This is a genomic window from Streptomyces fulvorobeus (assembly GCF_013167895.1).
Lineage (GTDB): Bacteria > Actinomycetota > Actinomycetes > Streptomycetales > Streptomycetaceae > Streptomyces > Streptomyces fulvorobeus.
The window spans coordinates 3,705,886-3,819,473 of the sequence record NZ_BLWC01000001.1 but is presented as its reverse complement, the minus strand read 5'-3'; the positions used below and the strand labels follow the sequence as shown (position 1 = coordinate 3,819,473).

Annotated in this window: 106 protein-coding genes, 4 tRNA genes and 10 pseudogenes (2 of these 120 only partly in view); 32 read left to right on the top strand and 88 right to left on the bottom strand. The window is 68.6% G+C overall.

What is annotated here, in order from left to right:
• The 41 genes from rpsK to Sfulv_RS17235 all read right to left on the bottom strand — a co-directional run.
• Positions 1–206, bottom strand: the 5' portion of a protein-coding gene (gene rpsK, locus Sfulv_RS17435) for a 30S ribosomal protein S11 (RefSeq protein WP_173315060.1). 163 nt of this gene lie to the left of the window's left edge; 206 of the gene's 369 nt are visible here — the first part of the coding sequence; its start codon is at positions 204–206; the stop codon falls past the left edge of the window.
• Between the two features lie 107 nt (positions 207–313).
• The gene (gene rpsM / locus Sfulv_RS17430; RefSeq protein ID WP_173315057.1) at positions 314–694 is read right to left on the bottom strand and encodes a 30S ribosomal protein S13; all 381 of its coding nucleotides are present in this window, start codon (positions 692–694) and stop codon (positions 314–316) included.
• Positions 695–891: 197 nt separating this feature from the next.
• Complete coding sequence (gene rpmJ / locus Sfulv_RS17425; protein WP_003956441.1) at positions 892–1,005, bottom strand: 50S ribosomal protein L36; 114 nt, start codon at positions 1,003–1,005, stop codon at positions 892–894.
• Between the two features lie 60 nt (positions 1,006–1,065).
• Positions 1,066–1,287, bottom strand: a complete 222-nt coding sequence (gene infA / locus Sfulv_RS17420) for a translation initiation factor IF-1 (RefSeq protein WP_014047798.1) — start codon at positions 1,285–1,287, stop codon at positions 1,066–1,068.
• Positions 1,288–1,451: 164 nt separating this feature from the next.
• Positions 1,452–2,288: a type I methionyl aminopeptidase gene (gene map, locus Sfulv_RS17415; protein ID WP_173315054.1), complete on the bottom strand. Its 837-nt coding sequence runs from the start codon at positions 2,286–2,288 to the stop codon at positions 1,452–1,454.
• A gap of 121 nt (positions 2,289–2,409) precedes the next feature.
• The gene (locus Sfulv_RS17410) at positions 2,410–3,069 is read right to left on the bottom strand and encodes an adenylate kinase (protein WP_173315051.1); all 660 of its coding nucleotides are present in this window, start codon (positions 3,067–3,069) and stop codon (positions 2,410–2,412) included.
• On the bottom strand, positions 3,069–4,388 hold the full coding sequence (gene secY / locus Sfulv_RS17405) for a preprotein translocase subunit SecY (RefSeq protein WP_173315048.1): 1,320 nt from the start codon (positions 4,386–4,388) through the stop codon (positions 3,069–3,071). Before secY ends, Sfulv_RS17410 begins: the two co-directional genes overlap by 1 nt.
• 224 nt (positions 4,389–4,612) lie before the next feature.
• Complete coding sequence (gene rplO, locus Sfulv_RS17400; RefSeq protein WP_014047794.1) at positions 4,613–5,068, bottom strand: 50S ribosomal protein L15; 456 nt, start codon at positions 5,066–5,068, stop codon at positions 4,613–4,615.
• Position 5,069: 1 nt separating this feature from the next.
• Complete coding sequence (gene rpmD / locus Sfulv_RS17395) at positions 5,070–5,252, bottom strand: 50S ribosomal protein L30 (protein WP_173315045.1); 183 nt, start codon at positions 5,250–5,252, stop codon at positions 5,070–5,072.
• A complete protein-coding gene (gene rpsE / locus Sfulv_RS17390; protein WP_173315042.1) occupies positions 5,252–5,854 on the bottom strand; it encodes a 30S ribosomal protein S5 in 603 nt (200 codons plus the stop codon). Before rpsE ends, rpmD begins: the two co-directional genes overlap by 1 nt.
• Positions 5,855–5,901: 47 nt before the next feature.
• Complete coding sequence (gene rplR / locus Sfulv_RS17385) at positions 5,902–6,285, bottom strand: 50S ribosomal protein L18 (protein WP_073718380.1); 384 nt, start codon at positions 6,283–6,285, stop codon at positions 5,902–5,904.
• A 3-nt stretch (positions 6,286–6,288) separates the two neighbouring features.
• Positions 6,289–6,828, bottom strand: coding sequence for a 50S ribosomal protein L6 (gene rplF, locus Sfulv_RS17380; protein ID WP_173315039.1), 540 nt, complete (start codon positions 6,826–6,828; stop codon positions 6,289–6,291).
• A gap of 21 nt (positions 6,829–6,849) precedes the next feature.
• The gene (gene rpsH, locus Sfulv_RS17375; RefSeq protein WP_028439249.1) at positions 6,850–7,248 is read right to left on the bottom strand and encodes a 30S ribosomal protein S8; all 399 of its coding nucleotides are present in this window, start codon (positions 7,246–7,248) and stop codon (positions 6,850–6,852) included.
• A gap of 224 nt (positions 7,249–7,472) precedes the next feature.
• Positions 7,473–7,658 carry a type Z 30S ribosomal protein S14 gene (locus Sfulv_RS17370; RefSeq protein ID WP_003948630.1) on the bottom strand — a complete coding sequence of 62 codons (186 nt, stop codon included), beginning with the start codon at positions 7,656–7,658 and terminating at the stop codon, positions 7,473–7,475.
• Between the two features lie 2 nt (positions 7,659–7,660).
• Positions 7,661–8,218, bottom strand: a complete 558-nt coding sequence (gene rplE / locus Sfulv_RS17365; RefSeq protein WP_173315035.1) for a 50S ribosomal protein L5 — start codon at positions 8,216–8,218, stop codon at positions 7,661–7,663.
• Entirely contained in the window at positions 8,218–8,541 is a 324-nt protein-coding gene (gene rplX / locus Sfulv_RS17360) for a 50S ribosomal protein L24 (protein WP_018550616.1), read from the bottom strand. Before rplX ends, rplE begins: the two co-directional genes overlap by 1 nt.
• Before the next feature lie 2 nt (positions 8,542–8,543).
• Positions 8,544–8,912 (bottom strand): 50S ribosomal protein L14, encoded by a 369-nt coding sequence (gene rplN, locus Sfulv_RS17355; RefSeq protein ID WP_003966950.1) that lies wholly within the window; start codon positions 8,910–8,912, stop codon positions 8,544–8,546.
• Positions 8,913–9,018: 106 nt separating this feature from the next.
• Entirely contained in the window at positions 9,019–9,303 is a 285-nt protein-coding gene (rpsQ, locus tag Sfulv_RS17350; RefSeq protein ID WP_173315032.1) for a 30S ribosomal protein S17, read from the bottom strand.
• Positions 9,303–9,527, bottom strand: a complete 225-nt coding sequence (rpmC, locus tag Sfulv_RS17345; protein ID WP_003966952.1) for a 50S ribosomal protein L29 — start codon at positions 9,525–9,527, stop codon at positions 9,303–9,305. Before rpmC ends, rpsQ begins: the two co-directional genes overlap by 1 nt.
• Positions 9,527–9,946 carry a 50S ribosomal protein L16 gene (rplP, locus tag Sfulv_RS17340; protein ID WP_014154587.1) on the bottom strand — a complete coding sequence of 140 codons (420 nt, stop codon included), beginning with the start codon at positions 9,944–9,946 and terminating at the stop codon, positions 9,527–9,529. The genes rpmC and rplP overlap by 1 nt, the downstream gene beginning before the upstream one ends.
• A 5-nt stretch (positions 9,947–9,951) precedes the next feature.
• Entirely contained in the window at positions 9,952–10,797 is an 846-nt protein-coding gene (rpsC, locus tag Sfulv_RS17335; RefSeq protein ID WP_173315029.1) for a 30S ribosomal protein S3, read from the bottom strand.
• The gene (rplV, locus tag Sfulv_RS17330) at positions 10,797–11,144 is read right to left on the bottom strand and encodes a 50S ribosomal protein L22 (RefSeq protein ID WP_161308667.1); all 348 of its coding nucleotides are present in this window, start codon (positions 11,142–11,144) and stop codon (positions 10,797–10,799) included. Before rplV ends, rpsC begins: the two co-directional genes overlap by 1 nt.
• Before the next feature lie 40 nt (positions 11,145–11,184).
• A complete protein-coding gene (gene rpsS / locus Sfulv_RS17325; protein ID WP_003966956.1) occupies positions 11,185–11,466 on the bottom strand; it encodes a 30S ribosomal protein S19 in 282 nt (93 codons plus the stop codon).
• A 12-nt stretch (positions 11,467–11,478) separates the two neighbouring features.
• A complete protein-coding gene (rplB, locus tag Sfulv_RS17320) occupies positions 11,479–12,315 on the bottom strand; it encodes a 50S ribosomal protein L2 (protein ID WP_173315026.1) in 837 nt (278 codons plus the stop codon).
• Positions 12,316–12,355: 40 nt separating this feature from the next.
• Positions 12,356–12,694, bottom strand: a complete 339-nt coding sequence (gene rplW / locus Sfulv_RS17315; protein WP_173315023.1) for a 50S ribosomal protein L23 — start codon at positions 12,692–12,694, stop codon at positions 12,356–12,358.
• The gene (gene rplD, locus Sfulv_RS17310) at positions 12,694–13,344 is read right to left on the bottom strand and encodes a 50S ribosomal protein L4 (RefSeq protein WP_173315019.1); all 651 of its coding nucleotides are present in this window, start codon (positions 13,342–13,344) and stop codon (positions 12,694–12,696) included. The genes rplW and rplD overlap by 1 nt, the downstream gene beginning before the upstream one ends.
• Positions 13,345–13,348: 4 nt before the next feature.
• Positions 13,349–13,993, bottom strand: a complete 645-nt coding sequence (gene rplC / locus Sfulv_RS17305; protein WP_173315016.1) for a 50S ribosomal protein L3 — start codon at positions 13,991–13,993, stop codon at positions 13,349–13,351.
• Between the two features lie 13 nt (positions 13,994–14,006).
• Positions 14,007–14,315, bottom strand: coding sequence for a 30S ribosomal protein S10 (gene rpsJ / locus Sfulv_RS17300; protein WP_003948644.1), 309 nt, complete (start codon positions 14,313–14,315; stop codon positions 14,007–14,009).
• A gap of 692 nt (positions 14,316–15,007) precedes the next feature.
• Positions 15,008–16,201 carry an elongation factor Tu gene (gene tuf / locus Sfulv_RS17295; protein WP_173315013.1) on the bottom strand — a complete coding sequence of 398 codons (1,194 nt, stop codon included), beginning with the start codon at positions 16,199–16,201 and terminating at the stop codon, positions 15,008–15,010.
• A gap of 158 nt (positions 16,202–16,359) precedes the next feature.
• Positions 16,360–18,489: an elongation factor G gene (fusA, locus tag Sfulv_RS17290; protein ID WP_173315010.1), complete on the bottom strand. Its 2,130-nt coding sequence runs from the start codon at positions 18,487–18,489 to the stop codon at positions 16,360–16,362.
• A gap of 38 nt (positions 18,490–18,527) precedes the next feature.
• Positions 18,528–18,998: a 30S ribosomal protein S7 gene (gene rpsG, locus Sfulv_RS17285; RefSeq protein WP_014154599.1), complete on the bottom strand. Its 471-nt coding sequence runs from the start codon at positions 18,996–18,998 to the stop codon at positions 18,528–18,530.
• A gap of 2 nt (positions 18,999–19,000) precedes the next feature.
• Positions 19,001–19,372, bottom strand: a complete 372-nt coding sequence (gene rpsL, locus Sfulv_RS17280; protein ID WP_003948652.1) for a 30S ribosomal protein S12 — start codon at positions 19,370–19,372, stop codon at positions 19,001–19,003.
• A gap of 453 nt (positions 19,373–19,825) precedes the next feature.
• Entirely contained in the window at positions 19,826–23,725 is a 3,900-nt protein-coding gene (locus Sfulv_RS17275; RefSeq protein ID WP_173315007.1) for a DNA-directed RNA polymerase subunit beta', read from the bottom strand.
• A 121-nt stretch (positions 23,726–23,846) separates the two neighbouring features.
• A complete protein-coding gene (rpoB, locus tag Sfulv_RS17270; protein ID WP_173315004.1) occupies positions 23,847–27,332 on the bottom strand; it encodes a DNA-directed RNA polymerase subunit beta in 3,486 nt (1,161 codons plus the stop codon).
• Between the two features lie 614 nt (positions 27,333–27,946).
• A complete protein-coding gene (gene rplL / locus Sfulv_RS17265; RefSeq protein ID WP_173315001.1) occupies positions 27,947–28,330 on the bottom strand; it encodes a 50S ribosomal protein L7/L12 in 384 nt (127 codons plus the stop codon).
• Between the two features lie 84 nt (positions 28,331–28,414).
• Positions 28,415–28,981 (bottom strand): 50S ribosomal protein L10, encoded by a 567-nt coding sequence (rplJ, locus tag Sfulv_RS17260; RefSeq protein ID WP_173314998.1) that lies wholly within the window; start codon positions 28,979–28,981, stop codon positions 28,415–28,417.
• A gap of 405 nt (positions 28,982–29,386) precedes the next feature.
• Positions 29,387–30,109 (bottom strand): 50S ribosomal protein L1, encoded by a 723-nt coding sequence (gene rplA, locus Sfulv_RS17255; protein ID WP_173314996.1) that lies wholly within the window; start codon positions 30,107–30,109, stop codon positions 29,387–29,389.
• An 81-nt stretch (positions 30,110–30,190) separates the two neighbouring features.
• Positions 30,191–30,625 carry a 50S ribosomal protein L11 gene (rplK, locus tag Sfulv_RS17250; protein ID WP_024494105.1) on the bottom strand — a complete coding sequence of 145 codons (435 nt, stop codon included), beginning with the start codon at positions 30,623–30,625 and terminating at the stop codon, positions 30,191–30,193.
• 173 nt (positions 30,626–30,798) lie between these two features.
• The gene (gene nusG / locus Sfulv_RS17245; RefSeq protein WP_173314994.1) at positions 30,799–31,695 is read right to left on the bottom strand and encodes a transcription termination/antitermination protein NusG; all 897 of its coding nucleotides are present in this window, start codon (positions 31,693–31,695) and stop codon (positions 30,799–30,801) included.
• 73 nt (positions 31,696–31,768) lie between these two features.
• Positions 31,769–32,053, bottom strand: coding sequence for a preprotein translocase subunit SecE (secE, locus tag Sfulv_RS17240; protein WP_173314991.1), 285 nt, complete (start codon positions 32,051–32,053; stop codon positions 31,769–31,771).
• Positions 32,054–32,159: 106 nt separating this feature from the next.
• Positions 32,160–32,232 (bottom strand) — tRNA-Trp (locus Sfulv_RS17235).
• Between the two features lie 215 nt (positions 32,233–32,447).
• On the opposite strand from Sfulv_RS17235, the gene Sfulv_RS17230 reads away from it, so the two are divergent.
• Both Sfulv_RS17230 and Sfulv_RS17225 read left to right on the top strand, forming a co-directional pair.
• Positions 32,448–33,674, top strand: a complete 1,227-nt coding sequence (locus tag Sfulv_RS17230) for a pyridoxal phosphate-dependent aminotransferase (protein ID WP_173314988.1) — start codon at positions 32,448–32,450, stop codon at positions 33,672–33,674.
• A 131-nt stretch (positions 33,675–33,805) separates the two neighbouring features.
• Entirely contained in the window at positions 33,806–34,816 is a 1,011-nt protein-coding gene (locus Sfulv_RS17225; RefSeq protein ID WP_173314985.1) for an adenosine deaminase, read from the top strand.
• Between the two features lie 14 nt (positions 34,817–34,830).
• On the opposite strand, the gene Sfulv_RS17220 is transcribed toward Sfulv_RS17225, so the two are convergent.
• From Sfulv_RS17220 to Sfulv_RS17190, 7 genes and pseudogenes are all read right to left on the bottom strand, one after another.
• Positions 34,831–35,886 carry a UDP-N-acetylmuramate dehydrogenase gene (locus tag Sfulv_RS17220; protein WP_173314982.1) on the bottom strand — a complete coding sequence of 352 codons (1,056 nt, stop codon included), beginning with the start codon at positions 35,884–35,886 and terminating at the stop codon, positions 34,831–34,833.
• A 28-nt stretch (positions 35,887–35,914) separates the two neighbouring features.
• Positions 35,915–36,214 (bottom strand): annotated as a pseudogene (locus tag Sfulv_RS17215) (MFS transporter); the annotation flags it as partial.
• Positions 36,215–36,269: 55 nt separating this feature from the next.
• Positions 36,270–36,698, bottom strand: a complete 429-nt coding sequence (locus Sfulv_RS17210; RefSeq protein WP_173314980.1) for a MaoC family dehydratase — start codon at positions 36,696–36,698, stop codon at positions 36,270–36,272.
• A pseudogene (locus tag Sfulv_RS17205) lies at positions 36,695–37,149 on the bottom strand (FAS1-like dehydratase domain-containing protein). Before Sfulv_RS17205 ends, Sfulv_RS17210 begins: the two are co-directional and overlap by 4 nt.
• A gap of 102 nt (positions 37,150–37,251) precedes the next feature.
• Positions 37,252–37,416, bottom strand: coding sequence for a 50S ribosomal protein L33 (gene rpmG, locus Sfulv_RS17200; RefSeq protein ID WP_158989327.1), 165 nt, complete (start codon positions 37,414–37,416; stop codon positions 37,252–37,254).
• 89 nt (positions 37,417–37,505) lie between these two features.
• Positions 37,506–37,578, bottom strand: a tRNA-Met gene (locus Sfulv_RS17195).
• Positions 37,579–37,623: 45 nt separating this feature from the next.
• Positions 37,624–37,696, bottom strand: a tRNA-Thr gene (locus tag Sfulv_RS17190).
• Between the two features lie 337 nt (positions 37,697–38,033).
• Between Sfulv_RS17190 and Sfulv_RS17185 the strand changes: the two genes are divergently transcribed.
• Both Sfulv_RS17185 and Sfulv_RS17180 read left to right on the top strand, forming a co-directional pair.
• A complete protein-coding gene (locus tag Sfulv_RS17185; RefSeq protein WP_246353150.1) occupies positions 38,034–39,389 on the top strand; it encodes an amidohydrolase family protein in 1,356 nt (451 codons plus the stop codon).
• Between the two features lie 34 nt (positions 39,390–39,423).
• Complete coding sequence (locus Sfulv_RS17180) at positions 39,424–40,080, top strand: SDR family oxidoreductase (RefSeq protein WP_173314977.1); 657 nt, start codon at positions 39,424–39,426, stop codon at positions 40,078–40,080.
• A gap of 233 nt (positions 40,081–40,313) precedes the next feature.
• On the opposite strand, the gene Sfulv_RS17175 is transcribed toward Sfulv_RS17180, so the two are convergent.
• Positions 40,314–40,706, bottom strand: a complete 393-nt coding sequence (locus Sfulv_RS17175) for a hypothetical protein (protein ID WP_173314975.1) — start codon at positions 40,704–40,706, stop codon at positions 40,314–40,316.
• Positions 40,707–40,972: 266 nt separating this feature from the next.
• Positions 40,973–41,182: an Imm32 family immunity protein gene (locus Sfulv_RS17170; RefSeq protein ID WP_173314972.1), complete on the bottom strand. Its 210-nt coding sequence runs from the start codon at positions 41,180–41,182 to the stop codon at positions 40,973–40,975.
• Between the two features lie 2,330 nt (positions 41,183–43,512).
• On the opposite strand from Sfulv_RS17170, the gene Sfulv_RS17165 reads away from it, so the two are divergent.
• Complete coding sequence (locus Sfulv_RS17165; RefSeq protein ID WP_173314969.1) at positions 43,513–45,066, top strand: hypothetical protein; 1,554 nt, start codon at positions 43,513–43,515, stop codon at positions 45,064–45,066.
• Positions 45,067–45,328: 262 nt separating this feature from the next.
• Here the strand turns inward: Sfulv_RS17165 and Sfulv_RS17160 are convergent, their stop codons facing one another.
• From Sfulv_RS17160 to Sfulv_RS17150, 3 genes are all read right to left on the bottom strand, one after another.
• A complete protein-coding gene (locus tag Sfulv_RS17160) occupies positions 45,329–46,273 on the bottom strand; it encodes an SRA domain-containing endonuclease (RefSeq protein WP_173314966.1) in 945 nt (314 codons plus the stop codon).
• Between the two features lie 1,294 nt (positions 46,274–47,567).
• Positions 47,568–48,110, bottom strand: coding sequence for a GNAT family N-acetyltransferase (locus Sfulv_RS17155; protein WP_173314963.1), 543 nt, complete (start codon positions 48,108–48,110; stop codon positions 47,568–47,570).
• On the bottom strand, positions 48,107–48,880 hold the full coding sequence (locus Sfulv_RS17150; protein WP_173314960.1) for a GntR family transcriptional regulator: 774 nt from the start codon (positions 48,878–48,880) through the stop codon (positions 48,107–48,109). The genes Sfulv_RS17155 and Sfulv_RS17150 overlap by 4 nt, the downstream gene beginning before the upstream one ends.
• 685 nt (positions 48,881–49,565) lie before the next feature.
• Between Sfulv_RS17150 and Sfulv_RS17145 the strand changes: the two genes are divergently transcribed.
• The 13 genes and pseudogenes from Sfulv_RS17145 (at position 49,566) to Sfulv_RS17090 (ending at position 61,065) form a co-directional block, all read left to right on the top strand.
• The gene (locus tag Sfulv_RS17145; RefSeq protein ID WP_173314957.1) at positions 49,566–49,745 is read left to right on the top strand and encodes a hypothetical protein; all 180 of its coding nucleotides are present in this window, start codon (positions 49,566–49,568) and stop codon (positions 49,743–49,745) included.
• Between the two features lie 182 nt (positions 49,746–49,927).
• A complete protein-coding gene (locus Sfulv_RS17140; RefSeq protein ID WP_173314954.1) occupies positions 49,928–50,230 on the top strand; it encodes a hypothetical protein in 303 nt (100 codons plus the stop codon).
• A pseudogene (locus Sfulv_RS30535) lies at positions 50,227–50,442 on the top strand (DUF6303 family protein); the annotation flags it as partial. The gene Sfulv_RS17140 and the pseudogene Sfulv_RS30535, both read left to right, overlap by 4 nt.
• Before the next feature lie 64 nt (positions 50,443–50,506).
• A complete protein-coding gene (locus tag Sfulv_RS17135; RefSeq protein WP_173314951.1) occupies positions 50,507–51,511 on the top strand; it encodes a DUF2637 domain-containing protein in 1,005 nt (334 codons plus the stop codon).
• Positions 51,508–51,837 carry an RRQRL motif-containing zinc-binding protein gene (locus Sfulv_RS17130; protein ID WP_173314948.1) on the top strand — a complete coding sequence of 110 codons (330 nt, stop codon included), beginning with the start codon at positions 51,508–51,510 and terminating at the stop codon, positions 51,835–51,837. Before Sfulv_RS17135 ends, Sfulv_RS17130 begins: the two co-directional genes overlap by 4 nt.
• Before the next feature lie 18 nt (positions 51,838–51,855).
• Positions 51,856–52,251, top strand: a complete 396-nt coding sequence (locus Sfulv_RS17125) for a DUF3307 domain-containing protein (RefSeq protein ID WP_173314945.1) — start codon at positions 51,856–51,858, stop codon at positions 52,249–52,251.
• Between the two features lie 106 nt (positions 52,252–52,357).
• Complete coding sequence (locus Sfulv_RS17120; RefSeq protein WP_173314942.1) at positions 52,358–53,965, top strand: hypothetical protein; 1,608 nt, start codon at positions 52,358–52,360, stop codon at positions 53,963–53,965.
• 1 nt (position 53,966) lies between these two features.
• Complete coding sequence (locus tag Sfulv_RS17115; RefSeq protein WP_173314939.1) at positions 53,967–56,042, top strand: hypothetical protein; 2,076 nt, start codon at positions 53,967–53,969, stop codon at positions 56,040–56,042.
• 222 nt (positions 56,043–56,264) lie between these two features.
• Complete coding sequence (locus Sfulv_RS17110) at positions 56,265–56,567, top strand: hypothetical protein (RefSeq protein WP_173314936.1); 303 nt, start codon at positions 56,265–56,267, stop codon at positions 56,565–56,567.
• Positions 56,568–56,652: 85 nt separating this feature from the next.
• Positions 56,653–57,519: a bifunctional DNA primase/polymerase gene (locus tag Sfulv_RS17105; RefSeq protein ID WP_173314933.1), complete on the top strand. Its 867-nt coding sequence runs from the start codon at positions 56,653–56,655 to the stop codon at positions 57,517–57,519.
• Between the two features lie 2 nt (positions 57,520–57,521).
• Positions 57,522–58,997 carry an AICE element replication initiation protein gene (locus Sfulv_RS17100; RefSeq protein ID WP_173317939.1) on the top strand — a complete coding sequence of 492 codons (1,476 nt, stop codon included), beginning with the start codon at positions 57,522–57,524 and terminating at the stop codon, positions 58,995–58,997.
• A 451-nt stretch (positions 58,998–59,448) separates the two neighbouring features.
• Positions 59,449–59,640: a helix-turn-helix transcriptional regulator gene (locus Sfulv_RS17095; RefSeq protein ID WP_173314930.1), complete on the top strand. Its 192-nt coding sequence runs from the start codon at positions 59,449–59,451 to the stop codon at positions 59,638–59,640.
• 60 nt (positions 59,641–59,700) lie between these two features.
• Positions 59,701–61,065 (top strand): tyrosine-type recombinase/integrase, encoded by a 1,365-nt coding sequence (locus Sfulv_RS17090; RefSeq protein WP_173314928.1) that lies wholly within the window; start codon positions 59,701–59,703, stop codon positions 61,063–61,065.
• 162 nt (positions 61,066–61,227) lie between these two features.
• Here the strand turns inward: Sfulv_RS17090 and Sfulv_RS17085 are convergent.
• Positions 61,228–61,309, bottom strand: a tRNA-Tyr gene (locus Sfulv_RS17085).
• 168 nt (positions 61,310–61,477) lie between these two features.
• On the opposite strand from Sfulv_RS17085, the gene Sfulv_RS17080 reads away from it, so the two are divergent.
• The 3 genes from Sfulv_RS17080 to Sfulv_RS17070 all read left to right on the top strand — a co-directional run bounded on the left by Sfulv_RS17080 (position 61,478) and on the right by Sfulv_RS17070 (position 63,395).
• A complete protein-coding gene (locus Sfulv_RS17080; protein ID WP_173314925.1) occupies positions 61,478–61,966 on the top strand; it encodes a YajQ family cyclic di-GMP-binding protein in 489 nt (162 codons plus the stop codon).
• Between the two features lie 201 nt (positions 61,967–62,167).
• Positions 62,168–62,689 (top strand): methylated-DNA--[protein]-cysteine S-methyltransferase, encoded by a 522-nt coding sequence (locus Sfulv_RS17075; protein WP_173314922.1) that lies wholly within the window; start codon positions 62,168–62,170, stop codon positions 62,687–62,689.
• A 43-nt stretch (positions 62,690–62,732) separates the two neighbouring features.
• A complete protein-coding gene (locus tag Sfulv_RS17070) occupies positions 62,733–63,395 on the top strand; it encodes an alpha-ketoglutarate-dependent dioxygenase AlkB family protein (RefSeq protein ID WP_173314920.1) in 663 nt (220 codons plus the stop codon).
• 83 nt (positions 63,396–63,478) lie between these two features.
• On the opposite strand, the gene Sfulv_RS17065 is transcribed toward Sfulv_RS17070, so the two are convergent.
• The 12 genes and pseudogenes from Sfulv_RS17065 to Sfulv_RS17010 all read right to left on the bottom strand — a co-directional run bounded on the left by Sfulv_RS17065 (position 63,479) and on the right by Sfulv_RS17010 (position 74,990).
• Positions 63,479–63,871, bottom strand: a complete 393-nt coding sequence (locus tag Sfulv_RS17065; protein ID WP_173314917.1) for a YccF domain-containing protein — start codon at positions 63,869–63,871, stop codon at positions 63,479–63,481.
• Positions 63,868–64,730, bottom strand: a pseudogene (gene htpX, locus Sfulv_RS17060) (zinc metalloprotease HtpX). Before htpX ends, Sfulv_RS17065 begins: the two are co-directional and overlap by 4 nt.
• Before the next feature lie 287 nt (positions 64,731–65,017).
• A complete protein-coding gene (locus Sfulv_RS17055; protein WP_173314914.1) occupies positions 65,018–66,559 on the bottom strand; it encodes an NADH-quinone oxidoreductase subunit N in 1,542 nt (513 codons plus the stop codon).
• Complete coding sequence (locus Sfulv_RS17050; RefSeq protein ID WP_173314911.1) at positions 66,556–68,112, bottom strand: complex I subunit 4 family protein; 1,557 nt, start codon at positions 68,110–68,112, stop codon at positions 66,556–66,558. Before Sfulv_RS17050 ends, Sfulv_RS17055 begins: the two co-directional genes overlap by 4 nt.
• A 27-nt stretch (positions 68,113–68,139) precedes the next feature.
• Positions 68,140–70,140: an NADH-quinone oxidoreductase subunit 5 family protein gene (locus Sfulv_RS17045; RefSeq protein ID WP_173314908.1), complete on the bottom strand. Its 2,001-nt coding sequence runs from the start codon at positions 70,138–70,140 to the stop codon at positions 68,140–68,142.
• Positions 70,137–70,544, bottom strand: coding sequence for an NADH-quinone oxidoreductase subunit NuoK (gene nuoK / locus Sfulv_RS17040; RefSeq protein ID WP_173314905.1), 408 nt, complete (start codon positions 70,542–70,544; stop codon positions 70,137–70,139). The genes Sfulv_RS17045 and nuoK (Sfulv_RS17040) overlap by 4 nt, the downstream gene beginning before the upstream one ends.
• The gene (locus Sfulv_RS17035) at positions 70,544–71,116 is read right to left on the bottom strand and encodes an NADH-quinone oxidoreductase subunit J family protein (protein WP_173314902.1); all 573 of its coding nucleotides are present in this window, start codon (positions 71,114–71,116) and stop codon (positions 70,544–70,546) included. Before Sfulv_RS17035 ends, nuoK (Sfulv_RS17040) begins: the two co-directional genes overlap by 1 nt.
• On the bottom strand, positions 71,113–71,787 hold the full coding sequence (locus tag Sfulv_RS17030; RefSeq protein WP_256668964.1) for a NuoI/complex I 23 kDa subunit family protein: 675 nt from the start codon (positions 71,785–71,787) through the stop codon (positions 71,113–71,115). Before Sfulv_RS17030 ends, Sfulv_RS17035 begins: the two co-directional genes overlap by 4 nt.
• On the bottom strand, positions 71,787–72,755 hold the full coding sequence (locus Sfulv_RS17025) for a complex I subunit 1/NuoH family protein (RefSeq protein ID WP_173314899.1): 969 nt from the start codon (positions 72,753–72,755) through the stop codon (positions 71,787–71,789). Before Sfulv_RS17025 ends, Sfulv_RS17030 begins: the two co-directional genes overlap by 1 nt.
• Positions 72,752–73,957, bottom strand: coding sequence for an NADH-quinone oxidoreductase subunit C (locus Sfulv_RS17020; RefSeq protein WP_173314896.1), 1,206 nt, complete (start codon positions 73,955–73,957; stop codon positions 72,752–72,754). The genes Sfulv_RS17025 and Sfulv_RS17020 overlap by 4 nt, the downstream gene beginning before the upstream one ends.
• Positions 73,954–74,598, bottom strand: a complete 645-nt coding sequence (locus tag Sfulv_RS17015) for an NADH-quinone oxidoreductase subunit B (RefSeq protein ID WP_173314893.1) — start codon at positions 74,596–74,598, stop codon at positions 73,954–73,956. Before Sfulv_RS17015 ends, Sfulv_RS17020 begins: the two co-directional genes overlap by 4 nt.
• On the bottom strand, positions 74,589–74,990 hold the full coding sequence (locus tag Sfulv_RS17010) for an NADH-quinone oxidoreductase subunit A (RefSeq protein ID WP_173317937.1): 402 nt from the start codon (positions 74,988–74,990) through the stop codon (positions 74,589–74,591). The genes Sfulv_RS17015 and Sfulv_RS17010 overlap by 10 nt, the downstream gene beginning before the upstream one ends.
• A 178-nt stretch (positions 74,991–75,168) precedes the next feature.
• Between Sfulv_RS17010 and Sfulv_RS17005 the strand changes: the two are divergent.
• The 5 genes and pseudogenes from Sfulv_RS17005 to Sfulv_RS16985 all read left to right on the top strand — a co-directional run bounded on the left by Sfulv_RS17005 (position 75,169) and on the right by Sfulv_RS16985 (position 82,132).
• Positions 75,169–76,355 (top strand): annotated as a pseudogene (locus Sfulv_RS17005) (sensor histidine kinase).
• A 180-nt stretch (positions 76,356–76,535) separates the two neighbouring features.
• Positions 76,536–77,891: a sensor histidine kinase gene (locus Sfulv_RS17000; RefSeq protein ID WP_173314889.1), complete on the top strand. Its 1,356-nt coding sequence runs from the start codon at positions 76,536–76,538 to the stop codon at positions 77,889–77,891.
• A 335-nt stretch (positions 77,892–78,226) separates the two neighbouring features.
• Positions 78,227–78,885 (top strand): annotated as a pseudogene (locus Sfulv_RS16995) (LuxR C-terminal-related transcriptional regulator).
• A 249-nt stretch (positions 78,886–79,134) separates the two neighbouring features.
• Positions 79,135–81,081 (top strand): 2-oxoacid:acceptor oxidoreductase subunit alpha, encoded by a 1,947-nt coding sequence (locus tag Sfulv_RS16990; protein WP_173314886.1) that lies wholly within the window; start codon positions 79,135–79,137, stop codon positions 81,079–81,081.
• Positions 81,074–82,132 carry a 2-oxoacid:ferredoxin oxidoreductase subunit beta gene (locus tag Sfulv_RS16985; protein ID WP_173314884.1) on the top strand — a complete coding sequence of 353 codons (1,059 nt, stop codon included), beginning with the start codon at positions 81,074–81,076 and terminating at the stop codon, positions 82,130–82,132. The genes Sfulv_RS16990 and Sfulv_RS16985 overlap by 8 nt, the downstream gene beginning before the upstream one ends.
• 103 nt (positions 82,133–82,235) lie before the next feature.
• Here Sfulv_RS16985 and Sfulv_RS16980 read toward each other — a convergent pair whose 3' ends face one another.
• Positions 82,236–82,913: a formylglycine-generating enzyme family protein gene (locus Sfulv_RS16980; RefSeq protein ID WP_173314881.1), complete on the bottom strand. Its 678-nt coding sequence runs from the start codon at positions 82,911–82,913 to the stop codon at positions 82,236–82,238.
• Between the two features lie 140 nt (positions 82,914–83,053).
• On the opposite strand from Sfulv_RS16980, the gene rarD reads away from it, so the two are divergent.
• Positions 83,054–84,049, top strand: coding sequence for an EamA family transporter RarD (gene rarD, locus Sfulv_RS16975; protein ID WP_173314878.1), 996 nt, complete (start codon positions 83,054–83,056; stop codon positions 84,047–84,049).
• A gap of 85 nt (positions 84,050–84,134) precedes the next feature.
• Here the strand turns inward: rarD and Sfulv_RS30530 are convergent, their stop codons facing one another.
• The gene (locus Sfulv_RS30530; protein ID WP_246353680.1) at positions 84,135–84,212 is read right to left on the bottom strand and encodes a hypothetical protein; all 78 of its coding nucleotides are present in this window, start codon (positions 84,210–84,212) and stop codon (positions 84,135–84,137) included.
• Between the two features lie 260 nt (positions 84,213–84,472).
• Between Sfulv_RS30530 and Sfulv_RS16965 the strand changes: the two genes are divergently transcribed.
• Positions 84,473–84,922 (top strand): VOC family protein, encoded by a 450-nt coding sequence (locus Sfulv_RS16965; protein WP_173314875.1) that lies wholly within the window; start codon positions 84,473–84,475, stop codon positions 84,920–84,922.
• A gap of 101 nt (positions 84,923–85,023) precedes the next feature.
• A complete protein-coding gene (locus Sfulv_RS16960; RefSeq protein WP_173314872.1) occupies positions 85,024–85,842 on the top strand; it encodes an HAD family hydrolase in 819 nt (272 codons plus the stop codon).
• 97 nt (positions 85,843–85,939) lie between these two features.
• On the opposite strand, the pseudogene Sfulv_RS31515 reads toward Sfulv_RS16960, so the two are convergent.
• The 3 genes and pseudogenes from Sfulv_RS31515 to Sfulv_RS16945 form a co-directional block, all read right to left on the bottom strand.
• Positions 85,940–86,529 (bottom strand): annotated as a pseudogene (locus Sfulv_RS31515) (TetR/AcrR family transcriptional regulator).
• Positions 86,530–86,857: 328 nt separating this feature from the next.
• Positions 86,858–88,082, bottom strand: a pseudogene (locus Sfulv_RS16950) (LolA family protein).
• A 234-nt stretch (positions 88,083–88,316) separates the two neighbouring features.
• Positions 88,317–89,327: a polyprenyl synthetase family protein gene (locus Sfulv_RS16945; protein WP_173314869.1), complete on the bottom strand. Its 1,011-nt coding sequence runs from the start codon at positions 89,325–89,327 to the stop codon at positions 88,317–88,319.
• A 644-nt stretch (positions 89,328–89,971) separates the two neighbouring features.
• Between Sfulv_RS16945 and fahA the strand changes: the two genes are divergently transcribed.
• The gene (fahA, locus tag Sfulv_RS16940) at positions 89,972–91,201 is read left to right on the top strand and encodes a fumarylacetoacetase (RefSeq protein ID WP_173314866.1); all 1,230 of its coding nucleotides are present in this window, start codon (positions 89,972–89,974) and stop codon (positions 91,199–91,201) included.
• A 211-nt stretch (positions 91,202–91,412) separates the two neighbouring features.
• Here fahA and recQ read toward each other — a convergent pair whose 3' ends face one another.
• The 15 genes and pseudogenes from recQ to Sfulv_RS16865 form a co-directional block, all read right to left on the bottom strand.
• On the bottom strand, positions 91,413–93,437 hold the full coding sequence (gene recQ / locus Sfulv_RS16935; protein WP_173317935.1) for a DNA helicase RecQ: 2,025 nt from the start codon (positions 93,435–93,437) through the stop codon (positions 91,413–91,415).
• Positions 93,438–93,590: 153 nt separating this feature from the next.
• Entirely contained in the window at positions 93,591–95,255 is a 1,665-nt protein-coding gene (gene nuoN / locus Sfulv_RS16930; RefSeq protein WP_173314863.1) for an NADH-quinone oxidoreductase subunit NuoN, read from the bottom strand.
• On the bottom strand, positions 95,252–96,823 hold the full coding sequence (locus Sfulv_RS16925; protein ID WP_173314860.1) for an NADH-quinone oxidoreductase subunit M: 1,572 nt from the start codon (positions 96,821–96,823) through the stop codon (positions 95,252–95,254). Before Sfulv_RS16925 ends, nuoN begins: the two co-directional genes overlap by 4 nt.
• A gap of 4 nt (positions 96,824–96,827) precedes the next feature.
• Entirely contained in the window at positions 96,828–98,723 is a 1,896-nt protein-coding gene (nuoL, locus tag Sfulv_RS16920) for an NADH-quinone oxidoreductase subunit L (protein WP_173314857.1), read from the bottom strand.
• A 12-nt stretch (positions 98,724–98,735) separates the two neighbouring features.
• Entirely contained in the window at positions 98,736–99,035 is a 300-nt protein-coding gene (nuoK, locus tag Sfulv_RS16915) for an NADH-quinone oxidoreductase subunit NuoK (RefSeq protein ID WP_173314854.1), read from the bottom strand.
• Positions 99,032–99,856: an NADH-quinone oxidoreductase subunit J gene (locus Sfulv_RS16910; RefSeq protein ID WP_173314851.1), complete on the bottom strand. Its 825-nt coding sequence runs from the start codon at positions 99,854–99,856 to the stop codon at positions 99,032–99,034. The genes nuoK (Sfulv_RS16915) and Sfulv_RS16910 overlap by 4 nt, the downstream gene beginning before the upstream one ends.
• Positions 99,853–100,464 (bottom strand): NADH-quinone oxidoreductase subunit NuoI, encoded by a 612-nt coding sequence (gene nuoI / locus Sfulv_RS16905; RefSeq protein ID WP_173314848.1) that lies wholly within the window; start codon positions 100,462–100,464, stop codon positions 99,853–99,855. The genes Sfulv_RS16910 and nuoI overlap by 4 nt, the downstream gene beginning before the upstream one ends.
• Positions 100,457–101,860 carry an NADH-quinone oxidoreductase subunit NuoH gene (nuoH, locus tag Sfulv_RS16900; protein ID WP_173314845.1) on the bottom strand — a complete coding sequence of 468 codons (1,404 nt, stop codon included), beginning with the start codon at positions 101,858–101,860 and terminating at the stop codon, positions 100,457–100,459. The genes nuoI and nuoH overlap by 8 nt, the downstream gene beginning before the upstream one ends.
• Positions 101,857–104,360 (bottom strand): annotated as a pseudogene (locus Sfulv_RS16895) (NADH-quinone oxidoreductase subunit G). The gene nuoH and the pseudogene Sfulv_RS16895 overlap by 4 nt, the downstream one beginning before the upstream one ends.
• Positions 104,357–105,721 carry an NADH-quinone oxidoreductase subunit NuoF gene (nuoF, locus tag Sfulv_RS16890; protein ID WP_173314842.1) on the bottom strand — a complete coding sequence of 455 codons (1,365 nt, stop codon included), beginning with the start codon at positions 105,719–105,721 and terminating at the stop codon, positions 104,357–104,359. The pseudogene Sfulv_RS16895 and the gene nuoF overlap by 4 nt, the downstream one beginning before the upstream one ends.
• On the bottom strand, positions 105,721–106,533 hold the full coding sequence (nuoE, locus tag Sfulv_RS16885) for an NADH-quinone oxidoreductase subunit NuoE (protein WP_173317933.1): 813 nt from the start codon (positions 106,531–106,533) through the stop codon (positions 105,721–105,723). Before nuoE ends, nuoF begins: the two co-directional genes overlap by 1 nt.
• A 29-nt stretch (positions 106,534–106,562) precedes the next feature.
• A pseudogene (locus Sfulv_RS16880) lies at positions 106,563–107,884 on the bottom strand (NADH-quinone oxidoreductase subunit D).
• Positions 107,884–108,600 (bottom strand): NADH-quinone oxidoreductase subunit C, encoded by a 717-nt coding sequence (locus Sfulv_RS16875; RefSeq protein WP_173314839.1) that lies wholly within the window; start codon positions 108,598–108,600, stop codon positions 107,884–107,886. The pseudogene Sfulv_RS16880 and the gene Sfulv_RS16875 overlap by 1 nt, the downstream one beginning before the upstream one ends.
• Complete coding sequence (locus Sfulv_RS16870; RefSeq protein WP_173314836.1) at positions 108,597–109,151, bottom strand: NuoB/complex I 20 kDa subunit family protein; 555 nt, start codon at positions 109,149–109,151, stop codon at positions 108,597–108,599. Before Sfulv_RS16870 ends, Sfulv_RS16875 begins: the two co-directional genes overlap by 4 nt.
• A 16-nt stretch (positions 109,152–109,167) precedes the next feature.
• Positions 109,168–109,527, bottom strand: a complete 360-nt coding sequence (locus tag Sfulv_RS16865) for an NADH-quinone oxidoreductase subunit A (protein WP_003992243.1) — start codon at positions 109,525–109,527, stop codon at positions 109,168–109,170.
• Positions 109,528–110,360: 833 nt separating this feature from the next.
• Here Sfulv_RS16865 and Sfulv_RS16860 point away from each other — a divergent pair.
• Positions 110,361–111,224, top strand: a complete 864-nt coding sequence (locus Sfulv_RS16860; RefSeq protein WP_173314833.1) for a C40 family peptidase — start codon at positions 110,361–110,363, stop codon at positions 111,222–111,224.
• A gap of 1 nt (position 111,225) precedes the next feature.
• Here the strand turns inward: Sfulv_RS16860 and Sfulv_RS16855 are convergent, their stop codons facing one another.
• Positions 111,226–112,479, bottom strand: a complete 1,254-nt coding sequence (locus Sfulv_RS16855) for a Cmx/CmrA family chloramphenicol efflux MFS transporter (RefSeq protein ID WP_173314830.1) — start codon at positions 112,477–112,479, stop codon at positions 111,226–111,228.
• 369 nt (positions 112,480–112,848) lie between these two features.
• On the opposite strand from Sfulv_RS16855, the gene Sfulv_RS16850 reads away from it, so the two are divergent.
• The gene (locus Sfulv_RS16850) at positions 112,849–113,373 is read left to right on the top strand and encodes a hypothetical protein (protein WP_173314827.1); all 525 of its coding nucleotides are present in this window, start codon (positions 112,849–112,851) and stop codon (positions 113,371–113,373) included.
• A 16-nt stretch (positions 113,374–113,389) separates the two neighbouring features.
• On the opposite strand, the gene Sfulv_RS31510 is transcribed toward Sfulv_RS16850, so the two are convergent.
• On the bottom strand, positions 113,390–113,588 hold the final stretch of the coding sequence (locus Sfulv_RS31510) for an ATP-binding protein (protein ID WP_371874677.1). 317 nt of this gene lie beyond the right edge of the window; only the last 199 of its 516 coding nucleotides appear in the window; its start codon lies off the right edge, out of view; the stop codon is at positions 113,390–113,392.

The following is a 113,588-nucleotide window of genomic DNA, read 5'->3' as shown; positions in this document are numbered from 1 at the left end:
TCCTGCGCGCGGCGGGCGGCCGACTCGGCGGCCATCTGCGCGGCGAAGGGGGTCGACTTACGCGAGCCCTTGAAGCCGACGTGACCGGCGGAGGCCCAGGAGATCACGTTGCCCGCGGGGTCCGTGATCGAGACGATGGTGTTGTTGAACGTGCTCTTGATGTGCGCGTGGCCATGAGCGACGTTCTTCTTTTCCTTGCGACGCACCTTCTTGGCTGCGCCCTGACGACCCTTGGGGGCATGTCTTTACTCCAGATGGAGAGGGGAGGTGATCGGTCCTACAGCGAAGACCGCTGGATAGCGTCCGCTGAGGACTACTTCTTGCCCGGCTTCTTCTTACCGGCGATCGCGCGACGCGGGCCCTTGCGGGTACGCGCGTTGGTGCTGGTGCGCTGGCCGTGCACCGGCAGACCGCGGCGGTGACGGATGCCCTGGTAGCAGCCGATCTCGACCTTGCGGCGGATGTCGGCCTGGATCTCGCGGCGGAGGTCACCCTCGGTACGCAGGTTGGCGTCCACGTACTCGCGGATCTTGACCAGGTCCTCTTCGGCCAGGTCACGAACGCGGGAGTTCGGGTTCACGCCGGCGTTGGCGAGGATCTCCTTGGACCGGGTACGCCCGATGCCGAAGACGTAGGTGAGGGCAACCTCCACGCGCTTTTCGCGCGGGATGTCAACACCTGAAACGCGTGCCATTCAATGGCTCCAGTTGTTATTTCGGGGGTCTTCCACAGTGTCGCTCCCGGCCGCCGACCTCCCGTACGAAGTACTGAGGTGGTACGCCCGGGTCCCCGGCCCCCGCCGGAGGTGTCGTCAGCCGAAGCTTGGACGGGCACTGCGTATGTACGAGTTACGTGCGTCGCGCGAAGTCTGCGAGATGCAGGGGTCGTGCTTCAGCCCTGGCGCTGCTTGTGGCGCAGGTTGTCGCAGATGACCATGACCCGGCCGTGACGGCGGATCACCTTGCACTTGTCGCAGATCTTCTTGACGCTCGGCTTGACCTTCATGGGATGTCAGGTTCTCCGGGTCAGTGCCATCACCGCGCCGAAACGCGGTGCGGGCAAGATCTACTTGTACCGGTAGACGATCCGGCCACGCGTCAGGTCGTACGGAGAGAGCTCCACCACGACCCGGTCATCGGGGAGAATACGGATGTAGTGCATCCGCATCTTGCCGCTGATGTGCGCGAGGACCTTGTGACCGTTCTGGAGCTCCACCCTGAACATTGCGTTCGGGAGAGACTCGATCACGGTGCCCTCAATTTCGATGGCACCTTGCTTCTTGGCCACGCTTCGCCTTTCGAATCGGCTACCTTGATCGACTTCGCACTCCGCATGCGGACACACGGATGCACGAGAGCCGACGAGTTAGTCTACGTCAGCGGACCCGAAAACACGAATCCGTCAAGTTTGCCCACCAGCGGTGATCCTTAGACCTCCGGACGGGCCTCTCATCACTTCAGGGGGTCCGGCGCGGCCTCGACCCCGTACTGTGCCAGCTTCTCGCGTCCGCAGTCCGGGGCCGTGAGGACCAGGGGGCCCTGCTCGGTCAGCGCGATCGAGTGCTCCCAGTGCGAGGACCAGGTGCCGTCGGTCGTCAGGACCGTCCACTCGTCGGCGAGGACCTTCGTCCGCGCCGTACCGAGGGAGACCATGGGCTCGATGGCCAGGCAGACGCCCGGGACCAGCTTGATGCCCTTGCCGCGCTTGCGGGAGACGTAGTTCAGCAGGTGCGGGTCCATGTGCATCTCGGTGCCGATGCCGTGGCCGCCGTAGTCCTCGATGATCCCGTACTTGCCGGTGGCCGGGCGGGGCTGGCGGCGGATGTAGGACTCGATCGCCTTCGAGATGTCGACGAGACGGTTGTTCACCTTCATCGCGGCGATCCCGGCCCACATCGACTCCTCGGTCACCCGGGACAGCTCCACGAGCTCCGGGGCGTGACCGGTGCCGACGAACGCGGTGTACGCCGCGTCGCCGTGCCAGCCGTCGATGACCGCGCCGGCGTCGATCGAGATGATGTCGCCGTCCTTGAGGACCGTCTCCGTGTCCGGGATGCCGTGCACGACGACCTCGTTGACCGAGGTGCAGATGGTCGCGGGGAACCCGCCGTATCCGAGGAAGTTCGACGTGGCGCCATGGTCGGCGATCACCTTGCGCGCGACCTCGTCCAGGTCCTTGGTGGTGGCGCCGGGCACCGCCGCCTCGCGGGTGGCGGCGTGAATGGCAGCGACCACCAGGCCGGCCTCGCGCATCTTCGCGATCTGCTCGGGGGTCTTGATCTGCACCATTGCTCGGCGCCTCTCTGCGTCGGTGGGATACGGGTGCGGCGTACCCCACGATACGGCGCAAACAGTCGGCCGCGACGCCCTGGGGCGCCGCGGCCGACTGCGAAGGTGGTGCGGGGAGGTCTCAGCCCTCTTCGGACCTCTTGAGAGCCTCCATGGCCCGCTCGGTCACGTCCGTGACCTTGCCGAGCGCGGAGATGGTGACCACCAGGCCCTGGGCCCGGTAGTAGTCGATGATCGGCTCGGTCTGCGTGTGGTAGACCTCCAGCCGCGTCCTGACCGTCTCCTCGCTGTCGTCGTCCCGCTGGTACAGCTCGCCGCCGCAGGTGTCACAGACACCTTCGGCCTTCGGCGGGTTGTACGTCTCGTGGAAGACGTGGGCGCTCTCGTTCCGGCAGATGCGGCGGCCGGCGATGCGCTTGACCACCTCGTCCTCGGGGACCTCCAGGTCCAGGACCGCGTCCAGCTCGACGCTCTCGCTCCGCAGGATCTCGTCGAGAGCCTCGGCCTGCCCCACGTTGCGGGGGAAGCCGTCGAGCAGGAAGCCGTTGAGGGCGTCCGGCTGGGACATGCGGTCCTTGGCCATCCCGATGGTGACCTCGTCCGGCACCAGCCGGCCCTCGTCCATGAAGGCGCGGGCCCGCTTGCCAAGGTCGGTGCCCTGGCTGATGTTGGCGCGGAAGAGGTCCCCCGTGGAGATGTGCGGAATCGACAGGTTCTTGGCAAGGTACGCAGCCTGCGTTCCCTTGCCGGCACCGGGCGGCCCGACGAGGACGATTCGCATCAGCGGAGGAACCCTTCGTAATTGCGCTGCTGGAGCTGACTCTCGATCTGCTTCACGGTTTCCAGACCCACACCCACGATGATGAGGATGCTCGTCCCGCCGAACGGGAAGTTCTGGTTGGCTCCGCCGAAGCCTGCCAACGCCATCGTCGGCACAAGAGCGATCAGACCCAGGTACAGCGAGCCCGGCCAAGTGATCCTGTTGAGCACGTAGCTCAGGTACTCGGCGGTCGGGCGACCAGCCCGGATGCCCGGGATGAAGCCACCATACTTCTTCATGTTGTCGGCGACTTCCTCGGGGTTGAACGAGATCGCCACGTAGAAGAAGGCGAAGAACACGATCAACAGGAAGTACGTCACGATGTAGTACGGGTGGTCACCACTGACGAAGTGGTCCTTGATCCAGGTCGCCCAGCCCGCGGTGGAGCTGGAGAACTGGACGATCAGAGCCGGGATGTAGAGCAGCGAAGAAGCGAAGATGACGGGGATCACACCCGCCTGGTTCACCTTCAGCGGGATGTACGTGGACGTACCCCCGTAGGACCTCCGCCCGATCATGCGCTTCGCGTACTGCACCGGAATCCGGCGCTGGGCCTGCTCGACGAAGACGACGAGCCCGACCATCACGAAGCCGATGAGGATGACGGTGGCGAACTCGATCCAGCCGTCCGCGAGCTTGCCGCTCGTCTTGATCGCCCACAGGGCGCCGGGGAAGCTGGCCGCGATCGAGATGAACATCAGGATCGACATACCGTTGCCGATGCCGCGGTCGGTGATGAGCTCACCGAGCCACATGACGGCGGCGGTACCGGCGGTCATGGTGAGAACCATCACGACCGTCGTGAAGATCGACTGGTTGGGGACGATCTGGTCGGCGACAGGACAGCCGCTGAACAGAGCCCCGCTGCGGGCGGTTGCCACCAGGCCGGTGCCCTGGAGGATGGCGAGCGCCACGGTCAGATAACGCGTGTACTGCGTGATCTTGCCCTGGCCCGACTGTCCCTCCTTCTTGAGGGCTTCCAGCCTGGGGATGACGACGGTCAGCAGCTGGAGAATGATGCTGGCCGTGATGTACGGCATGATGCCGAGCGCGAAGATCGTGATCTGCAGCAGTGCACCACCGCTGAACATGTTCACCAGGCCGAAGAGGCTGTTGTTGCCCTTGCTTGCCTGATCAACACAGGTCTGGACGTTCTCGTAGCTGACCCCCGGCACGGGGATGTGCGCCCCGAGCCGGTAGAGCACGATGATGCCGAGCGTGAAGAACAGCTTCTTGCGCAGGTCGGGCGTCTTGAACGCCCGGGCGAACGCGGTGAGCACGGTGCCTCCTGCGACCCCCGCGCAATGCGTAGAGGTGACGGTCTTGAGGATCGACGGTTAGGTAACAGCCAAAGGTCCCCGGGCGAACGCCCAGGGGCTTAGCACACAACAACGCTGGCCACCTTACCGGCGACCATGCCTCCCTAGGAACGACCAACCGGGGATGCCCCATATGAGAGGCATCCCCGGTCGGATGTTCAGGCCACCAGCTTGTCCGACTTGTCTCAGACCAGCTCGGTGACGGTGCCGCCCGCAGCGGCGATCTTCTCCTTGGCGGAGCCGGAGACGGCGTCAACCGAAACCTGCAGCGCCACGGAGATCTCGCCCTGTCCGAGGACCTTGACGAGGTGGTTGTTGCGCACAGCGCCCTTGGCGACCAGATCGGCCACCGTGACCTCTCCACCCTCGGGGTAGAGCGTCGCGAGCTTGTCCAGGTTCACGACCTGGTACTCCGTGCGGAACGGGTTCTTGAAGCCCTTGAGCTTCGGGAGACGCATGTGGAGGGGCATCTGGCCACCCTCGAAGCGCTCCGGAACCTGGTAACGAGCCTTCGTACCCTTGGTACCACGGCCTGCGGTCTTACCCTTGGACGCCTCACCACGACCCACACGGGTCTTGGCGGTCTTGGCGCCCGGGGCAGGCCGGAGGTTGTGGGCCTTCAGCGGGCTGTTCTCCGCCATGTCAGTCAACCTCCTCAACCGTCACGAGGTGGCGGACGGTGTGAACCATTCCGCGGAACTCGGGGCGGTCCTCCTTGACAACCGAGTCGTTCAGGCGCTTGAGCCCGAGCGAACGCAGTGTGTCGCGGTGGTTCTGCTTGCTGCCGATGAACGACCTGGTCTGCGTGATCTTGAGACGAGCCATCACACACCTGCCGCGCGGGCACGCAGGAGAGCCGCGGGGGCGACGTCCTCGAGGGGCAGACCACGGCGAGCCGCGATCTCCTCGGGACGCTGCAGGCCCTGAAGGGCCGCCACGGTCGCGTGCACGATGTTGATCGGGTTCGAAGACCCGAGCGACTTCGACAGGATGTCGTGAACGCCGGCGCACTCCAGAACGGCGCGCACCGGGCCACCCGCGATCACACCGGTACCGGGGGAAGCGGGCTTGAGCAGAACGACGCCCGCAGCCTTCTCGCCCTGGATCGGGTGAGGGATGGTGCCCTGGATACGCGGAACCTTGAAGAAGCTCTTCTTGGCCTCTTCAACGCCCTTGGCGATGGCCGCGGGAACTTCCTTGGCCTTGCCGTATCCGACACCGACGGTGCCGTCACCATCGCCCACCACGACCAGCGCGGTGAAGCTGAAGCGACGACCACCCTTGACTACCTTGGCGACGCGGTTGATCGCGACGACGCGCTCGACGTACGCGGTCTTCTCGGCGGCGCTGGCGCCACCGTCACGGCCCTTCCGGTCCCGCCGCTCGCCGCCACCGGCACCGCTTCCGCGGCGCTGGGGTCCAGCCATTGGAATTACCTCTCTCTGTTACGTCCGCTGTGCGTAGGAACCGGGGCTTAGAACTTCAGCCCGGCTTCACGGGCGGCGTCAGCCAGAGCGGCAATCCGCCCGGCGTACTGGTTGCCACCGCGGTCAAACACGACGGCCTCGACGCCTGCGGCCTTGGCGCGCTCGGCGACCAGGGCCCCGACCTGCTTGGCCAGGGCGCTCTTGTCACCCTCGCCACCACGGATGGAGGCGTCCAGGGTCGATGCCGAGGCGAGCGTGTGGCCCGCGACGTCGTCGATGACCTGAGCCACCATGTGGCGGTTCGAACGCGTCACAACCAGGCGCGGCCGCTCCGGCGAACCGGAGATGTGCTTGCGGACGCGGATGTGGCGGCGCTTGAGGGCGGCACGCTTGTAGGCGTCACCCTTGGCGATCTTTACACCGTATGCCATGGCTTACTTACCCGCCTTTCCGACCTTGCGGCGGATAACCTCGCCGGCGTACTTGACGCCCTTGGCCTTGTACGGGTCGGGCTTCCGCAGCTTGCGGATCTTCGCGGAGACCTCGCCGACCTTCTGCTTGTCGATGCCCTCGACACTGAACTTCGTGGGCGACTCGACCTTGAAGGTGATGCCTTCCGGGGCCTCGATGAGGATCGGGTGGCTGTAACCCAGGGCGAACTCCAGGTTGGAGCCCTTCGCCTGGACTCGGTAACCGACACCGCTGATCTCGAGCGCCTTGGTGTATCCCGAGGTCACGCCGGTGATCATGTTCGCCACCAGCGTGCGGGACAGGCCGTGAAGGGCCTTGTTCTGACGCTCGTCGTTAGGGCGGACGACGTTGAGCACGCCGTCCTCACCCTTGGTGACCTCGATCGGCGCTGCGACGGTGTGCGAGAGGGTGCCCTTGGGCCCCTTCACCGCGACCGTGCGGCCATCGATGGTGACGTCCACACCGGCGGGAACCTGGATGGGGAGCTTGCCGATTCGCGACATGAGCTTTTCCTCCGTTCCCGACTACCAGACGTAGGCGAGGACTTCCCCACCTACGCCCTTCTTGCTGGCCTGCTGGCCGGTCAGGAGACCGTGGGACGTGGAGATGATCGCCACGCCCAGGCCGCCGAGAACCTTCGGCAGGTTGGTGGACTTTGCGTATACACGCAGACCCGGCTTCGAGATTCGCTTGATGCCGGCGATCGAGCGCTCGCGGTTCGGCCCGAACTTCAGCTCGAGGACAAGGTTCTTTCCAACCTCGGCGTCCTCGACCTTCCAGCCGGTGATGAAGCCCTCCTGCTGGAGGATCTCCGCGATGTGCGACTTGATCTTGCTGTGCGGCATGGCGACGTCGTCGTGATACGCCGAGTTCGCGTTGCGCAGACGTGTGAGCATGTCTGCGATGGGATCAGTCATGGTCATGAGTTGGCCTTCGGCCTCTCTCGCCGGGGTTTCCTGTATGCGCCATCCCTCTCCCCACTCAGTGGCGGGACGGGTGCGGTGCGGGGACCTACGGCGTAGTAAGTCGGTCCAGGGCGGCAGGCGCCCAACCCCCCAAGCCTACGGCATGCGGGGCCGGGCTCCTGCCGACCAGATGCTTACCGAGAGTCTCCGGGTGTTCCCAACGCCCAAGGGGCGAAGGAGAACTACCAGGAGCTCTTGGTCACGCCCGGCAGCTCGCCACGGTGGGCCATCTCACGAAGGCACACGCGGCACAGGCCGAACTTGCGGTAGACGGAGTGGGGCCGGCCGCAGCGCTGGCAGCGGGTGTACCCGCGCACGCCGAACTTCGGCTTGCGGGCGGCCTTAGCGATCAGAGCCTTCTTCGCCACGGTCAGTTCTCCTTGAACGGGAAGCCGAGGTGACGAAGGAGGGCACGACCCTCGTCGTCGTTGGTCGCCGTGGTGACCACGGTGATGTCCATGCCCCGGACCCGGTCGATCTTGTCCTGGTCGATCTCGTGGAACATGACCTGCTCCGTGAGACCGAAGGTGTAGTTGCCACGGCCGTCGAACTGCTTCGGCGACAGGCCGCGGAAGTCACGGATACGCGGAAGCGCGAGCGACAGCGTACGGTCCAGGAACTCCCACATGCGGTCACCACGGAGGGTGACGTGGCAGCCGATCGGCTGCCCCTCGCGCAGCTTGAACTGCGCGATCGACTTGCGGGCCTTGGTGACGGCCGGCTTCTGACCGGTGATCGTGGTGAGGTCCTTGACGGCCCCGTCGATCAGCTTGGAGTCGCGGGCGGCGTCGCCCACACCCATGTTGACCACGATCTTGACCAGACCGGGAACCTGCATGACGTTCCCGTAAGAGAACTCCTCACGCAGCTTGCCGGCGATTTCCTCGCGGTAGCGCGTCTTGAGACGCGGCGCTGTGGTGGTAGTCATCAGATGTCCTCACCGGTGCGCTTGGCAACGCGGATCTTGTTGCCCTCGTCGTCAAAGCGGTAGCCGACGCGAGTAACGACCTTGTTGCCGTCCTTCTCAACAACCAGCTGCACGTTGCTGACGTGGACGGGAGCCTCGGTCGTCACAATGCCACCGGTCTGCGAACCGCGAGCGGTCTGGCCGGCCTTCGTGTGCTTCTTGACCCGGTTGACACCCTCGACGAGGACGCGGTCCTGAGCAGGGTAGGCAACGATGACCTTGCCCTGCTTGCCCTTGTCCTTACCGGTGATGACCTGAACCAGGTCGCCCTTCTTGATCTTCATGCTTACAGCACCTCCGGCGCGAGCGAGATGATCTTCATGAACTTCTTCTCGCGCAGCTCTCGGCCCACCGGGCCGAAGATACGGGTGCCGCGGGGGTCGCCGTCGTTCTTCAGAATGACTGCGGCGTTCTCGTCGAAGCGGATGTACGAGCCATCCTGACGACGACGCTCCTTGACGGTGCGAACGATGACGGCCTTGACGACGTCACCCTTCTTCACGTTGCCACCGGGGATCGCGTCCTTGACGGTGGCGACGATGACGTCACCGATGCCCGCGTAGCGGCGACCCGAGCCACCGAGAACACGGATGGTGAGAATTTCCTTCGCACCCGTGTTGTCGGCGACACGAAGTCGCGACTCCTGCTGGATCACGTCTATCTCCTGATCGTCTGCCGGTTCCCGGCAGGGGCCACTCCGTTACGGAGCGGACCCCCACCGAGCCTGGCGGAACTGTCCTGAGGGGAGACCCCCTCAGGGATTACTTGGCCTTCTCGAGGATCTCGACGATGCGCCAGCGCTTCGACGCGGACAGCGGCCGCGTCTCCATGATGACAACACGGTCGCCGACGCCGGCAGTGTTCTGCTCGTCGTGGGCCTTGAGCTTGTTGGTACGGCGGATGACCTTGCCGTACAGGGCGTGCTTGACGCGGTCCTCGACAGCGACGACGACGGTCTTGTCCATCTTGTCGCTGACGACGAGACCCTCACGGGTCTTGCGGAAACCGCGCTGCTCAGTCGTCTCAGTCACATTCTTCTCGCTCATCAGGCGCTCTCCACCGTCTCGATGCCCAGCTCGCGCTCACGCATCAGGGTGTAGATCCGGGCGATGTCCTTACGGACGGACTTGAGCCGACCGTGGTTCTCGAGCTGGCCCGTCGCCGCCTGGAAGCGGAGGTTGAACAGCTCTTCCTTGGCTTCGCGGAGCTTGTTGAGCAGCTCCTCGTCGCCCAGCTCGCGCAGCTCGGACGCCTTGGTACCGGCCGACATCACGACTCACCTGCCTCGCGCCGAACGATCCGGCACTTCATCGGAAGCTTGTGAGCAGCGCGGGTAAGCGCCTCACGAGCAATCTTCTCGTTCGGGTAGGACAGCTCGAACATCACCCGACCGGGCTTGACGTTCGCGATCCACCACTCGGGAGAACCCTTACCGGAACCCATGCGGGTCTCGGCAGGCTTCTTCGTCAGGGGACGGTCCGGATAGATGTTGATCCAGACCTTTCCGCCACGCTTGATGTGGCGGGTCATCGCGATACGAGCGGCCTCGATCTGGCGGTTCGTCACGTACGCCGGGGACAGCGCCTGGATGCCGTACTCGCCGAACGCAACCTGCGTGCCACCCTTGGACATACCGCTGCGCTTCGGGTGGTGCTGCTTGCGGTGCTTGACCCTACGGGGGATCAGCATTTCGGTCAGGCCTCCGTTCCGGTGCTCTCAGCCGGAGCAGCGGCGACGGGAGCGTCGGCCTTGGGGGCCTCGGCTGCCGGCGCGGACTGCTGCGGCTTGCGGCCGCGGCCGCCACGCTCGCCACCACGGGCGCCACCACGGGCACCCGCCGGACGGTCGTTGCCGCCACCACGGGCCGGGCGGTTACCCGCACGGGCCGCGGCGTTCTCGGCGCGGACCTCGGCGATGTTCTTGACGTCGCCCTTGTAGATCCAGACCTTCACGCCGATACGGCCGAAGGTCGTCTTGGCCTCGAAGAAGCCGTAGTCGACGTTCGCGCGCAGCGTGTGCAGCGGCACACGGCCCTCGCGGTAGAACTCCGACCGGGACATCTCGGCGCCGCCGAGGCGGCCGCCGCACTGGATCTTGATGCCCTTGGCGCCGGCCTTCATCGTGCTCTGCATGCTCTTACGCATGGCACGACGGAAGGAGACGCGGGAGGAGAGCTGCTCGGCGACGGCCTGGGCCACCAGCTGAGCGTCCACCTCGGGGTTCTTGACCTCGAGGATGTTCAGCTGGACCTGCTTGCCGGTCAGCTTCTCCAGCTCGCCGCGGATGCGATCGGCCTCGGCGCCACGGCGGCCGATGACGATGCCCGGGCGGGCGGTGTGGATGTCTACACGGACGCGGTCGCGGGTGCGCTCGATCTCAACCTTCGAGATACCTGCGCGCTCCATGCCCTTCGTCATCATGCGACGAATGGCGACGTCTTCCTTGACGTAGTCCGCGTACAGCTTGTCGGCGTACCAACGGGACTTGAAGTCCGTGGTGATGCCGAGCCGGAACCCATGCGGGTTGACCTTCTGGCCCATTACCGGGTTCCTTCCTTGCTGCTGACGACCACGGTGATGTGGCTGGTCCGCTTACGGATCCGGTAGGCACGGCCCTGAGCACGCGGACGGAACCGCTTCAGGGTCGGACCCTCGTCCACGTAAGCCTCGCTGATGACCAGCGAGGACGCGTCGGGGTGGTCGTAGTTGTGCGCGGCGTTGGCAATGGCGCTGTCGAGCACCTTGCCGACCGGCACGCTCGCGGCCTGCGCGGCGAAACGCAGGACCGCCTGAGCCTCCGTGGCATCCATGCCACGGATGAGGTCCACCACTCGGCGGGCCTTCATGGGCGTGACGCGGATGTACCGCGCCTGGGCCCTGGCTTCCATGGTTGTCCCTTCGGTGTAAGTCATAGTCAGTCACCCCGCGTTAGCGGCGCTTCGACTTCCGGTCGTCCTTGACGTGGCCGCGGAAGGTGCGAGTCGGCGAGAACTCGCCGAGCTTGTGGCCGACCATCGACTCGGTGACGAACACCGGGACATGGATCTTGCCGTTGTGCACCGCGATGGTGTGGCCCAGCATTGCCGGGACGATCATCGAGCGACGGGACCAGGTCTTGATGACGTTCTTGGTGCCAGCTTCGTTCTGTACGTCCACCTTCTTGATGAGGTGGCCGTCGACGAAGGGCCCCTTCTTGAGACTGCGCGGCATCTAAACCCGCTCCTAGCGCTTCTTGTTCGTCTTGCGGCGGCGGACGATGTACTTGCTCGATGCCTTCTTCGGCGAGCGAGTACGACCCTCCTTCTGACCCCACGGCGAGACCGGGTGACGTCCACCGGAGGTCTTGCCTTCACCACCACCGTGCGGGTGGTCAACCGGGTTCATCGCAACACCGCGGACGGTCGGGCGAATGCCCTTCCAGCGCATACGGCCGGCCTTGCCCCAGTTGATGTTCGACTGCTCGGCGTTGCCGACCTCACCGATGGTGGCGCGGCAGCGGGCGTCGACCAGCCGGATCTCTCCGGACGGCATACGAAGGTGGGCCATGGTGCCCTCCTTCGCCAGCAGCTGCACGGAAGTACCCGCGGAACGGGCGAACTTCGCGCCGCCGCCGGGCCGCAGCTCGATGGCGTGGATGGTCGTACCCACCGGGATGTTGCGCAGCGCCAGGTTGTTGCCCGGCTTGATGTCTGCGGCCGGACCGTTCTCGACACGGTCACCCTGCGACAGGCCACGCGGGGCGACGATGTAACGCTTCTCGCCGTCCGCGTAGTGCAGCAGCGCGATGCGCGCGGTGCGGTTCGGGTCGTACTCGATGTGCGCGACCTTGGCCGGCACGCCGTCCTTGTCGTGACGACGGAAGTCGATCACGCGGTAGGCGCGCTTGTGTCCGCCACCCTGGTGGCGAACGGTGATCCGACCGGCGTTGTTACGGCCGCCCTTGCTGTGCAGGGGGCGGACCAGCGACTTCTCCGGCGTGGACCGCGTGATCTCGACAAAGTCGGCGACGCTGGAGCCACGACGGCCCGGGGTCGTCGGCTTGTACTTGCGGATTCCCATTTCTCAGTCCTCGTCCGATTCCGGACGATCCAGACCGCCGTCAGGCGGTCGGACCGCCGAAGATGTCGATACGGTCGCCCTCGGCAAGGGTCACGATGGCGCGCTTGGTGTCAGAGCGCTTGCCGAAGCCGGTCTTGGTCCGCTTGCGCTTCCCCTGCCGGTTGATCGTGTTGACCCCGGTGACCTTGACCGAGAAGACCGCTTCCACGGCCTGCTTGATCTGGGTCTTGTTGGAGCCGGGCGCGACGATGAACGTGTACTTGTTCTCGTCGAGCAGCGCATAGCTCTTCTCGGAGACAACCGGCTTGACGAGAACGTCACGCGGGTCCGAGTAGGTCTTGCTCGTGATGGTCGAGCTGGTGACGGTCGCCTCGCTCATCAGGCGTCGCTCCCTTCGGTCTCAGCGGTCTGGGGGCCAGACACGAAGGACTCGAAAGCGGCCTGGGTGAAGACCACGTCGTCAGAGACGATCACGTCATACGTGTTCAGCTGGCCCGGCTCCAGGATGTGCACCTGGGGCAGGTTGCGTGCGGAGAGCCACGCGGCCTCGTCGGCGCGGTCGACGACCAGGAGCAGGTTGCTGCGCTCCGAGATCTTGCCGAACAGCGTCTTGGCGGCCTTCGTGGAGACTCCACCCTCGACCACGCCGGTGATGACGTGGATACGGGAGTGGCGCGCCCGGTCGGAGAGGGCACCGCGGAGAGCGGCGGCCTTCATCTTCTTCGGGGTGCGCTGCGAGTAGTCGCGCGGCTTGGGGCCGTGAACGACACCACCGCCCGCGAACTGCGGCGCGCGGGTCGAACCCTGGCGGGCGCGGCCGGTGCCCTTCTGGCGGTAGGGCTTGCGCCCACCACCACGGACTTCACCGCGGCGCTTGGTCGAGTGCGTGCCCTGACGGGCAGCTGCCAGCTGTGCGACAACGACCTGGTGGATCAGCGGGATGCTGGTCTTCGCGTCGAAGATCTCCGCGGGGAGCTCGACGGTACCGGCCTTGTCGCCTGCCGGCGAAAGGATGTCAATGGTGCTCATTACCTCAAGCCCCCTTGGCCGCGGTACGGACCAGGACGAGGCCGCCGTTCGGACCGGGGACCGCGCCCTTGATGAGCAGCAGACCCTTCTCCGCGTCAACCGCGTGGATGGTCAGGTTCTGGGTGGTGACGCGCTCGTTGCCCATCCGGCCGGCCATGCGCATGCCCTTGAAGACACGCCCAGGGGTGGCGCAGCCACCGATCGAACCGGGGGAACGGTGCTTGCGCTGGACGCCGTGACCGGCGCCGAGGCCCTTGAAGTTGTGACGCTTCATGACACCGGCGAAGCCCTTGCCCTTGCTCTTGCCCGTGACGTCGACCTTGACGCCGGACTCGAACACCTCGGCAGTGACCTCCTGGCCCAGCGTGTACTCGCTGGCGTCAGGGGTGCGGAGCTCCACCAGGTGGCGGCGCGGGGTCACGTCGGCCTTGGCGAAGTGGCCCTTGAGGGGCTTGTTCACCTTGCGCGGGTCGATCTCGCCGAAGGCGATCTGGACCGACTCGTAGCCGTCGCGGTCGTTGGTGCGGACCTGGGTCACGACGCAGGGCCCGGCCTTGACGACGGTAACCGGGACAACCCGGTTGTTCTCGTCCCAGACCTGGGTCATGCCGAGCTTCTCGCCCAGGACGCCCTTAATGTTCTTTGCCATCTCGCGCGTCACCTCAGAGCTTGATCTCGATGTCGACGCCCGCCGGCAGGTCGAGGCGCATGAGCGAGTCAACCGTCTTCGGCGTGGGGTCGAGGATGTCGATGAGGCGCTTGTGCGTGCGCATCTCGAAGTGCTCGCGCGAGTCCTTGTACTTGTGCGGCGACTTGATGACGCAGTACACGTTCTTCTCAGTGGGCAGCGGCACCGGGCCTGCGACCGACGCACCAGTGCGGGTCACCGTCTCGACGATCTTCTTCGCCGAGGAGTCGATGACCTCGTGGTCGTAGGCCTTGAGCCGGATGCGGATCTTCTGTCCCGCCATGGCTACTAGTAGTCCTGTCTCTCAGTAACGCTCTGGAACCCGGGGGTTCTCGTAACTCCGTCTCCGACCCACGCGGTCGGGCGTGTCGCATTCCCTCTACGAAAATCTCCCGAAGGAGATCCCAACCAAGGGGGTGCGGGCCCACAGACCTCGCGAACCGGGGGCGGAACACCCACCGGGTGCCTGGCCGGCGCCCTGCTGAACTTCCCGAAAGATTCCCGTACGTCCGACCCGCATGGGGTCGACGAGTACCGTGGGACTCGCTTCCGGTCCTCCCGGCGGGAGGCGCGCAACATTGACACTCAACCGAGCAACCTGGTCAGTGTGCCATACGGGGCATGAGCCTGGCCAATCGGGCGGAGGATCTTACCCCCCGTGGTCGGATGCTCAAACGCGTCCACGGTCCGGGGGCCAGTGCGCGTCCGCCTCACCCGGCCGGAGAACCCCTCTCCCCGCCGGCGGGTGCGTACCCCTCCTGGCGCCATCAGGGACCCCAGCGGGCGTACGCGCCCCTTCCCGGCCTCGGCCGCTTCAACCCGTGGCGAGCGGTACCCGGCGCGTCGGTCAGCACCCGGGCGCCGGAGCCCCGGGCGGCCCGGGCACGCAGAAGGGCCCCGGTCCACCGCGCGCGCGGCGGGCCGGGGCCCTTCTCGGTGCTCTGTGCGGAGCAACCAGGTCAGACCGTCAGGTGACTACTTGACGATCTTGGTGACCTGGCCGGCGCCCACGGTCCGGCCACCCTCGCGGATGGCGAACTTCAGGCCCTCTTCCATGGCGACGGGCTGGATCAGCGAGACGTTCATGAGGGTGTTGTCGCCCGGCATGACCATCTCGGTGCCCTCGGGAAGGGTCACGACGCCCGTTACGTCCGTGGTACGGAAGTAGAACTGCGGGCGGTAGTTGTTGAAGAAGGGGGTGTGACGGCCACCCTCGTCCTTCGACAGGATGTAGGACTGCGCCTCGAACTCGGTGTGCGGCGTGACCGAACCCGGCTTGATGATGACCTGGCCGCGCTCGACGTCCTCGCGCTTGATGCCACGGAGGAGCAGACCGACGTTCTCACCGGCCTGGCCCTCGTCGAGCAGCTTGCGGAACATCTCGATGCCGGTGACCGTGGTGGTGACCTTCTCGGTCTTGATACCGACGATGTCGACGGTCTCGTTGACCTTCAGGACACCACGCTCGATACGACCGGTGACGACCGTGCCACGACCGGTGATCGTGAAGACGTCCTCGATGGGCATGAGGAACGGCTTCTCGACGTCACGCTCGGGCTGCGGGATCGACTCGTCGACGGCCTTCATCAGGTCGAGGACGGTCTGGCCCCACTCCTTGTCACCCTCAAGAGCCTTGAGCGCCGAGACCTTGACGACCGGAAGGTCGTCGCCCGGGAACTCGTACTCCGAGAGCAGCTCGCGAACCTCGAGCTCGACGAGCTCCAGGATCTCCTCGTCGTCCACCATGTCGGCCTTGTTCAGCGCGACGACGATGTAGGGGACGCCGACCTGGCGGGCCAGGAGCACGTGCTCCTTGGTCTGCGGCATCGGGCCGTCGGTGGCCGCGACCACGAGGATGGCGCCGTCCATCTGCGCCGCACCCGTGATCATGTTCTTGATGTAGTCGGCGTGCCCGGGGCAGTCGACGTGCGCGTAGTGACGCGACTCCGTCTGGTACTCCACGTGCGCGATCGAGATCGTGATACCGCGCTGACGCTCTTCGGGGGCCTTGTCGATCTGGTCGAAGGCCGAAGCCTCGTTCAGGTCGGGGAACGCGTCGTGCAGCACCTTGGTAATGGCGGCCGTGAGGGTCGTCTTACCGTGGTCGATGTGACCGATGGTGCCGATGTTGACGTGCGGCTTAGTCCGCTCGAACTTTGCCTTCGCCACTGGGGTCCTCCTGAGTGGTTCTGTACGCCTTGCTTCATCGGCGCCAGGTGATCTTTGCTGGGATGCCGGGGCCCGGGGCATTCACCACGCCGCTCCCGCGTCGCGTCGAATGCCCTGCCGGGCTCCGGTGATAAGCCTAAAGCGTCAACTCGGGGGAGTTACTCGCCCTTGGCCTTCGCGATGATCTCCTCGGCGACGTTCCGCGGAACCTCGGCGTAGGAGTCGAACTGCATCGAGTAGCTTGCGCGACCCGAGGTCTTGCTGCGGAGGTCTCCGACGTAGCCGAACATCTCCGAGAGGGGCACGAGGCCCTTCACGACGCGAGCGCCGCTGCGCTCCTCCATGGCCTGGATCTGGCCACGGCGTGAGTTGAGGTCGCCGATCACGTCACCCATGTAGTCCTCGGGCGTGGTGACCTCGACGGCCATCATCGGCTCGAGAAGCACGGGGGACGCCTTGCGGGCACCCTCCTTGAACGCCTGCGAACCGGCGATCTTGAAGGCGAGCTCCGAGGAGTCGACCTCGTGGTAACCACCGTCGAGAAGGGTGACGCGGACGCCGACCATCTCGTAACCGGCCAGGATGCCGAACTGCATGGCTTCCTGGGCACCCGCGTCCACCGAGGGAATGTACTCACGGGGGATGCGGCCACCGGTGACCTTGTTGACGAACTCGTAGGACGAGTCGCCACCCTCGATGGGCTCGAGGGCGATCTGCACCTTCGCGAACTGGCCGGTACCACCAGTCTGCTTCTTGTGCGTGTAGTCGATGCGCTCGACGGTCTTGCGGATCGTCTCGCGGTAGGCGACCTGCGGCTTGCCGACATTCGCCTCGACGCGGAACTCGCGTCGCATGCGGTCGACGAGCACCTCGAGGTGGAGCTCGCCCATACCACCGATGATGGTCTGGCCGGTCTCCTCGTCCGAGTGCACCTGGAAGGAGGGGTCCTCCTCCGAGAGGCGCTGGATGGCGACACCCAGCTTCTCCTGGTCGCCCTTGGACTTGGGCTCGATGGCGACCTGGATGACCGGCGCCGGGAAGTCCATGGACTCCAGGATCACCGGGCTCTTGTCGTCACACAGCGTCTCACCGGTGGTGGTCTGCTTCAGGCCCATGACGGCGACGATGTCACCGGCGCCCACCGAGGGGATCTCCTCACGCTTGTTCGCGTGCATACGGTAGATCTTCCCGATGCGCTCCTTCTTGCCCTTGACCGAGTTCAGCACCGCGGTGCCGGCCTCGAGGCGACCGGAGTAGATCCGGACGAAGGTGAGCTTGCCCAGGTGCGGGTCGCTCGCGATCTTGAACGCCAGGCCGGAGAACGGCTCGTCGTCCGACGGCAGACGCTTGACGACCTTCTCCGGGTCCTTGACGTCGTGGCCTTCGATGGCCTCGACGTCCAGGGGGGAAGGCAGGTAGCGGACGACCGCGTCGAGCAGGGGCTGGACGCCCTTGTTCTTGAACGCCGTGCCACAGAACACCGGGGTGACGGTGACGGAGTCGGCCGAGCCCTTCGACGCGAGGGTGATACGGCGGATCGCCGCGTAGAGCTGGTCCACGGAAGGCTCGACGCCCTCCAGGTACAGCTCCATCATCTCGTCGTCGTTCTCGGAGACGGCTTCGAGCAGCTTGCCGCGCCACTCCTCGGCCGCCTCGGCGTGGGTCTCCGGGATGTCGACGGTGTCGTACATCTCGCCCTTGGCGGTCTCGTCCGACCAGACGAAAGCCTTCATCGTCACGAGGTCGACGACGCCCTTGAAGTCGGCCTCGGCACCGATGGGGAGCTGCATGACCAGCGGGACCGCACCGAGGCGGTCGATGATCATGTCGACGCAGCGGTGGAACTCGGCGCCGGTACGGTCGAGCTTGTTGACGAAGCAGATACGCGGCACGCCGTAGCGGTCCGCCTGACGCCACACGGTCTCGGACTGCGGCTCGACGCCCGCCACACCGTCGAACACGGTGACGGCGCCGTCGAGGACGCGGAGCGAACGCTCCACCTCGACGGTGAAGTCGACGTGACCGGGGGTGTCAATGATGTTGATCGTGTGATCAACCTCATTGAGCGGCCAGTGACAGGTCGTCGCGGCAGACGTGATCGTGATGCCGCGCTCCTGCTCCTGCTCCATCCAGTCCATGGTGGCAGCGCCATCGTGGACTTCACCGATCTTGTAGCTCACACCGGTGTAGAAGAGGATCCGCTCGGTGGTGGTCGTCTTGCCCGCGTCGATGTGGGCCATGATCCCAATGTTGCGGACCTTGGCCAGGTCAAGCGAAGTGGTGGCCATAAGGCTCAATCTTCTCTCGGTCTCGATGGGGTAAGCGACTACCAGCGGTAGTGCGCGAAGGCCTTGTTCGACTCGGCCATCTTGTGGGTGTCCTCGCGCTTCTTGACGGCAGCGCCAAGACCGTTGGAGGCGTCGAGCAGCTCGTTCATGAGGCGCTCGGTCATGGTCTTCTCACGACGGGCGCGGGAGTAACCCACGATCCAGCGCAGCGAGAGGGTGGCGGCGCGACCGGGCTTGACCTCGATCGGCACCTGGTAGGTGGCGCCACCGACACGGCGGGACTTGACCTCGAGCGAGGGCTTGACGTTCTCAAGCGCGCGCTTCAGCGTGATGACCGGGTCGGCGCCGGTCTTCTCGCGAAGACCTTCCATGGCGCCGTACACGATCCGCTCGGCGGTGGAACGCTTGCCGTCGAGGAGGATCTTGTTGATCAGCGAGGTGACAAGAGGAGAGCTGTAGACCGGGTCGATGATGACCGGGCGCTTCGGGGCGGGGCCCTTACGAGGCATTCTTACTTCTCCTTCTTGGCGCCGTAGCGGCTTCGGGCCTGCTTGCGGTTCTTGACACCCTGGGTGTCGAGCGAGCCGCGGATGATCTTGTAGCGAACACCCGGCAGGTCCTTCACACGGCCACCACGCACGAGCACGATGGAGTGCTCCTGCAGGTTGTGTCCCTCACCCGGGATGTAGGCCGTGACCTCGATACCGGAGGTCAGACGCACGCGCGCGACCTTACGGAGCGCCGAGTTCGGCTTCTTCGGGGTGGTCGTGAACACACGCGTGCAGACGCCACGACGCTGGGGCGAACCCTCGAGCGCGGGCGTCTTGTTCTTCTCGACCTTGTCCTGCCGGCCCTTCCGGACCAGCTGCTGGATCGTAGGCACTACTTCTCCGGTTTCTGTGTGCCGTTCGTTGAAACTAACCTGGAACACACCGACCCACGCGGTCGGGTGTGTCGAATACTGCGCGCCCCTGCCCTAGGACAGGAGAAGCGCTGATTGCGGTGGCCACTTACGGACTCGCCATGCGGTTGAGGACACGCACCCGAGCCCAGGCACACCCCAGGCACAAGGCTTGAGCGTACCTACCTCACGGACTCCGGTCAAAACAAATGCCGCCCACCACCACGGACCCGCTTCCGGCCAGTCCCGTACGAGCAGCGCAGCAGCGCTCCCCCGCTCCCGGGGACCCCGTCCGGCAGGGAACCCCGTCGCGATCGCGCAGAGCACCGGCGGAGGGCCGTCACGACGGTACGCCGCAGCTCGCCGGCGTCGGATACGCCAAAGGGCGGCCACCCCGCAACGGGGTGACCGCCCTCCGGTCGTCGAACGGGACGCCTACTGGTTGTACGGACCGTAGTCGTAGTCCTCCAGCGGAACGGCCTGGCCGGAGCCGGTGCCGAACGGCGAGTAGTCGATGTCGTCGTAGCCGACGGCCGAGTACATCGCGGCCTTGGCCTCCTCGGTCGGCTCGACCCGGATGTTGCGGTAGCGGGACAGGCCCGTACCGGCCGGGATGAGCTTACCGATGATGACGTTCTCCTTGAGGCCGATCAGGGAGTCCGACTTGGCGTTGATCGCCGCGTCGGTCAGGACCCTGGTCGTCTCCTGGAAGGACGCCGCCGACAGCCACGACTCGGTGGCGAGCGACGCCTTGGTGATACCCATCAGCTGCGGACGGCCGGAGGCAGGGTGACCGCCCTCGGTGACCACACGACGGTTCTCGACCTCGAACTTCGACCGCTCGACCAGCTCGCCCGGCAGCAGCTCCGCGTCGCCGGACTCGATGATCGTCACCCGGCGGAGCATCTGCCGGATGATGATCTCGATGTGCTTGTCGTGGATCGACACGCCCTGCGAGTTGTAGACCTTCTGGACCTCGCCGACCAGGTGGACCTGGACCGCGCGCTGACCGAGGATCCGCAGCACGTCGTGCGGGTTGGTCGCACCGACGGTGAGCTTCTGGCCCACCTCGACCGCGTCGCCCTCGCCGACCAGCAGACGGGCACGCTTGGAGATCGGGAACGGCGTCTCCTCGCTTCCGTCGTCCGGGGTGACGACGAGCTTCTTCGTCTTCTCGGTCTCCTCGATCCGGACGCGGCCCTTGGCCTCCGAGATCGGGGCGACACCCTTGGGCGTACGCGCCTCGAAGAGCTCGACGACACGCGGCAGACCCTGCGTGATGTCGTCACCCGCCACACCACCGGTGTGGAAGGTACGCATCGTCAGCTGGGTACCGGGCTCACCGATGGACTGGGCGGCGATGATGCCGACCGCCTCACCGATGTCGACCAGCTTGCCGGTGGCGAGCGAGCGTCCGTAGCAGAAGGCACAGGTGCCGACCGCGGACTCACAGGTCAGGACCGAACGGGTCTTGACCTCCTCGACGCCGGCGCCCACGAGGGCGTCGATCAGGACGTCACCGAGGTCGACGTTGGCAGGCGCGATGACCTTGCCGTCGATGACGACGTCCTCGGCGAGCATGCGGGCGTACACCGAGGTCTCGACGTCGTCCGTCTTGCGGAGCACGCCGTCGGCACCCTTGACCGCGATCTTCAGCTTGAGGCCGCGGTCGGTGCCGCAGTCCTCCTCGCGGATGATCACGTCCTGCGAGACGTCCACCAGACGACGGGTGAGGTAACCCGAGTCGGCGGTACGCAGGGCGGTGTCCGCCAGACCCTTACGGGCACCGTGCGTGGAGATGAAGTACTCCAGGACGGTGAGGCCCTCACGGAAGGACGCCTTGATGGGACGGGGAATCGTCTCGTTCTTGGCGTTGGACACCAGACCACGCATACCGGCGATCTGACGCATCTGCATCATGTTTCCGCGGGCACCCGAGTCGACCATCATGAAGATGGGGTTCGTCTTGGGGAAGTTCGCGTTCATCGCCTCGGCGACCTCGTTGGTCGCCTTGGTCCAGATCGCGATGAGCTCCTGCGTGCGCTCGTCCTTGGTGATCAGGCCGCGCTCGTACTGCTTCTGGACCTTCTCGTCCTGGTCCTCGTACCCCTTGACGATGGCCTTCTTGGCCTCGGGGACGACGATGTCCGACACGGCGACGGTGACGCCGGAACGGGTGGCCCAGTGGAAGCCCGCCGCCTTCAGGTTGTCCAGCGTCGCCGCCACGATGACCTTGGGGTAGCGCTCGGCGAGGTCGTTGACGATCTCGGAGAGCTGCTTCTTGCCGACCGAGTAGTCGACGAACGGGTAGTCCTCGGGCAGCAGCTCGTTGAAGAGCGCGCGGCCCAGGCTCGTCCGCAGCCGGAAGGTGTCACCCGGCTGGTACTCGGGCTCGCCCTCCTCGGCGACCGGCGGCACCCAGCCACGCGGCGGGATGGTGCCCACCGGGAAGCGGATGTCGACGGACGACTGGAGCGCCAGCTCGCCGGCGTCGAACGCCATGATCGCCTCGGCCGTGGAGCCGAACGCGCGGCCCTCGCCCTTGGTGTCACGGAGCTCACCGTCGGTGGTGAGGAAGAACAGACCCAGCACCATGTCCTGGGTCGGCATGGTGACGGGACGGCCGTCCGCCGGCTTCAGGATGTTGTTCGAGGACAGCATCAGGATGCGGGCCTCGGCCTGCGCCTCCGCGGAGAGCGGAAGGTGCACGGCCATCTGGTCACCGTCGAAGTCCGCGTTGAACGCGGTGCAGACGAGCGGGTGGATCTGGATGGCCTTGCCCTCGACCAGCTGGGGCTCGAACGCCTGGATGCCGAGGCGGTGCAGCGTCGGCGCACGGTTCAGGAGAACCGGGTGCTCGGCGATGACCTCTTCCAGGACGTCGTACACGACCGTGCGACCGCGCTCGACCATGCGCTTGGCGCTCTTGATGTTCTGCGCGTGGTTCAGGTCGACCAGGCGCTTCATCACGAACGGCTTGAAGAGCTCCAGCGCCATGGCCTTCGGAAGACCGCACTGGTGCAGCTTGAGCTGCGGACCGACGACGATCACGGAACGCGCGGAGTAGTCCACACGCTTACCGAGAAGGTTCTGACGGAAACGGCCCTGCTTGCCCTTGAGCATGTCGCTCAGGGACTTCAGCGGGCGGTTGCCGGGACCGGTGACCGGGCGACCGCGGCGGCCGTTGTCGAACAGCGCGTCGACGGCCTCCTGCAGCATCCGCTTCTCGTTGTTCACGATGATCTCGGGGGCACCGAGGTCAAGGAGACGCTTGAGGCGGTTGTTGCGGTTGATCACACGGCGGTACAGGTCGTTCAGGTCGGAGGTCGCGAAGCGGCCACCGTCCAGCTGCACCATCGGACGCAGGTCCGGCGGGATGACCGGCACGCAGTCGAGCACCATGCCCTTGGGCTTGTTGCTGGTCTGCAGGAACGCGGAGACGACCTTGAGGCGCTTGAGCGCACGGGTCTTCTTCTGGCCCTTGCCGGTACGGATGATCTCGCGGAGGCGCTCGGCCTCCTCGTCGAGGTCGAAGGACTCCAGGCGCTTCTGCAGGGCAGCCGCACCCATGCAGCCGTCGAAGTACGTGCCGAAGCGGTCACGCAGCTCGCGGTAGAGCAGCTCGTCGCCCTCGAGGTCCTGGACCTTGAGGTTCTTGAAGCGGCTCCACACCTCGTCGAGGCGGTCGATCTCGCGCTGCGCACGGTCGCGCAGCTGCTTCATCTCACGCTCGGCACCTTCGCGCACCTTGCGGCGTACGTCGGCCTTGGCGCCCTCGGCCTCGAGCTCGGCCAGGTCCGTCTCAAGCTTCTTCGCGCGGTTCTCCAGGTCGGAGTCGCGGCGGTTCTCGACCTGCTGACGCTCGACGGAGACGTGCGCCTCCAGCGAGGGCAGGTCACGCGTGCGGCGCTCCTCGTCCACGAACGTGATCATGTACGCGGCGAAGTAGATGACCTTCTCGAGGTCCTTCGGAGCGAGATCAAGCAGGTAGCCGAGACGCGACGGGACGCCCTTGAAGTACCAGATGTGAGTGACGGGAGCGGCAAGCTCGATGTGGCCCATCCGCTCACGACGCACCTTGGCGCGAGTGACCTCGACGCCGCAGCGCTCGCAGATGATGCCCTTGAAGCGGACACGCTTGTACTTGCCGCAGTAGCACTCCCAGTCCCGGGTCGGACCGAAGATCTTCTCGCAGAAGAGTCCGTCCTTCTCGGGCTTGAGCGTGCGGTAGTTGATGGTCTCCGGCTTCTTCACTTCGCCGTGCGACCAGGTCCGGATGTCGTCCGCGGTGGCAAGGCCGATCCGCAGCTCGTCGAAGAAGTTGACGTCGAGCACTTGTCGTCAATCCCTCTTTCAGGGTCGAGCCCCTCGCGTCAGCGAGACGATGGGGCGCTTCAGCATGGTCTGAACGGTCCGGGGCGACCGGGGCCTCACGAGGAGGCCCCGGCCAGGCCCGTCAGACCTCTTCGACGCTGCTCGGCTCGCGCCGGGACAGGTCGATACCGAGCTCTTCCGCAGCGCGGAAGACGTCCTCGTCCGTGTCGCGCATCTCGATGGACATGCCGTCCGATGACAGCACCTCCACGTTGAGGCAGAGCGACTGCATTTCCTTGATGAGCACCTTGAAGGACTCGGGAATGCCCGGCTCGGGGATGTTCTCGCCCTTGACGATGGCCTCGTAGACCTTCACGCGGCCGGTCACGTCATCGGACTTGATGGTCAGCAGTTCCTGGAGGGCGTAGGCGGCTCCGTATGCTTCGAGCGCCCACACCTCCATCTCACCGAAGCGCTGGCCACCGAACTGCGCCTTACCACCGAGCGGCTGCTGGGTGATCATGGAGTAGGGACCCGTCGAACGGGCGTGGAGCTTGTCGTCGACGAGGTGGTGGAGCTTGAGGATGTACATGTAGCCGACCGAGACCGGCTCGGGGAACGGCTCGCCGGAGCGGCCGTCGAACAGGTTGGCCTTGCCCGAGGGCTGGACCAGCCGGTCACCGTCGCGGTTGGGGATCGTGGCCTTGAAGAGGCCGGTGATCTCGTCCTCACGGGCACCGTCGAAGACCGGGGTCGCGACGTTGGTGCCGGGGGCGACCTGGTCGGCGCCGATGGCCTGCAGGCGCTGGGCCCACTCGTCACCGAGGCCGGAGACGTCCCAGCCGCGGCTGGCGAGCCAGCCGAGGTGGATCTCCAGGACCTGTCCCGGGTTCATCCGGGACGGGACACCCAGCGGGTTGAGGATGATGTCGACCGGGGTGCCGTCCTCCAGGAACGGCATGTCCTCGATCGGCAGGATCTTGGAGATGACGCCCTTGTTGCCGTGACGGCCGGCGAGCTTGTCACCATCGGTGATCTTGCGCTTCTGGGCGACGTAGACGCGGACCAGCTGGTTCACGCCCGGCGGCAGCTCGTCGCCTTCCTCGCGGTCGAAGACACGGACGCCGATGATCTTGCCGATCTCGCCGTGCGGGACCTTCAGGGAGGTGTCGCGCACCTCGCGCGCCTTCTCACCGAAGATCGCACGGAGCAGGCGCTCCTCCGGCGTCAGCTCGGTCTCACCCTTGGGCGTGACCTTGCCGACGAGGATGTCCCCGGCCGTGACCTCGGCACCGATACGGATGATGCCGCGCTCGTCGAGGTCCGCGAGGACCTCCTCGGAGACGTTCGGGATGTCCCGGGTGATCTCCTCCGGGCCGAGCTTGGTGTCACGGGCGTCGACCTCGTGCTCCTCGATGTGGATCGAGGAGAGGACGTCGTCCTGCACGAGGCGCTGCGAAAGAATGATCGCGTCCTCGTAGTTGTGACCCTCCCACGGCATGAAGGCCACGAGCAGGTTCTTGCCCAGGGCCATCTCACCGTTCTCGGTGGCCGGTCCGTCCGCGAGCACCTGCTCGGCGACGACCCGGTCACCCTCGGAGACGACGACCTTCTGGTTGACCGAGGTGCCCTGGTTGGAGCGCATGAACTTGGCGATGCGGTACGTGGTGTACGTGCCGTCGTCGTTCGTGACGGTGATGTAGTCCGCGGAGACCTCCTGGACCACACCGTCCTTCTCCGCCTTGAGCACGTCACCGGCGTCGGTGGCGCAGCGGTACTCCATGCCGGTGCCGACGAGCGGCGCCTCGGACTTGATGAGCGGCACCGCCTGCCGCATCATGTTCGCGCCCATGAGGGCACGGTTGGCGTCGTCGTGCTCCAGGAAGGGGATCATCGCGGTGGCGACGGACACCATCTGGCGCGGCGAGACGTCCATGTAGTCGACGTCCGTGCCGGGCACGTAGTCGACCTCTCCGCCACGGCGGCGGACCAGGACGCGGGGCTCGGTGAAGCGCAGCTCGTCGGAGAGGAGCGCGTTCGCCTGGGCGATGACGTACCGGTCTTCTTCGTCGGCCGTGATGTAGTCGACGTCGTCGGTGACCTGACCGTCGACGACCTTGCGGTACGGCGTCTCGATGAATCCGAACGCGTTGACGCGTCCGTACGAGGCGAGCGAACCGATCAGACCGATGTTCGGGCCTTCAGGGGTCTCGATCGGGCACATGCGTCCGTAGTGGGACGGGTGCACGTCACGGACCTCGAAGCCGGCCCGCTCACGGGAGAGGCCACCCGGGCCAAGAGCCGACAGGCGGCGCTTGTGGGTGAGACCCGACAGCGGGTTGTTCTGGTCCATGAACTGCGACAGCTGGCTGGTGCCGAAGAACTCCTTGATGGAGGCGACGACCGGCCGGATGTTGATCAGGGTCTGCGGCGTGATGGCCTCGACGTCCTGGGTCGTCATCCGCTCACGCACGACGCGCTCCATGCGAGCCAGGCCCGTACGGACCTGGTTCTGGATGAGCTCGCCGACGTTACGCAGACGACGGTTGCCGAAGTGGTCGATGTCGTCGGTCTCGACGACGATCGAGCGTCCGGACTCCCCGACCGTCTCGGTCTCGCCCGCGTGCAGCTTCACCAGGTACTTGATCGTCGCGATGACGTCGTCACTGGTGAGCACGCCGGCGTCCAGCGGCTCGTCGGCGCCGAGCTTCTTGTTCACCTTGTAGCGGCCGACCTTCGCGAGGTCGTAGCGCTTCGGGTTGAAGTAGAGGTTCTCGAGCAGCGTCTGAGCAGCCTCACGCGTGGGCGGCTCGCCCGGGCGCAGCTTGCGGTAGATGTCGAGGAGCGCGTCGTCCTGGCCCTGGGTGTGGTCCTTCTCCAGGGTGGCGCGCATGGACTCGTACTCGCCGAACTCCTCGAGGATCTGCTCGGTGGTCCAGCCGAGAGCCTTCAGGAGGACGGTGACGGACTGCTTGCGCTTGCGGTCGATGCGGACACCGACCATGTCACGCTTGTCGATCTCCATCTCCAGCCAGGCACCCCGGGACGGGATGATCTTGGCGGAGAAGATGTCCTTGTCGGACGTCTTGTCGATGGAGGAGTCGAAGTAGACACCCGGCGAGCGGACCAGCTGCGACACGACGACACGCTCGGTGCCGTTGATGACGAAGGTGCCCTTGTTGGTCATGAGCGGGAAGTCGCCCATGAAGACCGTCTGGGACTTGATCTCGCCGGTCTCGTTGTTGGTGAACTCGGCGGTGACGAAGAGCGGCGCGGCGAACGTGAAGTCGCGCTCCTTGCACTCCTCGATCGAGTTCTTCGAGGGTTCGAAGCGGTGGTCGCGGAACGTAAGCGACATCGACCCGGAGAAGTCCTCGATCGGTGAAATCTCCTCGAAGATTTCCTCCAGGCCGGACTTGGTGGGGACGTCTTGCCCACTGTCCAGAGCAGCCTCGACGCGAGCCTTCCAGGCGGCGTTGCCGAGGAGCCAGTCAAAGCTCTCGGTCTGCAGCGCGAGGAGGTTCGGAACCTCGAGGGGCTCCTTGATCTTTGCAAAAGAGATGCGCAGCGGGGCGGTGCTGGCGCCGTGGTTCGTATTCGCGGTCGAGGCGTTGCGCGAGGCGGCCAAGAGGGGGTCCTTCCGAGGGCTCGGACTCACTACGCGCGTACCGGTTCCAAGTGGACAAAAAGCCGGGCCGGTTTCTGATCAGCCATGAACGGCCAGGTCAGAGAGGATCGGTCTTCATTGTCAGATTGGGGATGCCCCTGGTGACGGGCAGGAGGCAGCTAACAGGCAGCGCAAAGGGTCAGTGTAGCCAAACGCCACACTGATGTCCAGTCGGGGTTCTCAGAGACCCACGTTGCTCTCAACAGCTGTTCTCAACACCTATGCCTAGCCCTCGCGCGGGGTGCGCACCTCTTTACTGCCCGCTTCGCTCTCGATCCATGCCTCGGATACGGATCGATGTGACGACGCGTCCTGAGAATTGCGCGCCGCGTGCGGTTCGTCAAGGCCCCTCAGTCGGGACCGGGGCCCGCAGTTCCCCTCCGGCCGCCCCAGAACGCCTGCTGGCAGCCCCTGAGAGGCGCACGGCGAAGATCACGATACTCGTCGCCGGCGGAAGAGCAAGGGAGCCACCACGGGTACGCCGAAGGGCGACCACCCGTTCGGGTGATCGCCCTTCGCGCTGTGACGTCCCGCCTCGCGGCAGGACGGTCCTGGGAGTCAGATGACTCGCAGGGTCACTTGACCTCGACGGAGGCGCCGGCGGCCTTGAGGGAGTCGGCAGCCTTGTCAGCGGCCTCCTTGGCGACCTTCTCGAGGACGGGCTTCGGGGCGCCGTCGACGAGGTCCTTGGCCTCCTTGAGACCCAGCGAGGTCAGCTCACGCACGACCTTGATGACCTGGATCTTCTTGTCACCGGCGGCGGTGAGGACGACGTCGAACTCGTCCTGCTCCTCCGGGGCCTCGGCGGCCGGGCCGGCGCCCGCGGGGCCGGCGACGGCGACGGCCGCGGCGGCGGTGACGTCGAACTTCTCCTCGAACGCCTTAACGAACTCGGAGAGCTCGATGAGGGTGAGCTCCTCGAACTGGGCGAGCAGGTCTTCCTGGCTGAGCTTCGCCATGATGGCGGGTCCTTCCACTAATTCGGCAGGTGCCGGATGTATATGTCGGCGGGCGTACGTGGTGCCCGCTGGACCACCGAGTGGTTACTCGGCAGCCTCGGCGGGAGCCGGCGTACCGGCACCGCCCTGCTCGGCCTGCTCGGCCTTCTTGGCGCGAAGCGCTTCCGCGGTGCGGACGAACTTCGACGGCAGAGCCTGGAAGAGCTGCGCAGTCTGCGTCTGCTTGCCCTTCATGGCACCGGCCAGCTTGGCGAGCAGAACCTCGCGGGACTCGAGGTCCGCGAGCCTCTTGATCTCATCGGCGGACAGCGCCTTACCGTCAAGGACACCGCCCTTGATGATGAGGTTGGGGTTCTCCTTGGCGAAGTCACGAAGACCCTTCGCCGACTCCACCGGGTCACCGGTGATGAAGGCAACCGCCGTCGGACCCGAGAACAGGTCGTCCAGCGTGTCGATCCCGGCCTCGTTGGCCGCGATCTTGGTCAGCGTGTTCTTCACCACGGCGTACTGGGCGTTCTCACCGAGCGAACGGCGCAGCGTCTTGAGCTGCGCCACGGTGAGACCCCGGTACTCGGTCAGCACGGCGGCGTTCGAGCTGCGGAACTGGTCCGTCAGCTCGGCTACCGCGGCAGCCTTGTCGGGCCTTGCCATGAGCGTCGGCCTCCTTCCGGGTGATGAGGACCGCTCAGAAGGAACCGGAAAAAACGAAACGCCCCGGCACAGGTGCCAGGGCGTAGCTCAACCGCACGAAGTCCGGGAGCTTTCCACAGTCACCTGCGCAGGTCGTCCGTTCCAGACGGATCCTTCGGTCACCGGCCCCTCTTGCGAGAGAACAGCAACGACCAGCGGTCTTTGGCTTCTTCGAGAGAGTACGCGACCCGGGGCACGCGGAGCAAATCCGTCCCGGTTCGAGCGGTCCGGGAGGTTTGGAACGCGGGCGTCAGGGACCGGAACGGCCTCGGACGCGTCTGCACCGAGTACGGGACGGGCCCCGCACCTGGGAAGGTGCGGGGCCCGCCGGATGCCGTGACGCGGCTACCGGGTGAGCACGGGTGCTCAGACGGAGGCCGGGTCCTCCTCGACGAGGAGGTTGCGCACGCGGTTGGAGTCCAGCGGGATGCCGGGACCCATCGTCGTGCTCATGACCGCCTTCTTGATGAAGCGGCCCTTCGCCGCGGACGGCTTCAGACGGAGGATCTCCTCCAGCGCCGCGGCGTAGTTCTCGACCAGCTTCGTGTCGTCGAAGGAGACCTTGCCGATGATGAAGTGCAGGTTCGAGTGCTTGTCGACGCGGAACTCGATCTTGCCGCCCTTGATGTCGTTGACAGCCTTGACGACATCGGGGGTGACGGTGCCGGTCTTCGGGTTCGGCATCAGACCACGCGGACCGAGCACGCGGCCCAGGCGGCCGACCTTGCCCATGAGGTCCGGAGTGGCGACGACGGCGTCGAAGTCCAGACGGCCCTTCGCCACCTCTTCGATGAGCTCGTCGGAGCCGACGATGTCGGCGCCCGCGGCTTCCGCGGCCGCAGCACGGTCACCGGTCGCGAAGACCAGGACCCGGGCGGTCTTGCCGGTGCCGTGCGGGAGGTTCACGGTGCCACGGACCATCTGGTCGGCCTTGCGAGGGTCGACACCCAGGCAGAACGCGACCTCGACGGTGCCGTCGAACTTGGTGGCGGCGGTGTCCTTGGCGATACGGACGGCTTCGAGCGGGGCGTAGACGCGCTCCCGGTCGATCTTGGCGTCCGCAGCGCGGAGGTTCTTGCTGCGCTTCACTTCTACTCCTGTGGTTTCAGAGTGTGGAGTCGTGGTGCGGACCAGCGCTTGGTCCTACCACTGGGGGCTGGAAGGGCTGGATCAGCCTTCGACCGTGATGCCCATGGAACGGGCGGTGCCAGCGATGATCTTCGACGCGGCGTCGAGGTCGTTGGCGTTCAGGTCGGGGAGCTTCGTCGTGGCGATCTCGCGGACCTGGGCAGCCGTCAGCTTGGCGACCTTGGTCTTGTGCGGCTCGCCGGAGCCCTTGTCCACACCCGCGGCCTTGAGGATCAGCTTGGCGGCCGGCGGCGTCTTCGTGATGAAGGTGAAGGAGCGGTCGTCGTAGACCGTGATCTCCACCGGCACGACCATGCCACGCTGCGACTCGGTCGCGGCGTTGTACGCCTTGCAGAACTCCATGATGTTCACGCCGTGCTGGCCCAGTGCGGGGCCGACCGGCGGAGCCGGGTTGGCCGCACCGGCGTTGATCTGGAGCTTGATAAGCCCCGTGACCTTCTTCTTCTTGGGAGGCATTGCTCTCTCCGGGTCCTAGTGAGAGTTTCGCCCGGCATCCGGTCATCCGGATGCAGGCATACCGCGCAACGATAACGGGTATAGCTGCGCGACCAAAAACGAGCAGGTCAGACGGGTAACAAAGCCCGTCCGACCTGCTCGGTAGGTATATGTCCAGAAACCCGCGGAAGCTGCTAGTTCTTCTGGATCTGGTCGAAGCTGAGCTCGACCGGGGTCTCGCGACCGAAGATCTCGACGAGGCCCTTGACCTTCTTCGAGTCGGCGTTGATCTCGTTGATCGTCGCCTGCAGCGTCGCGAACGGGCCGTCCGTGACGGTGACCGAGTCGCCCACCTCGAAGTCGAGCACCTGGACCTCGACCTTGCGGGACGGAGCCGGCTTGCCCTCGGCCTCGGCGGCCTCGCGGGCCGCCTTCTCCTCGGCCTCGGGGGCGAGCATCTTGACGATCTCGTCGAGGGTCAGCGGGTACGGGTCGTAGGCGTTGCCCACGAAGCCGGTGACGCCGGGGGTGTTGCGGACGACGCCCCAGGACTCGTTCGTCAGGTCCATGCGCACCAGGACGTAACCCGGGAGCTTGTTCTGGCGGACGTTCTTGCGCTCGCCGTTCTTGATCTGGACGATCTCTTCCTCGGGGACTTCCGCCTGGTAGACGAACTCCTCGACGTTGAGCGAGACCGCGCGCTGTTCGAGGTTGGCCTTCACGCGCTTCTCGTAACCGGCGTACGTGTGGATGACGTACCACTCGCCGGGGAGGGTGCGGAGCTCCTCGCGGAGGGCGGCGACGGGGTCGACGGGGGCGGCCGGCTCGGCCTCTTCCTCGTCGGCGCTCTCGTCGTCTGCGGCCTCGACGGCTTCTTCGCCGGCGGCGCTCTCGTCGTCCGCCGGCTCTTCGGCGTCGGACTCGATGTGCACGGCGGCCTCCTCGGAGGGCTCACCCGCGGCTTCGTCGGCAGCTTCGGCCTGGTCGGGCTCCACGGAGTCCGCAGCCTCAACGATGTCGAGCTCGTCCTCGGCGGACTCGACGGCGTCCACCGTAGGCTCGGCGGCGTCGTTCAGGTTCGGGTCAGACACGATGGCTGCTTCTTCCTGGATACAAATGGGTGGAACGTGCGAAAGGGGCGCCGGTGAGGCGCCCTCCGCGGGATCAGCCGAAGACGTACTTGATGAGCCGCGCGAAACCGAAGTCAATCACGGTAACCAGACCGATCATGACGACCACGAAGACGATCACCACGGATGTGTACGTCGTCAGCTGGTTGCGGGTCGGCCAGACGACCTTGCGCAACTCGGCGACGATCTGGCGGTAGAAAAGCGCGAGACGGCCCAGGGGGCCCTTCTTTCCGCGCTTACCGCCCTTCCGAGCCTTCTTCGACTCAGGGACTTCATCCTCAGCATCAGGCATGTCGATGGAGCCCACGGCGTCCGTCACGCTACTCACCTGATTCCGGGTCGTGGCCGTGCCGCGCCCGGGGGAGCCGCACGACTGTGCAATGAAGTACGTACATGCGCACACATCCTGGCGAAGACGTGTGTAGCAGGGCCGGAGGGACTTGAACCCCCAACCGCTGGTTTTGGAGACCAGTGCTCTACCAATTGAGCTACGACCCTTTGTGGTTTCCACCAACCTACCGCATCCCTCCCCGATGGAGCGGGTGCGAAAACGGTGTGGCTGGTGAAGGCCAACGACAGGTGAGTGTACGTGTTCAGGGCCTCCGCGTCGAACAGCCGGGGACCGACCGCTCCCCTCCGCCTGCCGCACGAGGGCTGTCCGGTCCCTGAAACCCGTGTACCGAGGCCATTTCCGGTCTGGGACCATGGGCGCCATGAGCGCTGCAACTTCTCCCTCCGAACGTCGGGTCTCCGCCCGCGTCGGTGCGATTTCCGAGTCCGCGACCCTCGCCGTCGACGCCAAGGCCAAGGCCCTGAAGGCCGCCGGCCGTCCGGTGATCGGCTTCGGCGCCGGTGAACCCGACTTCCCGACGCCCGACTACATCGTCGAAGCCGCGGTCGAGGCGTGCCGCAACCCGAAGTACCACCGCTACACCCCGGCGGGCGGGCTCCCCGAGCTCAAGGCCGCCATCGCAGAGAAGACGCTGCGCGACTCCGGATACGAGGTCGACGCCTCCCAGGTCCTGGTCACCAACGGCGGCAAGCAGGCCATCTACCAGGCGTTCGCCGCGATCCTGGACCCGGGCGACGAGGTCATCGTCCCGGCGCCGTACTGGACCACCTACCCGGAGTCCATCCGGCTCGCCGGCGGTGTCCCCGTGGAGGTGGTGGCCGACGAGACCACCGGCTACCGGGTCTCCGTCGAGCAGCTCGAAGCGGCGCGCACCGAACGTACGAAGGTCGTCCTCTTCGTCTCGCCGTCCAACCCGACCGGCGCCGTCTACAGCGAGGCCGACGCCGAGGCGATCGGCCGCTGGGCCGTCGAGCACGGCCTGTGGGTGCTGACCGACGAGATCTACGAGCACCTGGTCTACGGCGACGCCGCCTTCACCTCGCTCCCGGCGATCCTGCCCGAGCTGCGCGACAAGTGCGTCGTGGTCAACGGCGTCGCCAAGACGTACGCGATGACCGGCTGGCGGGTCGGGTGGATCATCGGACCCAGGGACGTGGTGAAGGCCGCGACCAACCTCCAGTCGCACGCCACCTCCAACGTCTCCAACGTGGCCCAGGTCGCCGCGCTGGCCGCCGTGTCCGGGAACCTGGACGCGGTCGCCGAGATGCGTACCGCCTTCGACCGCCGCCGGCAGACCATCGTGCGGATGCTCAACGAGATCGAGGGTGTCGTCTGCCCGGTGCCGGAGGGCGCGTTCTACGTCTACCCCTCGGTGAAGGCGCTGCTCGGCAAGGAGATCCGGGGCAGGCGTCCCGCCACCTCGGTCGAGCTCGCGGCGCTCATCCTGGACGAGGCCGAGGTCGCCGTCGTCCCCGGCGAGGCGTTCGGTACGCCGGGCTATCTGCGGCTGTCGTACGCGCTCGGTGACGCGGACCTCGCCGAGGGCGCCTCACGGCTCCAGAAGCTGCTGGGCGAGGCGAAGGACTGACCGCTCCCCCGCCTCACCCGTCGAACAGGCAGACCCCCGGTTCCGTCCGGGGGTCTGTTTTTCTGTTCGATGACGGACCCAAGGGGGAAAGCGGCTACCGCTCGGACCCGCCCGTACGGCAGGATCTTGGGATGGAGCGCGATGTACGGCTGTTGCCCAAGGCCCACCTGCACCTGCATTTCACCGGGTCGATGCGGCCCACGACGCTGCTCGAACTCGCCGACAAGTACGGCGTGCACCTGCCGGACGCGCTGACCGGTGGCGAGCCGCCGAGTCTGCGCGCGACGGACGAACGGGGCTGGTTCCGTTTCCAGCGCCTCTACGACATCGCCCGGTCCTGTCTGCGCTCGCCCGAGGACATCCAGCGGCTCGTGCGCGAGGCCGCCCAGGAGGACGTGGCGGACGGCGCGGGGTGGCTGGAGATCCAGGTCGACCCCACCTCGTACGCCCCGCTCCTCGGCGGGCTGATTCCGGCGATCGAGATCATTCTGGATGCCGTGGACTCGGCGGCCCGGGACACCGGGCTCGGAATCCGGGTCGTGATCGCGGCCAACCGGATGAAGCACCCGCTGGACGCGCGGACGCTGGCGCGGCTGGCCGTGCGGTACGCGGACCAAGGTGTCGTCGGCTTCGGGCTCTCCAACGACGAACGCCGCGGGATGGCCCGCGACTTCGACCGGGCCTTCGCCATCGCCCGCGAGGGCGGGCTGCTCGCGGCCCCGCACGGCGGCGAGCTCGCCGGGCCATCGAGCGTGCGGGACTGCCTGGACGACCTGGACGCCTCCCGCATCGGGCACGGCGTGCGGGCGGCCGAGGACCCGCGGCTGCTTCGCCAGCTGGCCGAGACGGGGGTGACCTGCGAGGTCTGCCCGGCCTCGAACGTGGCGCTCGGGGTCTACGAGAAACCGGGCGACGTACCCATCCGCACCCTCTTCGAGGCGGGCGTGCCGATGGCACTCGGCGCGGACGACCCGCTGCTCTTCGGCTCCCGGCTGGCCGCCCAGTACGACCTCGTGCGCCGGCACCACGCCTTCACCGACGAGGAGCTGGCGGAGCTGGCGCGGCAGTCCGTACGGGGTTCGGCCGCCCCGGCGGACGTACGGGAGAAGCTGCTCGGCGGGATCGACGGCTGGCTCGGCTGATACCGCGGGCCGTCCTACAGGCTGACGCCGACCGTCACGGGCTCGTTGACGAGCGTGACTCCGAACGCCGCGTGGACGCCCGCGACCACCTCGCGGGCGAGGGCGAGGAGGTCATCGGTGGTCGCGTCACCCCGGTTGGTGAGGGCGAGGGTGTGCTTGGTGGAGATGCGGGCCGGGCCCGTGCCGTACCCCTTGGTGAAGCCGGCCCGGTCGATCAGCCAGGCGGCGGAGGTCTTGGTGCCGCCGTCCGGGGCTGGGAAGGCGGGCGGTGCCACCTCGTCGCCCAGGCGCTCCTTGGCGCGGGCGAGGAACGCCGCGTACTGCTCGGGGCCCAGGACCGGGTTGGTGAAGAAGGACCCGGCCGACCAGGTGTCGTGGTCCTCGGAGTCCAGGACCATGCCCTTGCCCGCGCGGAGCCGGAGCACCGTTTCCCGGGCGTCCTGCGCGGGAACGCGCTCGCCCTGTTCGACGCCCATGGCCCGTGCCGTCTCGGCGTACCGGAGCGGGGCGGAGAGGCCGCCCGCGTCCTCCAGCTCGAAGCGGACGCGGAGCACCACGTAACGGTCGGGTTCGGCCTTGAAGCGGCTGTGACGGTACGAGAAGGCGCACTCGGCGTCCGGCAGGGTGACCGTCTCCCGGGTGCGGCGGTCGTAGGCGATGACCTCCGAGATGGTGGAGGAGACCTCCTGGCCGTAGGCGCCGACGTTCTGGATCGGCGTGGCACCGGCGGAGCCCGGGATTCCGGCGAGGCACTCGATGCCCGCGAGGCCCGCCTCGACCGTGCGGGCGACGGCGTCGGTCCAGATCTCGCCCGCGGCCAGCTCCAGCGTCGTACCGGACAGGGCGAAGCCCTTCGTCGCGACGCGCAGGGCGGTGCCCTCGAAGCCCTTGTCGCCGATGACCAGGTTGGAGCCGCCGCCGATCACCAGGAGCGGGGTGGCAGCGGCGTCGGCCTCGCGGACGGCTTCGACCACCTCGGCGTCGGTGGTGGCGGTGAGGAGGCGGGTGGCGGGTCCGCCGAGCCGGAAGGTGGTCAGGGGGGCGAGGGGGGCGTCGTGGAGTTCCTGCACGGGGACAAGAGTACGGGGGAAGGGCCGGTCAGACGGCGACGGGCGTGCGGTCACCGGCCGCCTCGGGGCCCGGGGCCGGGGCCTCGGCCGCGCGGCGGACGGGGATCATCAGGGCGACGAGTGCGGCGAGCGCCACGGCCCCGGCGCCGATCCGGAGGGCGGGAACGGTTCCCTCCGAGAACGCCTGGGGCGACTCGTACCCGCCCCGGGCGGCGAAGACGGAGGCGGGCACGGCGACTCCGAGCGCGCCGCCGACCTCCCGCAGCGCGTTGTCCGCCCCCGAGGCGATGCCCTGTTCGCCGCTGCGGACGCTGGACGTCACGAGACTGCGCGGTAAGGGGCGCCCCTCCAGGAGAGACGCCCCTTACTCACGGTCACCGGAATCAGGCGAGCCGGACCACGGCGCGGGACATGCCCAGCACCTTCTTGCCGTCGCTCATGGCCGTCAGGTCCACCCGCACCAGGTTGTCGTCGAGCAGCGCGGCCACCTTGCCGACGACCTCGACAAGCGCGCCCTTGTCGTCGTTCGGGACGACGACCGGCTTGGTGAAGCGCACCCCGTACTCCACGACCGCTCCGGGGTCGCCGGCCCAGTCCGTGACCACGCGGATCGCCTCGGCCATGGTGAACATGCCGTGCGCGATCACATCCGGGAGCCCGACCTCACGCGCGAACTTCTCGTTCCAGTGGATCGGGTTGAAGTCACCGGAGGCACCCGCGTACTGCACCAGCGTCGCCCGGGTGACTCGGAAGGACTGGGCCGGCAGTTCCGTGCCGACCTCGACCGAGCCGTAAGAGACCTTCGCCGTCATGACGCCTCCTCGGCGGCTCGGGCCACCAGCTTCATCCAGGCGGTCACCACGTGCTCGCCGGCCTCGTCGTGGACCTCGCCGCGGATGTCCAGGATGTCGTTGCCCGCGAGGGACTTGATGCCCTCGATCGTCGAGGTGACCGTCAGCCGGTCCCCCGCCCGTACCGGACGCACGTACGCGAACTTCTGGTCCCCGTGCACCACGCGGCTGTAGTCCAGGCCCAGCTGCGGGTCCCTCACGACATCCCCGCCGCCTTGAACGTGAGGGAGAACACGAACGTCGGCGGGGCGATCACATCGGCGTGGCCGAGCGCGGCCGCCGCCCGCGGATCGGTGTACGCGGGATTGGCGTCACCCACCGCCTCGGCGAACTCACGGATCTTCTCCCGGCCGACCTCGTACGGCGGGGTGGGCGGATAGGTCCGTCCCACGAAGGACTGGTCGAGCGCCATGGCCTCGCTCCCTCCTGATGTCAAAGACGAATGGGCCGGAGTGCAGCCCTCGCAAACGACACGAGGCCGCCCCAATGGGGACGGCCTCGTGTACGAGCCTGTTCAGCGGGTTTCGCGGTGCGCGGTGTGCGACTTGCAGCGCGGGCAGTGCTTCTTCATCTCAAGACGGTCCGGGTTGTTACGCCGGTTCTTCTTGGTGATGTAGTTCCGCTCCTTGCACTCCACGCAGGCCAGCGTGATCTTCGGGCGGACGTCGGTGGCAGCCACGTGAGTGCTCCTTGGACGGACGGATGGACGGATGAACGCAAAGAAGAGTAGCCGATCGAAGGACCGACCCCACAATCGGCTACCAAAAGTAGCGGTGACCGGACTTGAACCGGTGACACAGCGATTATGAGCCGCTTGCTCTACCGACTGAGCTACACCGCTTTGATGACGGGTCTCCCCGCCGAAGCGGGGTTTCCCGATCACCAGAGCCCCAATGCGGAATCGAACCGCAGACCTTCTCCTTACCATGGAGACGCTCTACCGACTGAGCTATTGGGGCGAGCGATGAAGACATTACACGGTCTGTCGCCGTCCCCCAAATCCGTTTCCGCACCCCTCGTCCCGGCGCCTGCGGGACGCGCTTCCGACCCCTTGATCAGGCCCCTGACCAGGGCCTTGAACAAGCTCTTGATCGGAATGTCGGACAAGGCCCCGCCGCCGGAGCCGGACAGTGCGGGACCGGCTCACCGGCACCTGCGCCCCACCCGGCACCACCGGCCCCGAGCGCCCCAGCGGGCCACGCCGGTACGACTATTCCGCTCCTCATCGAAGCGGGCCGAGCACCGCCCTAGGCTCGACCCACTCCGAGTGATCTTGACCCTTCTCCCAGGAGCACGATGCCCGACAGCCAGCCGCGGCACCCCGACGACAGCGCGGCCGACGGCGCCGACACGGCCGGCCCTCCGGGCGGCCCCGGCACCGCCGCTCCCGACGCGGCACTCGTGCTGTGCGGCGCCAGGCTCACCGACGGCCGCGTCGTGGACGTACGGCTCAGCGGCGGCCGTATCGAAGCCGTCGGCACCGCGGGCAGCCTGACCGCCCGGGGCGCGCGCGTGGACCTGCGCGGCTACCTGCTGCTCCCGGCGCCCGCCGAACCCCACGCGCACAGCGATACGGCGTTCACCGCGGACGGCGTCGGGCCGGGCGGTGCGGGGCCTGCCTCCCACCGTGCCGAGGACGTCCAGCGCCGCGCCACCGAGGCGGCCCTGCTCCAGGTCGGCCACGGCGCGACCGCGCTGCGCTCCCACGTACGTGTCGGGGACGTCCACGGGCTCGCCCCGCTCGAAGCCGTCCTCCAGGCCAGGCGCTCCCTGCACGGGCTCGCCGACCTCACCCCCGTCGCCGTCCCCCGCCTGCTCACCGGCGTCGCGGGCGCCGACAACCTCGCCATGCTGCGCGACGCCGTGAATATGGGCGCGGGCGTGGTCGGCGGCTGCCCCGACGCCGACCCCGACCCGGCCGGTTACGCCGAAGCGGTCCTGGGGATCGCCGCCGAACACGGCTGCCCCGTCGATCTGCACACGGACGGTGACGACCCGGCCCGGCTGGCCCGGGTCGCCGCCATGGCGGGCGGACTGCGCCCAGGCGTCTCCTTCGGCCCCTGCGGCGGCCTGTCCCGACTGCCCCTGGACGCCGCGGTCCGCGCCGCCGACCAGCTGGCGGCCGCCGGAGTGAGCGTCATCTGCCTCCCCCAGGGCGGCTGTTCCGGCTCCGAGCGCCGGGTCGCCGCACCCGTACGGCTGCTGCGGGCCGCCGGGGTCCGGGTCGCCGCCGGCAGCGGTGCCCTGCGGGACGCCGCCAACCCCGTGGGCCGCGGTGACCCCCTCGAAGCCGCCTACCTCCTGGCCTCCCAGCACGGCATGCGCCCCGACCACGCCTACCAGGCGGTCTCCGCGACCGCCAGGGCGGCCATGGGACTGCCCGAGGTGCGGGTCGAGGCGGGCTTCCCCGCCGAACTGCTCGCGGTGCGCGGGGAAGGCATGTCCGGTGTGCTCTCGCTCGCGTACAGCAGGATCGTGATCCACCGCGGCCGGGTGGTCGCGCGGACGAGCGCGGTGCGCGAGTACTGCGACTCGGAGGCGGTCGCCGCGCTCGACCTCCCCCGTCAGGGCCGTGCCGACAAGGGCCCTCCAGCGGGTGGTGCGCGCGGCCAGGACGGCGGGCCCGGCAGGGGCCCCGCCCGCGGGTCGTGAGCACGTCCGCCCGGCGCGGCGTACGGTCGGACGCATGCGCATAGTCATCGCAGGTGGACATGGTCAGATAGCGCTGCGGCTCGAGCGGCTGCTCGCTGCGCGCGGAGACGAAGCGGTCGGAGTCATCCGCGACCCCGGACAGGCCGACGACCTCCGCGAGGCGGGGGCCGAACCGGTCGTCCTCGATCTCGAAGCGGCTTCCGTCGATGAGGCCGCGGAGGTCCTGCGCGGCGCCGACGCCGTGGTCTTCGCCGCCGGGGCGGGCCCGGACAGCGGCACCGCCCGCAAGGACGCCGTCGACCGGGGAGCCGCCGTGCTCTTCGCCGACGCCGCGGAGCGGGCCGGGGTGCGGCGGTACGTGGTGGTCTCGTCCATGGGCGCGGACGCCGCCCATCCGGGCGACGAGGTGTTCGACGTCTATCTGCGCGCCAAGGGCGCGGCCGACGACTACGTGCGTTCCCGGCCCTCACTGGACTGGACGATCCTGCGTCCCGGCATGCTCACCAACGACGCGGGCACCGGCCTGATCCTGCTGGCCGCTTCGACCGGCCGCGGCCCCGTCCCGCGCGACGACGTGGCGGCCACGCTCCTGGAGATCCTGGACACCCCCGCCTGCGCGGGCCTCACGCTGGAACTCATCTCCGGAAACGTGCCGGTGACGGTCGCGGTGAAGGACATCGCGGGGAACTGAGTCCCCCGCTGAGACACGCGGAATCCGGAGCATGAAGAAACCCCCTGCCTCGCATGACTGCGAGTCAGGGGGTTCACTCCACCGTGGCGGCGCCAGGGTTCGAACCTGGGTAGACTGAGCCGGCAGATTTACAGACCGCGCCATGATCTAGCCCTGATCAGCATCTTCGGCCACCCTTTGAGTCCGCACCCCACTCTCACCCCACCGGGGGCGAACGGCCCGCAGTTGGCCGCTCACGCACTCTGTCGCGGGAGCGGCACGGTGATCTGTAGCTGCTGAAGGCCGTAGATAGCGGCGTGAAACGCAGCGGCGATCTCGCGGGCTCGTCCCTCGCTTCCGACCTGGTGCATAGAGATGTACTCGGTGCTGTAGTCGGCTCCGCCTGCTGCAGCGCCAGTGGCCACTAGCTCCTCAACAGCGGACCGCAGGATCTTGGCTGCCTCGTCAGTGACGAGGGGCCTGCTGATGACATCAAGCACCACGTTCCAATGCGCCCCCTGTCGGGTGATGCACACGAAGATGGAGTTGTCGGCCTTCGCTCTCTCGTAAGCCGCACGATGGGCTTTCTCTGAAGTGCAGTCAGGTACCAGTAGGGCGGGAAGTGGCATTCCAGGCGGCATCGACATGAACCCATCGTGGCAGTCATCCGTCGACTCGGGGGCCGGTTAGTGCATAAGGGCCGGTACTGCAATCAGTACCGACCTCTGGCCTGCTGCTGAGCTGTCAGGGTGACCGAACTTGAACCCGCGACCTCTTCGTCCCGAAGCAACTTGGACGGGCGCTTGGCGGGGGATCGGGGTGGCTCTGAGCTGCTGCGATGGTCCGTCAGTGTGCGTGGACGTCCGCCGCTGTCTGCCTCCGTTGTCACGCACTTAGACACTCACAGGGCTCATCACGACACCTTGTCGTCCCGCTCCAAGATCAGGCTGATAGATCCCTGTTCAAGATTGACACCTGCATCAAGGTGCTCGTGGTACCCGTTCCGGAGTTCGGGATCTGCGAGTCCAAGGAGTCGCTCAGCAAGGTCCCGCAACCCGGCCGCGTTGGCCGCGATGGTGACTTCGTCGGCTGAGCCGTAAACCTTGATCCGGGGTTCATCCATAGCGCCACGCTACCGCGCGGCATGTGGAGTCCTAACGGGCGAGCCGCCCTCCTGAACGATCTTGAAAACCGTCGTGTCAGCGATGTCACCGTGGGTTCAAATCCCACACCCACCGCAGATGAACGGCCCCTGACCTGATGAATCGGTCAGGGGCCGTTCTCGTGCGCCTTGTCCGTCAGTGCCCCTGGTTCCCCCCCTACTTCCCGACCGATCGGGCACGGCGGGGGCACGGAGACCTTCTGATCCGTAGCTCTAGCCGGATCGGTCAGCGGCGGCCATACCGGCCGCTACTCAACTCCGGAGAGGTGGTGGCGTACGGGGGCGGTTGCTGTGGTTGCGGTACGCCGCTGTCACCCGCTAAAGGGGCGCTGGACTCAGCCCGCCACTGCTGCACCCGTCAGGTAGGTGAGGAGGACCCCACCAATCATTCCTTCGGAGATGCCAGCAATCGTGCTGCGGCTAGCAACCAACCAGGCAGCGACCATAGTAATCTCCCTCTCTCGCACGCTCTCAGGCGTACAGTCCCAATTTGGGCTAGGAGGCAAACGACAGTAGAACGCCACGGGCACAAGCAGCGCGCTCTCGGCGGATCGGTCGGTGAGGCCATGCCACCCCAGAGGGGAACGGGAAGGGGCAATCGGCGATGCTGGCCGCTGGGCTGCTGCATTTCCCCGCGGCGTTGCTCGAAGTAGAAGTTGAGCTTATGCAGGGCGATAGAAGCCTGCGAATCCGCTGTAGGCGCCACTACTGAAGGATCTCATCGAGCCATTAACGATTATCTGCACGGTGCCACTCTTTGCGACAATGAGCGCCGTGACGTATCGCCATACGGCAACGTCACCAGTTTGCAGAGATGCGGGGTCAATCAATATTCCCGGAATGGACAGTCCTGAGCCGGAGTATGCGGCACTTACGCCACTTCCATTGAATGACCTGTCCAATGCTTTCGCGACAATTGAAGAGACGATCTGTCTTGACCCGTCAGGGAATGTGTACCAGACGTTACTGGCGGAGTGAATGGATGACTGACGTGCTGGCCCACTGGGAGCCTGCGCGTTGGCCGGAGCTGTCGAGATAGCGACGCACGCAACTCCGAAAGAAAGTGCAACCAGGAGCGCTCGCGTGCGAGAATTTGCAATCCGCATTAGACACCTCAGTATTCCATGGGCGGAGGGGCTGGTTAGCGGTGCTGGGTACCTCGTGCACGGTACCAGTCATGCAGGGGCTAATCGGTCGCGAGGCGTCTGCACCGATGGCGAACCGAGAGGAAATGGCCAGAGGGGCACATCTTTCTGATGTCCAGCGCGAGGGCGCTGGGTGTGTGCTGAGCAGCGTATTTCCGGTCAGCTGTGGTGTCGCATGCTTCTTTCGCGATGCGATCAAATCTAAGGTCTGTCGACCTATCATGGCTCACTCCATCCCCTGCGCGCCGTGCGAGGATCTACCTCGGAGAGTGGCTCAAAGTGATGTTTTTAATAATGAATGGGATGAAAGCTCTGCTAGTCGGCCGATGTTTCACCACCCACTTCGACCCACCACTCGCCCCGGCTCCCATCCCGTCCGCCTTCGACCCACACTCCGTGGAGCGGTCGTGGTTCAGGGCGTCAAGGTGGAGCGCGCCACTGTACGAACGACCTTGACGCCCTAGGCCGCGACTGCTCGGCTCTGCCTGGGTCGAAGGTGGTCGGGATGGGAGCCCCGCGACGCTCACCCCGCTCCGGCCGGCACTCGCGAACGGTGCCCCTCCCATCCCGGAGTCTGAGCGCCCCCGCCGGAGGCATCGTCGTGAAGCCGCGGGCTTGGTTCTCGTCTCATGCCCCACGGGCCTTTCCACTGCGGGCGCGCGTCGGCGGCGGCAGCGCCGAGCGGGCCGAAGGCAGGAGCGCGGGCGCGGCCGGAGCCGGGAAGCGCGCCCGGCGGAGCGGAGCGCAGCCGGGTGCCTTGATGAAGTAGAGAAAGTTCTACCGCGTCGACGCCGTGACGGCTTTCAAGACCGTCTCCTCCTGAGCCTTCGCAACGCTCTGGCCTACCTCGATACACGGCCATGCGGTTCAACCGCCCGTATTGGCCCACGTATGGCCCACAGCCTCTGTATGGCGAGACGAAATGAGCATGCCGCGTGCTTCGACACCCCTTTTAGGGGATCGCACGGAGGCCGTACACAGCCAGCAGCCGAGGCTCGTCTTCCCCTGGCGCCCGCCTTCGACCGCCTGCGTCCAGGACTGTTGATGTCAGCCATGGATGCCAGCCACCAGTTACCACCATGATCATTATTGTGACGGCCCGTTCAATCGGCTGAAGTCTTGGGGAACGGTCACTAAGGTGGCTCCATGGGGACTGACGAAGAGCGCACTTTTGGATCATGGCACCTCAGGGGTGGTCGCTACGAGCAACACGGTCTCCCTGTAGAAGTCCTGTCCGAATTTGCACGCTATGAGCGCCTAGTGGCGGACGTAGCCAGGGCGCTTTACATGCAGCGCCACCCGCAGCGGCAGCGGGCACCGAGGCAGTTTTCTCAATTCAACCTCCGTCTCGCTGAGGTAAGAAGCGGCAGCGTGGTGCCTGTGCTTGTGATGCCGCAAGATTCCGAGGCTGCACTATTCCAGACTGATGACGCCGACGTTTTTGATGAGGCGCGAATTTTGATTCAAAGCACGTTGCGCTCCGTTGGGCAGGGCTCTGGGATCCCACCGAAATTCCCCGTTCAGGCACTGAGGGAATTTGCGCGCTTCGGACGGAGTCTGCAGGAGAAGGAGTTCATTAGCTTCGATGAAGGAACTCCGAATGCGGCTGTATACTCACGAGATGTTCGGCAGTCAATTCAGGAACTCGCCAGGTTCGAGCGCTTCGAAGTTGAAACCCTGGTAGTAGGTCAAGTAATCAGCGTAGCGGCCGATGAAGGCACATTCAAGGTAAGACTTGCCCGAAATTTCCGAGTTATCACTGGGCGTTTCTCCTCGGACGATATCGTTCCAGATCTACGTCAATATCTCGATGTGTCCGCACTCGCCCCTACTGTCGCAATAAGCTCTGTGGCGATTCAGTCAACCGCAGGCGAGATCATCGAGATCCAGGACATTCTGGGAATCGAGCCAGTTCTTCCTGCTGACTGGTCGGAGCGATTGGCGGATCTGCAGAAGCTGGAAAATGGATGGCTGGAAGGCTTCGGCGAGAGTGTCGACAGGAGAGTTCTGCGGCAAGCTGAGTCCCTCCTACTGGAACTCTTGGATGCAGGGGCAACCAGACCGTACATCTATCCCACCGAAAAGGGCGGCGTTCAGCTCGAATGGAGTTCGAGCGCGGGGGAAGTGACTGCCGAGGTCACACCTGAGGGGAAGGTTGAGGTTTACGCCTTCTCCAATACTGACGATGGAGAACTCGATGCGACCTTCGCGGCGCAGGAGCTACAGGAAGCAGCAGAAAGCCTGATTGGGGGATTCAGCAGTATGCCCGATGAACTGCGCGTAGGTGAATTCGAGCTTACAGACGAAGGGGAGATGGTCTGGCGTCAAATACATCCGTCGTTCGTGCATGATGGGCGTGTTTCAAGTCAAGCATTTACGCCTACACAAAGTCATGCCGGGGAGCTTTCGGTCACTCGTAGCTCCCTTATTAACGCGCAGAGCGCATTCGAGCACTACGTGGGGACTCTCGCCCTACCGTCGGCGGGCGTTTACGCAATCACGGTCGGAGAAGTCGCTCAAGAAAATCTTCGCACCGTAGATGACTCGAACGTGGATGACGGCGAAATCCGACCGCCCGCCCATGCTTACATTGACTTCAAAGCTGTCTCTGGGAAGGCCGCCAAGCGAGTGGGCGGGGCCCTCCGTACAAAAGCTGAGCCTCGGGGATGGGCCCATGATGCAGGCGCAGCTGCTACTTAAGGGTAGAGAACGGCTTCAAGCTAAACGGCCTGGTGTCAGCTGACTCTCAACAGCTCTCCTTTTGCATTCGGCTAGCTGTGAAGGCGTTGACGGTGGCCTGTGCATCCCCTGCACGGTAGCCATGCGGATGCACACGCCCACAGCCAGAGGGCCGGTACTGAAATCAGTACCGGCCCTCTGGCTTGCTGCTGAGCTGTCAGGGTGACCGCACTTGAACCCGCGAGGCCGTGCTGATGAGCTACCGCAGAATCGTGCACGGCGATCAAGGGTTAGGTAGCAGGTCAGCTTCCGAGCACTTGTATCCGCGCCCGTGGGGCCAGATGATCGCTTGCCTGGCAGCCTTCGCGAGTTCGAGGAGATCCGCCCGGGGCTTACTCGGCACGAGAACAGCTTGGTACTCGGCACGTACGAAGCGGTTGTAGTCCAGAAGCTGACCAAGGGCCATGCGCATATTCTCCCGGGTCACGCTGCCCTTGGCTTCGATGAGGAGATCCAGGTCAGGCACGTAGAGGTCCGTGAGAAGCGGCCTGGTTTCTCCTGCGGGAAGGATGCGCTGACGGTTGACCCGGTAGCCGTTGGTGCGCAGGTATGCGCTGAAGTCCAACACCAGCTTGCCCTCACGACGCTCTGCCTCGTACGGCTCGCGGTTCGGATCGACATACGTCTTCTCGGTTTCGAGTCGTTCGAGGTCGATCTCGGTGACGGTTTCAAGCTGGTCAGACAGGAGTCGACCCAACTTTGTACCTGGACGCTTGGCTGGGATGTCCAGAGGGCGAAGCTTGAAAACGATGACCTTGCGAAGTGGGCCGTCTCCGGTCTCGGGCGCGTCTGCTTCGTACCATCCCGCCTCGGCGAACCGCCCAAGGTAGGTGACGTGGCCCCGGGCACCTTGGAAGACCCGCAGCGCTCGCCCTTCGGCTTCGTGGTTCAGGATGCTGGCGTTCCCGGACAACATCCGCTGATCGCCGTACTGCCCTTCCCCGCTGTAGTGGAAGCGCCCATCGGGCATCCAGCCGTCGTAGTACCCGTGCTTCTCACCGGCGATCGGGTCGGTAAAGATCATCACGTTGGGTGTCTTGGCTGACGGTCCGATGCCGCCCTGAGTCCGCCCGCCGAACCTGCCGTGCAGCTGCTTGCGCTCGATCACGTCGCCCGGGTCGAGATCCCACTCGATGGCCTCGTGCGCCGCGGAGTTCGCCTCCACCATGCTTGCTCTCCTCCTTGGGACGCCGCGTCCGCTACTACGGCTCCTCGTAGTGTACTCTGGCCGAGCCGCATGGGAATCTGCGGTGCGAATCGGATGTCAGATTTTGGCATCAGATTCGGACATGTGGTGACCGGAGGCTTCGGTCACGGGAAAGAAATAATTGATCTGCGCGACCTTCTAATAGCTCTGACACTGACGGCCCATCAACTGCGTTACGCGATGGGTATGCTGAGGCCACCTCGCTCCTTACCGATCGTTGCACTCGACGCACTTGCGGTCGAGGTACCCGGTCCGCCGGGGGAACCACCAGGTGAGGAGTAGGGATGGAGAAGCGAGAGCCTAAGGAGCAGAAAGAGAAGCGAGAACGAGAGTCCGACCCGCGATGGTTCAGGATCTTGGTTCTGGCCCTGCCTGCTGTGGCGGCTGTCGCAGCCTGTGTGGAGCAGTTGGCGCGACGGTAGTGCCGTGAGTTGGAGAGGTACCCGGGCGATGGGGCCGACCGCTATGAAGAGGGTCCGGCCGTCTGCTACTCGGCCGGACCCTCTTCGATGACTCCACGCATGAGCCCGGTTCTGGTTGCACCCAGGGCCGGGCTCCTCTGCTTGGAGCGATCGAGGTGGTGATCACCTGCGACTTTTCCACTGTTGAAGTGGAAATGGTGAACCCACATGTCTCGAATCAACTATAGCCGGATGGCTCCTCGCCGGATTGGACGAGGATGATGCGTTGCCGAAGAAGTGGGTGGCAGCCAGTTCACCTGCGCGTACTGCACTTTGTCCAACCACCGCTCACCTCGGCTCCCATCCCGTCCGCCTTCGACCCACACTCCGTGGAGCGGTCGTGGTTCAGGGCGTCAAGGTGGAGCGCGCCACTGTACGAACGACCTTGACGCCCTAGGCCGCGACTGCTCGGCTCTGCCTGGGTCGAAGGCGGACGAGATGGGAGCCTCCACGACGCTCGCCACGCTCCGGCCGGCACTCGCGAACGGCGCCCCGTCCATCCCGGTGCCGTAGCGCCCCCACCGGAGGCATGTCTTGAAGCCGCGGGCTTGGTTCTCGTCTTATGCCCTTCGGGCCTATCCACTGCGGGCGCGCGTCGGCGGCGGCAGCGACGAGCGGGCCGAAAGCAGGAGCGCGGGCGCAGCCAGAGCCGGGAAGCGCGCCCGGCGGAGCGGAGCGCAGCCGGGTGCCTTGATGAAGTAGAGAAAGTTCTACCGCGTCGGGGCTATGAAGGCTTTCAAGAACGTCGCTCCGACCGTTTCCACATCCCTCTGACCTTGCCCGCAGGTGTGGCGTCAGGTTGCGTTGTCCTCGAAACCGTGGTCGGCGGGTGCCGTCGGACGCTGCGCGAGCCACCCTGAAACACGCGGCCCCCCATTCACCGCACCACCATCGCGAACAGTGCGCACGTGCTCGAACCCCTGCTGGAGGTAGTACCGCTGTAGCGCCATGTTCGTCGTCCACGCGTCAAGGCGGAGCCACTTTGCTCCATCGCGATACGCACGGTCGCCGGCCCAGTCGAGAAGCCGACCACCAAGGTTCTGTCCGGCATGGGTCCGCGCCACGGTCAGCTTGGTCACGAATCTTGACGGCTCACTCAACTCCTCGTCCGTCCACATGCCTTCCTCCACGTCGGACGTGAGAGTGATGGTGGCCGCTGTCACGTCGCCGTCCGTGACCATGAAGACGGAACCTGCCTCAATCGTGGCGAGCAGCCGGTCAGCCGGGTAGGGGCGCTGCCACTGGTCGCTACCGAGACGTGTGAGCCAAGCTGCGGCCTCCCCACGGAAGGCCAAAAGCTTGGTCACGTCGTCCGGGCGGGCGGGGATGATTTTCACTGAGGGTCGATCTCGCTTCGGGCGGCCTGGTCGCCGATCTCGTAGGTCATCCGGTTCAGGTCACCCCGGAACGTCGTAATGGTGCAGCGAACAGGCCGCTCCGCCGAGTAGCCAGTCCGCATCCAGAGCAGCACCGGCACCCCTGCACCGATCTCCAGCAATCGCGCCTCGTCCGGGGTAGGCATGCGCGTAGAGATTTCGTCGAAGTACCCGATTTGCTCGGTCCCATGAGCAGCCAGGTACCGAGTAGTGCCCTCTTCGATGTCACCAGGTTCCGCGAGGCGGGGGGCCTCATCAGCCAGCCACGCGGGGTAGTACGTGGCCTGAGTCGACCACGGCACGTCATCGACATACCGATGGCAGAACCGCAGGACAGTGCGAGATTCGGGTTCTACCTTTAGCCTCCCCGCCACATCCGCCGGCGCGGGCAGGATCTCAACCCTGAATGTCTGGTGCGGTCGACGACCTGCGCCAGTGACGTCTGTGCTGTAGGCGTCACCGTTCTGGGGGAAGCTCAGATTCTCGAACCGGGAGGCGTTCAGCTTGAACACCTCATGCTTGGCAACCTCGTACCCGAGTCCCTGACTGGACGAGACAAGCCCCTGCGTGACCAGCAAGCCAAGCCCGGACCGCACAGTGTTCCGCGATGCGTCGAAGCGCGCTGACAGCTCGCTTTCCGAAGGGAGCCGCGCCCCGGGCGGGTATGCCCCGTTGTCGATTTCGCGGCGCAGAGCATCCGCGATTTGCCGATACTTCGGCTGCTTGCTCATGACCCCATCATGACGCACTCGCTCAACTTGTTGGTACATGTGGGCCCCGATCGCTTGACGACTCACCGTCCGTGGGTGCACCATCACTACATCAACTTGTACCAACAAGTTGAGCAAGCGGTGCAGCTCCTTCAAGTGTGCCCGGTTGCGCGATATTCCCCGCCTTTGCGCGGCGGATGCACTGCCAAGGGGCCCGGGACAGAGCGGGTCGAGGGAACCGGACCCCTGGTCAACCGGATGGCACGAGACCGAAAGGTCATGTCTCTGCCTACAACGGGCTAGCGGCTCTTCCGTGAAACGGGAGTCGCCCCCGAAGGAGACACGCACGTTCAAGCACACCTCCGCGGCGCTTCCCGCGCTGCGGCCGGTTGCCTCCCCCGCCCGTCCGACCCCCTTGGGTCGTACGGGCGGGGCTGAGGGGAGCCGGATGGTCCGGAACGAGGAGCGGCACCCCGGGGGCAACCGGGGTGCCGCGAGCAGGCACCTGTGTAGGAGGCACCTGTGATCAGCAGTCTGACAGAGCAGGACCGCGACGAGCTTTCCAAGAAGGTCAGTGAGGCCAACCGCCGTTCCTCCGGCGGGTCCGGTCGCTGAGCATGCACCGCCCCGGATCACGGCGTGAGGCTGCCGGATCGAGTCCGGCCCGGGGCACTCGGTACCACCCCGACCACCGAAGGGACCGTTCATGGGATCTGCAGATCGCTGGCCCGACCTCACTGGCAAGACGTGGGCACACAAGACCACGCCCGAGATGACGGACGACGAGGTCAACGACGCCCGCGCCTCGTTCGAAGCGGTCGGCCGCACCGACTACGAGGGCGAGTGGCTGCGACGTCACGGCCTTCCCGAGAACTACGGCCACTGACCACCAGCCCCGGATCACGGCGTGAAGCCGCTGGATCGAATCCGGCCCGGGGCACTCGCCGCCTGCTCTGGCGGCCGGGCCGACCACATGACGTGGCAGCCCATCCCTGAACGGCGCGCGGCCCCGGTGCTCGAACACCGGGGCCGCTTTCAGGCCGTCTCACCGCGAGGAGAAAACGACCCATGAAGACCATCGTTGCTGGTCGCGTGGCTGTTACCGCGACCGAGTTCATTGAGCTGGCTCTGGGCATCGACCTGGAGCTGTTCACCGGTTCGCCCACCGAGTCCGTGATGGACCGGGCGGCCCGTCTGGACGTCGCCCGCGAGGTTCTCGCGGACTTGCGGGAGAGCGACCCGGAGGCCGCGGCCTACGCGGAGAGCCTGATGCGGGCCCTCCCGCTCAAGGAGCCCCGGCCCTGCGGCCGCCGCACCCGCCACGCCACCTCCCGGCGTCCGCTGCACGAGCGTGCGGCGGTGACCGCATGAGCGAGTACACCGCGCAGATGTCCAGCCGTGACGGCAGGTGGACCCTGTACGTCGCCCTGATGGGTGTTCCGGTCTCGCAGTGGCCGGAGCACGACTTCGGCCCCGGGACCGTACCGACACCGCCGGAGCGTTCACAGGCGCTCACCGGCCTGGGGTTCGTGTTCATGGACGGGGCCCAGTGGGAGTGGACGGAGTACCCGGAGAGGCCGGACGACGACACCTCCCCGGTCCGGCTGCTGGCCTCCGTTCAGGTGCGTTCACGGGAGGGGGCCGGTCGTGAACAGTGTTCAGATCCGTTCAGCGGAACGCGCCCTGTCGGTCGGGACGTGGCTGATCGTCGGTGGGGCGATGCTGTTCTCCATTCTCACGGTGACGCCGTTGATGGAGCGCCACAGCCCCAAGGGGTGGGAGTGGACGGCTCCGATCCTGCCTCTGGTGGTGGATGCGGCGGTCGTCATCGTGGTCCGTCTGGACTCGGTCCTGGCCGCGTTGGGCGGGGACGGTGGCCGGTGGCCCATCGCGCTGCGGTGGATGACCGGCGGCATGACCCTGGCCCTGAACGTCGCGGACTCCGCGCTGAAGAAAGACCTGGTCGGGGCGGCGGTCCACTCGGTCGCGCCCCTGCTTCTGATCGTCACGGCTGAGACGGGTCTCGCCTACCGTCAGGCCATCACCGCCGCCCACACTGCCCGCGAAGCACAGCTCAGCGCTGAGCGGGCGGAGCGCGAGCGGGCCGCTGAGGAGCGCCGTGAGGCGCAGGAGCGGCGGGTGCGTGAGGAGCGTGAGCACGCGGCGCAGCTGGCTCGTGAACAGCGTGAACACGAAGCGCTCTTGGCCCGTGAGCAGACCGCCCGGGAGGAAGCCGCCCGGCTGGAGGAGCGCGAGCGGGTGGAGGCCCGGGAGCGGGCTGAGCGGGAGGCCCGTGAACGCCGTGAACAGATGCGTGAACAGCAGCAGGCCGAGCGTGAACGCCTTGAACGCGAAGCCGCGCAGCGCCGCGAGCTGGAGGCCCGGGAGCGGGAAGCCCGTGAACGCCGTGAACAGATGCGTGAACAGGAGCGGGTGGAGCGTGAACGCCTGGCCCTGCTGTCCGCCGGCCCTGCTGTGGAGAGGCAGGAGGAGCCGTTGGCGCGGGCCACGGTCCGGGCCGCGTTCGATGCCGGGCTGTCGATCCGGCAGGCCGCCGAGCTGTGCGGCTGGTCCACCGGCTGGGTGACCGCCCGCTACCAGGAACACCGAGACCACACCGCAACGAAGGCGCTGGAAGGCGCGAACCAGTGAGCGGCCTGCCCGAGTACCGGTGGCGCCTCGCCCCCGAGGGTCTGGCCACCCGCCGTCAACTCCGCGCCCTCGGCCTGCGGCCCGGCGGTCAGGACGTGGCCGCTGAACTCCAGCGGCCGCGCCGACGTCGGGGTCCGCTGGTCGCCTACCTCTACCGCGTCGACCGGGCCAAACCGGTCCGCCCGATGACCCCGGGCCGTGCGGCGGCTCTGGCGAAGGCCATGGCTGCCCGCCGCACCTGCCCGGCCTGCCGGCGGGATGCCGGGTACTGCATCCCGCGCTCGCTCGGCTTGTGCGTGCCCTGCGCCGACTCCCCGCCCTCATGAACCGGAAGGACACTCCTCGTGTTCGCTTCGCTGTTCATCCTGCTCTACCTGGGTCATCTGCTGGCCGACTATCCCCTCCAGAGCGACCATCAGGCCGCACACAAGGCCGGTCGCGGTGCGGCAGGGTGGCGGGCCGGCCTCACGCACGCCGCCACCCACATCGCCACGTGCGGTGCGGGACTCCTCGCAGGGGTGGTGCTGCTGGACCTGCCGGTGACCGTCCCGGCCGCGCTGGCAGCACTGGTCTGGATCGGTGCCACGCATGCGTTCATCGACCGCAGGTGGCCGGTGGCCTGGTGGATGGACCATGCCCGCCAAACCGGCTGGGCCGCGAACGGCGGTGCCGCGCACGTCGACCAGACCGCGCACATTCTCGCCCTGGTCCTCGCCGCCCTCGCACTCGCCGCGGCCTGACCGCAGGCAACCCGCTTCACGTACGTGCCACACACAAACGCAGGGCCCGGCCCTCTCCACCACAGATCCGGCCGAGCCCTCCTACTCCCAAGGGAGTGCACTCAGCATGACTGACACCACCCTTGCTCCGGAAGTAACCCCCGTGGCGGCTCCGGACACTGACCCGCCTCCTCCGCCCCCACAGAAGCCGACCGCCGAGGTAGAGCACACCCCGGGCGGGTGGCCGGTCGTCCCGCTCGCGGTCACCGGCACCAACGCCACCACGTCCCTGATGGCCGCTGCCGCACTGGTCGGAGGCCCCGCCGCGTTGGCGGTTGCCGCCACGGGTGCCGTCGTCCTCGGCACGATCGCAGCGACCCACACCCGCCGCACCAAGAACAAGCCCCACCAGACCAAGACCAAGACGACCAAGGGCTCAGGGTTGGGCAAGAATGCAGGCCGCGTGTCCCGCAACGCGAGCGCTGCCGCTCCGGTGGGCCGCGCTTCCGGCCGTCGTGGTGCGGCGGGAGGGGTGCCGAAGCAGTCCCGTAACGGGAACGCCGGCACCAGTAAGACGCCAGGCCGTGGCGGGAAGAAGACCACTCACGGCACGACCGGTTCTTCCACGGCGGGCTCCAAGGCGGGAGCGCTGCACCGCAGCCTGCACACACCCCGCAAGACACCCAACACCCCCGGGCCGAGGTCGGCTCCTGGTAAGTCCCGGGGGCGTGCGGGGCAGGTCAAGGCGCTGCGCGAGTCGGCCCGCAAGGCGGCCCCGTCCCGGGCTGATCGGCGGTCTGAGACGGCTGGGGCACGGCGGGCCCTGGCGGATGCCCGCCGTGACGCCAAGACGGCCGCCCGGTCGGCATCGTTGGACCGTAAAGGCCCGATCGGCCGGTCTGTGACCAAGGCCGCGGGCCGGGTCGGGGCCGCCAAAGGCTCGTTGGTCGACCGCAGCCGTCAGGCGCGTGACCAGCGGACGGCCGCAAAGGTCTCCGCCCAGCGCGACGACATCCGTAAGGCGCCGGTCCGGAAGAAGGCACGCAAATCCCTGTGGCGGTCCGCTGCCCGCTTTCAGGGCCGCCGACTACTCGCCGCCCTGCTCGCCGGGGCGTTGGGGCTGGTCGGGATGGTCTCCACCCCGTTGGGCCGGAAACTCGGCTGGGCCTGGCTGATGTACCCCGGTCGCCGCCTCTATGCCCGGATGACCCGCACCGCCCAGGAGCAGCGCACCCACCGGGACGACGCCATACGCGCCGCCCTGGAGGACGACGAGGTTGCCGCCGACGCCGAGGCGGCTGCCAGCGCCGATCAGATCAGCGACACGGCCGAGCGCCCCGAGGGGCTGGCGCCGGCAGCACCCACCACGACTGCGAGTGAGGGAGAGGGCATGTCTGGTTTCCGGTTCGAGGAGTACGCCGCGGAGATGGAATCCGCAGCTCAGCAGTACGAGCCTGAGTCGGCCATGGAGATCCTGGCCATGGTCGAACGGCTCCCCGACGCACTCACGAGCGTCGCGAACGTCATGCGCATCCTGGCCGAGCGGGCCGATTCGGAGTTCCCGCTGGAGAAGGACGTCGCGGAAGGCTTCAGCTCCATCTTCGGCGCGGTCATGTCCGCGGTCGCGGTCGCGGAGGACATGGGGCCGCTGTTCCGCCTCTCCCACGAACAGGACATCGCCCGCCACGAAGACCCCCGCAACGGGACCGAAGCCGAGAAGGGCTGGAACGTCTGAGATGACCACCACCACACAGGCCAGCACCGGGCCGGTGTGGGACTGGGCTGCCGGTCACGGACCCGTGACCGGCGCCCTGTCCGCCACCACCGGATGCCTCGCCCTCGCCACCACCGGAGCAGCCACCGGCATGCCCCCCGCCTGGGCCCTCACCATCGGCGCCGCCGGGGCGATCGGCCACACGATCAGCAGCCTGCGCGAACGCCTGGCCGCCCGCACCATCGCCATGCGCTCCGCCTCCTGGCTGGTAGGCGCCGGATGGACGACATGGGCCATGACCACCGGGCCCCTGACCTGGGCCGCCCTTGGATCACTCGCCACCATCGGCGTCGGGATCGGCGCCGCCGCCCGCTCCACCCTCCTCTACGAGGAGGCGAGGGAGCTGGAGGCCATCGCCGCCGATGAACGCCAGGTCAGCCGCGAACTCAGCGCGGAACGGCGGGCGATCGCCGCCGAGTGGGTGGACCGGGTGCAGCGGGTCTGCACGATCACGCTGCGGGTCGTCGCGGTGGAGATCTGGCCGACCGGTACCGGGTTCACCATCGATGCCGAACTCCCTGCCGGTGGCACCACCTACGACCGGATCGCGCAGCACTCCGCGGCCCTGTCCGCCGACGCGAGGCTCCCGCATGGCTGCACCGCGGTCGCCTCGCAGGGTGTGCATCAGGGGCGGGTGCTGATCGATGTGACCACGGTCAACGTGCTCTCCGAGGAGCGCACCTACCCGTCTGACTACAGCCCGTTGTCGATCTACACGGGCATCCCCTGGGGCTACCGGACCAATGCCGAAGAGATCTGTGTGTTCCTGCGCGAGCAGTGCGCGCTGGTCGTGGGCCCCACCGGGTCCGGGAAGACGAACATGGTGCACGTGATCCTGGCCGGGTTCGCCCGCACCACCGACATCCTGACCTGGGTCATCGACCTGAACGCCGGATCGGCCGGCCTGCCCTGGGTCCGCCCCGCACTCGACACCCACGGGGCACCCGTGGACGGGGTCCGGCCGGGCATCGACTGGCTCGCCTCAACCCACGAGGAAGCCGCGCTGATGCTCGATGCGGCCCTGGTCATCGGGTTGCGCCGCAAGGTCGCCTACCAGGACCTCATGGCCAAGGCGAACACCGACCAGCTCCCCATCAGCGGGAAGATCCCCCAGATCATGCTGGTCGTCGATGAAGGTGCGGAGATCCTGACCAGCACCGACCGCCGCATGAAGGACCTCGCGAAGAAGATCCTCGAAGTGATCCGGATGCTGCGCGCCATGGGGGTGCGCACCGTCCTCACCGCGCTGGGTGCCACCGGGTCGGTGCTCGGCAACCTGATGATCCGCCGCGAAGCCAAAGCCCGCGTCTGCCTCACCGGCGGCGAAGTCGAAGGCATGGACCTCAGCAGAGTCTTCCCCGGAACCCGCGGGCTCCGCGTGGACCAAGCCCCCTACAAGGGCGCCGGGTTCATGGGCACCCCGGAATCCGCCGCAGCCCTGTTCAAGAACTGGCGGATCTTGCCCAACCAGATCCGCGACATCGTCCACGCCACCACCGACATGCACCCCACCCTCGACGCCATCTCGGCCAAGGCTGCGGGTGACGCGTACACGAACCGGTGGGACCCGGAACGCACCGCGTGGATGCGCGACCCGACCAACACACCGGCCGCCGACACCGGACCGGCCGAACAGTCCGCCGTGAGCAACGGACTGAACCTGTCCGCACTCCGCAACGAGCAGGCGGCCCCGGTATCCGATGAGGACGCGGCCGTGCGCGCGTTCATGGAACAGATTGACCAGCAATTCGGCACCGCCCCCGAGCCCCCGAACCACCCGGAAAGGCCGGCGGCGCCGGGACTGAACTTGTCCGCGTTAAGGGATGAGCAGGCGGACGGGCCGGACTGGCTGGGCAAGGCACTCACCGCCATCGAGGCAGCAGGCCCCGATGGCATGAAGCCTTCCGCTGTCGCCGACATGGTGGGGAAGGACCGCAAGACTGTCCGCGCCGGTCTCAAGGCGGCAGCCGAACGCGGCGAACTGATCTACCGCGACAACGGACCGCACTCCGTCTACGTCCACCCCGACCACGCTTGAACGCCTCACACGCAGAGCTACCGAGTACTGGGTACTGGGGTGCGCCCCAGTACCCAGTAGACACCCTAGGAGCCCGCACAGAGCCGTCGAACAGGCATTTTCTACTGGAGACCTCACTACCCACTACCCAGTAGCACTCTCCGCGACAATCACACAGTGTCACCACAGGCCCCGCCGGGCCACCGTCCGGTGGGGCCGTCCTGTACCCGGAAGGAGCACGTCATGAACGACCGCGAACCGCCGGGCACCATCCGGCACATACCCGCCGACGTCTGGAACCGCGCCCAGGCCACCGGCCAGCCCATCGTCGTAGTCATCCACGACACCGACCGCCCCGGCATCCCATGGCGACGCTGCCTGATCCCGTTCGCCGTCGCCGGAGCTATCGCGCTCGGCGCCTGGGGGCTGGTCCTCGCCCTGTGCGCGCTGCTCGACGCAGCCACCCACGCCTTCACCATCATCGCCGGAGCCGCCGGACCCATCGGAATCGGCGGACTCACTCTCAAGCTCACCCGCAAGCACTAGCTACGCCGAGGGCGGCCCCCTCTCACGCCAATGATCCGGGACCGCCCTCGTCTGCCAGCACCCAAGAGAACTGGAGACACCCAGCATGACCCAACCCACCCTCATCCGGCGAGTGCCCGGCCACCTGCACACCGCCCTGGACCTCGCCGCCCGCACCGTTCCCGTCCTGCCGTTGCGGGCGGGAAAGGTGCCGTTCGGGAACTGCACCGCCTGCCGGGACAACGCCTGCGGCGGCCGTCCGAACATGAAGACCCCCGGACCCTGCCACTGCCCCCGCCCCTGCCACGCATGGGCGGCTGCCACCACCAACCCCACCGCCCTACGATCGCCTGAGTGGAAGGGGGCATGGCGCGAAGCGGCAGCGGTGGCCTACCACCCCGGCGGTGCCGAGCTCACCGTCGTAGACCTGGACAACACCGGCGCCATTACCTGGGCCCGGCACCACCTGCCCGCCACCCGGACCGTGCCGACGACGCGGGGTGAGCACTGGATCTACCGGGGCGCGATGCAGTCCGCGAATGCTGTGCGGCCCGGCGTCGACATCAAGTCCACCATGTCCTACGCCCGGTGGCTCGGCCCCGGCACCGGCACCATGACCGACCTGCCCGACGTTGTGCGCGCCCTGGTCGTCAAGGAGCCCTCTGCGCTCAGCCCCGTACCGCGCGTCGTCAGTGTGTCCGCGCCGGTCGGGGGCGGGAAGTGCTGTCACCGCACGCCCGCCTATCTGGACCGCGGCATCGCCATGGCCGAGCAGCGCATCACCCAGGCCACCAGCGCGGTGCACGCGACCGTCTACCGGACCTTCCTCGCCGTGCTGTCCGCGCACGGCCGGTGCGGCTGTCTGCGCGACACGCACGTCGGGCGGCTGTTCGCTGCTGCTCAGGCCAAGGGCGAATCCGTCCGGCACTGCACGGACGCGTGGACCAACGCCCGCACCCGGTTGGGGCTGTGACCATGTCCGACGACGAGAAGAACCCGGCCCGCGAGGTCATCACCGACTACGCGCGACAGCACTTCCGGTACTTCCGTACCGCCGAGGGAACCGTCTACGCGCAGAAGAACGGCCACCCCGTGGCCCGCCCGATCCGCTCCCAGGGCACCACGGGCAGCCACCGCCAGGAACTCATGGTCGGCCTGTACAAGGACGGGCGCGGAGTGTTCAACGGAACCGCCCTCAAGGAGGCGCTGGACTTGATCGAAGCTCTCGCACTGACCGAGGACACCCAGCCCGTCCACATCCGCGTCGCCCCCGGATTCGACGGGGCGACCTGGCTGGACCTGGGGCGCAGCGACGGGCAGTCCGTCCGTATCCACCCCACCGGCTGGGACGTCACTGTCCCCGACCCGCGCGAGGTGTGCTGGCGCCGCACCCAGCTCACCGGGGAGCTGCCCCTGCCGGCGAAAGACACCGAAGGCAAGGGCATCGACCTTCTGCTGAGGCTGTGCAACTTCGCCACCGCGGAGACCGAGTGCCTGGCCATCGCCTGGCTCATCGGCTGCCTCGGCCCGTCCGTCCCCGTCCCCGCACCCTTCCTCACCGGACCCCAAGGTGCGGGCAAGTCCACCGCAGGACGGATGCTCCTGCGGATCATCGAAGGCATGAGCGGAGACCTGCGCCGCGCCCCCAAAGATGAAGAGAACCTGATCGCGGCCGTCGCGGCCGGATGGATCACCGCCCTGGACAACCTCTCCCACATGCCCCCGGACCTGTCCGATGCCATGTGCTGCATCGTCACGGGGGCGGAGAGCGTCAAAAGGGCCCTGTTCACCGATGGGGACGTGTTCCGGGCCCGCTACCGACGCCCTCTGCTCCTGACCGGTATCGACGTGGGAGTCATCCGACCCGACTTCGCGGAACGGCTCCTGCCCCTGCGCCTGGAGCGCCCCCGTGTCCGCCGCACCGAAGCGGAACTGTGGGCGGAGTACGCGGAGGCTCTGCCCGTCGTTCTCGGCTCCCTCCTGGACCTCACGGTCAAGGTCCGCGCGGCCCAGGCGCAGACCCCCACAGATCTGCGGATGGCCGACTTCGCCCACCTGTGCGCACAGCTCGACGCAGCAACCGGCCTCGGGGCGCTCAACGCCTACCGGGCCAGCCTGGACGACCTCAATGACGACGTCATCGAGGGGGACCTCCTCGCGCAGACCGTCCTCATGCACGCCGACAGCATGGCCCCGGGCGCAGAGCAGCGCATGACCTCCACCGAGTGGCTGCACCACCTCAGCCGCCTCTACAGCGGCGACGAACTGCGCCCCCTGCCCAAGGGCTGGCCGACCACCGGCAAAGTCCTCTCCGACCGCCTCAAACGCCTCCAGCCGACCCTGGCCGCACGCGGTGTCCTCATCGACACCGGCCGCACCCGCGAGGGCCGCTACCTCGAAATGACCCGCCAGAGCACCCCGCCCCCACACGAGCAGACCGGAGCGTTCTGACCCGCAGCCGCGCTCAGCCGCAACAGCAAGAAGAGCACCCGGCCCGGCGTGCTCTTCTTGCTGTTCGGCGGAACGCCGCCCGGTAGTCGCGCCGCGCAGCGGCTCCCTCTTCACGCTGTGAGGCGCACCGAACTACAAGAAACACCCCCCTCCTTTTTCCTAAGAGAGAAGACGCTGCGTCACCTGCGTCATGCAGACAAGAAAACGGCTCCTGACCTGCGGATAGAGGCATGACGCAGACAGCGACGCCTGCGTCATCCTGCGTCATCTGCGTCACCCGATGACGCAACCCATGACGCACCGATGACGCACCGCCCGGCCGCTGTGTCACACAAAACCCCAGGTCAAAGCCCCGAATGACGCTGATGACGCAGTGACGCAGAAATCCGCACCTCGGACAGGCACAGCCCTGTTCCAGATCCGCACCCGTCGCTTCCCCAGGAGTTGCACCGTGGCCCGCCCCAAAATGCTCAAACTCCCCGAAGTCCTCAAAGAGATCGACATGAGCCGAGCTGCTTTCTACCGCATGCGCGCCCGCGGGCAGGCCCCCCGCCTGCAGAAGCTACCGAACGGCCATCTCCGGGTAAGCCGTGCCGACTTGGACGCATGGTGGGAGCGCTGCGGACAGCGCGCTGCCGCCTGACCTACCTCGCCAACCACATAGGGCCCGCCGATCCGGCGGGCCCTCTCTTTCGGGAGCACAATGCCCACGTACGACGTACGGATCTGGTCCGTCCGGCAGCGCAAGGATCGCGGCCAGTCCTCGGCCGAACTGCGCTGGAAGACCGGCCAGACACCACACTCACAGACCTTCCGGACAAAGACCCTGGCCGAAGGGCGCCGCGCGGAATTGCTGAGGGCAGTGCACAGCGGTGAACCATTCGACGAGGTCACCGGTCTACCGGTCAAGGAGCTGCGGGAGCGCAACGAGGTGAGCTGGTACCAGCACGCTCGCGACTACATCGAGATGAAGTGGACGCACTCCCCCGGCTCCACCCGGCGGACTCTCGCCGAGGCCATGGCGACGATTGCCCCTGCCCTGGTCACGGACACCAAGGGAATGGCCGATCCTGGGACCGTGCGCGTCGCGCTCTACAGCTGGGCATTCAACATGACCCGACGTACCGAGGAGCCTCCTGCGGATGTCACCAAGGTGCTGGCCTGGTTCGAACGAAAGTCACTGCCTACGTCGGCCCTGAGCGACCGAATGCACGTACGTGCAGCTCTGGACGCGCTGACCAAGAAGCTGGACGGCACCACCGCCGCAGCATCCACCATTCGCCGGAAGCGAGCCATCTTCCACAACGCGCTGGGCTACGCGGTCGACGCGGGCCACCTGTCGCAGAATCCTCTTCCTCAGGTTCAGTGGAAGGCTCCGGAGCAGGTGGAAGAGGAGTTGGACCCTGCCACCGTGCCTGACCCGCGCCAGGCTCTCGCCCTGCTAAATGCCGTACGGACGCAGAGCGACAGAGGCCGGCGGCTGGTCGCGTTCTTCGGGTGCATGTATTACGCGGCGGCACGCCCCGCTGAAGTGATCGGGTTGCGCATCCAGGACTGCGACCTGCCCCGTTGCGGATGGGGCGCGCTGCTGCTGCGGGAGACTCGCCCCCGGTCCGGATCGGCATGGACCGACAGCGGAGAGGCGCACGATCAGCGCGGGCTCAAGCACCGCCCTCGCAAAGCCGTCCGCACGATCCCAATCCCGCCTGACCTGGTCGCCCTGCTCCGCTGGCATATCACCGCCTACGGAACAGCCGCCGATGGCCGTCTCTTCCGCACTCAGCGTGGCGGTCTCATCCAGGACACGGGATACGGAGAGGTGTGGGCGGAAGCCCGCTCGCGTGCCCTCACGCCGCTCCAGCGCGCTTCCCCGCTCGCGAAGCGTCCGTATGACTTGCGTCACGCTGCTGTCTCGACCTGGCTCAGTGCAGGGGTGGAGCCACAGGTGGTTGCACAGCGTGCCGGCCACAGTGTGGCCGTCCTCTTCCGCGTCTACGCCAAGTGCCTGAATGGGGCCGCAGCGACGGCGAACGCGCGGATCGAAGCAACGCTGAGAGGCGGGAGTTAGGCGCCCCATGCTGCCCCACGCCCGCCCCACGCAAGCTGGTCAGCACGCGAAACATGGTGAGACACACCGGTACATAGAGCCCATTTGCGGCTAGTCATGATCGGGCATGCTGAAAGGGCCCGCGATCAGCGTTTCCGCTGGTCACGGGCCCTCTCGTTCGTGTGGCGGCGCCAGGGTTCGAACCTGGGTAGGCTGAGCCGGCAGATTTACAGTCTGCTCCCTTTGGCCACTCGGGCACGCCGCCTCTAACAGCGCCTGGGCGGTCCGTGCGGACCTCCTGGGCGACGACGTAAACACTACCTGATGACCGGGGGTGCTCCGCTACCCAGTTGATCAGGATGTGTGGCCGGGCGGGATGGCTAGGCTTTGGGCGTACCCGAACGCAATTCGACGACGCAAGGAGCCACACGTCATGGCCGACTCCAGTTTCGACATCGTCTCGAAGGTCGAGCGGCAGGAGGTCGACAACGCCCTCAACCAGGCCGCCAAGGAGATCTCCCAGCGCTACGACTTCAAGGGCACGGGCGCCTCGATCTCGTGGTCGGGCGAGAAGATCCTGATGGAGGCGAACGGCGAGGAGCGGGTCAAGGCCATCCTCGACATCTTCCAGTCCAAGCTGGTCAAGCGCGGCATCTCGCTGAAGGCACTGGACGCGGGCGAGCCGCAGCTCTCCGGCAAGGAGTACAAGCTCTTCGCCACGATCGAGGAGGGCATCTCGCAGGAGAACGCCAAGAAGGTGGCGAAGATCATCCGTGACGAGGGCCCCAAGGGCGTCAAGGCACTCGTCCAGGGTGACGAGCTGCGGGTCAGCTCGAAGAGCCGGGACGACCTGCAGGCCGTCCAGTCGCTGCTGAAGGAGAAGGACCTCGACTTCGCGGTGCAGTTCGCGAACTACCGGTAGTGCGGTGACTGCCGCGGGGCAGTCACGGACGGGGCGGGCGTGCCGGGCGGCGCGGTCGCCCCGTATGCGTTGCGGTGCTCTGCCGGGACGCGCGGCGGTCCGGGCGCCGGACGCGATGTCCGAATGCCGCCGGTCCTGGGGCGGCGCGAGTCGCAGACTCGGCTGGGCGGGACGGGTTACGGGCGAGGGAGTGTGAGGGTCATGACGTTGTACGCGAGGGTCGGCAGCACGCTGGGCGAGCTGCTGCTCGTCGGTGAGCGGCAGCCGGGGGCGGCCGGGGGCGCCTCGGGCGCCGCGCTGGTGTCGGTGTCGCTGCCGGGTCAGAAGGGCGGCGCGGCGGTCCGGGAGGGCTGGCTCCACGCCCCGGAGGCGTTCGCCCACGTCGCCAGGCAGTTGACGGCGTACTTCGAGGGCCGGCTGACCCGCTTCGACCTCGCGTACGCCGAGGGTGTGGGCACGGACTTCCAGCGGCGCGTCTGGAAGGTGCTGGACTCGATCCCGTACGGGCAGACGGTGTCCTACGGCCACGTGGCCGCTCAGGTGGGGTCCTCGGGGCCGGGGGTGCGGGCGGTGGGGACGGCGATCGGGCGCAATCCGCTGCTGATCGTGCGGCCCTGCCACCGGGTCATCGGCGCCGACGGCGCCCTGCGGGGCTACGCGGGCGGGGTGGAGACCAAGAGGCGGTTGCTGGGGCTGGAGGGGGCCCCGGTGGCCGTGAGGTGAGCAGGAGGGTTTCTCCGCGCGCGTGAGGAAGGGTGGTGTCCCGTTGTCAGGTCTCTTTCCGCGGCCTCGGGCCGTCGTCGCCCCGGGTGCCGTGCACGTGCCCGAGTGGCTCCCGGTGGAGCGGCAGCGGGAGCTGGTCGAGGCGTGCCGGGAGTGGGCGCGGGGGCCCGTACCGCTGCGGCACACGGTGCTGCCGGGTGGCGGGGTGATGTCGGTCAGATCGCTGTGCCTGGGATGGCACTGGCAGCCGTACCGCTACACGCGTACCGCCGGAGATGTGAACGGCGCTCGGGTCGCCCCGTTCCCGGACCTGCTCGGCGACTTGGGGCGGGCGGCGGTGGCCGAGGCGTACGGGGACGAGCGCGCCGCCGAGGCGTACGCGCCGGATACCGCGCTGGTCAACTTCTACGACGGCGGCGCGCGCATGGGCATGCATCAGGACAAGGAGGAGCTCTCCGGGGCTCCGGTGGTGTCGCTGAGCATCGGCGACACCTGCGTGTTCCGCTTCGGGAACACCGAGGGCCGTGGACGGCCGTACACAGACGTGGAGTTGGCCTCGGGCGATCTGTTCGTGTTCGGCGGCCCGTCGCGTCACGCCTTCCACGGGGTGCCCGCGGTGTACACCGGAACGGCCGACCCGGCGAGCGGGATGCGCGGCGGCCGGCTCAACCTGACGCTGCGCGAGACCGGGCTCACCGGGCGGTAGACGGCGCGGCCCGCGCCGCCTCAGCGCCGTTCGCGGCCTGACCTGATCCTGGAATCCAGGACCGTCGTGAGGCGGGACGGCTTCTAGCGGGTGGCGAACGGCTGGTCGGACCTGACGATCTCCTTGCCGAAGGGCATCAGGGAGACGGGGATGAGCTTGAAGTTCGCGATGCCCAGCGGGATGCCGATGATGGTGACGCAGAGGGCCGCACCCGTGACGACGTGACCGATGGCGAGCCACCAGCCGGCGAGGACCAGCCAGAGCACGTTCCCCACGCAGGAGGGTCCTCCCGCGTCCCGGCGGTCCACGACCGTGTGGCCGAACGGCCAGAGGGCGTAGACGCCGATGCGGAACGCCGCCACCCCGAACGGGATGCCGATGACCGTGACGCAGAGCAGGACACCCGCGGCCAGGTAGCCGAGGAACATCCAGAATCCGCAGAGAACCAGCCATATGACGTTCAGGATTGTCTTCACGGTCGATGACCTGCCATCTGCTCTAGTCGGGCGATGCGTTCCGCCATCGGCGGATGCGTGGCGAACATCTTGGACATGCCCCGGCCGGGACGGAAGGGGTTCGCGATCATCATGTGACTCGCGGTCTCGATCTTCGGCTCGGCCGGCAGCGGAAGCTGCTTCGTACCGGCGTCCAGCTTGCGCAGGGCGCTGGCCAGGGCCAGCGGGTCGCCGGTGAGCTGGGCTCCCGAGGCGTCCGCCTCGTACTCCCGGGAGCGGCTGACTGCCAGCTGGATCACCGAGGCCGCCAGCGGGCCGAGGATCATGATCAGCAGCATGCCGAAGAGCCCCGGGCCCTCGTCGTCGTTGGACCGCCCGACCGGGATCAGCCAGGCGAAGTTCACCAGGAACATGATGACGGAGGCGAGCGCGCCGGCGACGGAGGCGATCAGGATGTCACGGTTGTAGACGTGGCTGAGCTCGTGTCCCAGCACCCCCCGCAGCTCGCGCTCGTCGAGGATCTGGAGGATGCCCTCGGTGCAGCACACGGCCGCGTTGCGCGGGTTGCGGCCCGTGGCGAACGCGTTCGGCGCCTGGGTCGGGGAGATGTAGAGCCGGGGCATGGGCTGCCGTGCGGCCGTCGAGAGCTCACGGACGATGCGGTACAGCTGTGGCGCCTCGAACTCGCTGACGGGCCTGGCCCGCATGGCGCGGAGCGCGAGCTTGTCGCTGTTCCAGTACGCGTAGGCGTTGGTGCCGATCGCGACGAGGAGGGCCACGATCAGACCCGTACGCCCGAAGAAGCTGCCGATGACGATGATGAGAGCTGACAGGCCCCGAGGAGTACGGCGGTTTTCAGCCCGTTGTGCCGGCGGTGCACGGTACGCCCTCCAGATGGTGCGGCAGGGGAACCCTTTGCTTGGTGGTGCTCCACTCCCCAGTGGAGCCTCCCGTACTGGTCAACGCCAGGCGAGGAGAGCTAGTTCCCTTGTGCGCGCGGGCGCGGGCGTGGGCCGTCCGGGTGCCGGGCGGCTGCGTGTGCCGAGTCCGGAGGGCGTCTTCGAGACTGATTCAGCGGGAGCCGAGGAAGCAGGGGACGGCGGTGGTGATGGGGAAGGCGACGCGGGCGGCGAGGACTTCCCGTCGAGCGGATCGGGGGAGGACAGGTCAGAACAGGTTGACGGCGGCGAACCTGAGGACGAGCTGCGGGGCGCCCGAGAGGACGATGCCGGCGGCGGCGGTGAGGACGATCGCCGTGGTGAGGGGGGCCGGGACGCGCGGCCGGGCGGCGGCGGGGGCCTCGGTGGCCCCTTCGGTGGGCTCGGGGCTCCGGAAGAGGGCCGCGGTCCACTGGAGGTAGTAGTAGAGGGCGATCACCACGTTGACCGCCATGACGACCGCCAGCCAGCCGAGCCCCGCGTCCACAGCGGCCGAGAACACGGTCACCTTGGCGAAGAGGCCGATGATGCCCGGCGGCAGTCCCGCCAGACAGAGCAGGAAGAAGCCCATCGCGAGCGCGGTGAGGGGGCGGGCGGCGTACAGGCCCCGGTAGTCGGAGATCCGGTTGCCGGGGTGCGTACGGGCCACCAGGGCGGCCACCGCGAAGGCGCCGAGGTTCACGACGGCGTACATCAGGGCGTACGCGACGGTCGAGCCGATCCGCTCGTCGCCGGCGTACGCGGCGGCGGCGATCGGCACCAGGAGGTAGCCGGCCTGGGCTACGGAGGACCAGGCGAGCAGGCGTACGGCGCTTCGGGCCCGCGTGGCGCTCTGGCGCAGCGCCGCCACGTTGCCGATGGTCATGGTGAGCGCGGCGAGGACGGCGACGGCCGGCCCCCAGACGTCGGCGTAGGCCGGGAACGCGATCACGGTGACGAGGACGAGACCGGAGAAGCCGACCGCCTTGCCGACGACGGAGAGGTACGCGGCGATCGGCAGCGGTGCGCCGACATAGGTTTCGGGAACCCAGAAGTGGAACGGCGCGGCGGCCGTCTTGAACGCGAATCCCACGAGGGTGAGGACGACACCCGTCTTGGCGAGCGTGTCGAACTGGCCCGGTACGTCGTCGAGGCGGGCCGCGATCTCGGTGAGGTGCAGGGTGCCGGTCGTCGCGTACACGAAGCCGACGCCGAGGAGCATGACGGCGGTGGCGACGACGGAGGACAGGAAGAACTTCAGCGCCGCTTCGGACGAGCGCCGGTCGCCGCGCTTGATGCCGACGAGCGCGAACGCGGGGAGCGAGGCGACTTCGAGGGCGACGACGAGCGTGGCGAGGTCGCGTGCGGCGGGCAGGAGTGCGGCGCCGGCCGCCGAGGAGAGCAGGAGGAACCAGTACTCCCCCGCGGGGAGCTTGCGGGTGTCGTCCAGGGAGAGGAGCGCGGTGAGCAGCGCGCCGCCGAGCACGAGGGCCTGGATGACCAGGGCGAAGTGGTCGGCGGTGTAGCTGCAGGCGTCGCCGGGAGCGGGGACGCAGAAGGTGGAGCGGTCGCCGGCGCGCAGCGGCAGGAGGAAGGCGAGAGCGGCCACGAGTCCGGCGACGGAGGCGTATCCGAGGTACGGCTTGCGGCGTTCGCTGACGAAGAGGTCGGCGACGAGCACCCCGAGGGCCGTGGTGGCGGCGATGACGGGGGGCGCGATCGCGAGCCAGTCGACGGACTGGACGAGGCTCGCGGTGCTCCCGGCCGCGGTGGTGACGACGGCTGCGGTCACGACTTGCCTCCTGCGAGGAGCTTCTGCACGGCCGGGTCGGTGAGGCCGAGGAGGACGGCGGGCCAGAGTCCGGCGATGACGGTGAGGGCGGCGAGCGGGGTCCAGGCGGCGAACTCGTGGCTCTGGATGTCCGCGACCCGCGGCTCCCGCTGGTGGTCGGTGGGATCGCCCATGCAGACACGGCGTACCACGAGCAGCATGTACGCGGCGGTGAGGAGGGTGCCCAGGGCGCCGATCGCCATGAAGGTGAGGAAGGCGGGGCGGCTGAGCCCGGCCGCGGGGTCGAACGCACCGAACAGGGTGAGCATCTCGCCCCAGAATCCGGCGAGGCCCGGGAGGCCGAGCGAGGCGACCGCGGCGAAGGCGAGCAGGGCCCCGAGGCGGGGTGCCCGGCCGTAGAGCGCGGCTCCGGTGGCGCCGGCGAGGGTGTCGAGATCGGCGGTGCCGTACCGGTCCTTGACCGCTCCGACCAGGAAGAAGAGCAGGCCGGTGATGAGTCCGTGGGCGATGTTGGCGAACAGCGCGCCGTTGACGCCGGTGGGGGTCATGGTCGCGATACCGAGCAGTACGAAGCCCATGTGGCCCACGGAGGAGTACGCGATCAGGCGCTTGAGGTCGCCCTTGGCGCCGGGGCGGACGAGCGCGAGGCAGGCCAGCGATCCGTAGATGATGCCCACCACCGCGAAGGCGGCGAGGTAGGGCGCGAAGGTGTGCATCCCCTCGGGGGTGACGGGGAGCAGGATGCGTACGAACCCGTACGTGCCCATCTTCAGCAGGACGCCCGCGAGCAGGACCGAGCCTACGGTGGGCGCGGCGGTGTGGGCGTCGGGGAGCCAGCTGTGCAGCGGCCACATCGGGGTCTTCACCGCGAGGCCGATCCCGATGGCCAGTACGGCGATGACCTGCACGGACGAGGTGAGTCCGCGGCCGTTGTCAGTGGCGAGTGCCACCATGTCGAAGGTGCCGCTCTCCAGGCCGATGAGGAGCAGCCCGAGCAGCATGATCACCGAGCCGAGCAGGGTGTAGAGGATGAACTTCCAGGCGGCGGCCTGCTTCCTCTCGCCGCCCCAGCGGGCGATGAGGAAGTACATCGGGATGAGGACCATCTCGAACGCCAGGAAGAACAGCAGCAGGTCGAGGACGGCGAAGGTCGCGAGGGTGCCGGACTCCAGGACGAGGACCAGTGCGACGAACGCCTTCGGGGAGGGTCCCGCCGGCAGCTTGAAGTAGCTGTGGAGCGCGCAGAGGAAGGTCAGCAGCGCGGTCAGGACGAGAAGGGGGAGCGAGATGCCGTCCACACCGAGATGGATCCGGACGTCGAGCGCCGGAATCCAGCTGATGTCGGTGCTCGCCTGCATTGTCGACGGCTGGTCGTGGTCGAAGCCGATGGCCAGGACGACCGCCGCGAGAAGGACCAGGCCGGTGACGGTCACTCCGTGGCGCAGCACGGCCTGTTCCGGGTTCTTCCCCCTCAGCCCTGGCGGGGCGGGGAGCAGGGCCGCGGCGGCGCCGATGAGAGGGGCGACGACGATGAACGCGAGAAGGAACTGCATCACTGATTCGCTGATATCGATCACGGCTCACGACCCGGCGTTGACGTTGGCGGAAACGACGGCGGCGATCGCCAGGACAAGGGAACCGGCCAGCAGCGCGCCGAGGTAGGTCTGCACGTTGCCGGTCTGGGCGCGGCGGACGGCGGTGCCGAGCCAGCGTGCTCCGGTGCCGGAGCCGCGTACGTAGGTGTCGACCACCTCGCGGTCCAGGAAGCGGACCAGGCGGGCGGCGGCCTCGACGGGCCGGACGAACAGCGTCGTGTACAGCGCGTCGAGGTGGAAGCCGGTGGCGGCGTGGTGGTGGAGCGGTCCGAGCAGCAGCCGGCCGGGGTCCGCGGGGTCGGGGGCGTCCCCGGTGGTGCCGTAGGCGGCCCGGTGCGCGGTCAGTGCCTCGATCTCGACGAGCGCCGGCTCGGCGTCGGGATGGGCGACGACCATGCCGACCGGGGTGCGGGCTGCGAGGGCGGTGGTGTGGCGCCAGGCGCCGTAGGTGACGAGGCCGCCGACGAGTCCGACACCCGTGGAGAGGACGGCGGCGGTGACGGTCGGGGTGAGGCTGTGGCCGTCGAACCAGTCCGTGAGCACGCCGGCGGTCAGTCCGAAACCGATGGTGGGCAGGGCGAGGACCCACAGGACGGAGGTCATCGCGGCGGGCTGCCTGCCGTGGTCGGGGGCCTCGGCGCCGTGTCCCCTGAACGCGAGGAGCCAGAGACGGGTGGCGTACGCGGCGGTGAGGACGGCGGCGAGCAGTCCGGCGACGAGGATCGTCCAGCCCGCGGCCGCCGGAGCCACGTCACGGTCGCCCAGGGCCGCGTGCTCGGCCGCGACGAGGACGGCTTCCTTGGAGAAGAAGCCGGCGAACGGCGGAATGGCGGCCAGGGCGAGGAGGGCGACGGTCATCGTCCAGTAGGCGTCCGGGACGCGTTTCGCCAGACCGCCCATGCGGGACATGGTGGCCAGTGAGTTGGTCCCCGCGGCGTGGATGACGACGCCTGCGGCGAGGAAGAGGACTGCCTTGAAGGCACCGTGCGAGATGAGGTGGAAGACGGCGGCGCCGCGGTCGGCGACGGCGAGGGCGCCCGCCATGTAGCCGAGCTGGCCGATGGTCGAGTAGGCGAGGACGCGCTTGATGTCGTCCTGTGCGAGGGCGGCGAGTCCGGAGCCGATCATCGTGACGGCGGCCATCACCGCGAGGACGACGAGGGCCGCGCCGGATGCGGCGAAGACGGGGAGGAGCCGGGCCACGAAGTAGATACCGGCGGCGACCATCGTCGCGGCGTGGATCAGCGCGGAGACGGGGGTGGGGCCGGCCATCGCGTCGGGCAGCCAGGTGTGCAGGGGGAACTGCGCGGACTTGCCGGCCACGCCCGCGAGGAGCAGCAGGGCGATGAGGGTGGGGTGGTCGAGGCCGCCGTTCGCGACGGCGCCGAGGATGCCGGTGATACGGAAGGTGCCGGTGTCGGCGGCGAGCGCGAACAGACCGATGAGGAAGGGGACGTCGCCGAGCTTGGTGACCAGGAACGCCTTGAGGGAGGCGGCGCGGGCTTCCGGGGTCTCCCAGTAGTGGCCGACGAGGAAGTAGGAGCAGATGCCCATGACCTCCCAGCCGACCAGGAGCACCATCAGGTCGCCGGAGTAGACGACGAGCAGCATCGCGGAGGTGAAGAGGGAGACCAGGGCCGCGTAGGAGGGGTAGCGGGGGTCGTCGCGCAGGTAGGCGGTCGAGTAGAGCTGTACGCAGGTGGCGACGAGTCCGACGAGCAGGGCCACCAGGACCGCGAAGCCGTCGAGGTGCAGGGCGAGGTCGATCGGTACGGAGCCGGTGGGCGTCAGCTGGGTGGCGGCGTCGATGGCCCGGCCGCCGCCCTGGCGTGCGGCGACGACGGCGGCGATCACGGCGGCGGCGAGCGTGGGCAGCACGGCGAGCGGGCGTACGAACCCGGGGGCCGTGCGGCCGAGCAGCAGACCGGCCGCGGCACCGAGGAACGGCAGGAGGGGGACGAGGACGGCGAGGGTCGTGGTGGTCACGCGGTGGCCTCAGCCTTCTTTGCCTTCCCTGCCGGAGCAGTGGCCTGGTCTTCGGCGTCGTGGGTGTCCTCGTCGCCGGGGAGCGTCTCGGCCGCTTCGGTCTCGGCGGTGTCGCGGAGACGGTCGACGTCGGAGCTGCCGCGGTTGCGGTAGACGGCGAGGACGATCGCCATGCCGATGCCGATCTCGGCCGCGGCGATGGCGATGGTGAAGAGCGTGAGGGCCTGGCCGGAGTGGAGCGCGTCGCGCAGCCACACGTCGAAGGCGACCAGGTTGAGGTTGACGGCGTTGAGCATCAGCTCGACGGACATGAGGACGAGGATCGCGTTGCGGCGGGCGAGTACCCCGTACAGCCCGGTGCAGAAGAGGAGAGCGGCCAGCACGGTGGGATAGGCGAGGTGCATCAGCGCTTGTCCTCTCGGTGGCTCGTGCCCGCTCGGTCCTTGCGGGACAGGACGATCGCGCCGATGAGGGCGGCGAGCAGGAGGACGGAGAGCGCTTCGAAGGGCAGCACCCAGTGCCGGAAGAGGAATTCCCCGGTGGCGTCGGTGGAGCCCTGGGCCGGGCCTTCGAGGTCGATCCAGGTGGTGCGGAAGGCGTCCACGACGACCCAGACGAGGGCGGTGGCCGCGGTCACGGCCACGGCCGCCGCGACCCACCGGTTGCCCGAGTCGGCGTCCGGGGAGCGGCCGATGGGGGCCTTGGTGAGCATCAGGCCGAAGAGGAGGAGGACGACGACGGAACCGACGTAGATCAGTACCTGGACCCAGGCGATGAACTCGGCGGTGAGCAGGAGGTACTCGACGGCGATGCCGCCGAGCGCCACGACGAGCCAGAGTGCGGCGTGCACGAGCTGCTTGGTCGTGACGGTGATGACGGCCGCGCCGAAGGTGGCGAGGCCGACCAGGAGGAAGGCGATCTCCACACCGGTCGGGGAGAGGAATCCCGGGTGGGCCGCGGCGGCTGCGAGGGTCACGCCTGGCCCTCCTGTCCGGGTTCCTCGGGGTGCGGGGTGCTCCGGGGCTGCGGGGTGCTTCGGGGCTGCGGGGTGCTCCGGGGCTGCTGGGGCTCGTGCGCCTGCTGGGCTGCCTCGGCCACCTGGGCTGCCTCGGCCTCCTGTACCTGCTGGGCCTTGAGCTTGTCCGCCGTCTTACGGGCGGCCGCGAGCTCCTTCGGCTCCTCGGCTCCCGGGTCGAGCGCCGGCGGCTCGGGCACGGTCCACATCCAGTCGCGGAGCTTGTCGCGCTCGTGGGTGAGCTCCAGGATGTCCGTCTCCGCGTACTCGAACTCCGGCGACCAGAACAGCGCGTCGAAAGGACAGACCTCGATGCAGATACCGCAGTACATGCAGAGGGCGAAGTCGATGGCGAAGCGGTCCAGGACGTTGCGGCTGCGCTCGCGGCCCCCCGGTGCGGCGGCGGGCACCGTCTCCTTGTGGGAGTCGATGTAGATGCACCAGTCGGGGCACTCACGGGCACAGAGCATGCAGACCGTGCAGTTCTCCTCGAACAGTCCGATGACGCCACGGCTGCGGGGCGGCAGTTCGGGCTGGACGTCGGGGTACTGCGCGGTGACCGTGCGCTTCGTCATGGTCCGCAGGGTGACGGCGAGACCTTTGGCCAGGCCGGAGCCGGGGATGGGAGCCACTAGTTGATCGCCACCTTCACGATGCCGGTCAGCGCGATCTGCGCGAGGGCGAGCGGGATGAGCACGGTCCAGGCGAGCTTCTGCAACTGGTCCTCGCGGAGTCGGGGGTAGCTCACGCGCAGCCAGATGACGACGAAGGCGAGGACCGCGGTCTTGAGGAGCGTCCAGACCCAGCCGAGCCCGTCGGCGCCGAGCGGGCCGTGCCAGCCGCCCAGGAAGAGGACGGTGGTCAGTCCGCACAGCACGACGATGCCCGCGTACTCGGCGAGCAGGAACAGCGCGAAGCGCAGACCGGTGTACTCGGTGTAGGCGCCGAAGATGATCTCCGAGTCGGCGACCGGCATGTCGAACGGCGGGCGCTGGAGTTCGGCGAGGCCGGCCACGAAGAAGACCAGGGCTCCCACGATCTGCCAGGGCAGCCACCACCACTCGAAGGCGTTGAGGATGCCGGGGAGGGAGACCGTGCCCGCCGCCATGGCCACCGAGGCGGCGGCGAGCAGCATCGGCAGTTCGTACGCGAGCAGTTGCGCGGCGGTGCGCAGGCCGCCGAGGAGGGAGAACTTGTTGGCCGAAGCCCACCCGGCCATGAGCGAGCCGAGCACGCCGACGCCCATGACGGCGAGCACGAAGAAGATGCCCGCGTCGACGACCTGGCCGACCGCGCCCTCACCCGGCCCGATGGGGATGGCGACGAGCACGAGGAGGTACGGGAGGAGGGCGACCGCGGGCGCGAGCTGGAAGACGCGCCGGTCGGCCTGGGCCGGGACGATGTCCTCCTTCTGTACGAACTTCACGCCGTCGGCGGCGAGCTGGGCCCAGCCGTGGAAACCGCCCGCGTACATGGGGCCGAGGCGGCCCTGCATGTGGGCCATCACCTTGTGCTCGGCCTGGCCCACGACGAGGGGGACGAGCATGAAGACCGCGAAGACGATGAGGAGCCGGAGGGCGACGTCGAGTACGTCGTTCACGCGGTATCGCCTCCGGCGGGGTGGTCCGGGTCGGTCTCGGGGTCGGTTCCAGGGGCGGCCTCCGGGCGCGCGGGGGCGTCCGTGGGCTCGGACGGAGCCGGGCCGGCTTCGCGCCACGGCGCGTCCGCACTGCGGGGAGTCGCTCGCGGAGCGGCGACCGGGCGCGGAGCGGTGACCGGGTCCGGGGCGGTGACCGGGTCCGGAGCGGTGACCGGGTCCGGAGCGGTGGCCGGGTCCGGAGCGCCGGCGGCGTCCGAAGCACCAGGAGCACCAGGCGCATCCGGAGTACCGGCCGCCCCCTGAGCACCGTTCGCGTCCGGGGCACTGCCCTCGTCCGGGGCGCCGCCCGCGTCCGGTTGCTGGCTCGCGGAGCCCTGGGACACGCTGCGGGAGCGGCGTGCGGGGGCAGCCGGGGCAGGGGTGGCCGCGGGCGGAGCCGGAGTCGTCGCCTCGTCCTCCGCCGCGGGCCGGGCGCGGCGGGCCGGACGGTCGCCCGCGGGGCGGGCCGCTCTGGCCGGGCGGGCCGGGGCAGGGGGGAGCTGGCCCTTCAGCGGGCCCCACTCGTTCGGGTCGGGGACTCCCGGCGGGAGCATGGTGCGCCGCTTGGGGCCGCCGTGTTCGGACTCGCCCGGTTCCTTGGCGCCGGGCCATGCCTTGGCGACGCGGGCGGCCAGGACGAAGTCCTTGCGCAGCGGGTGGCCCTCGAAGTTCTCGGGCAGCAGCAGCGGGACCAGGTGCGGGTGCCCCTCGAAGGCGATGCCGAACATCTCGTGCGTCTCGCGCTCGTGCCAGTCGGCACCCGCGTAGACGCCGAGGGCGGTGGGGAGGGAGGGGGCGCCGTGCGGGACGGTCGTACGGACGAGGAGGCGCCGTACCCTCCGGGCCCCTGGAGCCGTTCCGGCGCCGGGGCCGGAAGACGCCGGGGAAGCCGTCCCGGAGCCCGCATGCGGTGCCGCGACATGCGCGCAGACCCGGAAGCCCGTCTCCCCTTCGTCGACGGCGCTGAGCCAGTCGAAGTAGCTGAGGCCCAGCTCGTCGCGGGCCGTCCGGAGCGCGGCGGTCCAGGAGGCCGCTGGCACGTCCACGGTCAGCAGGTCGTAGGCGTACTCGGCCGTGGCCTGCGCACCGAAGATCTCGGTGACCGCGTCCGGGAGGCGGTCGTAGGCGGCTGAGGCGGTGGAGGGGGGCGTGGGCGCGTTCACTTCCGCGCCTCCCCCGGCGTCGTCGGGGGCGCGACCAGACCGCTGCGGAGTGCGGCGGCGGAAGGGCGGCCGGTGCCGGGCGTGCCGTACCGCTCGGCGAGCGACTCGCGGGCGATCTTCTCCTGGAGCTTGATGATGCCCTGGAGCAGGGCCTCCGGCCGGGGCGGGCAGCCCGGTACGTAGACGTCGACCGGGATGATCTGGTCGACGCCCTTCGTCACGGCGTACGAATCCCAGTAGGGGCCGCCGCAGTTGGAGCAGGCCCCGAAGGAGATGACGTACTTCGGCTCGGGCATCTGCTCGTAGAGCCGCTTCACGGCCGGGGCCATCTTGTCCGTCACGGTGCCGGACACGACCATGAGGTCGGCCTGGCGGGGACCGGGTGCGAACGGGATGACGCCGAGGCGCATGAAGTCGTGCCGGGCCATGGAGGCGGCGATGAACTCGATGGCGCAGCAGGCGAGCCCGAAGTTGAACACCCACAGGCTGTAGCGGCGGCCCCAGTTCAGGACCACCTTCATCGGCTCCGGCGCGAGCCGGGACAGCACGCCGAGCTTCCTGGGCTCCAGCAGCGCCCGGTCCGGCAGGGTCGGGTCCGGCAGCGCGACGGGGCCGGGCCGCGGTTCGCTCGTCACGCCCATTCGAGGACGCCCTTCTTCCATGCGTAGAGCAGTCCTACGGCCAGGAAGCCGAGGAAGATGAACATTTCCACCAGCGTGGTCGCACCGTATCCGGGGGCGGCGAATACCGTCGCCCACGGGAAAAGGAAGATCGAGTCGACGGCGAAGATCACGTAGAGGAAGGCGTAGACGTAATAACGGACCTGGGTGTGCGCCCAGCCCTCTCCCACAGGGTCGACACCGCACTCGTAGGTGAGGAGCTTCTCCGGTGTCGGGACCACGGGCCTGAGCAGCCGGCCGGCGCCGAAGGCGACGGCGACGAACAGCACGCCGACGACGGCGAGCAGTCCGACCACTGAATAGCTCTCGAAGTACTCCGACGCGAGAACGGTCGATTCCGGCACACTCCGCATGTCCGCCACGTCCGCCTCTCGCTCCCTCGAACCTGTTCGACGATCTGTACGCACGGGAGTCTAGGCCCTGCTAAAGGGAGGGTAAGCAGCCGCGTCGGGCAACGGTGGGGTTATCCCTACTTCACCCCACCCACGTACCCCATGGCGTACGTGGACCCCGCCCGGCAGGCTGGGCCGTATGACCATGAGCCCCTCCCCGCCGGACGACGACCGGCCGCCGCCCGCCCGCTTCGCCCTGGGTCCGTGGGCCTGGAAGGAGATCGCCTACCTGCTGGCCAACCTCCCGATGGCGATCGCCGGCTTTGTTTACACAGTTTTCATGATCGGCGTCGGCGTGGGGCTCTCCGTCACGGTGATCGGCCTGCCGGTCCTGGTGGCGGGTCTCCAGGGCGCCCGCTGGATCGGCCGGATGGAGCGGGGCCGGGCGCGGGCGATGCTCGGGGTGCGGATCGACGAGCCGAGCCCGATCACGCTCGGCCGTCGCGAGTCGGGGTTCTTCTCCTGGCTGTGGGCGGGGCTGAAGGACCCGGTGGGGTGGCGTTCCCTGCTGTACGCGTTCATCCGGCTGCCCTGGGGCGTACTGACGTTCGCGGTGGCGCTGGTCAGCCTGTTCGTCCTGTGGCCCGTACTCCCCTTCATCGCCCGCGGTCTGACCAACGCCGACCGGGCCATGGTGCGGGGGCTCCTCCCGCCCTCCGACGAACTGGAGCGCAGGATCGCCGAGCTGGAGTCGGACCGGGGTGTCGTGGTGGACACGGCCGCCGCCGACCTGCGCCGCATCGAACGCGACCTCCACGACGGCGCACAGGCCCGCCTCGTCGCCCTCGCCATGGGCCTCGGACTGGCCAAGGAGAAACTCACCCACGACCCCCAAGCCGCCGCCCGCATGGTCGACGAAGCCCACGGCGAAGTAAAAGTCGCCCTCCAGGAACTACGCGACCTCGCCCGCGGCATCCACCCCGCCGTCCTCACCGACCGCGGCCTGGACGCCGCACTCTCCGCCATCGCCTCCCGCTGCACCGTCCCCGTCACAGTCGACGTCGACCTCGACGCACGACCCGCCCAGGCCATCGAAGGCATCGCCTACTTCACCGTCTCCGAACTACTCCAGAACGTCAGCAAACATGCCCACGCCACCCGCGCCACCGTCGACGTGTGGCGGTCAGGGGAGCGCCTGCTGATCCAGGTGCGGGACGACGGGAGCGGTGGCGCGCGGATGGACGGCGGTACGGGCATGGCCGGGCTCGCCGAACGGCTGGGTGCGGTCGACGGGGTCTTCGCCCTCGACTCCCCTCGGGCGGTCCGACGACGGTCACGGCGGAACTGCCGTGGCGCGCCCGTGCGGGCGCCGCGGCGCCGGAGTGACGGCCGGGGCCCCCTCCCGGGGTGGGGAAAACCCCCGCCCCGATACGGCGACCGCCCTCATGGTGCGCCATCCCCCGGCCCAGCACTCTTGAGACGTGGAACGGGACGTCGATCGAGACGTGGACGAAACGACGTGGAACCACCCCGGTGAGAAGACCTGAGCAGAAACGGACGGCACCCATGGCCACGGCATACGGACCGGACACGAGGGACCACCAGAGGGACGGGTCCGGCGCCGGGGACCGCCCCCCGGTGAAGCACGTCCTGCCTGCGGCGCTGCGCGCGCCGTTCGAGGGGCGGACGTGGCGCGAGTTCGTCTACCTGATGCTGAGCCTGCCGATCAGCGTGGTGCTGTTCAGCTTCGCGATCACCATGACCTCGCTGGGCATCGGCATGCTGATCACCTTCCTCGGCATTCCGGTACTCGCCGCCGGTCTCGCGATGTGCCGCGGTTTCGGCGCGCTGGAACGCACCCGGGCGCGCGCCCTGCTGAAGCTGGACGTCGCGGACCCCGCGCCGGTGCGCGGCAGGACGGGCGGTCTGATGTCGTGGGTCGGAGCGGTCCTGAAGAGCGGGGTGTCCTGGCGGCATCTGCTCTACGCGGTGCTGCACTTCCCGTGGGCGGTGTTCGCCTTCTGCGTCTCGCTGACCTTCTGGGCGTACGGGTGGGGCGCGCTCACCTATCCGCTGTGGCGCTGGGTCTTCCCGGTGTACGCGGGGGTCGACGGAATCCAGCTGTACGGGGACAGGGGCCACCGGGTCTACCTCGACTCCCCCTTCGAGCTGGCGGTGACGGGCGCCGTGGGGCTGCTGCTGGTCCTGGTCACCCCGTGGATCGTCCGGGGCCTCGTCTGTGTCGACCGGGTGATGGTCATCGGGCTGCTGGGCCCGTCCCGGCTCGCGACCCGGGTCACCGAGCTGGAGTCGGACCGGGGTGTCGTGGTGGACACGGCCGCCGCCGACCTGCGCCGCATCGAACGCGACCTCCACGACGGCGCACAGGCCCGCCTCGTCGCCCTCGCCATGGGCCTCGGACTGGCCAAGGAGAAACTCACCCACGACCCCCAAGCCGCCGCCCGCATGGTCGACGAAGCCCACGGCGAAGTAAAAGTCGCCCTCCAGGAACTACGCGACCTCGCCCGCGGCATCCACCCCGCCGTCCTCACCGACCGCGGCCTGGACGCCGCACTCTCCGCCATCGCCTCCCGCTGCACCGTCCCCGTCACAGTCGACGTCGACCTCGACGCACGACCCGCCCAGGCCATCGAAGGCATCGCCTACTTCACCGTCTCCGAACTACTCCAGAACGTCAGCAAACACGCCCACGCCACCCGCGCCACCGTCGACGTGTGGCGGGCGTCCAGCCGGCTGATGCTCCAGGTCACGGACGACGGCAGGGGCGGCGCCGACGTGGCGGCCGGGAGCGGTCTCGCCGGGCTGAACGAGCGGCTGGACGCGGTGGACGGCATCCTGCTCGTCGACTCCCCGGCCGGCGGTCCGACGACGGTCACGGCCGAGCTGCCCTGGCGGGGCTGAGCCGGGGCGGTTCGGGCGGGCCGCGCCGCAAGGGCTGATCCGAGCCGCGCGGAAGGGGCTGAATCGGCCAACTTCCCGCGCGGCCCCTCCGCCTCTCCTCCCACCGCCTCACGCCTACTCCCACCTCCTCTTCCCCTCTCCTCCCCCTCCTCTTCCCGTCTCCTTCCACTCCTTCCCCCTCCTTCTGCGTACCCGGCCGCGGAAGTGCCCGCTCCGGCCCCCGCAGGAGCGCCGATGCTGGGATGCTGGGTGCGCAAGGGGCGGGACACGCGTCAGCGGGTGTCTGTCCGCGCGTACGCATCAACAGTGGGGGGACACAGCTCGTGGAGGACAGGGTGCGGGTGGTCATCGCCGAGGATTCGGTGCTGCTCAGGGAAGGACTCACCCGGCTTCTGACCGATCTCGGGCACGACGTCGTCGCGGGGGTGGGGGACGCCGAGGCACTGCTCAAGACCGTGGCGTACCTCGGCGCGCAGGACGCGCTGCCCGATGTCGTGGTCGCCGACGTACGGATGCCGCCGACCCACACGGACGAGGGCGTCAGGGCCGCCGTGCGGCTGCGGAAGGAGTACCCGGAGATCGGGGTGCTCGTCCTGTCCCAGTACGTGGAGGAGCAGTACGCCACCGAGCTCCTCGCCGGCAGCACCCGGGCGTCGGCTATCTCCTGAAGGACCGGGTCGCCGAGGTCCGGGAGTTCGTGGACGCCGTGGTCCGGGTGGCGCGGGGCGGTACGGCCCTGGACCCCGAGGTCGTGGCCCAGCTCCTGGGGCGGAGCCGCAAGCAGGACGTGCTGGTGGGGCTGACGCCGCGCGAGCGGGAGGTGCTCGGCCTGATGGCGGAGGGCCGGACGAACTCGGCGGTCGCCAAGCAGCTGGTGGTCAGCGACGGGGCCGTGGAGAAGCACGTCAGCAACATCTTCCAGAAGCTGGGCCTGTCACCCAGTGACGGGGATCACCGGCGCGTTCTCGCCGTGCTGACCTACTTGAAATCGTAATGAGCTGATACCCCGTCAGGCGACTGAGGGGGCCGGAAGACCTAGACCCAAAGAACGAGCGCACGGCGTCTTCGACGAACGGCCGGGGGGCCTGTTAACTATGACGAACCAGGACAAACGAGCGTCTCAAAATGGCGTCCACCATATGATCGGTCAAGGGAAGGTCACCCTTACCGACGTAGGGTGGGTGGCGGGAACGCCGGTGGGCCGGCCGATCCCGAGCCGCCGCCCCGAGGGAGGTCCAGTTCAGTGACCCAGGTCAGTAGCCCAGCCGACAAGGCAGACGAGGCCAGCGAGGCTGTCGTCGGGGAGCAGCGAGCCCCCGCGCCAGGCGGTGCGGGCGGTAAAGAGGTCCGCCGCCTGGACCGGGTGATCATCCGGTTCGCGGGTGACTCCGGTGACGGCATGCAGCTCACCGGTGACCGCTTCACCTCCGAGACGGCGTCCTTCGGGAACGACCTCTCCACGCTGCCCAACTTCCCCGCCGAGATCCGGGCCCCCGCAGGCACCCTGCCGGGTGTCTCGTCCTTCCAGCTGCACTTCGCGGACCACGACATCCTCACACCGGGTGACGCCCCGAACGTGCTGGTCGCGATGAACCCGGCCGCCCTCAAGGCCAACATCGACGACGTGCCGCGCGGCGCCGAGATCATCGTCAACACCGACGAGTTCACCAAGCGGCCCATGGCCAAGGTCGGTTACGAGACGAGTCCGCTGGAGGACGGGTCGCTGGAGGCGTACAACGTCCATCCGGTGCCGCTCACCACACTGACCGTCGAGGCGCTGAAGGAGTACGGGCTCACCCGCAAGGAGGCCGAGCGCTCGAAGAACATGTTCGCGCTCGGGCTGCTGTCGTGGATGTACCACCGGCCGACCGAGGGGACCGAGAAGTTCCTGCGGCAGAAGTTCGCCAAGAAGCCGCAGATCGCCGAGGCGAACGTGGCGGCCTTCCGGGCCGGCTGGAACTTCGGTGAGACCACCGAGGACTTCGCGGTCAGCTACGAGGTGGCGCCCGCGTCGCAGGCGTTCCCCACGGGCACGTACCGCAACATCTCGGGGAACCTGGCCCTCTCCTACGGGCTGATCGCCGCCGGGCAGCAGGCCGATCTGCCCCTGTATCTGGGCTCGTACCCGATCACCCCGGCCTCCGACATCCTGCACGAGCTCAGCCGGCACAAGAACTTCGGCGTGCGGACCTTCCAGGCCGAGGACGAGATCGCGGGCATCGGCGCCGCGATCGGCGCCGCGTTCGGCGGTTCGCTCGCGGTGACCACCACGTCCGGACCGGGCGTGGCGCTCAAGTCGGAGGCCATCGGGCTCGCGGTCTCGCTCGAACTGCCGCTGCTGATCGTGGACATCCAGCGCGGCGGCCCCTCCACGGGTCTGCCCACCAAGACCGAACAGGCCGACCTGCTCCAGGCCATGTTCGGACGTAACGGCGAGGCCCCGGTGCCCATCGTGGCGCCGATGACCCCGGCCGACTGCTTCGACGCCGCGATCGACGCCGCGCGGATCGCCCTGCGTTACCGCACCCCGGTGTTCCTGCTCTCCGACGGCTACCTCGCCAACGGTTCCGAGCCGTGGCGCATCCCCGAGGTCGACCAGCTCCCCGACCTGCGGGTCCAGTTCGCCACCGGTCCCAACCACGAACTGGCCGACGGCACCGAGGTGTTCTGGCCGTACAAGCGCGACCCGCAGACCCTCGCCCGCCCGTGGGCCGTGCCCGGCACCCCCGGCCTCGAACACCGCATCGGCGGCATCGAGAAGCAGGACGGCACGGGCAACATCTCCTACGACCCGGCCAACCACGACTTCATGGTCCGCACCCGCCAGGCCAAGGTGGACGGCATCGAGGTCCCCGACCTGGTGGTCGACGACCCCTCGGACGCCAGGACCCTGGTGCTCGGCTGGGGTTCGACGTATGGGCCGATCACCGCGGCCGTACGCCGGCTGAGGGCGGCCGGGGAGCCGATCGCCCAGGCCCACCTGCGCCACCTCATCCCCTTCCCGAAGAATCTCGGCGAGGTGCTGAAGCGGTACGACAAGGTCGTCGTACCGGAGATGAACCTCGGCCAGCTCGCGCTGCTGCTCCGGGCGAAGTACCTGGTGGACGCGCACAGCTTCAACCAGGTCAACGGAATGCCGTTCAAGGCCGAGCAGCTCGCCACAGCTCTCAAGGAGGCCATCGATGCCTGACACCAACGAGCTTCTCCAGCTGGTGCCCAAGGCCGAGGCGAAGCAGTCCATGAAGGACTTCAAGTCCGACCAGGAAGTGCGCTGGTGCCCGGGGTGCGGTGACTACGCGGTCCTCGCCGCCGTCCAGGGCTTCATGCCCGAGCTGGGGCTGGCGAAGGAGAACATCACCTTCGTCTCCGGCATCGGCTGCTCCTCCCGCTTCCCGTACTACATGAACACCTACGGGATGCACTCCATCCACGGCCGCGCCCCCTCCATCGCGACCGGCCTCGCCACCTCACGCCGCGACCTGTCCGTCTGGGTCGTCACCGGTGACGGGGACGCCCTCTCCATCGGCGGCAACCACCTCATCCACGCCCTGCGGCGCAACGTCAACCTCAAGATCCTGCTGTTCAACAACCGGATCTACGGGCTGACGAAGGGCCAGTACAGCCCCACCTCCGAAGTCGGCAAGATCACCAAGTCCACACCGATGGGCTCGCTGGACGCGCCCTTCAACCCGGTGTCGCTGGCGATCGGCGCGGAGGCGACCTTCGTCGCGCGCACCGTCGACTCCGACCGCAAGCACCTCACGAGCGTGCTGCGCGCGGCGGCCGACCACCCCGGCACGGCGCTGGTGGAGATCTACCAGAACTGCAACATCTTCAACGACGGCGCGTTCGAGGTCCTCAAGGACAAGGACCAGGCACAGGAGGCGGTGATCAGGCTGGAGCACGGCGAGCCGATCCGCTTCGGCGCCGACGGTTCGAAGGGCGTCGTGCGCAACACGGTCACCGGTGATCTCGAAGTGGTCGCCGTCACCGAGGAGAACCAGTCGCGGGTCCTGGTCCACGACGCGCACGCCGCGTCGCCCGCCACGGCCTTCGCCCTGTCCCGGCTCGCCGACCCGGACACCCTGCACCACACACCCATCGGGGTGCTGCGCAGTGTCGTCAGGCCGGTCTACGACACCCTGATGTCCGAGCAGCTGGACACCGCCGTCGAGCGGGACGGCAAGGGAGACCTGAGCGCGCTCCTCGCGGGCAAGGACACCTGGACGGTGATCGGCTGACCGGCCGCCACCTGTCGTACCGGGTGCGAGCCGAGGCCCGGAGCCGACCCCGAACGGGTCGGTTCCGGGCCTCGTCGCAGGTCGCGCGAGGGCCGGAGGGCGCTCAGGAGGTGACGGACCGGGCGACGCGGAAGCCGACGTCGTCGATCCGGAAGGTCGGGTGGCTGCGGCGCCGCACCGAGGCGCGGCAGCTCCAGGGCTCGTCGAACCAGCCGCCGCCGCGCAGCACCCGGTAGCTGCCGTAGACCTCGGCGTCGTAGAGGTCCCAGCACCACTCCCAGACGTTGCCGAGCATGTCGTACAGGCCCCAGGCGTTGGGCTCCCGGCCGCCGACGTCGTGCACGGCCTCCCCCGAGTTGCCGCGGTGCCAGGCGATGGCGTCGAGCTGCCCGTACCTCGCACCCTCCGTGCCGGCGCGGCACGCGTGCTCCCACTCGGCTTCGGTCGGCAGCCGGTAACCGTCCGCGGCGGGGTCCCACTCGACGGCCTCGGGCCGGTCGGGTTCGAGGCCGTAGGCGGGCCGGTAGCCCTCTCGCCGCGACAGGGCGTTGCAGAAGGCGACGGCGTCCAGCCAGGAGACGCCCTCGACGGGGACGTGGTCGCCCTTCGCACTGCCGGGCCGTACTCCGGTGACCTCGGCGTACCGGAGCTGCGTCACGGGGCAGGCGGCCAGCTGGTAGGGCGCGAGCTCGACCTGCCAGCTGCGCCGCGTGCGCCGGTCGGACAGCGTCACTCGCCCCGGCGCCACGGTGACCATCTCGTTCTGGGCTATCGGCTCCATGGGCCGAGAGCCTAGGGGGTGTCCGCGCGGTCACCGCCCGTGTCACGACCGTTTACCTGAAACGGCCATGACACGACACCCCTGGCGGCGTTACCTTCGTCAGGTCGGCCGCTCTGCCGACGAGGAAGCCGGGAGGACCCGTGGAGGGGAAGAACGAACAGCGGGCAGGACTGCTGTACGGAATCGGTGCATACGGGATGTGGGGTCTGGTCCCCCTCTTCTGGCCGCTGATGAAGCCCTCCGGGGCGGTCGAGATCCTCGCCCACCGGATGGTCTGGTCGCTGGGTGTGGTCGCCGTCGCCCTGCTGCTCGTACGCCGCTGGGCCTGGGTCGGCGAACTGCTGAGGCAGCCGCGCAAGCTCGGCCTGATCGCGATAGCCGCGGCCGTGATCACGGTCAACTGGGGCCTGTACATCTGGGCCGTCAACAGCGGCCAGGTGGTCGAGGCTTCGCTCGGCTACTTCATCAACCCGCTGGTCACCATCGCCATGGGGGTCCTGCTCCTCGGCGAACGGCTGCGGCCCGTGCAGTGGGTCGCGGTCGGTACCGGCTTCGCCGCGGTGCTGGTGCTGGCGATCGGGTACGGGCGTCCGCCCTGGATCTCGCTCACGCTGGCGTTCTCCTTCGCCACGTACGGCCTGGTGAAGAAGAAGGTCAACATGGGCGGCCTGGAATCGCTGGCCGCCGAGACCGCGGTGCTCTTCCTGCCCGCGCTCGGGTTCCTGCTGTGGCTGGGGGCGTCGGGCGAGGCGACGTTCACCGCGACGGGCCCCTGGCACGGGGTGCTGCTCGCCGCGACGGGCATCGTCACGGCCGCGCCGCTGGTCTGCTTCGGCGCGGCGGCCATCCGCGTACCGCTGTCCACGCTGGGGCTGCTGCAGTATCTGGCGCCGGTCTTCCAGTTCGCGCTGGGAATCCTGTACTTCCACGAGGCGATGCCGCCTGAGCGCTGGGCCGGTTTCTCGCTGGTGTGGCTGGCTCTGACACTGCTGACCTGGGACGCGCTGCGGACAGCGCGGCGGACGCGGGCGCGGGCGGTCCGGCTGGCCGAAGTGGCGGCGGCCGGTTCCGGTGCGCCGGTACCTCCCCCCGCCCCTGGGGAGACCGTCCCCTCCGAACGTACGATGTCGACTTAGCCGACCCGGACGGCCCACCCGGGAAGCACCGCATGTCCCACCTCTTCGCCTCCGCCTACGGTGACTCCGTGGCCCCTGCGCCGGGTCAGGCGTCCCCTCCGGCGGTCTCCGCGTGCCGGGCCCGGTGGGCCCGGACCTTGTGGCGGTTGCCGCAGCGCCCCATCGCGCACCAGCGCCGGCGGCCGGCCCGCTCACCGTGGGTACGAGCCCGCCGGGCAGCCGGCACTCCCCCGCCCACCGGACCAGGTCGGCGGGCTCGTGCAGGACCTCGAACACCGCGTACCGCCCGATTCCGCCGGTGGGCAGCAGCTCCAGGCACAGGGCGCCCGGATCGAAGCGGACGGGCGCCCCTCCCGCGTCCGGAGCAGCAGTTCCGGCGTGTCCCTTGCCGACTCGCTCATGTAACCACTAGGAACAGTTTCCATGACCCTGGACTGGAAAGTCGTCGTCGACGCAGCCGATCCGCACGCCCAGGCAGGCTTCTGGGCCGAAGCCCTGGGATACCTGGTCGAGGACAACAGCCCCCTGGTCGAGGAGCTGCTCGGCGTCGGCGCCGTGACCGAGGAGATGACGGTCGAGGCGCACGGGCGCCGCGCCTGGCGGGACCTCGCGGCGGCGCGCCACCCCGACGACCCGTACGAGGAGAAGTCCGGCACGGGTCTCGGGCGGCGGCTGCTGTTCCAGCGCGTACCCGAACCCAAGACGGTGAAGAACCGCCTCCATCTGGACCTGCACGCGGGCCCCGGCCGCCGGGACGCGGAAGTGGCGCGGCTGGTGGGGCTCGGGGCGAGCGTCCGGCGCAGCGTCGAGGAACAGGGCGGGTCCTGGGTGGTGCTCACCGACCCGGAGGGCAACGAGTTCTGCGTGCAGTGAGGCCCGGCTGGGTCGCAGTACCCGCCTCCGAGCGGTCCAAGGTCCGTCCGTGGTCCACAACGGGCGTACCGGGGCTCCGCGCACTCCATAGGGTGGCCCTCATGCCCACCCCACCCGCACCCCCCTTCACTCTGGTCGCCACGGACCTGGACGGCACCCTGCTGCGCCCGGGCGACCTCGTCAGCCCCCGCACCCACGCGGCACTCGCCCTCGCCGCAGCCGCCGGCGCCCGGCACCTCGTCGTCACCGGCCGCCCGGTGCCCGGCATACGCGGGCTGCTCGCCGCGCTGGGCACCCGGGGCCCGGTCGTCTGCGGGCAGGGAACCCAGCTGTACGACGCCGGGACCGGCCGCCTGCTGAACTCCGTGACCCTCGACAGGGAGCTCGCCGACACCGCGCTGGGCAAGATCGAGGCGGAGGTCGGGGCGGTCTTCGCGGCCGTGGACCAGGACGGTGTGGACGGGCGGACGCTCATCGAACCCGGCTATCTGATGGCCCATCCGACACTGCCCGCCGTACGGGCACGCAACCGCGACGCCCTCTGGGAGAGCCCGATCATCAAGGTGCTGGTGCGCCACCCGGAGCTCGGCGACGACGCGCTGGCGGCCGCCGCCCGCGCGGTCGTCGGTGACCTGGCCACCGTCACCATGGCGGGCCCCGGCACCGTCGAACTGGCACCGTACGGTGTCGACAAGGGCACCGGCCTCGCCCTCGCCGCCGAGGCGCTCGGGCTGGACCCGGCCGGCACGATCGCCTTCGGTGACATGCCCAACGACCTGCCCATGTTCCTCCGCTCCGGGCACGGGGTGGCGATGGCCGACGCACATCCCGAACTGAGGGCGGCGGCGGACGAGGTGACGTCGTCGAACGAGGAGGACGGGGTGGCCGAGGTGCTGGAGCGGGTGTTCGGCCGGGGCTGAGACCGCGCGGCTGCTCAGACGCCGGCGGTGCCCTCGGCCGTCGTCACGTCCTGGGCCGTCCACAGCGCCCTGCCCGCACGGGGAGTGGGGCCGGAGCTCAGGCCGGCCTCGTTCCCAGGGAGCGGAGCACGTGACAGACGAGCGCGGCGACCGCCGCCTCGTCCTGCGGCGGTTTGCGCAGCACATGGCGGTAGTAGACGGGGCCGTACAGCATCTCGGCGGCGAGCGGCAGATCCGCGTCCGCCGGGATCTCCCCTGCTCCTGAGCGCCGCGCAGACGCGCCACCGCCAGCGCGAAGCGCGGTTCGACCAGGTCGTTCCTGACCGCCCTGGCGAGGGCGTCGTCGTGGTGGACCTCGGAGAGGATTCCGGCGTAGGCGGGGCCGAAAGGCGACGTGGACAGCAGTCGTACCGCCGCACCGATGTGGGTGCGCAGGTCGGCGGCGATGTCACCGGTGTCGGTGAACGGGGTGGCGACGACGAGGCCCTCGGTGAACGCCTCCAGCATCACCGCGCCCTTCGACGGCCACCAGCGGTAGATCGTCTTCTTGCTCACGCCCGCGCGGGCGGCGATGGCCTCGACGGTGACGCGGGCGTACCCCTTCTCCGCGCACAGGTCGAGGGCAGCTTCGAGGGTGGCCTTTCGTGATCGCTCGCTCCGGCGCTGAGAACTCGGCGATGTGATCATTCGGTGAGCATAGGCGGGTGCGAGTTATTACTTGTTGACAGGGTGTCGCCAGAAGTCGAACAATAACCAGGCGGAAACGGAACGTGCCGTGTCGCTACGTTCCCGCTGTTCGCACCGTTCGTGCCGTCGTGCCGCGACGAGCCGATCGGGGACGGCTCGACCGGCCGACGGCACGGACGGACCTTCCCCGCCCGCTCTTCCTGACAGGCCGGAACAATCGGGGCCCAGGAAGCCGCATACGCCGCCCGCCGGGCCGCGCGGACGGTCCCCCCGTACGCAGCCGCCCCGCCGTACGGAGCGTACGACGGGGCGGGTTCCGATCAGGCGGCTACTTCGCGGAGTCGGCCGCGCGCACCAGCGTGTCCTTCGTCACCGCGCCGACGTACACCTTGCCGTCGTCCGTCATCAGCGCGTTCACCAGGCGGGTCTCGAAGACCGTGCCCGAACCGAACGATCCGGTGACCTTGTCGCCCAGCGCGTCCAGGAACTGCTGCGCCTCGGCCGGGACGCCCTCGGCGCCCCGCGCGGGCAGCCCGGCGCCGCCTGGCACCTCGATCCGGGCGACGGAGGTCCAGCCCTCACCGATCACGTTGAGCCCCTGGAAGCCCTCCGGTGCGGCGAGCTCCCCGGGTGCCCCGTCCGCCTTCCCGTTCTTCTCGCCTGCCGCCTTCAGCTCATCGGCCTCGGTCACCTTCGCGCCCTTGGGCGGGGTGAAGGAGAACAGGGAGGCGTCCGGCTTCCCGAAGTCGACCTTGGTGAACCCGGCGTCGATCACGGCCTTGCCGCCGCTGCTCGGGGCCAGGGTGAACTTCAGCGGCACGCCGTTCTCCGCGTCGACCGCGATCGTGACCGAGCCGATCGTCGAACCGGACTGCTCCGGCTTGATCAGCAGCTTGTACGCGTCGCGCCCGGCCACCTGCACCGTGCCGTCGACCGTGACCGACGTGGTGTCACCGGCGGCGGCGAGCGCCTCCCCGGCCAGCTCCTTGGGCGTCGCGGGCATGCCCTTCGGCGCCTTGTGCTCCTTGTCCCCGTGCCTGCCTCGTCCGCCTCGGCGTGGTACGCCTCCTCGGACCCGCTGTCGTACGCCCAGACCTCGCCCTCGTTGTGGATCAGGCTGTACTCCGCGGCGTCCCCGAGGATGGACAGGCGCTGCTTGCCGGGACCGTCGGCCGCCAGCCGCAGCGTGTGCGTGCCGGAGGCGAGCTCCAGCAGCTTGGCCTGCGGGTCGGCGGAACCGTCGCCGCCCTTGCCCCGCCGGGGGCGAAGGAGCCCGCGAGGCCGCCGAGCGACGGCAGGCCGAGGTCGGCGGTGACCTTCATCGTGCCGGACAGCTGCTGCTGGTCCGAGGCGGCGATCTTCTCGATGAGTTCCTGAGCGCTGATCTTCGGCAGCTCCGGGTCGCCGGAGTCCGCCAGCGCCGGGACGAGTCCGATCGTCGCGGCGGCCACCCCCGCGACCGCGACGGGGACGATGTAGCGGGCTGCCCTGCGGCGGCCCACGACCGTGCCCGTGGTCCCGCCGGTGGTCTCCGCGCTGTCGTTCGGTGCCATGTGTGCCCTACCTCCGTGGTCGGCGGCTTCCATCCCGACTGAGCCACTCCCTGCCGCCCTGCTCACCCGATGGGGTCAGGAGTGGTTGTTCTCCATCTGACCAAACCGGGCGGCCACAAGCGTCAGCCCGCGGGATCAACTCCACGTACTGCTCCGGTATGACACCGGGCCGCCCGGGGTCGCCCTTCCAGTAAGGGTTGCCGTGCGGGGCGCGGGACGAAACCTGGTGGGCGTTCAGCCCGCCCGGTGCACCACGGCGTCGCAGAGCTCTTCGAGCGCGGCCTTCGCGTAGCACGCGGGCAGCGGCGCCAGCGCGGCCCGCGCCTCCTGCGCACAGCGGACGGTGTCCCGTCGCGCCTGGTCCAGTGCCGGGTGGGCGCGCAGCCGGCGCAGCGCCTCCGCCAGTCGGGTGTCGTCGCTCAGGTCGCCGTCCAGGAGCTCCACGAGCTCCAGGTCGTCCGGCTTGCCCTCCGCCTCGGCCTGCGCCCGCAACAGCAGGACGGGAAGGGTCGGGATGCCCTCGCGCAGGTCGGTGCCGGGCGTCTTGCCGGACTCGTGGGAGTCGGACGCGATGTCCAGTACGTCGTCGGCGAGCTGGAAGGCGACACCGAGCCGCTCCCCGTACTGGGTGAGGATGTCGACCACCGAAGGGTCGGCGCCGGACATCATCGCGCCGAACCGGCCGGAGACGGCGATCAGCGAGCCGGTCTTGCCCGCGATGACGTCGAGGTAGTGGCCCACCGGGTCGCGGCCGTCGCGCGGGCCGGCGGTCTCCAGGATCTGCCCGGTGACCAGGCGCTCGAACGCCTCCGCCTGGATGCGTACGGCATCCGGGCCGAGGTCGGCCAGGATGTGCGAGGCGCGGGCGAAGAGGAAGTCACCGGTCAGGACGGCGACCGAGTTGCCCCAGCGGGTGTTGGCGCTGTCGACTCCACGCCGTACGTCGGCCTCGTCCATCACGTCGTCGTGGTACAGCGTCGCCAGGTGCGTCAGCTCGACGACCACGGCCGAGGGCACGATCCCGGGGGCGTCGGGGTCACCGAACTGGGAGGCGAGCATCACCAGCAGCGGGCGGAAACGCTTGCCGCCTGCACGGATCAGGTGCTGCGCGGCCTCCGTGATGAAGGGCACCTCACTCTTGGTGGCCTCCAGCAGTCCCGCCTCGACAGCGGACAAACCTGCCTGGACATCGGCCTCAAGAGCCTGGTCCCGCACGCACAGTCCGAACGGCCCGACGACGGTCACGAGGGGATCTCCTGTCTGATGACGATCACACGGAATGTCGATGTGTCGCTGTCTTCACTCAACTCAGCGTATCCGGTCGCCTTTGGATCACCGTGGGCGCCTTCCCGCGACCGCCGGTATGTTCGGGATCAGCTCATACGATCAGGAGTTGCCCCTTTGTCCCCCACCGTGAGCGACACGGAGCCGGCCCGGCCGCCGCCCGGCGACGACCGCGCCTTCTCGCGGCCGAGGGGACCGATGACCCGGTCGGGTCCGGAGGTCCGGGAACGCTTCCCCTTCCCGGGCACGCGCACGATCCCCGTCCTCTTCTTCCTGTTCTTCCTGCTTCTTCGCCGACGCGGGACGGCGCCCCGGTCTGCCCGGTCTGCCTGGCCTGCCTGGTCCACGTCGGCGACGGCCGGCCCGGTGAGCACGCGCGTCGGCACCGGGGCTACTCGGCCGCCGGGGCGACCCTCGCCGTACCCGGGAGAAGCGCATTCCGCGCACGGCGGGCCGATCCGGGCCCATCGGGCCACGGGGTCCCCCGGCTCCCCGGGGACTCCGCCTAACTTTCCGGGCATTCAGCACAGTTGAGACACTCCCACTGGGTAGGGACACCGACGTAACGTGTCCCCCAAGTGACCTGGAAAGCGAGGCGGCAACACATGCCCGAGCAGAGCAGCCCGCTCGATCTGGCCGAGGGCGACCCCTTCGGTCCGCACAACCTTCCGTACGGTGTGTTCTCCACCCCCGACCACACCGGCCACCGCAGGGTCGGTGTCCGCATCGGCGACCACGTGCTGGACGCCGGGGCCGCGGCCCGCGCGCTCGGCTCCCCCTACGCCCAACTGCTCGCCCAGCCGAGCCTGATGCCGCTGCTCGCCGCCGGCCGCACCGCCTGGCGCGACGTGCGGCGCGCGCTGACGGCATGGGTGACGGTCCCGGCGCACCGCGCGGACGTCGAGCCCCTGCTGCACCCGCTGGACGCCGTGACGCTCCACCTGCCGTACGAGGTCGCGGACTACGTCGACTTCTACGCCAGCGAGCACCACGCCACCAACGTCGGCAGGATCTTCCGGCCGGACGGCGACGCGCTGACCCCCAACTGGAAGCACCTGCCCATCGGTTACCACGGGCGGGCCGGCACGGTCGTCGTCTCGGGCACGGACGTGGTGCGCCCCTCGGGCCAGCGCAAGGCCCCTTCGGACCCGGCACCCGTCTTCGGCCCGTCCGTGAAGCTGGACATCGAGGCCGAGGTCGGCTTCGTGGTGGGCGTTCCCTCGGAGCAGGGCACCTCCGTGCCGCTCGCCGACTTCCGCGAGCACGTCTTCGGCCTCTGCCTGCTCAACGACTGGTCGGCGCGTGACATCCAGGCGTGGGAGTACGTGCCGCTCGGCCCCTTCCTCGGCAAGTCCTTCGCCACGTCCGTCTCGGCGTGGGTGACACCGCTGGAGGCCCTGGACGCGGCCCGCACGCCGCCGCCCGCCCGTGACCTCCCGCTGCTCCCCTACCTGGACGACGCGGGCGAGGAGGAGCACGGCGGCATCGATCTGCGGATCTCGGTCACGGTCAACGGCCATCTCGTCTCCGAGCCGCCGTTCGCGTCCATGTACTGGACCGCGGCCCAGCAGCTCGCGCAGATGACGGTGAACGGCGCCTCGCTGCGTACCGGCGACCTGTACGGCTCCGGCACCGTCAGCGGCGCCGAACCGGCCCAGCGCGGCTCCCTCCTGGAGCTCACCTGGAACGGCCGCGACCCGCTGGACCTCCCGGACGGCAAGCGGACCTTCCTGGAGGACGGCGACACGGTCACCCTCACCGCGTGGGCCCCGGGCCCGCACGGCACCCGCGTGGGCCTCGGCGAGGTCACGGGACGGATCGTTCCGTCCGCATGACAGCTGTCCGCTGACGGCCGCGCCCCTTCGACGGAGCGCGGCCGTCAACGCCACCCGATGGGTTCACCCGTCACGCGGTTCCGGACGGGTTTCGGCCGATACGCTGGGGCTGGAACCGGCCACCGATGCCCGGTGGACCTCGATCTCACCGCGATCACCCCGCGCGGCCGGGCGGCGGACTCTCAGTAGGCCCTCCGCCCGGGGCGAGGGCTCACTCGTACTCGGGCGGTTCCTCGTCCCAGTCGAACCCGGAATCCGGGGACGCGACACGGGCCGGTCGTGCGGCGACCGGTTCGCCGGCCGCCCGCGCCGCCGACTGCTCCGGCTCCCGCGCGCCCGCGTCGGCGACCGCGGCCTGCCCGGACGCGGGCCCGGCCTCAACCGCTTCCGCCTCGCCGAACGTCGCGAGTACCTCCAGCACCCCTTCTCCGTACGTGGCGAGCTTCTTCTCGCCCAGGCCGCTGATCCCGCCCAGCTCGGCCGATGAGCCGGGGCGCAGTGCGGCGATCTCCCGCAGGGTCGCGTCGTGGAAGATGACGTACGCCGGGAGGCCCAGCTCCTTGGCCTGGGCGCCGCGCCAGGCGCGCAGGGCCTCGAAGACCGGGACGGCCTGCTCCGGGAGGTCGACGACTGCGGCCTTCCCCTTACGCTCGCCCTTCGCGGCGGACGAGGACCGGGAGGTCGGCTTCTTCGGCTCCTTGCGCAGCATGACCTCACGCTCACGACCGAGGACGGACGCGCTGTCCTCGGTCAGCACCAGCGTGCCGTACTCGCCCTCGACGGCGAGAAGGCCCTGGGCCAGCAGCTGGCGCACCACTCCCCGCCACTCGGCCTCGGCCAGCTCCGCGCCGATGCCGAAGACCGAGAGCTGGTCGTGGTCGAACTGGATCGTCTTGGCGGTCTTCCGGCCGAGCAGGATGTCGATGATCTGGCCCGCGCCGAACTTCTGGCCGCGCTCCCGCTTCAGCCGCACCACCGTGGACAGCAGCTTCTGCGCGACCACCGTGCCGTCCCAGGTCTCGGGCGGGGTGAGGCAGGTGTCGCAGTTGCCGCAGGTCTTGGCTCCGGGCTCCTGGCCGAAGTACGTCAGGAGCTGGGCGCGGCGGCACTGGACCGTCTCGCACAGCGCCAGCATCGAGTCGAGGTGGGAGGCGGCGCGACGCCGGAACGCCTCGTTCCCCTCGCCACCCTGGATCATCTTGCGCTGCTGGACGACGTCCTGGAGCCCGTACGCCATCCAGGCCGTGGACGGGGCGCCGTCCCGCCCGGCGCGGCCGGTCTCCTGGTAGTACCCCTCGACCGACTTGGGCAGGTCGAGGTGGGCGACGAACCGGACGTCGGGCTTGTCGATGCCCATGCCGAAGGCGATGGTAGCGACGACGACCAGGCCCTCCTCGCGCAGGAAGCGCGACTGGTGCAGCGCGCGGGTCCCGGCGTCGAGACCCGCGTGGTAGGGCACGGCCTCGATGCCGTTGCGGCAGAGGTACTCGGCGGTCTTCTCGGTGGAGTTGCGTGAGAGGCAGTAGACGATGCCCGCGTCCCCCGCGTGCTCCTCCTGGAGGAAGGTGAGCAGCTGCTTCTTCGGGTCGGCCTTGGGCACGACGCGGTACTGGATGTTGGGCCGGTCGAAGCTGGCCACGAAGTGTCTGGCGTCCGGCATTCCCAGGCGTTGGGTGATCTCCTGGTGGGTGGCGTCCGTCGCGGTCGCGGTGAGCGCGATGCGCGGTACGTCGGGCCAGCGCTCGCCCAGCACGGACAGGGCGAGGTAGTCGGGCCGGAAGTCGTGGCCCCACTGGGCCACGCAGTGCGCCTCGTCGATGGCGAAGACGGAGATCTCACCGCGGGCGAGCAGCGCGAGGGTGGAGTCCAGGCGCAGCCGCTCGGGGGCGAGGTAGAGCAGATCGAGCTCGCCCGCGAGGAACTGCGACTCCATCGCGCGGCGCTCGTCGAAGTCCTGCGTGGAGTTGACGAAGCCGGCCCGCACGCCGAGCGCCCGCAGGGCGTCGACCTGGTCCTGCATGAGGGCGATGAGCGGCGAGACCACGATGCCGGTGCCGGGCCTGACCAGGGCCGGGATCTGGTAGCAGAGGGACTTGCCGCCGCCGGTAGGCATGAGCACGACGGCGTCGCCGCCCGCCACCACGTGGTCGATGACGGCGCCCTGCTCGCCGCGGAACGCCTCGTACCCGAACACCCGGTGAAGCGTCTGCCGCGCTTCGCTCTCGGCCACACTCATGGTCACGCCCGTCCCGCTCATCCGCACTGTCCCCCGTGGTCCGACCCGTCCGGCCTGTCCCGTCCCCCACCACGATAGGCGGCGCCTACGACAACGCCGGACGGGCTCGTGGTCGAGCCCGTCCGGCGTCCGGGACGGTGAGTGCCTCCCCTGTTACCGCACGAACACCCCGGCCTGGCTCGCCAGGTCCAGGAAGTACTGCGGGGCCAGGCCCAGCACCAGGGTCACGGCCACCCCGACGGCGATCGTCGTCATCGTCAGCGGGGACGGGACGGCGACCGTGGGGCCGTCCGCCTTCGGCTCGCTGAAGAACATCAGGACGATGACCCGGATGTAGAAGAACGCGGCGATGGCCGAGGAGATCACGCCGACCACGACCAGGCCGGCCGCGCCGCCCTCCGCCGCCGCCTTGAACACGGCGAACTTGCCGGTGAAGCCGGAGGTGAGCGGGATACCGGCGAAGGCGAGCAGGAACACCGCGAAGACCGCGGCGACCAGCGGCGAGCGGCGGCCGAGCCCGGCCCACTTCGACAGGTGCGTCGCCTCGCCTCCCGCGTCCCGCACCAGCGTGACGACGGCGAAGGCGCCGACGGTCACGAAGGAGTACGCCACCAGGTAGAAGAGGACCGAGGAGATGCCCTCGGGGGTGGTGGCGATGACGCCCGCGAGGATGAAGCCCGCGTGCGCGATGGAGGAGTAGGCGAGCAGTCGCTTGATGTCGGTCTGGGTGATGGCGACGATCGCGCCGCCCAGCATCGTGACGACGGCGACCGCCCACATGACCGGGCGCCAGTCCCAGGCGAGGCCCGGCAGCACCACGTACAGCAGGCGCAGCAGGGCGCCGAACGCGGCGACCTTGGTGGCCGCCGCCATGAACCCGGTGACCGGGGTCGGAGCGCCCTGGTAGACGTCCGGCGTCCACATGTGGAACGGGACGGCACCGACCTTGAACAGCAGGCCGGTCACGATCATCGCGCCGCCGATGAGCAGCAGCGCGTCGTTGCCCATGGTGTCGGCGAGCGCCGGGTCGATGCCCTGGACGGAGCCGTTCACGACGTTGGCGATGGTGGCGTACGAGACGGAGCCCGCGTACCCGTAGAGCAGGGCGATCCCGAAGAGCAGGAACGCCGAGGAGAAGGCGCCGAGCAGGAAGTACTTCACCGCGGCCTCCTGCGACATCAGCCGCTTGCGGCGGGCGACGGCGCACAGGAGGTAGAGCGGCAGGGAGAAGACCTCCAGCGCGATGAAGAGCGTCAGCAGATCGTTGGCGGCCGGGAAGACCAGCATCCCCGCGATGGCGAAGAGCACCAGCGGGAAGACCTCGGTCGTGGTGAACCCGGCCCGGACCGCGGCCTTCTCGCCGTCGCTGCCCGGCACGGCGCCGGCCTGGGCGACGAAGGAGTCGACGCGGTTCCCGTGGGCCTCCGGGTCAAGGCGCCGTTCCGCGAAGGTGAAGACGGCGACCATGGAGACCAGGAGGATGGTGCCTTGCAGGAACAGCGCGGGGCCGTCCACGGCGATGGCGCCCATCGCCGCGATACGGGCCTTGGTCGTGCCGTACCCGCCGGCCGCCAGGGCGACGACGGCGGCGAACGCGGCGGCGAGCGCGACGACGGTCAGGAACACCTGCGTGTAGTACCGGCCCCGGCGCGGGACGAACGCCTCCGCGAGCACGCCGAGGACTGCGGCGCCCAGGACGATCAGGACGGGCGCCAGTTGGGCGTATTCGATGGTCGGCGCCGCGAACCTGTCGCCCGGAGCGGCCGATGTCACCCCGCCCATCGTCGTCCACAGGCCGTGGACAGCTGTTGCGCTCACTTGGCGGCCTCCACCTCGGGCTGGGGGTCCTGCTTCTGTACGTCCTGCATGGTGTGCTTGACCGCGGGGTTGACGACCTCGGTCAGCGGCTTCGGGTACACCCCGAGACCGATCAGTACCGCGATCAGCGGAAGGGCGACCGCCAGCTCCCGGACCCTGAGGTCGGGCATGCCCCGGACCTCGGCCTTGACCGGTCCGGTCATCGTCCGCTGGTAGAGGACGAGTACGTAGAGCGCGGCCAGCACGATGCCGGAGGTGGCGATGACGCCCGCCGCCGGATACACGCTGAACGTGCCGACCAGCACCAGGAACTCACTGACGAACGGGGCGAGTCCCGGCAGCGAGAGGGTGGCCAGACCACCGATCAGGAAGGTCCCGGCCAGGACCGGTGCCACCTTCTGCACCCCGCCGTAGTCGGCGATGAGCCGGGAGCCGCGCCGCGTGATCAGGAATCCGGCGACCAGCATCAGCGCGGCCGTCGAGATCCCGTGGTTGACCATGTAGAGCGTGGCCCCGGACTGGCCCTGGCTCGTCATCGCGAAGATGCCGAGGACGATGAAGCCGAAGTGCGAGATCGAGGCGTACGCGATCAGCCTCTTGATGTCCCGCTGGCCGACCGCGAGCAGCGCCCCGTACACGATGGAGATCAGCGCCAGCACGATGATCACCGGGGTCGCCCACTTGCTGGCCTCCGGGAACAGCTGGAGGCAGAAGCGGAGCATCGCGAAGGTGCCGACCTTGTCGACGATCGCGGTGATCAGCACGGCGACCGGCGCCGTCGCCTCGCCCATGGCGTTGGGCAGCCAGGTGTGCAGCGGCCACAGCGGGGCCTTGATCGCGAAGGCGAAGAAGAACCCGAGGAACAGCCACCGCTCGGTCCCGGTCGCCATCTCCAGCGAACCGTTGGCCCGGGCCTCGGCGATCTCGGCGAGCGAGAAGCTCCCCGCGACCACGTACAGACCGATGACCGCGGCCAGCATGATGAGCCCGCCGGCCAGGTTGTAGAGGAGGAACTTCACCGCGGCGTACGAACGCTGCGCCGCGGCGTTCTCGTCGCTGCCGGAGTGGGCCCGGTCCCCGAAGCCGCCGATGAGGAAGTACATCGGGATGAGCATGGCTTCGAACAGGATGTAGAAGAGGAAGACGTCGGTGGCCTCGAAGGAGAGGATCACCATCGCCTCGACCATCAGGATCAGGGCGAAGAAGCCCTGGGTGGGGCGCCAGCGGGAGGACTTCGTCTCCAGGGGGTCGGCGTCGTGCCAGCCGGCCAGGATGACGAAGGGGATCAGCAGCGCGGTGAGCGCGAGGAGCGCCACCCCGATGCCGTCCACACCCAGCTCGTAGCGCACCCCGAACTCCGCGATCCAGGCGTGCGACTCGGTGAGCTGGTAGCGGTCGCCGCCGGGCTCGAAGCGGACGAACACGAGGCCCGCCAGGACCAGGGTGGCGAGCGAGAACAGCAGGGCCAGCCATTTGGCGGCCGTGCGCCGCGCGGCCGGGACGGCGGCGGTGGCGATCGCTCCGATCGCCGGAAGCGCCGCCGTCGCTGTCAGGAGGGGAAAGGACATGTGATCAGACCGCCCTCATCAGCAGGGTCGCGGCGATGAGAACCGCCGTACCGCCGAACATCGAGACCGCGTAGGTGCGGGCGTAGCCGTTCTGCAGCTTGCGCAGCCGGCCGGAGAGCCCGCCGAACGAAGCGGCCGTACCGTTGACGACGCCGTCGACCAGACTGTGGTCGACGTAGACCAGCGAGCGGGTGAGGTGCTCGCCGCCCCGGACCAGGACCACGTGGTTGAAGTCGTCCTGGAGGAGATCGCGGCGGGCTGCCCGGGTGAGCAGCGAGCCGCGCGGGGCCACCACCGGGATCGGCCGGCGCCCGTACATCGCCCAGGCGAGTGCGGCTCCGGCGAGCAGCACCACCATGGTGGCGCCGGTGACGGTGGCCGCGCTGACCGGGGCGTGCCCGTGGTCGTACCGGGTGACCGGCTCGAGCCAGTGCGTGAAGCGGTCACCGATGGCGAAGAACCCGCCCGCGAACACCGAGCCGAAGGCCAGGACGATCATGGGGATGGTCATCGACTTCGGGGACTCGTGCGGGTGCGGCTCGCGGCCCTCGGCGTCCGGCTGCCAGCGCTTCTCGCCGAAGAAGGTCATCAGCATCACGCGCGTCATGTAGAACGCGGTGATCCCCGCGCCCAGCAGGGCGACCGAGCCGAGGATCCAGCCCTCGGTGCCGCCCTTGGCGAAGGCGGCCTCGATGATCTTGTCCTTGGAGAAGAAGCCGGAGAGGCCGGGGAAGCCGATGATCGCGAGGTAGCCGAGACCGAAGGTGACGAAGGTGACCGGCATGTACTTCCGCAGGCCGCCGTACTTCCGCATGTCGACCTCGTCGTTCATGCCGTGCATGACCGAACCGGCACCGAGGAAGAGCCCGGCCTTGAAGAAGCCGTGCGTCACCAGGTGCATGATCGCGAAGACGTAGCCGATGGGGCCGAGGCCCGCGGCGAGGATCATGTAGCCGATCTGCGACATCGTCGACCCGGCGAGTGCCTTCTTGATGTCGTCCTTGGCGCAACCGACGATCGCACCGAACAGGAGCGTGACCGCGCCGACGACGACCACGGCCAGCTGGGCGTCCGGGGCGGCGTCGAAGATCGCGCCGGACCTGACGATCAGGTAGACGCCCGCGGTGACCATGGTGGCGGCGTGGATGAGGGCGGAGACCGGGGTCGGGCCCTCCATCGCGTCCCCGAGCCAGGACTGCAGCGGCACCTGGGCCGACTTGCCGCAGGCCGCCAGGAGAAGCATCAGGCCGATCGCCGTCAGCTTGCCCTCGCTCGTCTCGCCCGTCGCCGAGAGCACCGGACCGAAGGCGAAGGTGCCGAAGGTGGTGAACATCAGCATGATCGCGACCGACAGGCCCATGTCGCCGACGCGGTTGACCAGGAACGCCTTCTTGGCCGCGGTCGCCGCGCTGGGCTTGTGCTGCCAGAAGCCGATGAGCAGGTACGACGCCAGACCGACGCCCTCCCACCCGACGTACAGCAGGAGGTAGTTGTCGGCGATGACCAGCAGGAGCATCGCCGCGAGGAACAGGTTCAGATAGCCGAAGAAGCGGCGACGGCGTTCGTCGTGCTCCATGTAGCCGATCGAGTAGATGTGGATCAGCGTGCCCACACCGGTGATCAGCAGGACGAACGTCATCGACAGCTGGTCGAGCTGGAAGGCGATGTCGGCCTGGAACCCCTCGACCGGAATCCAGCTGAACAGATGCTGGCGCATCGTCCGTGCCTCGGCCTCGTACCCCAGCATGGCGCTGAAGAGCACGACACCGACGACGAACGAGGCGGCGGCGAGCAGGGTGCCGATCCAGTGGCCGGCCCGGTCGAGCCGGCGGCCGCCGCACAGCAGCACCGCCGCTCCGAGCAGGGGCGCCGCGACCAGCAGCGCAATCAGGTTCTCCACGGTTGAGACCCCTTACAGCTTCATCAGGCTGGCGTCGTCGACCGAGGCCGAGTGGCGGGAGCGGAAGAGCGACACGATGATCGCGAGGCCGACCACGACCTCCGCGGCGGCGACGACCATCGTGAAGAAGGCGACGATCTGCCCGTCGAGGTTGCCGTGCATCCGGGAGAACGTGACGAGGGCGAGGTTGCAGGCGTTGAGCATCAGCTCCACGCACATGAACACCACGATCGCGTTACGCCTGACCAGCACCCCGGAGGCGCCGATCGTGAACAAAAGGGCCGCGAGGTAGAGGTAGTTGACCGGGTTCACTTGGCGACCTCCTCTTCGTCGTTGTCACGGCCCAGCCGCGCCTCCGAGCGCTGTTCCAGCGCCTTGAGGTCGGCCAGTGCCTCGTTCGACACGTCCCGCATCTGGCCGCGCCTGCGCAGCGTCTGCATGACGGTGAGTTCGGACGGGGTGCCGTCCGGGAGCAGGCCCGCGATGTCCACCGCGTTGTGCCGGGCGTAGACACCCGGGGCGGGCAGCGGCGGGAGGTGGCTGCTGCGCACCCGCTCCTCGGACATCTCCCGCTGCGTCTTCGCCCGTTCGGTGCGCTCCCGGTGCGTGAGCACCATCGCACCGACGGTCGCCGTGATCAGCAGGGCGCCGGTGATCTCGAAGGCGAAGACGTACTTGGTGAAGATGAGGTTGGCGAGCCCCTCGACGTTGCCCCCGTGCGCCGCGTTGGCCGCGCCGAGGCCGTTGAAGTTGTTCAGCGAGGCACTGCCGATGCCCGCGGCGAGCAGGATGCCGAAGCCGAGCCCGCAGCCGAGGGCCAGCCAGCGCTGGCCCTTGAGCGTCTCCTTCAGGGAGTCCGCCGCCGTGACGCCGACGAGCATGACCACGAAGAGGAACAGCATCATGATCGCGCCGGTGTAGACGACGACCTGGACGACACCGAGGAAGTACGCCCCGTTCGCCAGGTAGAAGACCGCCAGGATGATCATGGTCCCGGCGAGTGACAGCGCGCTGTGCACCGCCCGCTTCAGCAGGACGGTGGAGAGCGCGCCGATCACGGCGACCGTGCCGAGGATCCAGAACTGGACGGCCTCGCCGGTCGAGGTGGTGGCAGCCGCGGCCAGGCCGGTCATGCGTCCACCCCCTCGTCCACCGCGGACTCGCGGCCCTCGCCCTTGGAGAGCGCGCTCTGGCGCTCCGTACCCGGCGCCGCACCGGTCACCAGGCCCCGGTAGTAGTCCTGTTCGTCCATGCCGGGGAAGATCGCGTGCGGACTGTCGACCATGCCCTCGTCCAGTCCGGCGAGCAGCTCGTCCTTGGTGTAGATGAGGCTCTCGCGGGTGGTGTTGGCGAGCTCGAACTCGTTCGTCATCGTCAGCGCCCGGGTGGGGCACGCCTCGATGCACAGTCCGCACAGGATGCAGCGCGCGTAGTTGATCTGGTAGACGCGGCCGTAGCGCTCACCCGGGGAGTAGCGCTCCTCCTCGGTGTTGTCCGCGCCCTCCACGTAGATCGCGTCGGCCGGACAGGCCCAGGCGCACAGCTCGCAGCCGACGCACTTCTCCAGGCCGTCCGGATGACGGTTCAGCTGGTGCCGGCCGTGGAAGCGCGGCGCCGTCACCTTGGGCGTCTCCGGATACTGCTCCGTCAGCCGCTTCTTGAACATGGCCTTGAAGGTCACGCCGAAGCCGGCCACAGGATTCTGGAACTTCTCCCCTGAGGGCTCTGATGACTCAGACACCGTCAGCCTCCTTTCCGTCACTCGCACTCTCGTCACTGTGAGTATCCGGCCCGCCACTGACAACGAGCTCGCGCTCGCTTCGTGACCGGCGCCGCGGCACCGGCGGCAGGGTCTGCCCGGGCAGTGGCGGCACCGGGAAACCGCCCGCCATCGGGTCGAACGCGGGCTCGGGTCCGGCCGCCGCCTCCGCCTCCTTGGCCTTGCGGTCCCGGAAGATGTCGACGACGAAGGAGATCAGCAGGATCGCGATCACGGCTCCGGCGACGTACAGGACGATCTTCGAGAAGTCGTAGCCCTCGTTGCGCAGCGCCCGGACGGTGGCGACCAGCATCAGCCAGACCACCGAGACCGGGATCAGGACCTTCCAGCCGAGCTTCATCAGCTGGTCGTAGCGCACGCGGGGCAGCGTGCCGCGCAGCCAGATGAAGAAGAACAGCAGCAGCTGGACCTTGAGGACGAACCAGAGCATCGGCCACCAGCCGTGGTTCGCGCCCTCCCAGAAGGTGCTGACCGGGTACGGAGCCCGCCAGCCGCCCAGGAACAGGGTCACCGAGACGGCGGAGACGGTGACCATGTTGACGTACTCGGCGAGCATGAACATCGCGAACTTGATCGACGAGTACTCGGTGTTGAAGCCGCCGACGAGGTCGCCCTCGGACTCCGGCATGTCGAACGGGGCACGGTTGGTCTCGCCGACCATCGTGACGACGTAGATGATGAAGGAGACCGGCAGCAGGATGATGAACCAGCGGTCCTCCTGCGCCTCCACGATCTTCGAGGTCGACATCGACCCGGAGTAGAGGAACACCGAGGCGAACGCGGCGCCCATCGCGATCTCGTAGCTGATCATCTGGGCGCAGGAGCGCAATCCGCCCAGCAGCGGGTACGTCGATCCGGAGGACCAGCCCGCCAGCACGATGCCGTAGATGCCGACCGAGGCCACCGCGAGGATGTACAGCATCGCGATCGGCAGGTCGGTCAGCTGCATCGCCGTGCGGTGCCCGAAGATCGACACCTCGTTGCCCGCGGGGCCGAACGGGATCACCGCGATCGCCATGAACGCGGGGATGGCGGCGATGACCGGCGCCAGGACGTAGACGACCTTGTCCGCCCGCTTGACGATGACGTCTTCCTTCAGCATGAGCTTCATGCCGTCGGCGAGGGACTGGAGCATGCCCCAGGGGCCGTGCCGGTTGGGTCCGATGCGCAGCTGCATCCACGCGACGACCTTGCGCTCCCACACGATGGAGAAGAGCACGGTCAGCATCAGGAACGCGAAGCAGAAGACCGCCTTGACGGCGACGAGCCACCAGGGGTCGGTGCCGAACATCGAGAGATCCTCGGCGGCGAGCACCACGCCCTGCGGTGCGGCGGCGAGTTGAGCGAGGCCGGTCACGCTCGCACCTCCGGTGAGTCAGCGGGGAGTACGGCGGCGGGGCCGATCCGGACGAGGCCGCCGGGTTCCGCGCCCGTGTCGGCGGGGACGCCCCTTCCCGCGGAGTTCAGCGGCACCCAGACCACCCGGTCGGGCATGACGGTGACGGCCAGCGGGAAGACGACCGTGCCGGTGGGTCCTGTGACGGCCAGCAGGTCGCCGTCCTTCACTCCGGTCTCCGCCGCGGTGGCCGCCGACAGCCGGGCCACGGCCGCGTGCCGGGTGCCGGCCAGCGCCTCGTCGCCCTCCTGGAGGCGGCCCAGGTCGAGCAGCATCCGGTGGCCCGCGAGGACCGCCTCGCCGTCGCCGGGCCTGGGCAGCGGGCGGCTCGGTTCGCGCGGGTCGTCCGCGAATCCGCCCTGCCGGCCGCCGAGCCGGTCCAGCTCGCGCCGGGCCGCCCTCAGGTCCGGCAGTGCCAGGTGCACGTCCAGCGCGTCGGCCAGCATGTGCAGCACCCGGGCGTCGCTCGGGGCGAGCGTCCGCGTCATCTGCTCGGGCTTCAGCGCCGCCTCGAACATCCGGGCCCGGCCCTCCCAGTTGAGGAAGGTGCCGGACTTCTCGGCGACCGCGGCGACCGGGAACACCACATCGGCCCGCCGGGTGACGTCACTGGGCCGCAGCTCCAGCGAGACCAGGAAACCGACCCGGTCCAGCGCCTCGAGCGCCCGGGCCGGGTCCGGCAGGTCCACGGTCTCCACACCGGCCACGAGCAGCGCGCCCAGCTCGCCGGTGGCCGCGGCCTCGACGATCTGGCCGGTGTCGCGGCCGTAGCGGGCGGGCAGTGCGGCGACGCCCCAGAGGGACGCCACCTCCTCCCTGGCCCGCGGGTCGGTCGCCGGGCGTCCGCCGGGCAGCAGCGAAGGCAGTGCGCCCGCCTCCACCGCGCCCCGCTCGCCGGCCCGCCGCGGAATCCACACCAGCGTGGCGCCGGTGGCGGCGGCCGTCCGCACGACCGCGCTCAGCGCGCCCGGCACTCCGGCAAGACGCTCGCCGACGACGATCACCGAGCCGGGGCCGCGCAGCGCCTCTGCCGCGGAGGTTCCCTCAGCGTCGAGGCCGACACCGCCCGCGAGCGCGTCCAGCCACTCGGTCTCGGTGCCGGGCGCGGCGGGAAGCAGAGTGCCGCCCGCCTTGGTGAGACCGCGCGTCGCGTGCGAGGCGAGGGCGAAGCTGCGCTGCCCGTGCTTCCGGTTGGCCTTGCGCAGCCGCAGGAAGACGCCGGGCGCCTCCTCCTCGGACTCGAAACCGACGAGCAGGACGGCCGGGGCCTTCTCCAGCGAGGTGTACGTGACACCGCCGCCGTCCAGGTCACGGCCGCGCCCGGCCACCCGGGCGGCGAGGAAGCCGGCCTCCTCGCTGCTGTGGACGCGGGCCCGGAAGTCGATGTCGTTCGTGTCGAGGGCGACCCGCGCGAACTTGCTGTACGCGTACGCGTCCTCGACGGTCAGCCGGCCGCCGGTGAGGACACCGGTACTGCCCCGGGCGGCGGCGAGCCCGCGGGCCGCCGTCTCCAGTGCCTCGGGCCAGCTCGCCGGTTCCAGCACGCCGTCCGCGTTGCGTACGAGCGGCGTGGTGAGCCGGTCGCGCTGCTGGGCGTACCGGAAGCCGAAGCGGCCCTTGTCGCAGAGCCACTCCTCGTTGACCTCGGGGTCGTTGGCGGCCAGGCGCCGCATGACCTTGCCGCGCCGGTGGTCGGTGCGGGTCGCGCAGCCGCCCGCGCAGTGCTCGCACACCGAGGGCGAGGACACCAGGTCGAAGGGGCGGGAGCGGAACCGGTACGCCGCCGAGGTCAGCGCCCCGACCGGGCAGATCTGGATGGTGTTGCCTGAGAAGTACGACTCGAAGGGGTCGCCCTGCCCCGTACCGACCTGCTGGAGGGCGCCGCGCTCGAGCAGCTCGATCATCGGGTCGCCCGCCACCTGGTTGGAGAACCGGGTGCAGCGCGCGCAGAGCACGCACCGCTCACGGTCCAGCAGCACCTGGGGGAGATCGGGACGGGCTTCTCGAACGTGCGCTTCTTGCCGTCGAACCGGGAGTCGGTGTCGCCGTGCGACATCGCCTGGTTCTGCAGGGGGCACTCGCCGCCCTTGTCGCAGACGGGGCAGTCCAGCGGGTGGTTGATGAGCAGCAGCTCCATCACACCCTTCTGGGCCTTCTCCGCGACCGGCGAGGTGAGCTGCGACTTCACGACCATGCCGTCGGTGCACGTGATCGTGCAGGACGCCATCGGCTTGCGCTGGCCCTCGACCTCGACGATGCACTGGCGGCAGGCGCCCACGGGGTCCAGGAGCGGGTGGTCGCAGAAGCGCGGGATCTCGATGCCGAGGAGTTCGGCGGCCCGGATGACCAGGGTGCCCTTGGGCACGCTGATGTCGATGCCGTCGATGGTCAGCGTGACGAGGTCCTCGGGCGGGACCGCCGCCTCGCCGCCCCCGGAGGGCGCACTCGTGGTGACTGTCATGCGTTCACCCCCCGGTGAGCGTTCTTGTCGTCGGCCCAGACGGTCGACTTGGCGGGATCGAAGGGGCAGCCCTGGCCCGTGATGTGCTGCTCGTACTCCTCGCGGAAGTACTTCAGCGAGGAGAAGATCGGCGAGGCGGCACCGTCGCCGAGGGCGCAGAAGGACTTGCCGTTGATGTTGTCGGCGATGTCGTTGAGCTTGTCCAGGTCCGACATCTGACCCCTGCCCGCCTCGATGTCGCGGAGCAGCTGGACCAGCCAGTAGGTGCCTTCGCGGCAGGGTGTGCACTTGCCGCAGGACTCGTGGGCGTAGAACTCGGTCCAGCGGGTGACGGCCCTGACCACGCAGGTGGTCTCGTCGAAGCACTGGAGCGCCTTGGTGCCGAGCATGGAACCGGCGGCGCCGACGCCCTCGTAGTCGAGCGGGACGTCGAGGTGCTCCTCGGTGAACATCGGGGTGGAGGAACCGCCGGGCGTCCAGAACTTCAGACGGTGGCCGGCCCGCATACCGCCGCTCATGTCCAGGAGCTGGCGCAGTGTGATGCCGAGCGGGGCCTCGTACTGGCCGGGGCTCGTGACGTGCCCGCTGAGCGAGTACAGCGTGAAGCCCGGGGACTTCTCGCTGCCCATCGACCTGAACCAGTCCTTGCCCCGGTGCAGGATCGCGGGAACCGACGCGATCGACTCGACGTTGTTCACCACGGTGGGGCAGGCGTACAGACCGGCGACCGCGGGGAAGGGCGGGCGCAGCCGGGGCTGGCCGCGCCGTCCTTCGAGCGAGTCGAGCAGCGCCGTCTCCTCACCGCAGATGTAGGCGCCCGCGCCCGCGTGCACGGTGAGTTCGAGGTCGAGCCCGGAGGCCAGGATGTTCTTGCCGAGGTATCCGGCCTCGTACGCCTCTCGGACCGCCTCGTGCAGGCGCCGCAGTACGGGGACGACCTCGCCGCGCAGGTAGATGAAGGCGTGGGAGGAGCGGATCGCGTAGCAGGCGATCACCATGCCCTCGATGAGGCTGTGCGGGTTGGCGAAGAGGAGCGGGATGTCCTTGCAGGTCCCGGGCTCCGACTCGTCGGCGTTGACGACCAGGTAGTGCGGCTTGCCGTCGCCCTGCGGGATGAACTGCCACTTCATCCCGGTGGGGAAGCCGGCGCCCCCGCGTCCGCGCAGACCGGAGTCCTTGACGTACGCGATGAGGTCGTCCGGCGACATGGCGAGGGCCTTGCGCAGGCCCTCGTAGCCGTCGTGGCGCCGGTAGGTCTCCAGCGTCCAGGACTCCGGCTCGTCCCAGAAGGCGGACAGGACCGGCGCAAGCAGCTTGTCGGGGCTGGTCCCGTTCTTGTCGAGCTCGGCGGCCAACGTCATCACTTCCCCTCCTCGGCGACAGGACCGGACGGATGGTCCGGGTCGGATGCCGAGGTCTTCTCCGGCGCGTCGTGGGAGCTGAGGTGCTCGGCGCCCTTGTGCGGTTCGTCCCGGGGGGACTCGCCTCGCGGGGCGACCACGCGCGCGTGCGGGACCTCACCCTTGGCGAGCTTCAGCCCGATCAGCGAGGCGGGGCCCGCCCCGCCGGTGGCCTCGACGGCGCCGGGGCGCTCGTCGGGGAAGCCGGCCAGGATGCGGGCCGTGTCCTTGTACGTGCAGAGCGGGGCGCCGCGGGTGGGCTCCACCGTCCGGCCCGCGATGAGGTCGTCGACGAGCTCCGTCGCGCTCTCGGGCGTCTGGTTGTCGAAGAACTCCCAGTTCACCATCACGACGGGGGCGAAGTCGCAGGCCGCGTTGCACTCGATGTGCTGGAGCGTGACCTTGCCGTCCTCGGTCGTCTCGTCGTTGCCGACGCCCAGGTGGTCCTTGAGCCGGTCGAAGATGGCGTCGCCGCCCATGACCGCGCACAGGGTGTTGGTGCAGACACCGACCTGGTAGTCACCGCTCGGCCGGCGCCGGTACATCGTGTAGAAGGTCGCGACCGCGTTCACCTCGGCGGTGGTGAGGTCGAGCAGTTCGGCGCAGAAGGCCATGCCCGTACGGGAGACGTACCCCTCCTCGGACTGCACGAGGTGGAGCAGCGGCAGCAGCGCGGAGCGGCTGCCGGGGTAGCGGGCGATCACCTCCTTCGCGTCCGCTTCGAGCCGGGCGCGCACCTCGGCCGGGTAGCCGGGGGCGGGGAGCTGCGGCATCCCCAGACTGACCTCTTGGTTGATTCCGGTCACCGGTCGACGCCTCCCATCACGGGGTCGATGGACGCGACGGCGACGATGACGTCGGCGACCTGGCCGCCCTCGCACATCGCCGCCATGGCCTGGAGGTTGGTGAAGGACGGGTCACGGAAGTGGACCCGGTAGGGCCGGGTGCCGCCGTCCGAGACGACGTGCGCGCCCAGTTCGCCCTTGGGCGACTCGATCGCGGTGTACGTCTGTCCCGCCGGGACCCTGAAGCCCTCGGTCACCAGCTTGAAGTGGTGGATCAGGGCCTCCATGGAGGTGCCCATGATCTTCCTGATGTGGTCGAGCGAGTTGCCGAGGCCGTCCGGGCCGAGCGCGAGCTGCGCGGGCCAGGCGATCTTCTTGTCGGCGACCATGACCGGTCCCGGCTCCAGCCGGTCCAGGCACTGCTCGATGATCCGCAGCGACTGGCGCATCTCCTCAAGCCGGATGAGGAAGCGGCCGTAGGAGTCGCAGGTGTCCGCGGTGGGCACGTCGAACTCGTAGGTCTCGTACCCGCAGTACGGGTCGCTCTTGCGCAGGTCGTGCGGGAGTCCGGCGGAGCGCAGGACGGGGCCGGTGGCGCCGAGCGCCACGCAGCCGGCCAGGTCGAGGTAGCCGACGTCCTGCATGCGGGCCTTGAAGATGGGGTTGCCGGTGGCGAGCTTGTCGTACTCCGGCAGGTTCTTCTTCATGGTCCTGATGAACTCGCGCAGCTGGTCGACCGCGCCCGGGGCAGGTCCTGGGCGAGTCCGCCGGGCCGGATGAACGCGTGGTTCATCCGGAGACCGGTGATCAGCTCGAAGAGATCGAGCACGAGTTCACGGTCGCGGAAGCCGTAGATCATGATCGTGGTGGCGCCGAGCTCCATGCCGCCGGTGGCGATGCACACCAGGTGGGAGGAGATCCGGTTGAGCTCCATCAGCAGGACGCGCAGGACGGTGGCCCGGTCGGGGATCTGGTCCTCGATGCCGAGCAGCTTCTCGACGCCGAGGCAGTACGCGGCCTCGTTGAAGAACGGCGTCAGGTAGTCCATGCGCGTGACGAAGGTGGTGCCCTGCGTCCAGTTCCGGAATTCGAGGTTCTTCTCGATGCCGGTGTGGAGGTAGCCGATGCCGCAGCGGGCCTCGGTGACGGTCTCGCCGTCGATCTCCAGGATCAGCCTCAGCACGCCGTGCGTGGACGGGTGCTGGGGACCCATGTTGACGATGATGCGCTCGTCGTCGGCCTTGAGCGCCGACTCGACGACCTCGTCCCAGTCGCCGCCGGTGACCGTGTATACGGTCCCCTCGGTCGTGGCGCGGGGAGTCGCGTGGGGAGTGGTCATCAGGAGTACGACCTCCGCTGGTCCGGAGCCGGGATCTGGGCGCCCTTGTACTCGACGGGGATGCCGCCGAGGGGGTAGTCCTTGCGCTGCGGGAAGCCCTGCCAGTCGTCCGGCATCATGATCCGGGTCAGGGCCGGATGACCGTCGAAGACGAGCCCGAAGAAGTCGTACGTCTCGCGCTCGTGCCAGTCGTTGGTCGGGTAGACCGCGACGAGGGACGGGATGTGCGGATCGCTGTCCGGGGCCGACACCTCCAGGCGGATCAGCCGGCCGTGGGTGAGCGAGCGCAGGTGGTAGACGGCGTGCAGCTCCCGGCCCACGTCCCCGGGGAAGTGGACGCCGCTCACGCCCGTACAGAGCTCGAAGCGCAGGGCCGGGTCGTCGCGCAGGGTCCTGGCGACCCGCACGAGGTGTTCCCGGGCGATGTGGAAGGTGAGCTCGCCCCGGTCGACGACGGTCTTCTCGATGGCCTCGGCGGGAAGCAGGTCCTGCTCCTCCAGGGCCCCTTCGAGCTCGTCGGCCACCTCGTCGAACCAGCCGCCGTACGGGCGGGCCGTGGGTCCCGGCAGCGTGACGGTACGGACGAGGCCGCCGTAGCCGGAGGTGTCGCCGCCGCTGGAGGCGCCGAACATCCCCTTGCGTACGCCGATGACCTCGCCGGTCTCGTCCCGCGGGGCGGGCACCTGACCGCTGTTGGTGTTCAGCTCGTCGCTCATCGCAGCAGCCCCTTCATCTCGATGAGGGGCAGTGCCTTGAGGGCCGCCTCCTCCGCCTCGCGGGCGGCCTCCTGCGCGTTGACCCCGAGCTTGGTGCCCTGGATCTTCTGGTGGAGTTTGAGGATGGCGTCGATCAGCATCTCGGGACGCGGCGGGCATCCCGGCAGGTAGATGTCGACCGGCACGATGTGGTCCACACCCTGCACGATGGCGTAGTTGTTGAACATTCCGCCCGATGATGCGCAAACCCCCATGGAGATGACCCACTTGGGGTTCGGCATCTGGTCGTAGACCTGCCGCAGGACGGGCGCCATCTTCTGGCTGACCCGTCCCGCGACGATCATCAGATCCGCCTGCCGCGGCGAACCGCGGAAGACCTCCATGCCGAAGCGGGCCAGGTCGTAGCGCCCGGCTCCGGTCGTCATCATCTCGATGGCGCAGCAGGCGAGGCCGAAGGTGGCGGGGAAGACGGATGACTTCCGTACCCAGCCGGCGGCCTCTTCCACCGTCGTCAGCACGAAGCCGCTTGGCAGTTTCTCTTCGAGTCCCATGGTGCCCCTCAGCCCCTCAGTCCCATTCCAGGCCGCCGCGGCGCCACACATACGCGTAGGCGACGAAGACGGTGAGCACGAAGAGCAACATCTCCACGAGCCCGAAGATCCCCAGGGCGTCGAAGGTGACCGCCCAGGGATAGAGGAAGACGATCTCGATGTCGAAGACGATGAACAGCATCGCCGTCAGGTAGTACTTGATCGGGAAGCGGCCGCCGCCGGCCGGAGTGGGGGTGGGTTCGATACCGCACTCGTACGCTTCGAGCTTTGCCCGGTTGTAGCGCTTGGGGCCGATAAGCGTGGCCATGACCACAGAAAAGATCGCAAACCCTGCCCCGAGGGCGCCGAGCACGAGGATGGGCGCGTAGGCATTCACGCTCCTCGCTCCTTCCAGTCGTCCTTGACCGTTGGACCGCATCGGGCGACCGGCTCGCCACCTCACCAAGATCGTGCACATGTGAGGCAGTTCACAAGCCCGACTGCTCCGCATCCTATGCCTGCCGCCCTGTGATCTGCGACACGGGGTGCCGCTACGTCTTTGTGATCTCCACCACCCGACGAACGATCATGAAGCCGGATGAGCGGTGATCTTCGTACGCGAAGCGGCCGAGTGATCACGAGACGTGACATCTGGCGCCGTTACCGCTGGTCAAAGGGGTGGTCGCTATCAACCGAGCGGGCGCTCAGGCAAATTGGAGATGGACGGCGACGAGTGGTAAAGGAGTCGGCGACATCCGGCACTCACCCGGAAGGAGGGCGCGCGGGGAGCGATGTGGACATGTGCATCCATTCACGAACTTCCGGACGCGGGGGCGCCGCGCACCCGGGCAGCCCGTAGCGGGCCGCGCGATCCACCCCGCCCCGCTCCGGCCTGACACTCCGTCAGCCCCGCCCGGGGGACCCCGCCCCCGCGCCCCCGCCGGTCCGCGTGATTGCCCGTCACGGTGGACTCGCCCTGTGACCTGCGTCACGCCGGGTAGGTGCGAAGTAAAGCGGGCTTGGCCATCGGTCTGAACAGATGGTAAGCGGCGGGCAATTCGGGCGTATTACCGAAAGGCCGTGATCACGGCAGAGATGACCTCTGTCCGTTATGCCCGTTACGGCGTCAATAAGGGTCCCCAGCAAGCGGATTCACAGGTTCCGGACGTAACTGTGTCGCAACACACTTTTCTTGAAGGGGCCCCTGATGGCCTGATAACGCTAGTTCTCATGTCCCACACCGCTCACATACCCAGCCACCGGAAACCCCGCCAGAGTGCTTCGAAGACGGCACTGCGAGCCGGAGTTGCCGGTGGCGTCCTCAGCACCATCGCGGTCGCAGGCGCCGCCGGCCCGGCTCAGGCCGAGCCGGTGACGCAGACCATCGAGATGCCCACCATCACCGCCGGGCTCTCCCCCGCCGTCGCCGCGTCCGCCGAGGCGACGCAGCAGGTCGCCCTCGACCTGGAGACGCGGGCCCACGAAGAGGCGGCCGCGGAGACCGCCGCGAAGAGCGCCAAGAAGGCCAAGGCGGAGGCCGTACGCAAGGCAGAGGCCGAGAAGAAGGCGGAGGCCGCCGCCAGGGCGAAGGCCGAGGCGGCCGAAGAGGCCGCCGAGCGCGCCTCCAGGGCCGCCGAGCGCACGACGCTCAGCGCCTCCACGGGCTCCTCCTCCTCCTCCAACTCCGTGGCCGCTCCCGCCTCCTCCTCCGCCACCTCGTACTCCTCGTCGAGCGCCACGGGCTCCGCGGCCTCCATCGTGGCCTTCGCCAAGGCCCAGGTCGGCGACGCCTACGTGGCCGGTGGCACAGGACCCAACTCGTGGGACTGCTCCGGACTCGTCCAGGCCGCGTACGCCTCGGTGGGCATCGACCTGCCGCGCGTCTCGCAGAGCCAGTCGACGGCCGGCACCCAGGTCTCGCTGAGCGACGTCCAGCCCGGCGACATCCTCTACTGGGGCGGCGCGGGCAGCGCGTACCACGTCGCGATCTACGTGGGCGGCGGCCAGTTCGTCGGCGCGCAGAACTCCAGCACGGGTACCGTGCAGCGCTCCATGGACTACGACATGCCGACCGGCGCGGTCCGCGTTCTCTGATTCACGAGCGCTCACCCACGTCGAAACGTGCCGAAGGGCCGTCACTCCCCCGCTCGGGAGTGACGGCCCTTCGTGGTGCGCCGGAGCCGGCCGGGCCGGTGCGGCGCGCGGTGGCCGTCCCCGCGAACACGAGGACCGCCGCCGGAACGAGGGCCGCTCCCGTCAGGAGCGCGCTGACCCAGAGCGGCGCGCGGAAGCCGAAGCCCGCCCCGATGGCCAGGCCCCCGAGCCACGGGCCCAGCGCCGCGCCCACGTTGAAGGCGGCCGTGGCGAACGAGCCCGCCATGGTCGGTGCGTCGGGGGCCAGCTGGAGGACCCGGGTGATGAGGGCCGTCCCCGTCGCGAAGGCCAGCGCGCCCTGGAGGAGGACCAGGAGGAGCGTCGCCACCGGACTGCCCGCCGCGAGCGCGAGCGCCGCCCAGCCGAGGAGCAGGGCGCTCACTCCGGACCCGGCGAGCGCGGCCTGACGGGTCCCCGCGACGCGGCCCGCGACGGTGACGCCGATGAAGGAGCCCGCGCCGAACAGCGCGAGGACCGCGGGCACCCACCCCCCGCCGAATCCGGTGACGCGGGTGACCAGCGGCTCCAGATACGAGAACGCGCAGAACGTCGCCCCCTGGACGAGCGCCATGACGAGCAGGGTCAGCAGGAGCCGCGGGCGGCCCAGGGCCCGCAGTTCGCCGCGCGCACCCCTCCCGCCGGAGTCCGGCCGACCCGCCGGGACGACCCCGGCCAGCGCGACGAGCGCCGGTACGGAGACGAGCGCCACCGCCCAGAACGCCGACCGCCAGCCCCACAGGGAGCCGAGCGCCGCTCCGGCGGGCACTCCCACCACGCAGGCGACGGTGACCCCGCCGACCACGACGGCGGTGGCCCGCGCCCTGGCGTGCGGCTCGACCATCGCGAGCGCGGTCATCAGGGCGACGGCCCAGAACCCGGCGTTGGCGAGAGCCCCGACGACCCGGGTGGCGAGCAGCACCCCGTATCCCGGGGTGAGCGCCCCGATCACATGGACGGCGACGAAGACGGAGAGGAAGAACAGCAAGGCGCGGCGGCGCGGCCAGGTGCGGCTGAGCAGGGCGGTGAGCGGCGCCCCAATCACCATCCCCACCGCGAAAGCGGAGGTGAGCAGCCCTGCCGCGGGCAGGGACACCCCCAGGTCGGTGGCGATGCCGGAGACAAGTCCGGACAGCATGAACTCCGAGGTGCCCTGGGCGAAGACCGCCAGCCCGAGCACGTAGACAGCGAATGGCATGAGAGAGACCCCTTGGACGGAACCGTCGGTGGAACGACCGGTGTACGAGGGGTGGGCCGCGCCGCGCCCGCGCGGCGGACAGCACGGCGGGACGAGGCTGGAGGAAACGCGGCCCACACCGCGAGGGTCCGGCCGTGGGCGGGGCGCCGTCGCCGAAGCCCGCGACCGCTCGGGTCTGTTCGGTTCAGTGCGGCAGAGGCCCGGCCACCGGCGGACCGGTGGCTACCGTCTGTCCGACTCGGGGTCGACATGGCCCGGACGCTACCAGCGCGGCGCCCTCGGCATCCACCGCTTTCGGCCAGGAAGGATTCAGGCCGCTGCCGGAGACCGGGACACATCTGATTGGCATGAGCAGGCAAACTGTGGCGCATGGCCGACAGCGCTCTCTGGATCGCCTCACTCACCGCGGGCACCGCGGTCCTGGCGAGCTGGGTGACCAGCCGGGGTACGGCTCAGGCCGCCAGGACCCAGGCGGACGCCGCCGCCCGCACGCAGCGGTCCGTCCGCATCCGGGAGACTCGCAGGGCCGCGTACGTGGATCTCATCGAGCAGGCCCACCGGATGGCCGACCTGTACTGGCGGGTGTCGGACATCCACGGGTCCGGAACCCCGGAGACCCGGACCCCGGAACTGCGCGAGGTCCGGCTGCGCCTGCGCGAGGAGTACAGCAAGCTGCGCCACTTCGTCTGGGTCGTGGCTCTCGAAGGCCCTGACCACGTCGCGGAGGCGGCGGAGCGGCTGCGGCTCGCGACGCAGCCGCCGTTCAGGGCCCTTGAGGCGTCGATCGCGGGCGACACCGACGCCGTCCGCGCGTTCGACGCCGGCTACGACCCGTTCTGGAAGTCGGTCCTGACCTTCGTCTCCACCGCGAAGACCGCGGTGCACGACATGTGAGGACCGGGCCGCCGGCTCAGGGGGTCGGGGCCGCTCGGCCAGGACGGATGGTCCACCGGGCTTCAAGTAGCCGGGCCACCGAGGGTGAACCAGACCGTGTACGCATATCTCTGCCGCCGCCTCGCGCCGCGACTCCCCAGCGGATCGCCGGACCGGACACCAGCAGGAGCCCACGCCCGTTCTCGCTCGGCTGCCCGCGCGGTGGTTCCTCGGGC

Excerpts from the sequence above, each read along its gene's own strand:
- rpsM (WP_173315057.1), bottom strand. The coding sequence starts at position 694 with ATGGCACGCGTTTCAGGTGTTGACATCCCGCGCGAAAAGCGCGTGGAG.
- rpmJ (WP_003956441.1), bottom strand. The coding sequence starts at position 1,005 with ATGAAGGTCAAGCCGAGCGTCAAGAAGATCTGCGACAAGTGCAAGGTG.
- map (WP_173315054.1), bottom strand. The coding sequence starts at position 2,288 with ATGGTGCAGATCAAGACCCCCGAGCAGATCGCGAAGATGCGCGAGGCC.
- Sfulv_RS17410 (WP_173315051.1), bottom strand. The coding sequence starts at position 3,069 with ATGCGAATCGTCCTCGTCGGGCCGCCCGGTGCCGGCAAGGGAACGCAG.
- rplO (WP_014047794.1), bottom strand. The coding sequence starts at position 5,068 with ATGGCGGAGAACAGCCCGCTGAAGGCCCACAACCTCCGGCCTGCCCCG.
- rpmD (WP_173315045.1), bottom strand. The coding sequence starts at position 5,252 with ATGGCTCGTCTCAAGATCACGCAGACCAGGTCGTTCATCGGCAGCAAG.
- rpsE (WP_173315042.1), bottom strand. The coding sequence starts at position 5,854 with ATGGCTGGACCCCAGCGCCGCGGAAGCGGTGCCGGTGGCGGCGAGCGG.
- rplR (WP_073718380.1), bottom strand. The coding sequence starts at position 6,285 with ATGGCATACGGTGTAAAGATCGCCAAGGGTGACGCCTACAAGCGTGCC.
- rplF (WP_173315039.1), bottom strand. The coding sequence starts at position 6,828 with ATGTCGCGAATCGGCAAGCTCCCCATCCAGGTTCCCGCCGGTGTGGAC.
- rpsH (WP_028439249.1), bottom strand. The coding sequence starts at position 7,248 with ATGACCATGACTGATCCCATCGCAGACATGCTCACACGTCTGCGCAAC.
- rplE (WP_173315035.1), bottom strand. The coding sequence starts at position 8,218 with ATGACTACCACCACAGCGCCGCGTCTCAAGACGCGCTACCGCGAGGAA.
- rplX (WP_018550616.1), bottom strand. The coding sequence starts at position 8,541 with ATGAAGATCAAGAAGGGCGACCTGGTTCAGGTCATCACCGGTAAGGAC.
- rpsQ (WP_173315032.1), bottom strand. The coding sequence starts at position 9,303 with ATGAGCGAGAAGAATGTGACTGAGACGACTGAGCAGCGCGGTTTCCGC.
- rpmC (WP_003966952.1), bottom strand. The coding sequence starts at position 9,527 with ATGTCGGCCGGTACCAAGGCGTCCGAGCTGCGCGAGCTGGGCGACGAG.
- rplP (WP_014154587.1), bottom strand. The coding sequence starts at position 9,946 with ATGCTGATCCCCCGTAGGGTCAAGCACCGCAAGCAGCACCACCCGAAG.
- rpsC (WP_173315029.1), bottom strand. The coding sequence starts at position 10,797 with ATGGGCCAGAAGGTCAACCCGCATGGGTTCCGGCTCGGCATCACCACG.
- rplV (WP_161308667.1), bottom strand. The coding sequence starts at position 11,144 with ATGGAAGCCAGGGCCCAGGCGCGGTACATCCGCGTCACGCCCATGAAG.
- rpsS (WP_003966956.1), bottom strand. The coding sequence starts at position 11,466 with ATGCCGCGCAGTCTCAAGAAGGGGCCCTTCGTCGACGGCCACCTCATC.
- rplB (WP_173315026.1), bottom strand. The coding sequence starts at position 12,315 with ATGGGAATCCGCAAGTACAAGCCGACGACCCCGGGCCGTCGTGGCTCC.
- rplW (WP_173315023.1), bottom strand. The coding sequence starts at position 12,694 with ATGAGCGAGGCGACCGTCACCAGCTCGACCATCACGAGCAAGACCTAC.
- rplD (WP_173315019.1), bottom strand. The coding sequence starts at position 13,344 with ATGAGCACCATTGACATCCTTTCGCCGGCAGGCGACAAGGCCGGTACC.
- rplC (WP_173315016.1), bottom strand. The coding sequence starts at position 13,993 with ATGGCAAAGAACATTAAGGGCGTCCTGGGCGAGAAGCTCGGCATGACC.
- rpsJ (WP_003948644.1), bottom strand. The coding sequence starts at position 14,315 with ATGGCGGGACAGAAGATCCGCATCCGGCTCAAGGCCTACGACCACGAG.
- fusA (WP_173315010.1), bottom strand. The coding sequence starts at position 18,489 with ATGGCCACCACTTCGCTTGACCTGGCCAAGGTCCGCAACATTGGGATC.
- rpsG (WP_014154599.1), bottom strand. The coding sequence starts at position 18,998 with ATGCCTCGTAAGGGCCCCGCCCCGAAGCGCCCGGTCATCATCGACCCG.
- rplL (WP_173315001.1), bottom strand. The coding sequence starts at position 28,330 with ATGGCGAAGCTCAGCCAGGAAGACCTGCTCGCCCAGTTCGAGGAGCTC.
- rplJ (WP_173314998.1), bottom strand. The coding sequence starts at position 28,981 with ATGGCAAGGCCCGACAAGGCTGCCGCGGTAGCCGAGCTGACGGACCAG.
- rplK (WP_024494105.1), bottom strand. The coding sequence starts at position 30,625 with ATGCCTCCCAAGAAGAAGAAGGTCACGGGGCTTATCAAGCTCCAGATC.
- Sfulv_RS17230 (WP_173314988.1), top strand. The coding sequence starts at position 32,448 with ATGAGCGCTGCAACTTCTCCCTCCGAACGTCGGGTCTCCGCCCGCGTC.
- Sfulv_RS17225 (WP_173314985.1), top strand. The coding sequence starts at position 33,806 with ATGGAGCGCGATGTACGGCTGTTGCCCAAGGCCCACCTGCACCTGCAT.
- Sfulv_RS17210 (WP_173314980.1), bottom strand. The coding sequence starts at position 36,698 with ATGACGGCGAAGGTCTCTTACGGCTCGGTCGAGGTCGGCACGGAACTG.
- Sfulv_RS17185 (WP_246353150.1), top strand. The coding sequence starts at position 38,034 with ATGCCCGACAGCCAGCCGCGGCACCCCGACGACAGCGCGGCCGACGGC.
- Sfulv_RS17180 (WP_173314977.1), top strand. The coding sequence starts at position 39,424 with ATGCGCATAGTCATCGCAGGTGGACATGGTCAGATAGCGCTGCGGCTC.
- Sfulv_RS17175 (WP_173314975.1), bottom strand. The coding sequence starts at position 40,706 with ATGTCGATGCCGCCTGGAATGCCACTTCCCGCCCTACTGGTACCTGAC.
- Sfulv_RS17170 (WP_173314972.1), bottom strand. The coding sequence starts at position 41,182 with ATGGATGAACCCCGGATCAAGGTTTACGGCTCAGCCGACGAAGTCACC.
- Sfulv_RS17165 (WP_173314969.1), top strand. The coding sequence starts at position 43,513 with ATGGGGACTGACGAAGAGCGCACTTTTGGATCATGGCACCTCAGGGGT.
- Sfulv_RS17160 (WP_173314966.1), bottom strand. The coding sequence starts at position 46,273 with ATGGTGGAGGCGAACTCCGCGGCGCACGAGGCCATCGAGTGGGATCTC.
- Sfulv_RS17150 (WP_173314960.1), bottom strand. The coding sequence starts at position 48,880 with ATGAGCAAGCAGCCGAAGTATCGGCAAATCGCGGATGCTCTGCGCCGC.
- Sfulv_RS17145 (WP_173314957.1), top strand. The coding sequence starts at position 49,566 with ATGGGATCTGCAGATCGCTGGCCCGACCTCACTGGCAAGACGTGGGCA.
- Sfulv_RS17140 (WP_173314954.1), top strand. The coding sequence starts at position 49,928 with ATGAAGACCATCGTTGCTGGTCGCGTGGCTGTTACCGCGACCGAGTTC.
- Sfulv_RS17120 (WP_173314942.1), top strand. The coding sequence starts at position 52,358 with ATGACTGACACCACCCTTGCTCCGGAAGTAACCCCCGTGGCGGCTCCG.
- Sfulv_RS17115 (WP_173314939.1), top strand. The coding sequence starts at position 53,967 with ATGACCACCACCACACAGGCCAGCACCGGGCCGGTGTGGGACTGGGCT.
- Sfulv_RS17110 (WP_173314936.1), top strand. The coding sequence starts at position 56,265 with ATGAACGACCGCGAACCGCCGGGCACCATCCGGCACATACCCGCCGAC.
- Sfulv_RS17105 (WP_173314933.1), top strand. The coding sequence starts at position 56,653 with ATGACCCAACCCACCCTCATCCGGCGAGTGCCCGGCCACCTGCACACC.
- Sfulv_RS17100 (WP_173317939.1), top strand. The coding sequence starts at position 57,522 with ATGTCCGACGACGAGAAGAACCCGGCCCGCGAGGTCATCACCGACTAC.
- Sfulv_RS17090 (WP_173314928.1), top strand. The coding sequence starts at position 59,701 with ATGCCCACGTACGACGTACGGATCTGGTCCGTCCGGCAGCGCAAGGAT.
- Sfulv_RS17080 (WP_173314925.1), top strand. The coding sequence starts at position 61,478 with ATGGCCGACTCCAGTTTCGACATCGTCTCGAAGGTCGAGCGGCAGGAG.
- Sfulv_RS17075 (WP_173314922.1), top strand. The coding sequence starts at position 62,168 with ATGACGTTGTACGCGAGGGTCGGCAGCACGCTGGGCGAGCTGCTGCTC.
- Sfulv_RS17050 (WP_173314911.1), bottom strand. The coding sequence starts at position 68,112 with ATGCAGTTCCTTCTCGCGTTCATCGTCGTCGCCCCTCTCATCGGCGCC.
- nuoK (WP_173314905.1), bottom strand. The coding sequence starts at position 70,544 with ATGCACCTCGCCTATCCCACCGTGCTGGCCGCTCTCCTCTTCTGCACC.
- Sfulv_RS17015 (WP_173314893.1), bottom strand. The coding sequence starts at position 74,598 with ATGGGCGTGACGAGCGAACCGCGGCCCGGCCCCGTCGCGCTGCCGGAC.
- Sfulv_RS17010 (WP_173317937.1), bottom strand. The coding sequence starts at position 74,990 with ATGCGGAGTGTGCCGGAATCGACCGTTCTCGCGTCGGAGTACTTCGAG.
- Sfulv_RS17000 (WP_173314889.1), top strand. The coding sequence starts at position 76,536 with ATGGCCACGGCATACGGACCGGACACGAGGGACCACCAGAGGGACGGG.
- Sfulv_RS16985 (WP_173314884.1), top strand. The coding sequence starts at position 81,074 with ATGCCTGACACCAACGAGCTTCTCCAGCTGGTGCCCAAGGCCGAGGCG.
- Sfulv_RS16980 (WP_173314881.1), bottom strand. The coding sequence starts at position 82,913 with ATGGAGCCGATAGCCCAGAACGAGATGGTCACCGTGGCGCCGGGGCGA.
- Sfulv_RS30530 (WP_246353680.1), bottom strand. The coding sequence starts at position 84,212 with ATGGGGCGCTGCGGCAACCGCCACAAGGTCCGGGCCCACCGGGCCCGG.
- Sfulv_RS16965 (WP_173314875.1), top strand. The coding sequence starts at position 84,473 with ATGACCCTGGACTGGAAAGTCGTCGTCGACGCAGCCGATCCGCACGCC.
- Sfulv_RS16960 (WP_173314872.1), top strand. The coding sequence starts at position 85,024 with ATGCCCACCCCACCCGCACCCCCCTTCACTCTGGTCGCCACGGACCTG.
- fahA (WP_173314866.1), top strand. The coding sequence starts at position 89,972 with ATGCCCGAGCAGAGCAGCCCGCTCGATCTGGCCGAGGGCGACCCCTTC.
- recQ (WP_173317935.1), bottom strand. The coding sequence starts at position 93,437 with ATGAGTGTGGCCGAGAGCGAAGCGCGGCAGACGCTTCACCGGGTGTTC.
- Sfulv_RS16925 (WP_173314860.1), bottom strand. The coding sequence starts at position 96,823 with ATGTCCTTTCCCCTCCTGACAGCGACGGCGGCGCTTCCGGCGATCGGA.
- Sfulv_RS16910 (WP_173314851.1), bottom strand. The coding sequence starts at position 99,856 with ATGACCGGCCTGGCCGCGGCTGCCACCACCTCGACCGGCGAGGCCGTC.
- nuoF (WP_173314842.1), bottom strand. The coding sequence starts at position 105,721 with ATGACGTTGGCCGCCGAGCTCGACAAGAACGGGACCAGCCCCGACAAG.
- nuoE (WP_173317933.1), bottom strand. The coding sequence starts at position 106,533 with ATGCCGCAGCTCCCCGCCCCCGGCTACCCGGCCGAGGTGCGCGCCCGG.
- Sfulv_RS16875 (WP_173314839.1), bottom strand. The coding sequence starts at position 108,600 with ATGAGCGACGAGCTGAACACCAACAGCGGTCAGGTGCCCGCCCCGCGG.
- Sfulv_RS16870 (WP_173314836.1), bottom strand. The coding sequence starts at position 109,151 with ATGGGACTCGAAGAGAAACTGCCAAGCGGCTTCGTGCTGACGACGGTG.
- Sfulv_RS16860 (WP_173314833.1), top strand. The coding sequence starts at position 110,361 with ATGTCCCACACCGCTCACATACCCAGCCACCGGAAACCCCGCCAGAGT.
- Sfulv_RS16855 (WP_173314830.1), bottom strand. The coding sequence starts at position 112,479 with ATGCCATTCGCTGTCTACGTGCTCGGGCTGGCGGTCTTCGCCCAGGGC.
- Sfulv_RS16850 (WP_173314827.1), top strand. The coding sequence starts at position 112,849 with ATGGCCGACAGCGCTCTCTGGATCGCCTCACTCACCGCGGGCACCGCG.